Below are 115,343 nucleotides of genomic sequence, written 5' to 3'. Positions count from 1 at the left end.
CGACCCAAGAGTTGTGTGCATGGAGAAAACCAACATTCGCTATGTGGTACCGGAGGATATCCAGGAGAAACCTGCATTTTCCTCTATTGATGTTTCCTTTATTTCCCTGACCAAGGTACTGGGACCTGTGCGAAATCTTCTTACAGAGGATGGCGAAATCGTCTGCCTGATAAAACCCCAGTTTGAGGCTGGCAGGGAAAAGGTGGGAAAGAAAGGGGTTGTCCGTGATCCTGCTGTACACGAGGAAGTGATAGAGAAGGTGAGGGATTTCGCCATGAGTATTTCCCTCGAGCCATGCCATCTTTCTTTTTCTCCGATCAAAGGACCAGAGGGAAATATTGAATATCTTCTGCATCTGAAGAAAAGACCGGAGGGAACGGAGGTTCCGGACAGTCTTACTGTGAAAGTGGAGGATGTGGTTGCACAGGCACACGGAGCATTGGATAAACCGGCAGAAAAATAGTATGCAGTTGAATGCTGTTGCTTACAGGGGACAGTAAACAGATACAGGACTTTGGTATGAATAAGTTTTATATTATAACCAACAATGAAAAAGATAAAAATCTGGAATTTACAGACCGGGTAGTGGATTATCTTGGAAAAAGAGGCGGACACTGTGAAGTTCAGCTTGCAGGAAGACAGACTGCAGGTCCGTTCCACTATACGGATCCAAGAAAGATTCCGGAAGAAACACAGTGCATTATCGTACTTGGCGGTGATGGAACCCTTCTTCAGGCTGCCAGAGACATTCAGGCGGCTCACGATAAGAAGCGCAGTCAGATTCCCCTTCTGGGAGTCAATCTTGGAAATCTGGGCTTTCTGGCTGAGGTGGACAGGCAGTCTGTATACCAGGCTCTTGACAAGCTTACGGAGGATGTCTACGAGGTGGAAGAGAGAATGATGCTCTCCGGGACTGTTTACCGGGGAGACAGGGTCATTGGCAAGGATATTGCCTTAAACGACATTGTAATTGCAAGGGAAGGTCCCCTTCGTGTTGTAAGATTTAAAAATTTTGTCAATGACGAATATCTGAACTCTTATAACGCTGATGGAATTATTATTTCCACACCTACAGGTTCGACAGGATACAGCCTTTCTGTTGGCGGTCCTATTGTTTCACCAAGTGGAGAGATGACGATTATGACACCGATCGCGCCACACACTCTGAACAGCCGAAGCATTGTTTTCCCAGCGGAGGATGTGATCACGGTGGAAATGGGAGAGGGACGTCACCAGGATTGTGAAAAAGGACTGGCTTCTTTTGATGGGGATTCTGAAATTCCAATGATCACAGGAGATAAGATTGTGATCCGAAAGGCAGAGGTGAAAACCAGGATTTTGAAGCTGAATCATCTTAGTTTTGTTGAAGTGTTGAGACAAAAAATGAGGGATAGCTGATTTTTATTAATGTATCAGAATACAAATATTATTATAAGTATTGATCGTAGTATGGGAATTTTATTGATAATATCATTTTCAGAATGCGTTGCAAAGGTTCATTCAGAGCTTGTTTGAAAAAGGGGTATTGTAAGTGACAGCCTTTTTTAACAGACTTCAGGGCAGAAAATCTTTGCAGGGGAGGTTAAGAAGTGAAATTAGCAAGACATGAGAAAATTATCGAACTGATAAAAGAATATGACATAGATACACAGGAAGAGCTTGCAGCCAGATTGAATGAAGCCGGTTTTAAGGTGACACAGGCTACGGTTTCACGAGATATCCGTGCACTGAAAATGACCAAGGTTGCAGGAAAAGACGGGAAATCCCGCTATGCCATCCTGCAGGATACACAGCCAGGGCTTGGGGACCAGTATACAAGAGTGTTAAATGATGCGGTTGTGTCCATTGAGGTTGGACAGAATCTGGTAGTGATCAAAACAGTTACCGGAATGGCAATGGGAGTTGCCACAGCTCTGGATGCCTTGAAATGGCCGGAAATCCTGGGCTGTATTGCAGGAGATGACACGATTATGTGTGCCTGCAAAAGCTCTGAGCTGGCGGAGGGTGTCATGGAGAAGCTGGGCAGTATTTTGAACAGAAGATAAAAATGGAAACAGTTTGCATGACCGGAATTTTCAATCGGGTTTCAGAGCTGACTGAGAACATAAAGTGGATCGGGCAGGAATTTCCTGCTCGATTGTTACTATCTGAAGGGCATGTGTGGCTTTGAAGCATAGCGTTGCCTGACATTACATATGGCATTTAGACCTGTTTATAAGGGTATGAGAAAAGAGTAAGGAGTTACTGTCCATTTGAATATACAGTAACGTAAGGAGGTCAACCTTGTTAGTACATTTACACGTAAAAAACCTTGCACTCATAGATGAAATTGAAGTGGAATTCGGACCAGGGCTGAATATCCTCACCGGTGAGACTGGTGCCGGTAAGTCCATTCTTCTCGGTTCCATGCAGCTGATCCTGGGAGGAAAGACATCCAGAAGCATGATCAGGGAAAATGCGCCCTATGCACTGGTAGAGCTTTTATTTCAGGTTGAAAATACGAAAGCAAAAGAAGCACTTGCCGCACTTGATATTTATCCGGAGGACGGACAGATCCTCATGTCAAGAAAAATCATGGACGGCAGGAGCATTAATAAGATAAATGGGGAGACAAGCACTGTCAGCCAGATGAAGGCCGCTGCAGCCTGTCTTCTTGACATTCACGGGCAGCATGAGCACCAGTCCCTTCTCTATGAGGAGAAACAGCTGGAAATCCTGGACGCTTATGGCCGTGAGAAAATCTTTCTGGAAAAAGAGAAGGTGAAAGCTGCCTATCAGGAATATAAGAAATGTCAGGCAGAACTGAAATCCCTTGATATGGACGAAGAGCAGAAGAATCGGGAAATGGCTTTTCTGGAATTTGAGATCAATGAGATTGAGAAAGCATCTCTGGTTCCAGGAGAAGACGAAGAATTGGAAAAGCAATATCGAAAGCTCTCCAATGGACGCAGAATTATCGATTCCCTGCAAAGTGCCCATGCCCTTACCGGATATGATGGACAGGGAGCTGGGGAAGCAGTGGGAGAGGCTCTTCGGGAGCTTTCCAGAGTGACAGAGTACGATGATCAGCTGGAATCCCTTTCCCAGACCTTAAGCGAAGTGGACGGACTTCTCAATGATTTTAACAGGGAGCTGTCCTCCTATATGGATGACATGACTTTTGATGAATCCGTATTTTATGAGACAGAGCGCCGCCTGGATCTGCTCAATGGTCTGAAAGCCAAATACGGTCAGCGTATCGAAGAAATCCAGGAATACCAGAAAAAACAGCAGGAAAAGCTGAACAAACTTCAGAAGTATGAAGAAATTTTCGAGGCTTCCAGGGAAGAACTGAAAAAGGCAGAAAAAAAGCTGGAAGTGGCCTGCAGCCGTCTTTCAGAAATTCGTAAAGAATACAGCCATCAGCTGGAGAAAAAGGTAATCCAGGGATTAAAAGACTTAAATTTCCTGGATGTACAGTTTGCCATCACGTTTTCCAGAAGAAGCAGTTTTACAGAGAATGGTTATGATGAAATCCAGTATGAAATTTCCACAAATCCGGGAGAAAGTCTGAAGCCCCTTGGTAAAATCGTATCCGGTGGTGAGCTTTCCAGAATTATGCTTGCACTGAAGGCAATCCTGGCAGACCGTGACCAGATCGAAACATTGATTTTTGATGAAATAGATACGGGAATCAGTGGACGTACTGCTCAGAAGGTTTCTGAGAAAATGGCAGTGATCGGGCATCATCATCAGGTGCTCTGCATTACCCATCTTCCCCAGATCGCAGCCATGGCAGATTCCCATTTTGAGATCGAGAAGCAGGTTGAAGGCACCAAGACCACCACTCAGATCCATCCCCTTGATGAAGAAGCCTCCATCCGCGAACTGGCCCGTCTTCTTGGGGGTGCCCAGATCACTGGCGCTGTGCTGGAAAATGCAAGGGAGATGAAAAAACTGGCCAGGGAGTGCAAGGCATAATTCCTTTTTGTAGATTGAGAAAATGAGTTTTCAAACATGTAAGTTGAAATCCTCTGTGAGACAGGCTCCTGTCTGACAGGGGATTTCTGAGTATATCAGAAGCTTTTTCAGGCAGGCTCCGGAGCGAGTCTGAAAAATCATTCCCGCAATCTGCACGCCCCACTTTGCGGTATATTTTGCCCGAATTCAGTTGCCGTAGTCCGCTACGGCGCCCTCATCCGGGCAAAATCTCCCACAAATTGTGACGCACATCTTGCAGAAAGCCTTTTTCAGACACGCTCCAGCATGTTTTCAATAAAAATTCCATACCCACTTGCCGCATCCTGGACAAAAACGTGGGTTACCGCACCGATTACTTTTCCATTTTGCAGGATGGGACTGCCTGACATGCCCTGGACAATGCCGCCGGTGGTGTTAAGAAGCCGCTGATCGGTGATATGGATGACGAAACTTTTGTTAGTGTCCTCGTGGTTCATGTCGATTCTGGTGATTTCTGCATCGTATTCTTTTACTCCATTACCTACATCACACAGAATGGAAGCCGGACCGGTCTGTACTTCCTGTTTGTAGCCGATTTTCATCTGGCGGAGGGAAATTGGCAGAGAATCATTTCCGGAAAAACTGTCTGCAAAATCCCAGAAAGAAGTTTTGGACTGGTTAAAGCTTTCAGAAGCATTGACCGTATCATCTGAAGCAGAAGCTGCGGCCTGGAGCTCTGTAATATTATTGCCAGAACTGCTGGTGAAACTGCCGTAAATTCCATTTGAACTATTTACACGAATCTGTCCGATCACATTGTCATTTCTGTAACGGATCAGCCCGGAAAGTTCTCCGGGACTTCCTTTTTCCCCTTTTTGCACTCCGAGAATCTGGGCACAGTAAAGATTTCCTCCCTTTATTGACAAAAGATTTCCTGTGTCGATATCGCTGATTCCATGGCCAAGAGCACCGAAATTTCCGTCTTTTGTTACATAGGTAAGGGTTCCGATTCCCTGGGTGTCATCCCGGACCCAGATTCCAAGCTTGTACTTTCCGGAAGCATCCTGTGCCGGGGAGAGAGAGACCGGAATGGTACTGTTATTTCTTCGCACGCTTACCGTAACAGGCTTTCCATCAATAGTTTCCAGATCGTTAATTAAATCCTGCTTGCAGGATATTTTCTGCTCATTTAGTGCAACAATATAATCGCCAGGCTTTAAAATATTTTTTGCCGGATCCTGCATCTGCCCATTTTTAGAAAGGATTTCTCCGGTGTCGATCACAAGAACTCCGTCTGTTTCCATGTAAATCCCCACTGTGCTGCCGCTGACCAGAATGGTGTCTGCCTCTGTTGGTTTCACTTTAATATTCTTGAAAGCTATTTTTCCAAAAAGTCTGCAAGGCAGTTGGTAGCTGCCTTCCCCGGAAGCAGTGATTGTATCTCCGAAAGATACAAAAGGAAGATTGGAAATCTGGGAAAGGTCAAGTCCTGAATTTTTGTCAATGTGTATTTCATCCGGAATTTTCCGGTCCAGATAACGATATCCCAGAAATACCATTGTCAGAAGGTCAAGGACAAGACAGAGCAGGATAAAATGTTTGTATTTTCGTTTCTGGTACATGTTTTCACATCCTTTTCTTTTGTTTTTCACTGTGCTGGTACAGCAAATATTAAGTAACCGCTATAGTGACTTGTCTGATTTTTCATATACTGTGTCAATATAGCAGAAACTTAATTTTCACTGTACTAGTATGGAGAAAAATCATGATTTCACTCTTGTATTTTTATGAACCTGTTCCATATCTTTCAATCATAAAACGCGAAAAAAATAAACTGTGTTAAATTGAGAGTCGGTGTAAAACGCTGTCTTAATATAAAAATCCCCTCAGAAAAAATGAAATTATTGTCGTTAAAAGACGCAAAAAAGCTCGAAACTAATCGAACGAAAATGCAGTAAAAACGGCAGTTTCGGCTTGATTTCCCCATGGCAGTTCCACTATAATAGACGTTGTTACAGCAAAGGAAAATTTTTCTGAAAAATGTGCAAGAGCAAACAGGGCCCTGCTGTTTTGTACAGGTGATAGGAAGATATTGGGAAGAAAAACGCGTTTGCTTCCTGATATCAGAAATATAGCAACTTTCCGGCTGTGGATTGCCGGAGAATTTTCAAAATAGTAGAAGGAGAATGGCCTCATGGAAAAATTGAATGTGGCAATTGCGGACGATAATGAGAAAATGGTGGAGGTACTGAGTAAGATCATTGATCAGGACGAAGACCTGAAACTGGTTGGAAAAGCACATAATGGAGAAGAAATCTGTAACATCATAAAGGAAAAACAGCCTGACGTGGTTGTACTGGATATTATCATGCCAAAAGTAGACGGACTTTCAGTGATGGAGCGCTTCAGTCACGATGAAAATTTGAAAAAAGTGCCGTCATTTATTGTGGTTTCGGCAGTGGGACAGGAGCGGATCACAGAGGACGCTTTTGATCTTGGAGCAGATTATTTTATGCTGAAGCCTTTTGACAACAAAATGCTGCTGAACCGAATCAAACACATCCGCCGGGCGGGAGAGAGACGCGTCAGGGAAATGAACCGTCCAAGACAAAAGGAAGAGGAAAATACTTACAATTCAGGAAATCTGGAAACGGATGTGACAGATATCATACATGAAATCGGAGTACCTGCACATATTAAAGGTTATCAGTATCTGCGGGATGCTATTATTTTATCCGTAAATGACATGGAAATGCTGAATTCTATTACAAAAATTTTATACCCAACCATAGCCAAACGCCATCAGACAACGCCAAGCCGCGTGGAGCGGGCTATCCGACATGCCATTGAAGTTGCATGGAGCCGTGGAAAAATGGATACCATTGACCAGCTGTTTGGCTATACAGTGAGCAATGGGAAAGGAAAACCTACCAATTCCGAGTTTATTGCACTGATTGCTGACAAAATCAGACTGGAATATAAAAATCGTTCTTTCCAATGAGCCGAATTTGGGGTATAATAAAAGACAGAAGCAGGTTACTGGCATTAAGTGGCAGTAACGCTATTTGCTATTACTAAGGAGGGTTTTTTGGATGAAAAGAATTCTTTTTGCAACATCAGAGGCAGTGCCTTTTATTAAGACCGGAGGATTGGCTGATGTAGCCGGCTCACTGCCGAAATGCTTTGATAAACGTTATTTTGATATTCGCGTGATCTTACCGAAATATGCCTGCATGAAGCAGGAATGGAAAGATAAAATGGAATATGTCACACACTTCTACATGGATCTTGGATACAAGAACTGTTATGTAGGTATTCTTCAGATGGAGTATGATGGCATTAAGTTCTACTTTATAGATAATGAGTATTATTTCAGTGGACCGAAGCCATATGACAGTGCTCCGTGGGATCTGGAGAAATTTGCATTCTTCTCCAAGGCAGTGCTTTCCGTACTTCCGGTAATTGATTTCCGCCCGGACATTATTCACTGCCATGACTGGCAGACAGGTCTTGTTCCGGTTTATCTGCACGACAGCTTCCAGCAGAATCAGTTCTTCTGGGGAATTAAGACCATCATGACCATACATAACCTGAAATTCCAGGGTGTATATGATGTGAAGACAATCAAGGAGCTTACAGGACTTTCCGATTACTATTTTACACCGGATAAGCTGGAAGCATACAAGGATGGCAACTTCCTGAAGGGTGGTATTGTATTTGCAGATGCTGTTACTACAGTAAGTAATACATATGCAGATGAGATCAAGACACCGTTCTATGGCGAAGGTCTGGACGGACTGCTCCGTGCACGCTCCAACAGTCTGCGTGGTATTGTAAATGGTATTGATTATAATGATTTTAATCCGGAGACAGATATTAATCTGTCAGCTCGTTATAATGCTACCACCTTCCGTAAGGAGAAGGTTAAGAATAAGATCCAGCTACAGAAAGATTTAGGACTTGAGCAGGATCCGAAGGCTATGATGATTGGTATTGTTTCCCGTCTGACAGATCAGAAGGGATTTGACCTGATCGCTTATATCATGGACGAGCTTTGTCAGGATAGTGTACAGATTGTAGCTCTTGGCACAGGAGATGAGCGCTATGAGAATATGTTCCGTCACTTTGACTGGAAATATCATGGCAAGGTTTCTGCACAGATTTATTACGATGAGAGCATGTCTCACAGAATCTATGCAGCTTCTGATGCATTTCTGATGCCGTCATTGTTTGAGCCATGCGGTCTGAGCCAGCTGATGAGCCTTCGTTATGGTACTCTTCCAATCGTCAGAGAGACAGGTGGTCTGAAGGATACGGTAGAGCCTTACAATGAATTCGAAGGAACCGGAACCGGATTTTCATTCAGCAATTACAATGCACATGAGATGCTTTCCACGATCCGCTATGCAGAGCACATTTACTATGACAAGAAGCGCGAATGGAATAAGATGGTAGACCGGGCTATGGCAAAGGATTTCTCATGGAGTAATTCCGCACGTCAGTATGAAGAGATGTACAACTGGCTGATCGGGGAATAAGGATTCTGTAAGAAATATGCCATTTAAAGTACGGATATAGATATATATGGTACATAATATATACGGTACATAATAAGATGAAATTCGGACATACTACTTTCTGTAAAGTGTCCGCCTCAGGATACAGGAGAGATTAATTTTCTCCTGTATTTTGTATATATGGACATTTGAAGGCTGTCGAAAACAAAGGTTCCATACTGTTGGTTTTCGCTACAGAAATATTTTCGTTACTGTTCACTGGTAACATTCCGCGAGGTGTTTTTTGTGAACGTAGTTCACAGAAAACCCGAGAAGTGCGGCGCGAAATCATGCAAATGCATGATTTCTGTGCATCGCGAAGCGCGTTGCTGTGAACGGAGTGAACAGTAACATATTTTAACAGGAGGCAGGTTATATGAACCAAATTTCAGAACTGGATCTACAGAATTTACGTCACCTGATCGGCGGATTTGACACCACCCATTGTAAAATGGAGGAGTATGCAAGTAAGGCTACCGATGCCCAGGTAAAACAGTTTTTCCAGAAGTCTGCCCAGTCGGCAGTGGACTGCAAAAATCAGCTTATGCAGTATTTACAGTAGGAGGTGCCGCAGATGAATGAAAAAGTGATGGTAGCAGATACCCTTGCCGGAATTAACGGTGAACTGACCCGTTATGGGGAGATGATCCCTCAGACAGAGAATCCTCAGCTGAAACAAACCTTAAAACAGATGAGAAATCAGTGCGAGATGTCCCAGGAGGAGATTTACCAGATTGCCCGTGCAAGAGGCTATTATGTGCCGGCAGCTCAGGCAACAAGGGAAGAAGTGGATCATGTCAGAAGCGTGCTTAGCCAGGGATAAGAGGGGCTAGTGTTACTGGTCACGGAGTGAACAGTAATGGGATAGTAAATAACATCCGGGTTGCAGGAAATAATTCTTGTAATTCCGGATGTTTTGCTATATAGTAGAATTACTGACAGGAAAACGACAATATAAAAGTCGTATACGATTCATTTCAAAATTTACCGGAGTTTTGTCTGTCTCCGGGTATACAAGAATTTCACACCCGTATTCCGGGATGATTCCACCGGTGAAAATAACTTTACAGTTCGTTTGGCTTAACATGAAAAATAAAATTTTTATATGGCGAGTAGGGGCTTGACAAGTGAACTGATTTAAGATAGTATGTACTACAGAGAAACGAACATAGGTTCGTATTTGCGCAAGCAAGAAGATCCTGGCTGCTGTTCACTGGTAATGTTCCGCGAGGTGTTTTTGTGAACAAAGTTCACAGAAAACCCGAGAATTGCGGCGCGAAATCATGCTTTGCATGATTTCTGTGCATCGCGAAGCGCGTTACTGTGAACGGAGTGAACAGTAACAGATCTTGGCTGCTGTTCACGGATAAGGTTCTGCCAGGTGCCTTTTGTGAATGGTAACAGGTTATACAGTCCGGTTAATGATTACAGAAATTACTACGGACTTGTCTGATTATTAAGAATAGGAGATCGGAATAATGATAAATGAAGAGAAGAAGAAAGCGCTGGAAGCGGCTCTTGGACACATTGAGAAGCAATATGGCAAGGGCTCTGTAATGAAACTGGGTGAGTCCAGTGCCAATATGCAGGTGGAGACTGTTCCTACCGGTTCCCTGAGCCTTGACATTGCACTTGGGGTAGGCGGTGTGCCGAAGGGACGTATTATAGAAATCTACGGACCAGAGTCCAGTGGTAAGACCACTGTTGCATTACATATGGTAGCCGAGGTTCAGAAAAGAGGCGGAATTGCCGGTTTTATCGATGCCGAGCATGCTCTTGACCCTGTATATGCGAAGAACATCGGCGTAGATATTGATAATCTTTACATTTCCCAGCCGGATAATGGTGAGCAGGCTCTGGAGATTACAGAGACCATGGTTCGTTCCGGTGCAGTTGATATTATCATCGTGGATTCCGTTGCAGCTCTGGTTCCCAAGGCAGAGATTGATGGTGACATGGGAGACAGTCATGTAGGTTTGCAGGCACGTCTGATGTCACAGGCACTTCGTAAGCTGACCGCTATTATCAGTAAGTCTAACTGCGTTGTGATCTTTATCAACCAGCTCCGTGAGAAGGTTGGTGTTATGTTTGGTAACCCGGAGACAACTACTGGTGGACGTGCCCTTAAGTTCTATTCATCCATACGTCTTGATGTACGCCGTGTAGAGACATTGAAGCAGGGCGGCGAGATGGTTGGAAACCACACCAGGATCAAGGTTGTTAAGAATAAGGTTGCTCCGCCATTTAAGCAGGCTGAGTTTGATATTATGTTTGGTACCGGCATCTCCAAGGAAGGGGATATCCTTGATCTTGCTGCTGAGAATTCCATTGTGAATAAGAGCGGTGCATGGTATGCATACGAAGGAAATAAGATCGGCCAGGGACGTGAGAATGCCAAGCTGTTCCTGAAAGAGCATCCGGACATCTGCGATGAGATTGAACGCAAGGTTCGTATCCATTATCACCTTCTTCCAGGTGAGGAGGAAGAGCAGCAGGATGTGAAGCAAGAAGAAACTACACCAGAATCTGACGCTCCGGCAGCAGAAGAGGAATAAAATATGGCGGTTACACCTGAAGAGCAAAAGAATGCCAGAAGAAAGGCAATGCTTCTTCTGGAGCATATGGACCGTACAGAGAAAGGCCTGTCTGACCGGCTGCGTCAGGCAGGCTTTTCAGCAGAAGCCACAGAGGATGCCATGAACTATGTGCGTTCCTATGGGTATCTGAACGATTACCGCTATGCCATGAATTATATTTCCTTCCGCATGGGAACCAAGAGCCGTCAGAAGATTCTCCAGGAGCTTTCAGGGAAAGGAATTGACCGCGAGACTGCCCTTGCAGCCTGGGAAGAGGCAGCAGAGATTGAAGAGCCAGATGAACTGGCCATTCTCCGAACTACAGTAGAGAAAAAGTGTCAGCCTGGTACTGCCCTGGACGAGAAGGGGATGCGCCGCCTCCAGGGATTTCTCCTTCGAAGAGGTTTTTCCTATGGAGATATTTCCCACGTGCTGGAAGACGTGAATATTACCTGTGAGAGAAGCTATTGATAAATTGCCGGATTCTTTCTGTGCATCGCGAAGCGTGTTACTGGTCGCGGAGTGAACAGTAACGCTAGACGTTTCTTTGGAAATTTAAATTTTGTTTTTGTGTAGAAAAACTTGACATAATTCTAAAAAAAAGATAAACTTGTATTGTTGTGATTGCACAATGAAAACTAAATATTGAGGAGGTGCTCCTGTGACAACAATTATTGTTGCAGTTGTCGCTGTAGTAGCCACTCTACTGATTGCAGTTCCTATTACTAGTAAAGTTTCTGTGGATAACAAAGTTAAGAAAGACGCAGAAACGATTGGGTCAGCTGAAGAAAAGGCCAGAGGCATCATTGATGAAGCCTTAAAAGCGGCCGAAACAAAGAAACGTGAAACTTTATTGGAAGTAAAGGAAGAATCTCTCCGTACAAAGAACGAACTGGAGAAGGAAACCAAGGAACGTAGAAACGAACTGCAGAAATATGAGAAGCGTGTCTTATCGAAGGAAGAAACCGTTGATAAGAAAGCTGAAGCAGTTGAGAAGCGCGAGGCAGAGTGCACAGCGAGATTTGCTGAATTGCAGAAGAAAGAAAAGAGAGTAGATGAACTCGAGCTGAAAGGAGTACAGGAACTGGAACGTGTTTCCGGTCTGACCTCCGAACAGGCAAAAGAAGAATTGCTCAGATCTGTGGAAGACGATGTTAAAGTTGATGTTGCCAGACTTTACAAGGAACTTGAGAGCCAGGCGAAGGAAGAGGCAGGAAAGAAAGCCAAGGAATATGTGGTAAATGCCATTCAGAAATGTGCGGTAGACCATGTTGCCGAGACTACTATTTCCGTAGTGCAGCTTCCAAGCGATGAGATGAAGGGACGTATTATCGGACGTGAGGGACGTAATATTCGTACTATGGAGACCCTGACAGGTGTAGACCTTATCATTGATGATACTCCTGAGGCAGTAGTTCTCTCATCATTTGATCCTATCAGACGTGAAGTGGCAAGAGTAGCACTTGAGAAACTGATCGTAGATGGACGTATCCATCCGGCCAGAATCGAGGAAATGGTTGAGAAGGCACAGAAAGAAGTTGAAACTCAGATCCGCGAGGATGGCGAGAATGCAGCTATGGATGTTGGAGTTCATGGTATTCATCCAGAGCTTCTGAAACTTCTTGGACGTATGAAATTCCGTTCAAGTTATGGACAGAATGCGCTGAAGCATTCTATTGAAGTAGCACAGCTTTCCGGTCTGCTTGCCGGTGAAATTGGTGTAGACGTGCGCATGGCGAAACGTGCCGGTCTGCTTCATGATATCGGTAAATCTATTGACCATGAAGTTGAGGGATCCCATATTGAGATTGGTGTAAACCTTTGTAAGAAATATAAGGAATCACCTATTGTGATCAATGCGGTAGCAGCACACCACGGTGATGTGGAGCCAGAGAGCCTTATTGCCTGTATCGTGCAGGCAGCAGATGCGATTTCCGCGGCGCGTCCAGGCGCTAGAAGAGAGACACTGGAGACTTATACCAACAGACTGAAGCAGCTTGAGGATATTACCAATCAGTTCAAGGGGGTTGAGAAATCCTTTGCAATCCAGGCTGGTAGAGAAATCCGTGTTATGGTAGTTCCTGAGCATGTGAATGATTCTGAGATGGTACTTCTCGCAAGAGACATAGCGAAGCAGATTGAGGCTGAGCTTGAGTATCCGGGTCAGATCAAAGTCAATGTGATCCGCGAGAGCAGAGCTGTTGATTATGCCAAATAATCGGAGTTAATTTACATTAAGAAATATTAAGAAACCGCTTCCGCATTTTTCATACTATATGAAGGATGCGGAGGCGGTTTTTATTATGAAAGTCCCGGACGGCAGCCATGAACGAGCTATGCTTGCATGGGCTGATTCATGGAAAATCAAAAAGAATTTTTTTATGTAATTCATAATCAAATCATCGCTTGCGTACAATGGTACAGGGTGAATATATGGAAAATTTACTCAGTATCAAAAAGAAAAGTTTTTTTCCAGGACTGACTTTGCTGCTTGCAGGATTTCTTGCAGGAATGCTGATCCCGAACTTTATATACCGTTTTTCCTGGAAGCAGCAGGCATTTTCCGCAGTGTACCTTTTGGAAACCTATGGGAAAACAGAAGCAGGAGGAATCGATTATCTTTTGCAGATTCTCTGGATGCGCGGTGGGATTTTTTTCCTTTCTCTAATCTGTGGTTTTACTGTATTTGGAGTCCCTATGGCAATTATGGCGATGCTTTTTACCGGAATTGGACTGGGAATCGTATTTTCCATGTCTATTCTGCAGTTCGGACTTACCGGAGGCGCAGTTGCCGTAGCACTTCTTTTTCCGCATTATCTGATCTATCTGCCATTATGGGATTCGGTGTATCAGATGGTCTACAGGGAATCTATGGGAATCTGGCGCAATCATGGAATTTTTCCACAGAAAGTAAGCGCTTATCTCCTGAAAGTGCTCTTATATACAGCTTTATACGGTGTGGGAATTCTTTTGGAATGGCGTGTAAATCCATGGATTTTAAACAAAATTCTGGATTTTTCGAAATTTTTTGAATGAGAATAATATGAAAAATACAAGATATAGTATTGGTTACCATAAAAGCGACGTTATTTTGTAAAATGGGCAAAAAAAGCTTGTTTTTATACGATTTTTGGCCGAAAAAAAGGTTTGATTTTATGTCAATTACAAAGTATAATACAAATACATTTTAAGATCAGTTATTGTGGGGAGGTAGCCCGTTCCTGCAATAAAGCGTGAAAGAGCAAATGCAATGGACAATAGGAATTCCGGGCGAAATCTCCCACAAATTGTGACGCACATCTTACAGAAAGCCTTTTTCAAACACGCTCCAGAATCTTTTTCAAACATGGTCTAAAGCAGTATGATCATGGGCTATATGAAATGAATTTATAACAAAAGAGACAGGAAGTAAACAATATGGAACAGGAAATACGCGAGTTTATTGAATACTTACATAATACGAAAAAAACATCCCAGAATACAGAGGTTTCCTATCAGCGGGATCTGAACAAGATGGCTGCATACCTGGAAATGAAGGGGATTATGAAAGCGGAAGATGTCCGTGAATTTGATCTCATGGGATACATGGATTATATGGAGAAAGAGAACTTCGCGTCATCCACTATTTCAAGAAGTGTTGCTTCCATGCGTGCTTTTTTTCAACACATGTTTGCACTTAGGAAGATGGAAGAGAACCCCACAGATAATCTGAAATCTCCAAAGGTAGAGAAGAAGCTTCCGGAGATTCTCAGTATTCAGGAAGTTGACGATCTTTTGAAGCAGCCAGATCTGACTACGCCTAAGGGAATTCGGGATAAGGCTATGTTAGAGCTTTTATATGCCACTGGTATGCGTGTCAGCGAACTGATCCATCTGGAGACCACAGATGTAAACCTTCAGCTTGGCTATGTGGTTTGCCAGGAGAATAAAGAGCGTATCATTCCGATTGGAAATGTAAGCAAGGAAGCGTTGAATCTTTATCTTGAAGAGGGACGTAAGGTATTTGTGAAAGATGATTCAGAGCATGCGCTGTTCACAAATTGCTCCGGTAAGGCCATGAGCCGTCAGGGCTTCTGGAAAATGCTGAAAGGCTATGCCCAGGAGGCTGGGATTCACAGAGATATTACGCCACATACATTGAGACATTCTTTTGCAGTACATATGCTGCAGAATGGAGCAGACATCCGAAGCGTCCAGGAAATGCTGGGACATTCCGATATTTCTACGACTCAGGTATATTTAAGCATGAATATTAACCGGATGCGAGATGTGTATATGAAAGCACATCCAAGACATTGAGAAGAGCGAATAAGATGATAACTGTCCATGGGAGAGACCTGTGGGCAGTTTTTTATGTAATAGGAAATTCCGTTGGAATTTCCTATTACATAAAAAGCCCTACCGGGCAGGATCGCACTGCGGCGGAAAGGTAGTTGTCGCTCGAGGCGACCCGCCGCAGGCGGAGAAGCCTGCAAGCAGGATTCTTTTTTATGTAATGAAAATTCTGCAAAGTAAGAGTCTTTCTTGTATTATAAAAATGTTTGACCGAAAATTCTATCGGAAGATATTAGAGCGTGTCTGAAAAATCTCCCGCATTCCGAAATCAGAATACAGGAGATAAATAAATTTTATTTTTGAAAATATACCGCAAAGTGGGGCGTGTAGATTGCGGAAATGATTTTTCAAACAGGCGCTAGCACATCTCAGCGATTGTATAAAGCAGCTTCTCAGATTCTTCCCATCCAAGACAAGCATCTGTAATGGATTTACCATATACATGGTTTGGTCCGATCTTCTGATTGCCTGGCTCAATGTAGCTTTCGATCATAAGACCCTTTACCAGCCCACGAACATCAGAATCAACCTGACGGCTGTGAAGAACTTCTTTGGCAATACGGATCTGCTGCTCATACTGCTTGTTGGAGTTGGAATGGTTGGTATCCACGATGGTAGCCATGTTCTTCAGGTTCTTAGCGGAATATTTCTCGAAAAGAAGACGAAGATCTTCGTAATGGTAGTTCGGAATAGCCTCTCCGTGTTTGTTTACAGCACCACGAAGAATGGTATGTGTCAACTCATTCCCTGTAGTTTCAACTTCCCATCCCCTGTAGATAAATGTATGGCTGCCCTGAGCTGCAACAACAGAGTTCAGCATAACACTGAAGTCACCACTTGTAGGATTCTTCATTCCCGCCGGAACATCCATACCGCTGACAGTGAGACGGTGCTGCTGATCCTCAACAGAACGTGCTCCTACAGCAACATAGGAAAGCAGATCGGAAAGGTAACGCCAGTTCTCTGGGTAAAGCATCTCGTCCGCACAGGTAAATCCGCTCTCTTCAATAGCACGGATGTGCATTTTTCGGATGGCAACAAGACCGGCAAGCATATTAGGTTTTTTCTCCGGATCTGGCTGGTGAACCATTCCTTTATAACCCTCTCCGGTAGTACGAGGTTTATTTGTATAAACACGAGGAATGATTAAAACTTTATCCGCGATCTTGTCCTGAACTTTGCGAAGTCTCAGCAGATAGTCGCATACAGCATCTTCATTATCTGCAGAACAGGGACCAATGATTGCAAGAAATTTATCGGATTTTCCAGTGAATACGTCACGGATTTCCTGATCACGTTTCTCTTTCAGTGCCTTGATCTTTGCATCAATGGGATATTGGTTGCGGATCTCGTCGGGGGTTGGAAGCTTTTTGATGAATTCAAATCCCATGGTATTTTCTCCTTTTATCGGCAAAATTTATTTTCGATTCAATATTATAGACTATGATGGAAAAAATGTCGATAGGCAAATTGCGGGAATGATTTTTCAAACATGCTCCAGTCTGTTTAGATAAATGAAATGAAGCAAGGTAAGAATCAGTTGGGAAAGGAGCATTCCGTAAAAATATCCACGGATTCCAAGCACAGGAATAGAAAAGAAAACAAATCCAATTCGGATACACACTCCTGCAATATTGTGAAAAAGGCAGGCATCCGGGCGCCCGAGACCGTTCAGAATACTTTCCAGTGCAGTATTTGTATAAAGAAAAGGGCAGATAAAAGCCAATGTCCTTATGTAAATCCCCGCAGTTTCACTGTGAAAAAGAAAATTTCCCAGTGATTTTCCGAAAACAAAGAAAAAGAATGTACAGAAGCCTCCGAAGAAAAAGCAGTTTTCGCAGGTACGGCGGATCACATGACGGATTTTTTTCTCATGACCGAGGGCCTGTAAACCAGCCACAGAAGGCATCAGCATAACAGAGGCAGAATTTGTCAGTGTCGCCGGGAAAAGAATCAGCGGCAGCGCCATTCCGGTAAAAATTCCGTACACAGACAGGGAATCAGTCCGATTTATTCCAGCCAGAAGCAGTCTTTGGGGAATAAGAACCATTTCGATGCCAGAGAGTAAGGTAAGCAGCAGCCGGTTGACAGAGTGGGGAACTGCAATCTGGGCGATTTCTTTTATAAGAGCATTTATGGAAGTGGCAGTATTGTTTTTGACAGAAGCTGGTTGTATATGTGAAATATATTTTACAGCAGAAGGTGAATTTCTGTGAGTGCCTTTGCACATACAGAAAAATACTCGTAAAATACGTCGAAGCAGTCCGGTGACTGGTTTGTAATTTTCCCTGGAAAAATCCAGTCCAAGCGCCAGCATACATGCTACAGTGGCTGTAAGTTCACTGAAAAGTGCACCTCCGGCCGCTATTACAGGGGTAATCTCTTTTTTCTGGGAAATCAGAATCAGGTAGATCACGTAAGTGCTGCCAATCCGGGAGGTCTGCTCAAGAAACAGGATAAAAGCTGGAATTCCAGTCGTTTTTCTGGCATAATAAAAGCTGTTTACGCATGAATGCAAGGCTGCAAAAGGAAAACTAAAGGCAAGAATACGAAGCAGAACCGCAGTACGCGGCTCTTTTAACAAAGCAGAAGCCACAAAATCTGCATTCCAATAGACCAGAAAAGATAAAAGTCCGCAAAGTGCCATCGAAAGAAATGTTCCAAGAAGCAACGCATCTCTGGACTCTTTTTCTTTTCCAAGGGCAGTGAAAGAGGCACACAGCCTGGAAATAGCAGCCTGAATGCCCATACAGCAGGCTGCCAGTACGATTGCGTGAACCGGAAGCGTAAGCTGGTAAATTCCAACTCCCTGTGCACCAATAGTATGAGATAAGAATATTCTATAGAAGAAACCCATCAGGCGGCTGACAAGGCCGGTAAGAGTAAGAATCAGGGTTCCTTTGATAAAAAGTTTGTCAGACATAAGAATCCGCCTATCCTCTTCATCCTTTTAATTAGTTTATGCTGTAAATGTGCCTTGACAGAACTGTTATTATCTGGTAAAGTGGGATAGAAATCCAAGCGAAATACTAGGAAATAGAAAAGTACCTAAGGAGATAGATGAAATAACCCTTTCCCGGGAGTCTTTCATATCGAATTGATACCAATAAACCAGGAGGAAGAAAAATGGGAAAAATGATATATCTGGATAATGCGGCTACTACCAAGACCGCTCCGGAAGTAGTAGAAGCAATGCTTCCTTATTTTACCGAAATGTATGGAAATCCATCCAGCATTTACGACTTCGCATCCAAGAGCAAAGAAGGCGTCAGCAAGGCAAGAGGCCAGATCGCAGATGCACTTGGTGCCAAGAAAGAAGAAATCTATTTCACAGCTGGCGGTTCAGAGTCTGATAACTGGGCACTGAAAGCCACCTTTGAAGCATATAAATCCAAAGGAAACCACATCATCACAACCAAAATTGAGCATCATGCAATCCTTCACACCTGCGAATATCTTGAGAAAGAGCGCGGAGCGAAGATCACATATCTTGATGTAGATGAGAATGGTATTGTGAAGCTTGACGAGCTTGAGAAAGCTATTACACCAGAGACGATTCTGATTTCTGTTATGTTTGCGAACAATGAGATCGGATCTATCCAGCCGATCAGGGAAATCGGTGCAATTGCCAAAGAGCATGGCATCCTTTTCCACACAGATGCAGTACAGGCTTTTGGACAGGTGCCGATCAATGTAGATGAGTTAGGAATTGATATGCTCAGCTCCAGTGGACATAAGCTGAATGGACCGAAGGGAATCGGTTTCCTTTACATCCGCAAGGGTGTTAAGATACGTTCCTTTGTACATGGTGGAGCGCAGGAGAGAAAGCGCCGCGCAGGTACAGAGAATGTTCCTGGAATCGTAGGTTACGGCGTTGCTGCAGATCGTGCAGTCCGCACTATGAAAGAACGTACAGACAAAGAGATTCAGGTAAGAGATCATTTCATTGAAAGAATCCTGAAAGAGATTCCGTATGTGAAATTAAATGGTGACCGCACCAAACGTCTTCCGAATAATGTAAATGTAAGCTTCCAGTTCATCGAAGGAGAGTCCATGTTGCTTATGCTTGACAATTATGGCATCTGTGCATCCAGCGGTTCCGCCTGCACATCAGGCTCCCTGGATCCGTCCCATGTACTTCTGGCTATCGGACTCCCACATGAGATTGCACATGGTTCCCTGCGTATGACCTTAAGCGAGGAGACTACCATGGAAGATGCTGATTTTGTAGTAGATAAGCTGAAAGAAATCGTAGCTTACCTGCGATCAATGTCTCCATTATATGAAGATTTTATAAAAAAACAGTAACTGTTCAGTACCTTCACAGTTACACGCTTCGCGATGCACAGAAATCATGCTTTGCATGATTTCGCGCCGACATTCTCGGGTTTTCTGTGAACTACGTTCACAAAAAACACCTCGCGGAATAGTGCCTGCTGAATAGTTAAAAAAAATAAAAAATTTGATTAAAACACTTGCCAGGAGGAAAAAAAGATGTATAGTGAGAAAGTAATGGATCATTTCCAGCATCCACGTAATGTTGGAGAAATAGAGAATGCAAGCGGTGTCGGTACAGTAGGAAATGCCAAATGCGGCGATATTATGAGAATTTTCCTGGATATCGATGACGAGACACATATTATCAGAGACTGCAAATTCAAAACCTTCGGCTGCGGTGCCGCAGTAGCAACCAGCAGTATGGCTACTGAGATGGTAAAAGGTAAAACTATTGAGGAAGCCATGAAGCTTACCAACAAGGCTGTTATGGAGGCTCTTGACGGACTTCCGCCAGTGAAAGTACACTGTTCTCTTCTTGCAGAGGAGGCTGTACATGCTGCACTGTGGGATTACGCACAGAAGCATCACATTGAGATCGAAGGTCTGAAGAAACCGAAGTCTGACATTCACGAGGGTGAAGAGGCAGAGGAAGAAGAGTATTAATAGTTACTGCGAACTGCAGTAATTATAAAGTGTCGTCATCGATACAAAAGAATAATATTTTTTACAGGAAACCGAATCCTTAAGCAGATTTATTTCGTTACAGATAAATAGGTGGTAAAGATGAGGCAGACCGTAAAGAGAATTCATCAGGGCGGATGTTATCATCTGCCCTATTTTAATACAATGGCACGAACGGTTTTTTGACCTTTTGACACTGGTATCATACAATGGGAAAAAGAGTAAAACGGAAACATCCTTAAATAAAACATAAGAATGAAGGAAGTAACGATGACAGGACTGACAAACGAACAGGTACAACAAAGAATTGAAGAGGGGAAAATCAATGTCAATGAGAACCCCAACACAAGGAGCTATAAGCAGATCGTAAGGGAGAATGTGCTTACATTTTTCAACTTTCTGAATCTGGCTCTGATGATTATGGTATTGCTGGTTGGTTCCTATAAGAACTCCATGTTCATGGGAATTATTGTGATCAATACGGTGATCGGAATCATCCAGGAAGTGCGTGCGAAAAAGACGTTGGATAAGCTGTCTATCCTTACGGAGAGCAAGGCAGTGGTCTTGCGTGAAGGCAAAAAATGGTCTATCTCCACGGAGAAGCTGGTTCTGGACGATATCCTTTTTCTGAAAACAGGAGATCAGGTGCCCGCAGATGCCAAGGTGCTTGAGGGCAGTATTGAGGTCAATGAATCCCTGCTGACCGGTGAATCGGATAACCTTCAGAAAAATGAAGGGGACGAGCTTTTTTCAGGAAGCTTTGTCACATCCGGAGAGGCCTGCTGTCAGGTTATCCACGTTGGCAAGGATAATTACGCATCTCAGATTACCAGCGAGGCGAAGGAATTTAAACGTCATAACTCAGAACTTCGTAATTCCCTGAATGCGATTCTGAAGACTATAAGTGTGATCATAGTTCCTATGGGAATGCTGTTGTTTTATAAGCAATATTACATTGCGGGAAACGGAATCCGGGATGCAGTAGTGAATATGGTGGCTGCTGTCCTTGGAATGATCCCTGAGGGACTGGTGCTCCTTACCAGTGTGGCGCTGACTCTTGGTGCGCTGACACTGACCCGTAAGAATACCCTGGTGCAGGAATTGTATTGTATTGAGACTCTGGCGAGAGTGGATACCCTCTGTCTGGATAAAACCGGAACCATCACAGCCGGTACTATGTGCGTGGAACAGGTACAGCCCTATGTGGAAGGGATGGAGATCAAGGCTCCGGAAGCAGAAAATGAGAATATAAGCGAAAGTACAATAAATGGAATAGCGAATCAAGCTCAGAAAGTTCCAGAAATGGCAGCTGCAGAGGCGCAGTCTGAAGTATCCGTGGTTGCGGCACAATTGCAGATAGGAGTTGTTATGGGAACTACTGAACAGCTGTCAGCACAAGATTCACAGGGCAATGTCAATACTGATTTAGCCATCAGCGGCGCCCAGCCAGAATTGACCATGGGTGAGATCGAACGTGTCATGGCAAACATGATGTCCGTTTTAAAGGACAAGAACGCCACCGCAGATGCACTCCACAAACGCTTCTCCAGAAGAACGGACATGCCGGTAGATCATTGCATTCCGTTTTCCTCAGATCGCAAATACAGCGGTGTAGCCTTTAAAACAGAAGGAACTTATCTGATGGGTGCTGCCCAGTTCCTTTTCCCGGATGGAAATGAAAACTTGATCAAGCAGTGTGCTGCTTATGGAAAAGAAGGCTTACGTGTTCTGGTGTTGGCGCATAGCCCAAACCTGAATCGGGAGAATGAGCTTCCGGAAGGGTTAAAGCCGGTTGCGTTATTTATGCTTACTGACATTATCAGGGATAATGCCCCTGAAACCCTGGCATTTTTCAAAGACCAGGGCGTAGATCTGAAAGTGATCTCCGGTGATGATCCTGTGACTGTTTCTGCCATTGCAAAAAAAGCAGGACTGGAGAATGCAGATAAATACATTGATGCCACTACCATCACCACACCGGAGGATATGGAGCGTGCCGTTGAAGAGTGTTCCGTATTCGGCCGTGTAACTCCGCAGCAGAAGAAAGAGATGGTGCTTGCCCTTCAGAAACAGAAGCATACAGTTGCCATGACCGGTGACGGTGTGAACGATGTTCTGGCACTGAAAGAGGCAGACTGCAGCGTAGTTATGGCAGAGGGAAGTGACGCTGCCAAGAACATTGCAAATGTAGTGCTCATGGATTCCAATTTTGCCGCTATGCCGGAAATTGTGAACCAGGGACGCCGTGTGGTGAACAACATTCGTACCGCAGCCTCCATGTTCCTGATCAAAACTATTTTCTCTGTGCTGCTGTGTCTGATCACTATTTTCTGGGGCGATAGCTATCCGTTTGAGCCAATTCAGATGTCCCTGATCAGTGCCTGCGCAGTGGGTATCCCAACCTTCCTGCTCGCCCAGGAAAACAACTTCAACAAGATTGAGAGTGGTTTTCTGCGTTATGTATTTATGAATGCATTCCCAGCAGCAGTCACCATTACGGGATGTGTATTTACCATTATGCTGGTCTGCCAGAACGTTTACCATAGCAATGTAATGCTGAGTACAGCCTGTTTCCTGGTAACCGGATGGAACTACATGGCAGCTTTGAAGACGGTATACGCGCCTCTAAGCAGGTACAGGAAAATCATTATTTACGGTATGCAGTTTATTTTCTTCTTTGCAGCCGTATGTGTGCAGAACCTGCTTGCACTTGGCTCCCTGGAGTTCGGAATGATCATCCTGGTATTTATCCTGATGACCTTCTCTCCGGTTGTAATCGAAGTTATCACAGAATGGTGCAGATCTTTGTATAACAAGGCACATGAGAGGGAAAAGAAAGGAATTATTTCTCTGTTTTTGGAGAAAGTGCAGAAATAATGACTGACCTGGTCTTGAGTGGTAATCAAAAATAATACTTCAGGCTGAATTTATAAAGAAATGCAAAAAAATGCTTCATCGCTTGTTATGGCGATGAGGCATTTTTTTAACACGTTCTAAAAGCCGGGCTGATTGCTTCTGCCGGGTATGGAAAAACAGGGCTTCGTTATAGTTTTACAAAGTTTGGTTTCCGATCTTTAAATACTGTATAATATTTAAATCCACATTCTTTCAGCACCTGCGCGGCCCTATCAAAAGCGTATCCTATTTTATCCGGCGTATGCGCGTCAGCACCAATGGTGATGATTTCGCCCCCTAGTTCTTTATAACGTCGGATGATATCCGTACATGGGTTTGGCTCTCCAAGACCGTAGTGATAACCGCCAGTGTTGATTTCCAGTCCTACATTTGTGTCTGTCAGTTTTTTCAGAATCGCATCCAGAATGTTCCGATATTTTTCATAAGAATAAAACTGGTTTTTGTTTGGACCATAGCGGACAATATAATCCAGATGTCCATAAGTGTCCATTTCATGAAATGCATCCAGATTCTCCAGAATGGATTCAAAATATTCAAGATAAGCCTTTTCCTCGTCCCTGTCCTGGAAAAATTCCGGGTAGTAGGGGTCAGCACCGTGGACTACGTGAGAAGAACCAATCACGAAATCGAAAGGATATTCCTTTAAAAGATTGTGAAAATATTGTTTAAGATGAAGCTGCAAACCGATCTCAATACCGAAATGGATGTGAATCTGATTCTTGTAAGTCTCTTTCAGTTCGTTGAGTTTAGTGTAATAGGCGGGAATATCCAGGGCAAATTCCAGGTCATCCGGAGTTGGTGGATAGTCTGGATCCAGATGCTCTGTAAAGCAGATTCCCTTAAACCCCAGTGCAGTGGCCTGGCGGATCATATCCGCAGTGGGAGTGCCGGAATCTGCGGAAAATTCAGAATGCATGTGGCAGTCCCACAAAACTCCGGGAGAGTTGGAAAGTATTTTCATAATAACCTCCTTATAAATTATAAACCAAGCAAAGTATTTTAAAAATATATTTTCTGTAAATATAAAGATATATTTTATGGATAAGTGTACAGCGAAGGAACATGTGAAAAAAATTCTTCCTACACGAAAAAGAAAGGAAAAAACGTGCATAAATGCTGCCAATGTGTCATAAAAGGGACTTAATTGTCTCATTTGAGAGCAGTATATCATATCAGAGAATATTTGTGGCAATTTGCCTGTTATTTTTTTGAAAATAGGCTTGAATTTTTGTTCGGAATTAGGTACAATACGCTATAGGTTGATGTTTCTTTCACAAAGATTGAAGCACTCACATAATTTTTACCATTTAATTCATAGGAGGAATTTATCATGGCAGTAAAAGTTGCAATTAATGGTTTTGGACGTATTGGTCGTCTTGCATTCCGTCAGATGTTCGGTGCAGAAGGATTTGAAATCGTTGCTATCAACGACTTAACATCTCCTAAAATGCTCGCTCACTTATTAAAATATGACTCAACTCAGGGAAGATATGCTCTTGCAGATACAGTAGTAGCTGGAGAAGATTCCATCACAGTTGACGGAAAAGAAATCAAAATTTATGCAAAAGCTAACGCTGCTGAGCTTCCATGGGGAGAGATCGGTGTAGACGTAGTTCTTGAGTGTACTGGATTCTATACATCCAAAGACAAAGCTCAGGCTCATATCGATGCAGGTGCTAAACACGTTATCATTTCCGCTCCGGCTGGAAACGACCTTAAGACAATCGTTTACAATGTAAACCATGAGACTCTTACAAAAGAGGATCACATCATTTCCGCAGCTTCCTGTACAACAAACTGCTTAGCTCCAATGGCTAAAGCACTTAATGACCTTGCTGCAATCAAATCCGGTATCATGTGCACAATCCACGCTTACACAGGCGATCAGATGACACTTGACGGACCGCAGAGAAAAGGCGATCTGAGAAGATCCCGTGCAGCTGCAGTTAACATCGTTCCGAACAGCACAGGTGCTGCTAAAGCAATCGGTCTTGTTATCCCAGAACTGAACGGCAAACTGATCGGTTCCGCACAGCGTGTTCCAACCCCAACAGGTTCTACTACAATCCTTACAGCAGTTGTTGAAGGAAATGTAACTAAAGAGCAGATCAACGCAGCTATGAAAGCAGCTTCTAACGAGTCCTTCGGATACAACGAAGATGAGATCGTTTCCAGCGATATCGTTGGTATGAGATTTGGTTCTCTGTTCGATGCTACTCAGACAATGGTTCTTCCACTTGAGAATGGCACAACAGAGGTTCAGGTTGTTTCCTGGTATGATAATGAGAATTCCTACACAAGCCAGATGGTTCGTACAATCAAACACTTTGGTAAACTGCTTAACGCTTAATTAGTAGCAGAGTAGGGTTTTCGAATGCTGGCAAGCTATAGTTTGGCGGCATATGAATAAGACTCAGAGAAGGGTCCGGTCTGAATAGGACCGGACCCTTTTGTCTGTATAAAAAGTTAAATTTTATAAGGAGGCATAACAAGATGCTGAATAAGAAATCTGTTGATGACATCAACGTAAAAGGCAAAAGAGTCCTCGTAAGATGTGACTTCAATGTACCTCTGCAGGACGGTAAGATTACAGATGAGAACCGTCTGGTAGCAGCTCTTCCTACAATCAAGAAGCTTGTTGCAGATGGTGGAAAGATTATCCTTTGCTCTCACCTTGGAAAACCGAAAGGAGAGCCGAAACCGGAGCTTTCTCTTGCACCTGTTGCAAAACGTCTCACAGAACTTCTCGGACAGGAAGTGAAATTCGTTCCAAGCCCGGTTGTTGTAGATGACACTGTAAAAGCAGCAGTAGCTGACATGAAAGACGGCGAGATCATTCTTCTTGAGAACACTCGTTATCGTGCAGAAGAGACTAAGAACGGTGATGAATTCAGCAAGGAACTTGCTTCTCTTTGCGACGTATTTGTAAACGATGCATTTGGTACCGCTCACAGAGCACATTGCTCTAACGTTGGTGTTACCAAATATGTAGATACAGCTGTTGTTGGATATCTGATGCAGAAAGAGATCGATTTCCTCGGAAACGCTGTAAACAATCCTGACAGACCATTCGTAGCTATCCTTGGCGGCGCTAAGGTTTCCAGCAAGATTTCTGTTATCAACAACCTTCTTGACAAGGTAGATACTCTGATCATCGGTGGTGGAATGTCCTACACATTCTCCAAGGCTATGGGCGGACATATCGGAAGATCCCTTTGCGAGGATGATTATCTTCAGTATGCATTAGACATGATGAAGAAAGCAGAAGATAAAGGCGTTAAGCTTCTTCTTCCTGTAGATAACAGAATCGGAGATGACTTCTCCAACGACTGCAACATCCAGGTCGTAAAACGTGGCGAAATCCCGGATGGATGGGAAGGAATGGACATCGGACCAGAGACAGAGAAACTTTTCGCTGACGCTGTAAAAGATGCCAAGACAGTTGTTTGGAACGGACCGATGGGCTGTTTCGAAATGCCGAACTTCGCTCATGGCACAGAGGCTGTTGCCAAAGCTCTTGCTGATACAGATGCTACCACTATCATCGGTGGTGGTGATTCCGCTGCAGCTGTTAACATCCTCGGCTATGGTGACAAGATGACACACATCTCCACAGGTGGCGGTGCGTCTCTTGAATTCCTTGAAGGAAAAGAGTTACCAGGTGTAGCAGCAGCTAACGATAAATAAATAGAGCACTTAATGAAAGCAAGCTGTAAGCGCAGCTTGAATTATGTGCGAATTTGGTTCGAAGGAACTTAATGAGAGCAAGCCAACGGCGCAGACCAGCTGACTTTCATATATGGTGATGTCGCCTGCCGGCGACATGTCCGTTTAGTGAATCGAACTTCCTTATCACACAAAAGGAGATATATAAGATGTCTAGAAAGAAAATTATTGCCGGAAACTGGAAAATGAACATGACTCCAAGTGAGGCAGTTAAATTAGTTGAAACTTTAAAACCATTAGTAGCTAATGATGACGTTGACGTAGTATTCTGCGTACCGGCTATTGATATTCTTCCTGTAGTTGAGGCTGCAAAAGGCTCCAACATCCAGGTTGGTGCTGAGAACATGTACTTCGAGGAGAAAGGTGCTTTCACAGGCGAGATTTCCCCGAACATGCTTACAGACGCTGGTGTTAAATACGTAGTTCTCGGACACTCTGAGAGAAGAGAGTACTTCGCTGAGACAAGCGAAACTGTAAACAAAAAAATGCTTAAAGCATTTGAGCATGGAATTACTCCAATTATGTGCTGTGGAGAGACTCTTGATCAGAGAGAGCAGGGCGTAACTATGGACTTCATCCGTCAGCAGGTTAAAGTTGGTTTCCAGAATGTTACAGCTGATCAGGCTAAAACAGCCGTTATCGCTTACGAGCCAATCTGGGCTATCGGAACTGGTAAAACAGCTACAACTGAGCAGGCTCAGGAAGTTTGCGCAGGAATCCGTGCTTGCATCGCTGAGATCTATGATGAGGCAACTGCAGCAGCAATCCGCATCCAGTACGGCGGATCTGTAAACGCTAAGACAGCTCCGGAGTTATTTGCTCAGGCAGACATCGACGGCGGTCTTGTAGGCGGTGCATCCCTGAAACCAGAGTTCGGCGATATCGTAAACTATAACAAATAATAAAATAATAGCTATTTTTTAGCTAATGTGTCCAAGCGAGAAGTAATTAAACGCCCCTAAACACAAGGATGATTGGTAAATATTACCAATTGAATTGTGGGTAGGGGCGTTTTATAATTTACCTACTATCACTTTTTGGTATCACTTTTGGAAGGAAAAATCACTGTCATTCAAATAAGCAGAAATAATGAAATTAGGTATCGTTATTACGAGGCCGATTTCATAAATGTCCAGATAAGTTGTTAAATGCCTTTAAATGCTGATAGCTAGAGCATTTAGCGGATTTCCGACTTGGATAAAACTCTATATAAATTCATGTGATTTTTTGAAAAATGGCCCACTTTGTGGCCCACTAACTTTTGATCGAAGTCCTAATATGGTAAGAAGAAGCGCCTGTAGGAGCGCTTCTTTTTTTCTGCACAGGAAAGACCGCCTGTGGTGCGCTGCTGAATTTAAAAATGTCCGCACGGAGGCGGGCATGATAACAAGAAAATCCCTGGATTAGAAAATATAAAAATCTTACTCGCCAAATCGTTATCAGATTCTTCATCATTTAGAAGATAATCCATATCTGGAAGTCCATTCTCGTTTCTCTTGCTATATAATATTTTGTAAATCATTTTGCATGGATGTTCGCTGATAATAAGTATTTATGATATCCTGTAAAGTAATTGTATTCATCTTTTCTTCAGTGTTTTTTTGAATTTCATTATAGAATCCCTGCAAGGACAACTGAATATTAATGCCAACGCCACAATCAGGGTTGGTATGAGTATCTAAATGAAGTAGCGGTTTCTCGCCCTCCACTGCTTTATAAATATCCAGCAACGTAATCTGGTCTGCTGGTTTTGAAAGAGAAGGACGGGCATGTCCGGCTACACTGGTCATAAGTTCGGCCTTTTTTAGTTTTAACATGAGCTGGCGTACAAAGCCGGGATTTGTATGGATACTTTCTGCAATTGAGGCACTGGAGAGTGAGTTTTCCTGGTTGATAGCAATCAGAACCATTACATGGACAGTATCGCTTAATTTCGTTGAGTATTTCATGATAAGAAACTCCTTGTAGTATGATATAATGATTTTGGTTTCACGTTTTTGAGGCGAAAATATTTCTGGTTTGTCAAAAACATCCCAAGTTCTCAACAGCTCTTTTTAATGTGTTGAGAAATTGTACATATTTTTTATTTTGATGATTGTAAATAATATAATTACAACTATAATGAAATTTAAAGGAAAAGTCAACATAGTAATAAAACTTACGGAGGATTGTATAATATGCTGATTGTGGACAAATTAAAAGGAAATTTATATACCAGAATCAAAAAACATATGACTAAAAAAATGTATCACCTTTATTATCGTGAAAACAGGGAAGCTTCACAGTCTAAAGAAGAATATGAAGCAAATTTATTAAGAGCATACCGACATTTAGACGCATGCAGATTCAAAAATAAGGGATGGCCATGTCCAACATGCCCAAGTTGCTGTTTTTGTGGAAAAGATTATGAAACTATGACTGAGGTAATGGATTTTGCCCGGGAATGGATGAAAGAGAATCCGGACAAAGCCAGATTTATGAAACCACCCAAATTCTTGCATAAACATTGATTATTATATGATGCGATAAAATGTTCGCAAAGGGGAAGTTATGGAATACAAAAATCAAACAGAAAATCGTGCATTTCAGGAAATGCTGCTGGCAGCAGTAAAACGGTTACAAAATCGTTCTGGAGAGGAGATTGCTGCAAAAAGTGGGGCTGTTTTTCATAGCAGCCGAAATGTGCTTGAAGTACTGAGTTTTTATGAAACGATTGAAATTCAACTCCCTGAGTTTCGTATTAACTCAAACATGGACGAATGGCATTATCTGACATTGCTGCATTATCTGGATATGGCCGATGGAACAGAAGGTTCACAGAAGCTCATTACTTTTGGTAACCTGAAAGATGGATTGATTCGAGGAACCAAGTTTGACCGGACCGCAGAGCAGAAACTGGAAAAGCTTTTGCAGGATAAAGATCCTGAGAAAATTCAGAAAGCATGTAAAAACCTGGGTGCAGAATTTACAGAGACAACGGCGGATTTGTGTGCTGTTTTTCCAGTTCTGCCAAGATATCCGGTAACTTTAAAAATATGGTTTGCAGATGAAGAATTTCCTGTATCTGGCAAAATATTTCTTCAGGATCATGCCGATCATTATCTAAGTGTAGAAGATGCGGTAACAGTTGGAGAAATTTTGCTGCAAAAATTATCGGAAGCCTTTTCTTCTCTCTGATCATGAATCAGAAAACTTTCCAGCCCGGCTTTGATAAATTTGTCGATTACTGTCTGAATCTGTTTCCAGTCATTACAGTGATTGCGGAGCATCAGTCTGTTGATGGAAAGGCAGCCATTCATTTGAAAATAAAAAACCGATTCTGCCTGTTCAAAGGTCAGGAGGCTGTGTGACATAAGCCAGGTCACATAGCCTTCTTTTGTATTTTCTGCTATTTTTTCCAGAAGAATAGGGGCAATTGCATCATCCAGAAACAGTGCCCTGTATTGTGATTCCATCTGTATTTTCTGACAGAACGGATAGGAACAGCTTTTTTGATTTAGACAGAATAAATGATCTACAGTTGTTAACATATCCTGAGTCATATCATTAAAAATATCTGATAATACATCATGGATATCGTAGTAATGAAGATAAAAAGTGCCACGGTTGATTTCAGCATTTTTGCAGATCTCTGTAACTGTAATTTTCGTAAAACTTTTCTGCTTTAACAATTCTAAGAACGTATCTTTTATGGTTTGCCTGGTATAGCGGGTACGGCGATCTTGTTTTCTCGTTTTTTCTGACATTATATACTCCTGTATTAGTTAGTATCATATAATTTCTCAACAATTTTTCTGATGTGTTGAGCAGCTATACAAATCTCATAGATTGATTATTGTAATTTATATAGTAACAACTATAATGGGATTTAAAGAAAAAGTCAACAGATTGTTCAGAATTTTAGGAGGAAAAACATGGGACATGTAATTGCTGTATCAGGAAAAGGCGGTGTAGGGAAAACAACCCTTTGTGGATTGTTGATTCAATATTTATGTGAAAATAGAAAACATCCGGTTTTAGCTGTAGATGCAGATGCAAATGCGAATTTGAATGAAGTGCTCGGCGTTGAACCTGAGATTACACTCGGAGAACTGAGAGAAGAGATTGAACGTGCAGGAGTTGATCCACGATATCAGATTCCGGCAGGAATGACAAAACAGGCTTATCTGGAAATGCGTCTTTCCGATGCAATTGCAGAAGAAGACGATTATGATTTGATGGTAATGGGGCGAACCCAGGGACAGGGCTGCTATTGTTTTGTAAATGGTCTTGTGCAGACCCAGGTTCAGAAACTGCAAAGCCATTATCCATATATTGTGGTTGATAACGAAGCAGGTATGGAACATATCAGCAGAGGAATCCTGCCAATGATGGAAGTTGCGATTCTTGTGAGTGACTGTTCCAGAAGAGGTGTTCAGGCAGCCGGACGTATTGCAAGGCTGATGAAGGAGTTAAACTTTAAACCACAGAAAACTGGATTAATCGTGAATCGTGTTCCAGATGGAAAACTGGATGCCGGAACTCTGGAAGAAATCCGAAATCAGGGACTGGAACTGTTAGGGGTTGTACCACATGATGACCAGGTATATCAGTATGACTGTGCTGGAAAACCAATCATACGGCTTCCGAAAGATTCTCCTGTAAGAAGTGCACTGGGAGAAATTGTAAAGAAGATAGGATTGTGAGTTGGAGGATTGAAAGTATGAAGATTACAGTATGTGGCAAAGGTGGCTGTGGAAAAAAGTACAGTATCAGCGCTGCTTGCCAAAGAATTTGAACGAATGGGAAAGGCTGTTCTTGTAGCTGATTCTGATGAATCAAATTATGGACTGCATCGCCAACTTGGTGTAAAGCTTCCAAGGGATTTTACAGAGTATTTTGGTGGTAAGGAGAAAGCTTTTAAAACAATGATGGCAGGAGAGATTCTTGATACTGTGAAGTTGTCTGCATTTGCAAAAAAGTTCTATTCGGAACCATTTACATTGAATGAGATACCCGAAGAATATATTTCACGAAACAATGGCGTGATGCTTATTTCCAGTGGAAAAATACATCAGGCAAATGAAGGCTGTGCCTGCACAATGAATAGTATTTTAAAGCAATTTATCAAACATCTGACGGTAGGAGAAAATGAAGTTGTATTGTTGGATATGGAAGCTGGCGTAGAGCATTTTGGACGTGGTGTAGATAACAGTGTGGATTTAATCTTAATGATCGTAGATCCTTCTTTTGAATCATTGAAATTGACGAAAAAAATCCAACAGCTAGGGGACAGCATTGGGAAAACTGTATTTTTTGTGTTAAATAAAGTAAATGAATTGGTTTTGCCAACAATGTTGGAGTCTATTGACGATCAGAGTAAGGTGTTGGCAGTTATTTCAACAGATACAGAAATCGCAAGAAAGGGATTGGTTGGAGATGAACTAATGATGGAAATTCCGGAAATTCATATGCTTGCAAGGAAAATTTTGAAGCAATAAATGAGAGGAAGTAATAAGAAATGAAAATAGCCGTAACAGGAAAAGGTGGTGTAGGAAAGACCACAATCGCTGTAACTCTTGCAAGATTATATGCAGATGAAGGAAAAACAGTGTATGCAGCGGATGCAGATCCGGATGCGAATCTGGGACTGGCACTAGGTTTTTCAGAGGAAGAACTGGCAGAGATTATACCAGTCAGCAAAATGAGAAAGCTGGTGGAAGAACGGACCGGAGCGGATAAAAGCAATACATTTTACAAAATCAATCCAAAAGTTGACGATATTCCGGAGAGATATTCGAAATTTCGTAATGGTGTTAGATTATTGATTCTTGGAACAGTAGAAACAGCCGGAAGCGGCTGTGTCTGCCCGGAAAATGTAATGCTTAAACGGATCATCAACAATCTTATTCTGCACAGAGAGGATGTTGTGGTGCTGGATATGGAAGCAGGTTTGGAACATCTTGGAAGAGGGACAACAGAAGGCATGGATCAGTTTATCGTTGTGATAGAGCCAGGAGCCAGAAGTGTTCAGACTTATAGAAACGTAAAGCGTCTGGCAGAAGAACTGGGGGTAAAGAAAGTAAGAGTTGTTGCAAATAAAATCAGGGATGAAAGTGATGAAGCATTTGTGAAAGACAGAATACCGGAAAGTGATTTGCTGGGATTTGTTCATTATAATCCGGAAATTATGAATGCAGACAGAGAGGGAGTTTCTCCTTATGATTTCAGCCAGACAGCAGTAGATGAGATAAAAAAAATAAAAGAAAAATTAGGTTAAGAAAATAATAGAATATATACAGGAAAAAGGTGAAAAAATGGGATTTTTTTCAGGATGTATGGATGCCAGAAGCATGACTTCAATTAAAGAAGTTAAATGTCCGAAATGTAGTGCAGATATAGAAGTATTTGTGAGAGATGGAAAAACAGTTGGCGAAAGTGTATGCGATAACTGCGGATATATGATAAAAGAAAACCAGATTACACAGATGTAATTTGTAATATTACATCCACTTAACGCAAGAAAGAAGCAGTGATATACTGAAATAAAAGTTATTTATAAAATAATAATAAAAATCTGGAACAATATTGTGTGATTGAACAGTTGCAAAGAATGCAATTGTGGAAGATGAAGAAATTTACGTAAAACAATTAACAGAGTATATCCGGAAATATCAAACGGAAAGGGGAAGATCAATAAAGGTTACGGTATTTGGTATTTGCTGCATCTCGTGCCAAAAACGGTACGAAATAATAACCATGTTATAGTAATGACAACAGGAAATGATACTTTAAAAAGACGAGAGAGTCAAAGAAGGGAAAAAGAGAATGATCAGTGTTGAAATGGAAGATGTTCTGGCGGTATTACAATTATGCAAACCGTATATTATCGGTATTATTGCTGCACTTGTAATTGGAATCGTAATTATGATCGCATGCCGCAGGATGTCCAGGGACAAAAGCTTTCTGATAAGAGGAGAAGCTGCGATCGCAATGGTTCTTGCAGTTGTTGTCTGCGTGAATATGATCTGTTTTGGACCAATGTCTACGTTGATTGGACTGGCAACGGGAAATGGAACTTTAAGCGATGAAACAAATGAAGAAGCTGCGGAAGTAGCAGAAGAAATTATGGAAGACGGAATTGTTCTTCTGAAGAATGAAAGCCTGCTTCCTTTAAATGAAACAAAAAAACTGAATATTTTTGGCTGGGAATCTATTAATCCGGCTTACGGAGGAGCTGGTTCCGGTGGAATTAATGATCTGTATGATATTGTCAGTCTGAATCAGGGACTTGAAAATGCCGGATTTTCTATTAACCAGAAACTGGTTGATTTTTATAACAATTATGGTGCAGATGATCCGGAAATGTCTATCCAGAAACAGAGCTGGACATTACCGGAGCCACCTGTAGATACTTACAGTGATGAGCTTATTAAAAGTGCGAAAGAGTATTCTGATGTGGCAGTTGTGGTTCTTTCCAGAAAAGCAGGTGAAGGTCATAATGATATTCCTATGGATGTAAGAAAAGCAGCATATGATAATAATTCTGATGAATATGATGATTTTCCTGAGGGAGAGCATTATTTACAGCTTTCACAAACTGAGAGAGATATGGTGGATATGGTTTGCTCAAACTTTGATAATGTCATTGTAATTTATAATGGAGCAAATCAGTTTGAACTTGGTTTCGCAGATGAATATCCTCAGATTAAATCTGTTGTATGGTGCCCAGGAACGGGAAATGTGGGATTTAATGCACTTGGTAAAGTATTTTCAGGTGAAGTCAATCCTTCCGGAAAAACACCGGATACATTTATTTATGATATGACGACTGCTCCGTGGTGGAATAATGCAGAAAAAACAGAGTATACAAATCTGGCAGATATGGCTGTTGAAGGAATGAACGCAGGAACTGCGCAGGTGTATGCTCCGGCATTTACCAATTATGTGGAAGGCATTTATGTAGGATACAAGTACTATGAAACAGCTGCACAGGAAGGTGCGATTGATTACGACAAGACTGTACAGTATCCATTTGGATATGGTCTGAGTTACACAGAATTTGAACAGAAAATGGGTGAACTGGAGGAAAAAGACGGACAGATTTCTGTAGATGTAGAAGTAACCAACTCCGGAGATGTTGCCGGAAAAGATGTAGTAGAAGTGTATTATAAACCGCCATATACAAATGGAGGAATTGAGAAATCTTCTGCAAATCTGATCGAGTTTGCAAAAACAGATCTGCTTCAGCCGGGAGAATCTCAGACCGTTACAGTTACATTCAGTATAGAAGATATGGCCTCTTATGATGAGAATAATGCAAAAGCGTATGTTCTTGAAAAAGGCGATTATGTGATCTCTATCAACAGCGATTCACACACTGTGCTGGATCAGAAAACTTATACTGCAGATACTGATGTAGTATATGAGGAAGAAAATAAAAGAGTATCAGATGATACTGCAGCAACAAATGTATTTGAAGATGCAAAAGGCGATGTGACATATCTGTCACGTGCAGATCATTTTGCAAATTATAAAGAGGCTACAGCAGAACCGGCATCTGCAGAGCTGGGTGAGCCATATGCTTCTGAATATCATCTGAACAGTAATTTTGATAAGACTACATATCTTAATGATGAGGATGTAATGCCGACAACGGGAGCAGATAACGGACTTACATTAGAGGATATGCGAGATGCTGATTATGACGACCCTCGTTGGGAAAAACTTCTGGATCAGCTTTCTGTTGATGAAATGGCAAATATGATTGCAATGGCTGGTTATCAGACAGCAGCCATGGATTCTGTGGGAAAAGTGGCTACACTTGATTTCGATGGACCGGCAGCAATTAATAACAACTTTACAGGGGTTGGTTCTATTGGATTTCCGATTGAAGTTGTGATTGCTTCCACATGGAATAAGGAACTTGCACAAACCTGGGGTGAATGCATGGGCAAGATCAGTCAGGAAATGGGTGCAGAGGGCTGGTATGCACCAGGTATGAATACTCATAGAACTGCATTTGGAGCAAGAAACTATGAATATTTTTCAGAAGATGGAGTTCTTGCAGGAAATATGGGTGCAAAAGCAGTAGAAGGAGCAAGAAAATACGGAGTTTATTCTTACATTAAACATTTTGCTATGTATGAAGGTAATGCCAAAATGGTAAGTGTCTGGTCGAATGAGCAGGCAATCCGGGAAATTTATCTGAAACCATTCGAGATTTCTGTAAAACAAGGTGGAGCAAATGCGGTTATGGTTTCCTGGAGTTTCCTTGGAGATAAATGGACTGGAGAATGCAGTAACCTTATGAATACAGTTCTCAGAGATGAATGGGGATTCAGGGGAATGGCGCTTACAGACTTCTTCCGAAACAATGGTCATGGATTTATGAATGCAGATGCAGCTTTGTCGAATGGAGTAGATGTAATGTTGTCTACATTCAATGGAGAAGAGAACAATGTAGCCAATCCAGAGCATCCAACATCTGTACTTCAGATGAGAAATGCCTGCAAAAATGTCATGTATACAGTTGTAAGCAGTTGGGCTTATGATGGAGAACACGAAGAAACAGGTATGGAAAACTGGAAAAAAGCAGGAATTGGTATCGACATTGTAATAGCACTTTTCATGGCAGGAATGGAAGTACTGGTAATCAGAGAATATAAGAAAAGAAAGAATGCTGAATAAGGATGAAAGTGGGATGGAAAACAGTTATGAAACAGCAAAAATTGGTTGAAAAGATGACAATAGAAGAAAAGGCAGCGATACTCAGTGGAAAAACTGTCTGGCAGACCAGAGAAATTGACAGGTTTTCCATCTCGTGTTGTGCTGCTGAAACAAAGGAAAATGGCCGTCTGATTATGAGTGCTGAGGATGTATGGAATGTTTCGCTGACAGCACCAGAGGCGAATATTCTCTTGTGTGCCATTTTTTCTGTGAAAAAGAAGGTTTTCCTATGTGCAGAACCGGCAATACACTCAGGAAAAGACAGTCAGCTCTGTGGAGAAGAAATTTTTTTGTTTTCACAGTCCTGACAGATGCCATGAAGCATATCTCCGCTGCAATGCAGCCGGAAGCCATGATCTTTATACAAATGCTCTTTAAATTCATCCATAAAGTCACAGTCAAGATGCACAACCTTGCCACATCTGATGCATTTCAGATGTAGGTGTTCTGTGCATTTTTTTTCTTCTTCTGCAAACTGAAACACAGCTTTATCACTGTTCAGATCCGGATATTTGATTACAATATGCTCGGCGCAAAGCTTGTCAAGATATCGGTATACAGTTGTTGTATTTACCTTAATTCCTTCAGTTTTTAAATATTTTTCAATATCAGCCACACTGACAGTGACAGCCTTCTGGGACTTCAAATACTCCAGAATAATCTGTCTTGTTTTTGTAGTATAGGGTTTTCGCTCAGCCATTTTCTTTATTCCTTTCATATGTGCTTTTTTCTATTGTATCTTTTTATTTCTCCTAAGTCAATTATGCTCCAAAAATGCAAATAGTTTGCAAATATTATTGACAGCTGATATTCTATGCGTTATTTTAATAAACGCAAACGATTTGCATTTGTTTTAAGCGGATGAGATAATATGCTTTTGAAATTTTATTTTTAGGCACATCAGGTTTGTGCAGAAAGGATTTTATTATGAGAAAAAAATTATTAACTAGAACAGCACTTGCAGCTACAATAGCACTTGGCATTGGTTCTTTTAATCTGGCATATGCAGCAGAAACTGAGGATACTTCTTCTGGAAAAAAACTAAATGTTATGGCAAGCTTTTATCCTATGTATGATTTTGCAACAAAGGTTGGAGGGGATAAGATTGAGGTTACCAATATGGTACCTGCCTTCTGATTTGACGCAGGATGCATGGATAAATGTAACAGGTACATATCACTATGACAAACATAAAGGGATGGAAATTACTGTCACTGATATAGAAGACGCAGAGCCGTCAGAAGAGGAATATGTTTATCCTGCTTATTAAACAGAGATAGCTTGATTCAAGAAAACTATTTATAAGGTATATATTTTGCTCCATCAGAATGTTTGAAACAGAGCTTTGGGGCCTTTTATCTATCATTTATTAACTCCGGAAATAGAAAATAATTTTGTGTAAATGCAAATTATTTGTATTATAGATGCTGGCGCGGGACAGAAAAAAATGCCGTTACTGTTCACTCCGTTCACAGTAACGCGCTTCGCGATGCACAGAAATCATGCTTTGCATGATTTCGCGCCGCAACTCTCGGGTTTTCTGTGAACTTTGTTCACAAAAAACACCTAGCGGAACGTTACCAGTGAACAGTATCAAAATGCCAACAATATTTGCAAATAATCTGCAATTTACATTGACCAACATCGAATAAAAGCGTACAATGCGATATTGGCAGAAATATTAATCTGGAAGGAGAAAATAAATTCAATGAAATTTTGTCTATCTCATAAAAAATATCTTTTAGCTGGCATTTATATTATCTGTGTTATATTTACCTGTTTTAATGCCAGATTCTATCACACTCCTCTGGCAAAAATATGTTCTGTATCAGAAATGGAAACCATGAGCAGAGAAGGAACCAGAGGTGCAGAAGAACACTATTATACTCAGAAAATTACAGCCCGGATATTGAACGGTGCATATAAAGGTAAAGAAATTACACTTTCTAACGAATACACTTCTTCACAGGTTCAGACGCAGAAATACCATAAAGGAGATACGGTACTTCTGAATGGGTCAAAAGACAGACCTGGAAAAACTATACGTTCTGTAAAACGTGACATCTATCTGGTCGTACTGGTGGGTGGTCTGATTATTCTTCTGATCTATATTACGAGAAAACAGGGGGGTTATACGATCGTATCAGTGATACTGAATACATTGATTTTTGCGTACGGATTTCAACTGTTGGGAGATGGAAAGAATATTCTGAGAATATGTAATGTAATTGCACTTCTTTTTTCGTTGACTACATTGATCTGTCTGAATGGAATTCACAGGAAAACATGGGCTGCTGTTCTTTCGACTTTATGTGTTCTTTTCCTGATTATGATGCTGTTTGATTTTTCTATTCACAGGTATGGAGATTTAGATTATTCTAATCTGGAATACCTTGGAAGCATGAGTAATTCAGCCGACATATTCTGGACAGATATTATGCTGACAGGGCTTGGAGCGATTATGGATGTAACAGTCACTATAAGTGCAGCAACTGGTGAAATTGTTCGCAAAAATCCATTAGTTTCTATAAGAAAGCTGATACATTCGGGAAGGGAAATCGGATATGATATTATGGGAACCATGATAAATGTACTGCTATTTGTTCTTGTAAGTGGCATGATTCCAATGTTTATTCTTAAAATGAATAATGAGATCAGATTTATAACGCTTGTAAGATATCACATTCCATATGATATCTGTCGCTTTCTGATAGAAAGTATTGGAATAGTGTTGGCAATACCAGTATCTGTTTTAATTGCTTCGATTATTATGAAAATACCATCACTGAAAAGGAGTGGAAAATAATGATTCTTTTTCTTACATTAGTGCTGCTTTTTTTGATGATTACAATTGGAGGAGAACGTGGAGCTGTTTCAATCATGGCACTGGCAGGTAATATTATTATTCTGTTTTTTTCGGTTATATTGATGTCAGCTGGTTTTCCCGCACTGCTTCTGATACTGGCGGCAGGAGCAGGTGTCTGTTATAATTCTCTGTTTTATCAGAATGGAAATAATGTCAAAACGCGAGCTGCCTTTCTGGCTACACTGTTTGTAATGCTGATTCTGTTTATTCCGATTTTTGCTATTACGTGGAGAACAGGAAGTTATGGCTTAAATGAACTTCAGATTTCAGAAGAGGATTTTATGTACTATTACAACACAGATATCAGTATTAATATGCTTCATGTGGCTGTTTTTGTAAGTGTTTTCAGCACTCTGGGAGCTGTCATTGATACTGCACTGTCTGTGACGTCATCTGTGTATGAAGTCTGGACTCATAAAAACAGTCTGGTAGAGAAAGAACTTACTTCAACAGGGTATCAGGTGGGAAAAGAAATTATAGGCACAACAGTAAACACGTTGCTTTTTGCATATCTTGGAGGGAGTATTTTATTGTTTTCCTATGTGCAGACACAAAAATATAGTCTGGAAATCATTCTCAATTCCAGATTCCTCTTTCAGGATGTTGCGATTATGCTATTTGGTGCTATTGCCTGTCTTGTTGCAGTTCCAGTATCAATTAAATGCATTATCTGGCAGATCAGACATATTAATCCAGATAAAAAGCAATTAAACGCTTAAATTACATGGTAATCAGAAGATGGGAATTTCATATATAGTGATGTCACTGATAAGAGAGATGCCGGTTGTGTGTAAGATTCTTGCATAATGGTATCTACTTATCGTCAGTAAGCTGAATAGAAATAAAAATTACCATATATTTCGTCAGATTATACAGAAAAATGGAAATTTTGAACCGCAAAAAATTACAATTTGAAATTAATCAAATATTGTAATCAGCCTATGATTATGGCATAATGATTAAGGATATGTAAAAATTGAGAAAAATCCACGTTAACAAAAGAAAATACTTTGAAAAGAAAGGTCGCCTCTGCAGAATTGGCAGAGGGAAACGACAACAGAGGATTAGAACATGGCAATTTTTTCAATGGTTTTATCTTTGCTGTGCGGAGTATCATTTTTCCTTTTTGGAATGTCGCTGATGGGAGACGGACTGAAATCCGTTGCTGGTAATAAGCTGGAAGCATTCCTTTACAAAATGACCAATACCCCGCTGAAGGGAGTAGCACTTGGAACAGGTGTTACCAGTGTAATCCAGTCATCATCCGCCACTACCGTTATGGTAATCGGTTTTGTAAACTCCGGTATGATGAAGCTGAAACAGGCAATTGGTATTATCATGGGCGCAAATATCGGAACCAGTATTACAGGATGGATTCTGTGTCTGTCTTATATCCAGGGCTCCGGTGGAATTGCAAGTATTCTTTCTACAGCCACTATTTCAGCAGTAGTTGCTGTAATCGGTATCATGCTTCGTATGGTCTGTAAGAGATCTGTATACCGAAATATTGGAAACATTATGCTGGGTTTTGCCATTTTGATGAATGGTATGCAGATGATGAGTGGAGCAGTTTCTCCTCTTCGTGAAAGTCCTGTATTCATTGATATGCTGACAATGTTTTCCAACCCAATTGCAGGTATTCTGGTAGGTATTGCATTTACCGCAGTGCTTCAGAGTGCATCTGCAACAGTTGGTGTGCTGCAGGCTCTTTCCGTAACCGGAATCCTCACCTTTGCAAGTGCATTTCCAATTGTTCTTGGTATCGGTGTTGGTGCTGCATGTCCGGTACTGATCTCTGCAGTTGGAGCGAATAAGAACGGTAAGAGAACAGCTCTTGTATATTTGCTGAATGACTTATTCGGTCTGATCTTGTGGTCCATTGTATTCTATACCTTGAATGCGTTCATTCATTTTGGATTTTTGGATATGATCATGACTCCGGTATCCATCGCATTTTTGAACACCATTTTCCGTGTGGCTACCGTTGTGGTGCTTTTCCCGTTTATTTCCAAGCTGGAGAAACTGGTTTGCTATCTGGTTAAGGACAGCGCAGAGGAGCTGGAGGACGAGGCAGACTTCGATCTTCTGGAAGAGCGTCTGTTAAATTATCCTGCACTTGCAATCGGACAGTGTCATCGTGCTATGAATGGTATGGCCAAGAAGCTTCGTAAGAATGTAAACAGAGCTATGAACCTTCTGAATGATTATCAGCAGGATAAATATGACAAGGTACAGCGTAAGGAAGACCTGATCGACAAATATGAGAGCCGTCTTGGAGAGTATCTGATCCAGCTCACCAAACGTGAGATGAACACCGCCCAGACGCGCCAGACCTCCCTTTATCTGCACACTATCAATGACTTTGAGAGAATTGGCGATCACGCTTCCTACATCGCACATATGTCCAACGAAATGCATGACAACCACACGAATTTCTCTCAGACAGCATGGGATGAGCTGAATGTAGTTATGGATGCAGTCCGTGAGGAAATCAATGTGACCTGCAATGCATTTATGAACGATGACAGAGAAGCCGCACAGCGTGTTGCACCACTTGGCGTGGTAATCACCAGACTTTGTGATGAACTGAAGATGCGCCATGCAGAGCGCCTCAGCCAGGGCAAATGCGGACTGGAAGAGGGAACTGTGTTCAGCGATATTCTGAACAGCTTTGGACGTATTGCTTCCCACTGTGCAAGTGCTATGACAGCACTTATGAAAAGTGGGGAAGAGACAACCGATATCCACATTCACAACTCCAGAATTTATCCTACAGACAGTCTGGAATATTACACTTATTTTAAGGAATACAGACAGAAGTATGATATTGGCACAGAAGTGGAGCATAAGCTGAGTATGGAGCCGGAAGAGGTTGAATAAATAATTTTTAAGATAAAAACACCGTCAGATGAAAATTCGCAGATAAAATGCGAAAGTCACCTGGCGGTGTTTTTTATGCAGCAGGGTTCTTTATGGAAAAATTAATACCCTGGATTAATTAAAAAACAATATGAAAAAAGAACAAAATGCTCTAAAAATAATTCCAGAATCTCTCCACTCAGCCGAAACAAAGAATTAGGCATCCGTGCAAAAAAATAAAAATGTAAGTATTTTTATTCTTTTTCAAAAAAACGTGTTTATCAGAACTGAGACACGTATAGTTTATGTATGGTTTATACTGTGGGAGTCTGAAGCACCAGTTATTTCGATGGAGTGTGAACAGGATGTGATGCGGCTGCCTCTTTTTGGGCTGTTTTCGCATCCTCAATGATATCAGGGTTATTGGGTACGTATTCTACTATATCATCCAGATCACAGTTAAGAACAGTGCATATTCGGTCTAATGAAAAGATTTCTACATTTTCATTGTCCCGAAGTCTGCGCAATAACCTTTTTTCGATTCCACACTCATTAATGAGATAGTACTGTGAAATATGGCGTTTTTTCAATGTCTCCCAGAATCTGTCGTATTTTATCATCACTCAAATTCCTGTCCATTTTGTTCTTGCCATATCTCTATTATGGGTTTAAAATGAAAAACATAACAGGGTGATTATAGTCACCCTATCTGGGAGGACTAAGATATGCGAAAAGGATTAAAAATAGCAGGTTCCACTGTATTTGCAGCTGCATTGTCTTCGTGTCTGTTTTACTGTATGGTAGCAGGGGCGAAATCTGGCGCTGTGGTATATGTGGTCATGGCTGCACTGTTGTCTGTTATTATTTCGGTAACTCTGTGTGCAGGGTTTCATTATATCCGCCATCTTCAGAAGCTTTTGAAGGAGCTCAGTGAGAAGTAGTTTTTATATAAGAAGTAGTAAACAGTGGAAGTACGATTTAGATCGTGTTGTTGTATAAGGGAAACAATAATTCAGAAAGAGCTGGCGACAATAGGTATCAGGAATAATAGAACAGCTGTGATGGATGGAAAATCTGTCAGAGCTGTTCTTTTTGTGCCATAATAAAAAAGGACATAATAAAAAAGGCGCTGGCATTTAAGCCAGCACCCTTTAAAGCAACAGAGCTGTATAAGCGGATTATTTCTCCACCAGAAGTGATTTACCAGTCATCTCAGCTGGCTGCTCCATGCCCATAAGCTGGATCAGAGTCGGGATGATGTCTGCCAGGCAGCCGTTCTCACGAAGAGTATATTTCGGGTCTGCATTAACCAGAATGAACGGTACCGGATTGGTGGTATGAGCAGTATATGGCTCGCTTGTCTCATAGTCTACAAGCTGCTCTGCGTTACCGTGGTCAGCACAGATGAACATCTGTCCGTCAACCTCCTTCAGAGCCTCTACAGCCTTTCCTACGCACTCATCAACAGCTTCAACAGCTTTGATAGCAGCAGCTTCAACACCTGTATGACCAACCATATCCGGGTTGGCGAAGTTGATGATGATCACATCATATTTCTCGGATTTGATTGCTGCAACAAGCTTCTCGCATACTTCCGGAGCGCTCATCTCTGGCTGCAGGTCATAAGTCGGAACCTTCGGGGACTTCACAAGGATTCTGTCCTCGCCCTTGTTTGGCTCCTCAACGCCACCGTTGAAGAAGAAGGTTACGTGAGCATATTTCTCAGTCTCGGCGATACGTGCCTGAGTCATGTTGTGAGCTGCAAGGTACTCGCCGAATGTGTTGTGAAGCTGAACCTTGTGGAATGCAACCAGCTTATTTCCGATGGTGTCATCGTAATCTGTGAAGCATACATATGTGAGGTCAAGGCGTTTCTCTCTTGCGAAACCTGTAAATTCGTCATCGCAGAATGCTCTTGTGATCTCACGTGCACGGTCAGGACGGAAGTTGAAAAATACAACAGAATCTTTATCAGAAACAACGGCAACTGGTTTGCCATCTTTCTCAATGACTGTTGGAAGAACGAACTCGTCTGTCTTGCCGTCGTCATAGGATGCCTGTACAGCCTCAGCTGCGTCGGTTCCCTTAACACCCTCGCCCTTGGTAAGTGCGTTGTAAGCAAGCTCAACACGATCCCAGCGGTTGTCACGGTCCATTGCGTAATAACGTCCGGAAACAACACCAATCTCACCTACGCCAAGCTCATCCATCTTCGCCTGGAGCTGCTGGATATATCCTTTTCCGGAAGCCGGAGGGGTGTCACGGCCGTCCAGGAAGCAGTGTACATAAACTTTATTAAGTCCCTCTTTCTTAGCCATTTCAAGAAGACCAAAAAGGTGAGTAATGTGGCTGTGAACACCACCATCAGAAAGAAGACCCATGAAGTGGATCGCGGAATCATTTTCTTTGGCATTCTTCATAGCTGCAAGAAGTGCTTCATTTTTGAAGAAATCTCCGTCCTGAATCTCTTTGGTGATTCTGGTAAGCTCCTGGTATACGATACGGCCTGCACCCATATTCATATGACCAACCTCGGAGTTACCCATCTGACCGTCCGGAAGACCTACAGCCAGTCCGCTTGCATTACCTTTTACAAAAGGATATTCAGCCATCAGCTTGTCCATGACAGGTGTGTTCGCTTCGTATACAGCGTTTGCGTCATGTCTTTCATTCAGGCCATATCCGTCAAGAATCATTAAAACCGTTGGTTTTTTGCTCATAATGTGCTCCTTTATATGATAAAATTTCCCTTTTGTTGTTCCTTATATATAGTATCAAAAATCTGGGATTTTTCAATCACAATTTTTTTTATTTCTGGAAACTATTTTTAGCAGTATTTACTATGGGAGTTCTGATGAGAAAGAATTCTGCCTTGGCAGGCTTTTTATATAACAGCTTATTACATAAAAAAGGCACGAGCGAATCGTGCCTTTGACTGTATGCTTAAGATAAACATATGTACAATATAATTTTGATTTTTCTAATTACTTCCTATAAACTCGGATAGTCTTTGAAATACGCTTTACCGAAGACTTATTGGAAAGCTCCTGTACCGCTGTCTTGAAGTCACCCTCACGAACCTTGGAAGTGATCACAACAACCTCTGCAAGATGGTCGTCCTGATTCTGGCTGTCTTTCTGGATGATCTGGGCAATGCTTACGTGATATTTGGCGAAAACCTCCGTCATTTCAGCAAGTACACCACAGCGGTCTTCTACATGAAGGCGAAGGAAGTAACGGTTGTAGGTATCTTCCATTTTTTTCACAGGAAGCTGTTTATAGCAGGTGCATCCGATACGGCCGCAGCACCCTGCTTCCATATTGCGCACAATATCAAAAATATCTCCAACTACGGCGCTTGCAGTAGGAAGCTCACCTGCACCCCGTCCGAAGAACATGGCGTCCTCTACAGCATCTCCATGGACAAAGACCGCATTATAGGAATCATTAACGGTTGCAAGAGGATGATCATTTGGAATCAGCATCGGGCAGACGTAAGCTTCTACACCGGACTCAGTATTGCGGGCAACACCAAGAAGCTTGATGGCACAGCCCATCTCTTTTGCATAGCGGATGTCCTTGGCGGAAATTTTTGTGATTCCTTCGATATAAACATCATCAAATACCACTCTGGAATTAAAAGCAACGCTGGCGAGAATAGCCACCTTGCGTCCTGCATCAAGTCCATCAATATCCGCAGTAGGATCCGCTTCTGCATAGCCAAGCTCTGTGGCAAGTGCCAGTGCATCTTTAAATTCCATATTCTCCTGGGACATTTTTGTGAGGATGAAGTTGGTAGTACCGTTTACAATACCCATAACCTCGCTCATGTGGTTGCCTGCCAGGCACTGCTTCAAAGGACGGATAATAGGGATTCCGCCTGCTACAGCTGCTTCAAAGAGAAAATCCACATGGGAAGCTCTGGCTGTGTCCATAAGTTCTTTTCCGTGGACGGCAATCAGATCTTTGTTTGCTGTTACTACGTGCTTGCCTGCGTGAAGAGCATCCAGAATATAGGTTCTGGCAGGTTCGATTCCGCCGATCAGTTCGATTATAATGTCAATGGAAGGATCTGCTTTAATATCCTCCCAGCTATTGGTAAGGACAGCCGGATCATCTACCTTGCCAGCTGCCTTTTCCAGGTTGCGGACAAGTATTTTGCGTATTTTAACCTTGCAGCCGATCTTGGCTGTCATTTCTTCTTCCTGGTTCTTCAGAACCTTGTAAACACCGGTTCCAACTGTTCCAAGCCCAAGCAGGGCTGCGTTTATAACTTTTTCTCCCATGGGGAACTCCCTTCTTAAAAATAGTAGTGCTGCCGTTTGATCGTGGTTCCCGTTCATAGTTTGGCAGCAGATATAAACGTAAGCACGAAAAAGACAGATGTCTTTCACACGTTAACATTTCGTTATGTGGTTCTTATAGTATGGCAGAAAATGGTTTTTGTCAAGCGCTTAAAATAATACAATCCTATGGACTGCGTTCACAAATAAACACCTCGGGGAACAGCACCTGCTGAATAGTTGCAAAATAATAAAAAAAGGGGCTTGAAAGTAGAAAAAATATCGCCTATAATCCCTCTCAAACGATATTTTTTCTTATGGAGGAAAACTGAATATGCAGACAGATATGACTGTGGGAAAGCCCATGAAAATGCTGTTGAATTTTACTATTCCTGTATTTCTGGGAAATGTTTTTCAACAGCTGTACAGTATGGCAGATGCAGTTATTGTTGGAAAGTTTGTTGGAACCAAGGGGCTGGCAGCGGTAGGCGCTACTGGAACCATTACGTTCCTTATTATTGGATTCCTGATGGGGGTTACAACAGGAGTTACAGTTCTTACCTCTCAGAAGTTCGGAGCAGGAAGAATGGATGAGATGCGTAAGACGGTTGGTAATGCAGCAATTCTTTCTGCTGTGATCGCAGTTGTTATGACTGCAGTAAGCATGTTGGGAATGCACAGGCTTCTTGTATTCATGCATACACCTGAAGATATTTTTGATGGTGCATATGGTTATATTATGATCATCTGTGCCGGAATTTTTACCCAGGTATTGTATAATCTGGTGTCCAGTATCTTAAGGGCACTGGGAAACAGCAAAACGCCTCTTTACTTTTTGATTCTGGCGGCAGGACTGAATATTGTACTTGACCTTGTATTTATTATCTTTTTTCACTGGGGAGCGCCGGGAGCTGCCTGGGCTACCGTTATTTCACAGGGAGTGTCAGGAGTTCTTTGCCTGATTTATATGTGGAAGGCCGTGCCGGAACTAAAGATGAAAAAAGAAGACTGGTATTTTAACCGTGATATTGCCGTAAAACAGATCAGTGTGGGAATTCCCATGGGACTGCAGTATTCCATTACAGCCATTGGAGGCATGATGGTACAGAGTTCTTTGAATATACTTGGCTCTTATGCAGTTGCGGCCTTTACAGCAGGCTCTAAGATTGATAATATCTTTACCCAGGCATTTGTAGCTATAGGAACTACAATGTCTACATATAGTGCACAGAATGTTGGTGCGCGTAAGCTGGACCGTGTGCGTCAGGGGTTCCGGTGTGCAGATGTGATCGGCTGTGCATATGCTGTTGTTGTAGGATTTGTCCTGTTTTTTGTGGGAAAAAGCTTTTCTTATCTGTTTATCTCTGATAATGCAGAGGCGGTGATCCCTATGGTGGATACATATCTTCGCTGTGTTGGAATGTTTATGATTCCCCTTTATGTGGTCAATTGTTACCGTAATGGCTTTCAGGGAATGGGATATGGGCTTCTTCCTATGCTCTCAGGCGTGGCAGAGCTTATTGGAAGAGGTGTGATGGCAGTTGTTGCAGCAGATGCCAGGAGTTATACAATGGCATGCATGGCCAGTCCATTTGCATGGATTGTAGCAACAGTCCTTCTTATTGTACTTTACTTCTATGTGATGAAGGATATGAAGAGAAAATTATGTCTGCAGTGAAAGCCAGGATTACAAATCCGTAAACGTGATTTAATAAAATGAATCTGTTATAGACTGTTAAGGCTGAAAAAAGGTCGATTGCAATCCGAGTTTCCAGTTTGAAAGGGTAACTTCCACATATTCTTTCGGAAGAATTAACTTTCACGGATAAGCTCTTGGGGTGGAAGTTTGAATTGCAATTAACATTAAAGGGATTCTTTTGAAGGAAATATACATTTTAAGATACAAAATGGAAAATATATGTTATAATGAAACAAGGTTTCGCCATTAGATGGAGAAGCCTTGTTCAAACAGTGTTTTTATCAGAGGAGAGTTTTATACATGAGTAAGGACAACAAGCATACTCAGGGAAGCCCGGGAGACTTTGAAGATAAAATAGATTCGGCTATGGCAGGTCTTGAAGCAGATCTGGACGAGGAATTCCACGGCGCAGACTTTTATGATGAAGATGACCAGGAGAGCGATTTTGATTCCTGGGAGGGGGAAGACGATTCCGATGCAGAAGAACTGGCTGAGCAGGATTCTGAAGAGGAGTATCCAGAGGAAGAAGAGTACGACCAGGATGAGGCAGAGCTGAGCACGGAAGAAGAGGACTTCTGGGACGAGGAAGAGACAGAATCTGAAGAAGAGGATTCAGAGGAAGAAGATTCAGAGAGCGAAGATTCAGAGGACGCTGAATCTGCAGATGAACCGGAAACATCTGAAAAAGAGCTTCAGGTGGAAATTATTCCGCCCTATTCAAATAAAGGCAGAAAGCACCGAAGAAAAGATTCTGCCGGTGCGGCAGCACCTAACCAGCCTGAGAAGCAGACTTCTAAGAAATCTGCCAGACCGTCTCCGAAGCCGGCAGCCAGATCTGCCCGTCCGACGAAGATTTCCTATGTTCCTATTACTGATGAGGAACTGGACGAGAAGATCATCCCTGTTCCCAGGAAGAAGCATAAGGGACTTAAAGTTACGGGAATTGTGGCAGCTATTCTTGCGGTGACAGCAGGATGCGCTTATGGAGCAGTGAGTTACTATTATGCAGACAGATTCTTTGAGGGAACCTATATTAACGGAATCAACTGTTCCAATAAGACTGCCTACGAAACAGAGCAGCTGATTGCAAGCAATGTAGAGGATTATTCCATTGAGATTACCGCGAGGAACCAGGAGCCGCAGGCCATCAGCGGAAACCAGATCAATTACCGCTATGTGTCTGATGGAGAAGTTCTGGATCTTTTGAAGCAGCAGAAGCCATATGAATGGGTAAAAGGGTTCATGGAGACCAGAAGCTATACCACACAGGAGAATGTGACTTTTGATAAGAGTTTGCTTCAGAGTGAAGTAAAGGAATTAAAGTGTGCACAGGCAGAAAACCAGGTTGAGCCGGAGAATGCATATGTGGCGCTTGAGGGAAGCGAGTTTACCATTGTTCCTGAGACTGAGGGCAGCAAGCTGAAGGTGAAGGAAGCCTATAAAGCGCTGGATACCGCCATTTCCGGAAGCCAGACCTCCATTGATCTGGGAAATACGCCGGATGTATATGCAGTGGCAGCAGTGACCAGCGATGATCCTACCCTTCAGGCCACCAGGGATGCTTATAATAATTATACCAAGGCCAGCATTACCTATACATTTGGAGAGCAGACAGTCACTCTTGACGGAAGCACCCTTAAGGAATGGCTGCAGTTTGATGACAAGGGACAGCTGGTGCAGGATGATGCTTCCTTTACCCAGCATATCAAGGATTTTGTGGCACAGCTGGCAAGTGAGCATGATACAGTTGGAACAACACGTTCCTTTAATACGACCAGTGGCCGTACCGTTTCTGTTTATGGCTCTGCATATGGCTGGAAGATCGATCAGGACGCAGAAGCAGCACAGCTGACAGAAGAGATCCGTACAGGCACTCAGACTACACGGGAACCGGTATATTCCATGAGAGCCAATTCTTATGGATACAATGACATTGGAAGTACCTATATCGAGGTAGATTTGAGTAGTCAGCACATGTACTATTACCAGAATGGCAGCATCATCTTTGACTCTGACATTGTTTCCGGAGATATCCGTTATGATGACAGAGCCACACCTCCGGGAATTTTCACCCTGTATTATAAGAAGAGCCCGGATGTGCTTCGTGGAGAGAAGAAGCCGGACGGCACTTACGAGTACGAAACCCAGGTTACCTACTGGATGCCGTTTAACGGCGGAATTGGTTTCCATGACGCTACCTGGCAGGTATATTTCGGCGGTGACCGCTATACCTACGCCGGATCCCATGGATGTATCAATATGCCGCTGGATGCAGCAGCTACTCTGTACAGCATTATTGATACCAATGTGCCGATCGTGTGTTTCTACTAAAAGATCATTTATCTGACTGGAAAATTGCGGGAATGATTTTTCAAACATGCTCTAGCTGAATGAAAAGGCAGCTGCATGTCTTTGAGGCTGCGGATAGCAGAACAACACAAAAGAAGTGGAGAATAAGTTAATATGAATATGGATTCATTTGATATGATACTGACTATAGCAGCTCTTGTAATGGGAGTTATGCTTCTTACCGGTCATGGAGATATTCTTATGAAAGGCGGAAATGCCGCTGAGCGTAAGAAGCTTTACGATGACAAAAAGGTTCAGCTGGTTTCCGGCGTGACTCTGCTCATTTTCGGAATCCTCACCGGTCTGGATATGGTGGTCAAGAGCTATGTATACGATATCATTTATCTGGCAGCAGTAATTGTTATCTTCATTATCATGGTGGTAGTGATTCGCAAGAAATGTAAGAAATGAGATGAAAAAGAAGCACTTGTATATCTGGAAATTGATATACAGGTGCTTCTTTTGTAATCCGGATATTGAGCTGCACTGGAGCCTGTTTGAAAAATCATTCCCGCAATCTGCTTTTGAATAACTGTGTGTCACATTCTCGTTACTTCAGTGATGAGTCAGGCACACTATTTTTTGAAAAGTAAGGAATGCTAATAAAATTTGTATAAATAATTAGAATAATTTCAACAGATCCGCTGGCTTCTCAATCATATAATCCGGTGTATCCACCTGTCCGAATCCATAGGAAGCAAATACAAATGGTACCCCTGCCTCCTGACATGCCTGGTAATCCCCGAAGGTGTCTCCTACATAAACAGGTGCTTTCAGCTGATACTTCTTAGCAATAGAACGGATATTAGCTGCCTTGGCTTCCCCGCTGTCTCCTGGACACAGATGACCGGTGAAGTATTTTCCCAGCCCTGTTTTCTCAAAAACAAGCTCAATATATCCAGCCTGGCAGTTGCTTACTACAAAAAGAGGGTAGCGTTTGTTAAGCTCCTTCAAAGTTTCTTCCAGTCCGTCGTAAACAGGTGCGCCCATCGCACGCAGCAGATCATGCTCAGCCTGGCAGCAGATATCGATAACCCGAAGCTGTTCCGCTTTGGTCTGTTCTGGAAGGATTGCCTTCGCAATATCCGGGAGAAGTCTGCCAAACAGCCCTTTCAGCTGATCAGCTGTCACACGGACATCAAGATTCTCTTTTTCTAAAGCCTTATTCCACGCCATAGCTACAACGTCGGTGGAGTTCCATATAGTTCCGTCAATATCAAAAATAATACTGTCCATTTGAGGTTTTTAGTCCTTTCTGGTGTGCTTAAAATTCTAAAATTACTTCTTTTCTCATTCTGTTTTGCAACCTGACGGTTTCTATTCTATATAGGAAAATCAAAAAAATCAATCTCCTAATATGGGATTTTTCAATTTTAACTGGCTTTTTGCAGATTTTATGTTATGATAGGAAAGGTGACTGCTGCTTTTGAACTATTGGTCAGTTTTATATTGCGGTGAAATAGTTACATTATTTCTTAAGACTGTCATTGAAGAAAGCCTTTTTCAGACACGTTTTGGGAGTCAGGCAGCAGCACGAGGTGAACTATGAAATACGAAAATATTACAGAAGGCCGTTTCCTGGATCGTCCGAACCGATTTATCGCACATGTGGAGATTGCGGGACAGACAGAGACGGTTCATGTAAAGAACACAGGCAGATGCAGGGAGCTTTTGATTCCTGGTGTTCAGGTTTTTCTGGAAAAGAGCAGTAATCCGGCAAGGAAAACAGCATACGATCTGGTCTGTGTAAATAAAGGCGGACGCCTGATCAATATGGATTCCCAGATTCCCAATAAAGCCGCCCTGGAATGGGTAAGGGCAGGACATCTTTTTCCGGAGGAAGTGCAGGTAACTCCTGAGAAAACTTATGGAAATTCCAGATTCGATCTGTATGCCTGTTCAGATAAGAGAAAGGCTTTTATTGAGGTCAAGGGTGTAACCCTGGAAGCAGACAATATTGCCCGTTTTCCAGATGCTCCTACTGCGAGGGGCGTGAAGCATCTGGAAGAGCTGATCCATTGCATGAGGGAAGGATATGAGGCTTATCTGCTTCTGGTGATCCAGATGAAGGGAATTACAAGATTTGAACCAAACTGGGATACGCACCGGGAATTTGGGGAAACCTTACAGAAAGCGAAAAAGGCAGGGGTGCATATTCTGGCCTATGACTGTCTGGTAGAGCCAGACGGGATGGAAATACAGAATCCAGTGCCTGTGTGTTTGGAGGAAACTAGATGACAGATGAGTTTATACAGCCTCTTCTTGCCTGGTATGATGAGAATAAAAGGATTTTGCCCTGGAGGGATAAGCACAACGCTTATTACACCTGGGTATCCGAGATCATGCTCCAGCAGACCCGCGTGGAAGCTGTAAAGCCCTATTTTGAAAGATTTATCAGGGAACTGCCGGATATCCCGGCCCTGGCAGTCTGTCCGGAGGAAAAGCTGTTAAAGCTGTGGGAAGGTCTTGGATACTATAGCCGTGTGCGGAACATGCAGCTGGCAGCCAGGGAAATGGTAGAAAAATATAATGGCAGACTTCCCGAAGACTTTTCCCTTCTTATCTCGTTAAAGGGGATAGGAAGTTACACTGCAGGAGCTATCGCTTCTATAGCGTATGGCATTCCGGTGCCAGCCGTAGATGGAAATGTTTTCCGTGTAGTCACCAGAATGACGGAAGATTCGGAAGACATTACCAGACCTGCATTTCGCAAAAAGACAGAAAGCGCATTGCAAGAAATTATCCCGAAAGACCGTCCAGGTGATTTTAACCAGGCAATGATGGAGCTTGGAGCAGTAGTGTGCGTCCCCAACGGACAGCCCAAATGCGACCTTTGTCCGGTGAGAGGCTTTTGCCAGGCGGGACTTCACGGCACTATGGAAAAGTTTCCGGTGAAAGCACCAAAGAAGCCAAGAGTGGTGGAAGAGCGAACCGTTCTGGTTATTCAGGATGGAAGCTGCACTGCGATCCGCAAGCGGCCGCCGAAAGGCCTCCTTGCCGGATTATACGAGCTTCCCAATACAGAAGGATACCTGAACCGTGAGGAAGCCCTGGAATACGTGAAAGAGCTTGGCGCAGAGCCCTTATATATAGAAGAACTGCCGGAGGCCAGGCATATTTTTTCCCACATTGAGTGGCGGATGAAAGCGTACCGGATCCGCGTGTCCTCCCTGGAGCAGACACATGCCCCGGGAATTCTTTTTGCAGATAAAAAAGAATCAGAGAGAAACTACGCCATACCTTCTGCGTTTGGCGCTTATGAAAAATATATGTAACGGTTCAGCTGGCGTTTTTGAGAACATAACTCAAAGAAAAAAAGGAAAATACATCGCAAGGTGCGTAATTTTAAAATACAGAATCGTTACACTACATGAGGAGGAAAATAAATGAAATTACTGAGCATAGCAATTCCATGTTATAATTCTGAAGCTTATATGGAGAACTGCATCAAATCCCTTTTACCAGGCGGAGATGAAGTAGAGATCCTTGTAATTGACGATGGATCCAAGGACAGAACAGCCGAGATCGCAGATGAATACCAGGAGAAATATCCAGGCATTGTCCGCGCCATCCATCAGCCAAACCTTGGCCACGGCGGCGCCGTAAACACCGGTATCCACAATGCCCAGGGGCTCTATTTCAAGGTTGTAGACAGCGATGACTGGGTAAATGAAGAATCCTACAAAGAGATCCTGAAAACTCTGGAAGAGCTGGTAAAAGGCTCCAAAACAGTTGATCTTCTCATCAGTAATTTTGTATACGAGAAACAGGGTGCTACCCGCAAGAAGGTTATGCAGTATCGTCACTGCCTGCCAGTGAACCAGATTTTCACCTGGAATGAAGTAGGTCACATGCCAAAGGGAAAATATCTTCTCATGCACTCCATGATCTACCGTACCCAGCTTCTCCTTGAGTGCAACCTGACTCTGCCGGAGCATACCTTCTACGTAGATAATATTTTTGCCTTTGATCCGCTGCCGTATGTACAGAACATGTACTACCTGGATACCAATTTCTACCGTTACTTTATCGGCCGCGATGACCAGTCCGTAAACGAGACAGTTATGATCCGCAGAATCGACCAGCAGCTCCGCGTAAATAAACTGATGGTAAATTCCTACACCAGCTGCGGCAGCATGAATAAACGCACCAGAGCCTACATGATCAGTTATCTGGATATTATTACTACCATTTCCTCCATTATGCTGATCCGCTCCGGCACAAAGGAAGCTCTCGACAAGAAGAAGGAGCTTCTGGAATATATCCGCTCCACGAACCGTGCCCTCTACGGAAAACTTCGCCACAGCCTCATGGGTAACTTCATGAACCTTCCAGGCCGCGGCGGACGTAAGGTGTCTGTAGCTGCATACAAGCTTTGCCAGAAGTTCTACGGATTTAACTGATTAATGATCAGGGCGCTCTGGAGACTGTTTGAAAAATCATTCCTGCAATCTGTACGCCCCACTTTGCAGCATATTTTATCTATATTCGGTTGTCGCCGCTCGTATTTTTGTTAAAAAAACGCGCCTTCCCATTTCTGGAAGTGCGCGTTTTGTTTAATAATGTTTCCTGCGATTATTCCGTCCAATTCTCTCTACTGCCATGCCACTTGCTTCTTCTCCTGCCTTCTGCGGATAGAAAAACAGATATCCAAACAGCGCCAGCGTAGCACCACAGCACACATCAATTACGGAATGCTGCTTCAGGAACATAGTAGACATGATAATAAGTAATGTAAGAACCAATGATCCATACCTTACCCCTTTGTGGTCTCTCAGCGCCTCACAATTGGTAAGTGACATATGAACTGCCAGAGAATTAAATACATGAATACTTGGCAGAACATTGGTCGGTGTATCCGTCCGATACAGCCATCTTACCATATCTGTAAACACGTTTTCCCTTGGAAACTCCGATGGTCTTAAGTGCAGTACATTTGGATATGCATAAGACACGATCAGGAAAACAGTCATACCCATCATCATATTGAAAATCAACTGATAATATTCTTTTTTATTCTTGTTCCTGAAGATAAAGTATAAAACTGTGAGAATCTGATACGGAAACCATAATAGATAGGGGACAATAAAATACTCACAAAATGGTATGTAATCATCAAAAACAGTGTCGATCACATGAAATCCCCATACCGGCCTGCACTCCAGATACTCAAAAAAAAGCATATAAACAATGGCATACGCAAGTATGATCAGACCATGCCTGTATTTTTTTATAAATTGTACCAAGTCTTTTTCACTCCTTTTCCAATCTGGGTTACCGGTCTTGTAATTCCGGATCCCCCAAATCGTGAGAGATTATACCACAGGTAAAATGATTTTTAAAGAGCTTTTTTCAATGGAAACTGTTAAATCTTCGCGAATTCCGCCAGATTCCCCGTCAATATGAATGGGAAGAGCGGACGCACTATGTACATGGATATCGCTGCAGGTGAGAATATGTATTCCCCTGATGCCCACATGCTTTCCGAAAAAAGCAGTAGGCAGGCAAAATAAAAGCTTTATCTTACGGATACCTTCCACAAGGATCACGTCCAGAAGCTGGTCGTCAGGCTGAGCATCCGGGCAGAACTTAAAACCGCCGCCTTCATATTTCTGATTCATAACCGCTGTAAAATATACGTGGTCATAGGAAAAAGTATTCTCTCCATCTAGGGTCACTGTCATTTTTCCTGGATTAATAAAAATCAGCTGCTTCAATGCAATGAAAAGATAAATCAGCTTTCCCAGCCCAAGACGATTGAATATCTTCTTTAAGGGCGTTGCCAGAACCTCCTGGCATACGCCGGCGTCATATCCGATTCCCGTGCTGATACCGAATCGGGACTTCTTATTATTGCGGAGCAGGTAAGGAACATCCATTTTGCTGATATGCTCTGCCTTTAGGATATATTCCAGTGATTCCATTGGATCAAAAGGGAGTCTCATGCTTCTGCAGAAATCATTGCCAGAGCCGGTTGGAATGTATCCGAAGACTACCCGGTCAAAATCAGTGATGCCGGTGAGCACCTCGTGAATGGTGCCGTCACCTCCCACTGCAATGATATATACAGGCTCAGATTCAGTGCCAAGAGCACAGGCATCAGAAGCAATCTCTGCGGCATGTCCGGAATATCTTGTAAGGCAGTACTGGAAATCAATTCCCCGAAGCATAAGCTGCTGATGAATTTCATTCCAGATGGAACGTCCCCTGCCAGAGCGGGAATTGGGATTAACAATAAAATAATACATAACTTCTCCTAGGTTTTTAGAACATGTTTGCAAAATCTCCCATAAATTGTGAAGCACATATCAGGGAAAGTATTTGGGGGCATGCTCTGTGGCAAAGAACCTGAAGCCTTGCGATGTAGATTCTCTGTCTTTTATGGTTACATAATAGCATTGGTGGGATCGTTTTACAAATTAATTTTAACAAAATATTCTTAAAAATTTCTGAAGTGTGTTATAATGTAACTATTCCTTAACAATTATGGAGAGGATTTCACTGTTTGCTTAAGCAGACATCATCAAATACGAAAATAATCAGGAGTGTATACATGAAATCACTTGTAATTGCGGAAAAACCGTCCGTCGCCAGAGACATTGCCCGTGTTCTTGGCGCAAACCAGAAAAATGGTGGTATTCTCGAAGGCAAAAACTATGTAGTAACCTGGGCACTTGGACATCTTGTAACCCTGGCTGACCCGGAAGAATATGACAGAAAGTATGAAAAATGGGAAATGGCGACTTTGCCCATGCTCCCCAAGGAGATGAAGCTGGTAGTCATCCGCCAGACAGGCAGGCAATTTTCCGTAGTAAAGACTCAGCTTTTCCGAAAAGATATTGGAGAAATCATTATAGCCACAGATGCAGGACGGGAGGGGGAACTTGTTGCCCGCTGGATTCTGGAAAAAGCAGGCTGCCATAAGCCAATTAAGAGACTGTGGATTTCCTCAGTCACAGATAAAGCAATTAAAGAAGGCTTTGCCAATCTGAAAGACGGGCATGACTATGATAATCTTTACCGTGCAGCTGTTGCAAGGGCAGAAGCAGACTGGCTGGTGGGAATGAATGGTACCAGAGCTCTCACCTGTAAATACAACGCCCAGCTTTCCTGTGGCAGGGTGCAGACCCCCACCCTTGCCATGATCGCAAAGCGCGAAGAAGAAATCCGCAAATTTGTGCCAAAAGAATATTATGGTATTTCTCTGGAGACCCAGGATGTGAAATGGACCTGGAGAGATGAGAAAACAAAGAGCTTCCGTACTTTTTCCAGGGAAAGGGCAGAGCAGATCAAAGGCAGGCTGGAGAACGCTGCTCTTGAAATAACCAGTGTAGAGAAAAAAGCAAAAAAGACTATGGCCCCGGGCCTGTACGACCTGACAACTTTGCAGAGGGAAGCCAACCTGAAATATGGTTTTTCTGCAAAAGAGACCCTGAATATTATGCAGCGCCTTTACGAAAACCACAAAGTACTCACATATCCAAGAACCGATTCCCGATACATTGGAAAGGACATTGTTCCTACTATTAAGGAAAGACTGAAGGCCTGCGGAATCGGTCCGTACAGAAAGCTTGCTGGCGCACTTATGAATAAGCCAGTGCAGGTGAATGGAAGCTTTGTGGATGATAAGAAGGTCAGTGACCACCACGCGATCATTCCGACAGAACAGTTTGTTCAGCTGGACCACATGACAAATGAAGAACGGAAGATTTATGATATGGTTGTCCGTCGTTTCCTTGCAGTTCTTTATCCTGCAAGCCAGTATGAGCAGGTGACCATGGAGGCGAAAGCGGCAGGAGAAACTTTTGCAGCCAGCGGCAAAGTGATAAAGAGCATGGGCTGGAAGGAAGTTTACGAAGGCGGAGCAGATGATGATTTGGAAGATGAGGCGGATGATGAGAAAAAACTGAAAGACCAGCGTCTTCCGGAGATGAAAACCGGAACCAGACTAAAGATTTTGAAAACTTCCTTAAATACAGGAAAAACAAAACCGCCAGCAAGATTCACAGAGGCAACTCTTCTTGCAGCTATGGAAAATCCGGTGAAATTTATGGAGACAAGAGATAAAGAAGCGGTGAAAACCCTGGGAGAGACTGGGGGGCTTGGAACCGTTGCCACAAGAGCAGACATTATTGAGAAACTTTTCCATTCCTTTATGATGGAGAAAAAAGGCAATGAGATCCATATTACCTCAAAGGCAAAACAGCTTCTGGAGCTGGTGCCGGAAGACTTGAAAAAGCCTGAGCTCACGGCTGACTGGGAGATGAAGCTTTCCCAGATTGCAAAAGGCAGGATACGTCAGGGGGATTTTCTTCACCAAATCCGTGACTATACCTGTGAAATTGTAGATGAGATCAAGACCGGGGAGGGCACGTTCCGCCACGACAATCTTACCAACAAAGTATGTCCGCAGTGCGGCAAAAAACTTCTGGCTGTCAATGGCAAAAACAGCAAAATGCTGGTATGCCAGGACCGTGAGTGCGGCTACCGTGAAACGATTTCCCGCACTACCAATGCCCGTTGTCCGAAATGCCATAAACGTATGGAAATGTATGTGAAAGGTAAGGAAGAGACGTTTGTCTGCCAGTGTGGTTATAAGGAGAAGCTTTCCGCGTTCCAGGCAAGACGCCAGAAAGAGGGCGCAGGAGTAGGCAAGCGTGATGTGCAGAACTATCTGCGCAGGCAGCAGAAGGAGGCAAATGAGCCGGTGAATAATGCTTTTGCACAGGCATTGTCTGGAATTAAGCTGTAAATACAGAGGATAGATAATACGGAGATGCTGTTGATGGCAGCATGTTATATTACTGTTCACTGGCAATGTTCCGCGAGACGTTTTTTGTGAATATCGTTTACAGAAAAAACGGGAATCTCAGCGGGAAATCATGGGAATGCATGATTTCTGTGCATCGCGAAGTGAACCGTAACCTTGTTTGTCCACAAAAAAATAAAAGAAAGAGGAATTTGCATATGCGCCGAGAAGTATCTTTGGAAGAGATTTCCGACGGAAGACTTTATGAATTAAACGATATGGTAAAGGCAGACTGCCAGGATTGTGCAGGATGTCATGACTGCTGTGAGGGAATGGGGGATTCAGTTGTGCTGGATCCCATGGATGTGTACCGCCTGTGTACGAATCTGGGAAAAACACCGCAGGAACTGGTAAGCGCAGGGCTGATCCAGTTTGATGCCATGGATGGGAACATTCTGCCTCATCTTTGCATGAGTAGAAAAAACCAATGTTGTGTTTTCCTGAATGAACAGGGACGGTGCAGCATCCATGACTTCCGTCCTGGTTTCTGCAGACTTTTCCCATTGGGACGTTTCTATGAAAATGGAGGATTTAAGTATTTTCTGCAGATCCATGAATGTAAGAAGACAAGCCGGAGCAAGATCAAGGTAAAGAAATGGATCGACACTCCGGATCTTCGCCAGTATGAAAAGTTTGTAGCTGACTGGCATTATTTTTTGCTGGATGTGCAGGAAGTTCTTTATAATGCCACAGATGCCCAGCTGATCAAAAATCTGAATTTATATGTGGTGAATCGTTTTTATATGAAAACATATGAAGTGGGCAGAGATTTCTATGAGCAGTTTGAAGAAAGACTGACAGAAGGAAAGCAGCTGTTAAGTCTGGCATAAATGAATTGAAAAACTCCCGGAACACTTGAGCCTGTTTGAAAAATCTTACAGAAAGCTTTTTCAGACACGCTCTAGAGCGCCCGGGAGTCTTTTATTTTTAGATTGCAGTATTCCATTAGAAGCTTTGGGAGGGACTATGGTGTCTGCGCACTAAAAATCAGAAATATATATCAAATGTTAAGTGAAAATCAAATTGTTGAAAAGTAGTCCGTATAATAGAATACACGAATTTCTCCATTTTGGCAAGAGATTTTTTGTAAAAAACTAAGAAATGCCAAGATATATAAAAAATAAGATAGTTACTGGTCACAAAGTGAACAATAATACAAGACAATGCTGAATTATGAAACAGGCCAACTCATTCTGGACATTAGAGAAAAATGTTGTTATAGTAGGTAAGAGAAATTAGAGAAATATATCCCTTTAAATACACAGGAAAGAGGAAAAAGCTATGCCAGTATTTGATTTCAGCGGTGCTTCTGCAAGCAAAGCGGAGGCAAAGTGTACTTACACAACATTTCACAGCAGCCATACGAAGCCTTCACCGGAGCAGCCGATCATGGTGCTTGACAATAAAGAGAGACAGTGGAAACATCATTCCTGCGGTGTGTTTACCAATCCGGTAAACCGTACTGCTTTTGATTTTAAGGAAGAAGACGGTAACCATACAGCAGATGTGGTGAAAATTGATTCCAGATTTACCAGTCTTTTGAAATGGCTGGGAGACAGCAGGATCAATGTACGTTTGTCTGGTACTAACAGGGAGGACGGATATGCGGTATACCGCATTCGCGAAACTGCTTTTGGCGGCGGCACAAAGCTTTCTGCAGAGGATGGCTTTCTGCAGTTTATGATTGAGAGACTTCTGGAGAGTAATGCACCTGCTGAGGCAGAAGAGGATGAGGAACAGGAGGAAAACGGTGATGAGATGAAGCTTACCAGCATTCAGAGTATTACCGATTTTATGACCTGCGCAGGCAAAACACTGCCGGATAATATCAGACTCTGGACCAGAAGAAATCTGGCAGTGGCAAGATCCAGTGAAGTTTCTCAGGAAGAGCGCCATCATGCACAGAGGGCTCTTTCTATTATGTTGAATATCCAGTGGAAGAACAATTATTTTGAAGCAATCGATCCTGTTGAGGCAAGGAGAATCCTGGATGAAGAGCTTTATGGAATGGAGCGTGTGAAACAACGTATTATCGAGACGATTATCCAGATCAACCGTACACATACCCTTCCGGCCTACGGACTTCTTCTGATCGGACCTGCCGGTACTGGCAAATCCCAGATAGCCTATGCAGTTGCAAGAATCCTGAAACTTCCGTGGACTACGCTGGACATGAGCTCAATTAACGACTCTAAGCAGCTTACCGGAAGCCCCCGTATTTACGCAAATGCAAAGCCCGGAATTATTATGGAGGCATTTTCCATGGCTGGTGCCTCTAATCTGGTATTTATTATTAACGAGCTTGATAAGGCAAATTCCGGCAAAGGAAATGGAAATCCGGCAGACGTACTTCTTACCCTTCTGGACAATCTTGGATTTACAGATAACTATATGGAGTGTATGATCCCAACTGGCGGTGTTTATCCAATTGCTACTGCAAATGACCGTGACCAGATCAGTGCACCGCTGATGTCCAGATTCGCAGTAATTGATATTCCGGATTATACAGCTGAGGAGAAGAAAGTAATCTTTTCCAGATTCTCTCTTCCGAAAGTTCTTAAGAGAATGCATATGGAAGAGAGTGAGTGCATTATCACAGAGGGGGCGCTGGAGGCAATCATCCAGCGTTATTCCAATACTTCAGGTATTCGTGATCTGGAGCAGGCAGCAGAGCACATTGCGGCAAATGCACTGTATCAGATCGAGGTCAACCATGTAGAGAAGGTAGAGTATACCAGAGAGATGGTGGAGGAACTGCTGAAATAGTAAAATATTGCATATGATAACAATATTTGCGAAATAAGAATGAAACAAGAATATACACGAGAAAAATATAACAGGAGTGATAAAATGGAATTCTGGGACATCTATGATATTAACAAGAGACCTACCGGCCGTACCATGAAACGAAACGACTGGTGTTTAAAGGACGGAGAATACCATCTCACCGTACTTGGAGTAGTGGCAAGACCAGATGGTACGTTTCTCATTACCAAACGTGTGCTGACAAAAGCCTGGGCACCAGGCTGGTGGGAAGTTTCCGGCGGTGCAGCACAGGCAGGGGAATCCTCTTATGACGCTGTACTCCGCGAAGTGAAAGAGGAGACAGGTCTTGACGTAAGCAGTGCGCAGGGCGGCTATCTTTTTACTTACAAAAGAGAGAATCCCGGGGAGGGAGATAACTATTTCGTAGATGTTTACCGCTTTGTGATGGATGTGAAAGAAGAAGATCTACACCTTCAGGAAGAAGAGACAGACGGCCACATGTTTGCCACCCTGAATCAGATCAAGGAATTTGCAGCCCAGGGAAAATTCCTGCACTATGACAGTATTCAGGCTGCCTTTGAGAATCTGTAGATTTATTATATATTCTGCAGGAAATAACTGTGATATGCAGGGGGATTTTTTTAACGAATTCTGATGAAATGGGAATATTAATTAGAGCGTGCTGGTCAGACTGCGAGCAGTACAATTCTGTTAAGGGTATGTAAAATATAATTGAGATAAAAATAGTTTCTTGTAATTTGAAGAAAGGTGTATTATAATAAGCAACGAAATCTGAATAAAGACCAGGGGAGTTTCAATTGAGAAGCTGAGAGTAAGGTAGTCCTTAGACCCTTTTAACCTGTTGGATCATGCCAGTGTAGGAAGTGTTTAACGATGTAATTAGGAGCATTTGTCTGGATGGCAGGTGCTCTTTTTTCATACTGACTGACAGAGCCTGTTCAGTTCCGTCACAGTTTCAAGAATGGTTCTTATTCGATTTTTAACGCAAAGTCCTGTTTATGGGACGGAAAATAGGAGGAAAAGAAAATGAACGCAAGTGTAGCAATTCAGGTACTGCCAAATGTACAGGATGAAGAGGAAGTTATCCGCATTGTAGACGAGGTGATCGCCTACATCAGATCCACTGGTCTGAACTATTATGTAGGACCATTTGAGACCACCATTGAAGGTGATTACGACCAGCTGATGGATATTGTAAAAGAGTGTCAGCATGTAGCTGAGCGCGCAGGCTGCAAGGCTATGAGCGTATATGTTAAAATTGCATATAAACCAGAAGGGGATGTACTTACCATTGAAAAGAAAGTTACCAAACATCACCAGTAAGATACCTCCAATTGCAGCCATGGCCGTGATTCTGCTTGGCTGGGAAGTGGTAAGCATTTCGGGAATTGTTCCCTCCTACATGCTTCCATCTCCGGTAGCAGTGCTGACAGCCCTGTTTGGCGATCTGCCAACCATACTTTTCCATGCGAAATTCACTTTGCTGGAATCCTTTTACGGACTTCTCATTGGAATCGCGCTGGCATTTGTGTTTGCAACTATGATGGATCGGTTCCGTGTAATGGATCAGGCATTTTATCCGATCATGATCATTACGCAGACCATACCGACCATTGCCATTGCGCCAATTCTGGTGCTTTGGATGGGATTTGGAATGGCACCTAAGATCACTCTGGTTGTGATCACCACTTTTTTCCCAATTACAATCGGACTGCTGGATGGATATAAAAGTGTGGATCCGGATGCCATTCGTCTGATGAAGGCCATGGGAGCCAGCCGGGCACAGATTTTCCGCCATGTGAAATTTCCAGGTGCTTTGCCCCAGTTTTTTTCCGGGCTGAAAATATCTGCTTCCTATGCAGTTGTAGGAGCCGTTGTTTCTGAGTGGCTGGGTGGATTTAACGGACTTGGTGTTTATATGACCCGTGTAAAAAAAGCATATTCTTTTGATAAAATGTTTGCAGTTATTATCTTCATTGTGATCATCAGCCTTTTACTTCTTCTGGCAGTAAATATTGTCAGCCGGATCACAATGCCATGGCTGCAGGTAGAAAAGGAGAAAAATCATGAATAAGAATCTGAAAAAAGTAATCGCACCAGTTGCAGCGGCAGCTATGGTGTTTGCAGTTCCTACAGGTGTATACGCAGAAGATGGTGCGCAGGAGAAAATCACATTCTGCCTGGACTGGACACCGAATACCAACCACACCGGACTTTATGTAGCACAGGCAAAAGGCTACTATGAAGAAGCTGGTCTTGATGTGGAGATCGTTCAGCCACCGGAAAATGGGGCAGCCCTTATGTGTGCAGCAGGTCAGGCTCAGTTTGCGATTGAGGCTCAGGATACCATGGCTGCTTCCCTTGCACTTGACGAGCCTCTTGGAATCACAGCGGTTGCAGGAATCATTCAGCACAACACCTCCGGAATCCTTTCCCGAAAAGGTGACGGAATTGACAAACCAGCCGGACTTACCGGAAAAACCTATTCCACATGGGATTCCCCAATCGAGCTTGCTATGCTGGAAAATGTTGTAAATGGTGACGGTGGAGATTTCAGCCAGGTTACCCTGATCCCTAATGATATTACAGATGAGCCAGCAGCACTTGCTGCCAATCAGACGGATGCCATCTGGGTATTCCAGGGCTGGGGCGGAATCAATGCTGACGTAGAAGGTGTAGACTGCGATTATTTTGCATTCTCTGATATCAACCCTGTATTTGACTACTACACACCGGTTATCATTGCAAATAACGACTATCTTGCTGAGAACCCGGATCAGGCGAAAGCATTTATGGAAGCAACTGCAAAGGGATATGAGTTTGCAGCAGAGAATCCGGATGAGGCAGCACAGATCCTCATTGACGGCGATAATACAGGTTCTCTGAAGGATGCTGAAGACCTTGTAAAGAAGAGCCAGGAATTCCTTTCCACAAAATACATTGACGACGCAGAAAGCTGGGGCGTAATTGACGCAGACAGATGGAATGCATTCTACAAATGGCTGTATGAGAACCAGCTTTGCGACAAGGATCTTACTGGAGTCGGCTTCTCTAATGATTATCTTCCCCAGTAAGGAATGAAAGAGAAAGAAATTAACACATAGAGCTATTCTGTCAGGAAAATTTACCCCGATTTTTGCGGAAAATGGAACTGGTTATAGAAGTAGCACTGTGTATAAGGAACGAATATGTCATCAGAACAAAATAAAGTGATTTTAAGAGCAGAACATATTTCAAAAACATACGGTGAAAAAAAGGTTTTGGAGGACATTTCCATTTATCTGGAGCAGGGGGAACTGGTTTCCCTTCTGGGAGTCAGCGGTTCCGGAAAGACCACATTGTTCAATGTGCTTTCCGGTATTATCCCACCTGATGAAGGAAAGGTCTATCTGAAAGATCAGGATGTGACTTCCACACCTGGAAGCATCAGCTACATGCTGCAGAAGGATCTTCTCCTTCCCCACAAGAAAGTGATCGACAATGTAGCACTTCCCCTTGTACTGAAAGGCGTGAAGAAAGCAGAAGCCAGGGAAAAGGCCAATCCGCTTTTTGCAGAATTTGGTCTGGAAGGCACCCAGTATCAGTATCCAAGCCAGCTGTCCGGTGGTATGCGTCAGCGTGCGGCTTTGCTTCGAACCTATTTAAGTTCCAGCGGAGTTGCCCTTCTGGATGAGCCTTTCAGTGCACTGGATACATTGACAAAGGCCAGCGTGCATAAATGGTATCTGGAAGTTATGCAGCATATTGATCTGTCTACCTTGTTTATCACCCATGATATTGATGAGGCCATTCTTTTGTCCGACCGGATTTACATTCTGAACGGAACTCCGGGAACCATCAAAGATGAGATCGTGATCCAGGAGAGAAAACCCAGGGCAGCGGATTTTGCATTGTCAGAAGAATTTTTGGAATATAAGAGACGGATTATCAGTAAGCTATAGTTTTTTTGGTTGATGAAAATAAAACTTCCCGGCAGGTTTCATACTTTTGAGTTTGAGCGCTCAGAAGCAGAAGCCTGCCGGGATCTTTTTATATAAAATATCTAGTTGACTTGCTATTGTGAAGCGGACACAAAAATGATACTATTAGTACTATAACTAAGAAGGAGAAAAGTGTAGGATGAGGAAAAATGAAAAAAGAAATGGAAAAGCACTGCTTCCTATAGTAGTGTTTGTTGTTTTGTATCTGGGGCTTGGCATATTATTTGAGTATGGCCTGGATATCGAGATGGGATTTTATAAAATCCCCGTTGTTGTAATATTTCTGGTTGCATTACTTGTTGCCTGTATACAGAACCGCGAGCTTAAATTGAATGATAAGCTGGAAGTTATGGGGATTGGAATCAGTGATCCTAACATTATTACAATGATCATAATTTTTATGCTGTCAGGTATTTTTGTAGGTATAGTCGGAAGAACATCCGCAAACAGTGTTGCATATTTTATTTTGTCACTGGTTCCGCCTCAGTTTGCAGTTGTTGTGCTTTTTGTGGTCAGCTGTTTTGTTTCTCTTGCAATGGGTACCTCTGTAGGAACAATTACACTGATCGTTCCAATTGGAGTTGCAGTAGCAAGGGTATCCGGATTTGCACTGCCGGTTTGTATTGGTTCTGTCATGAGCGGCGCCATGTTTGGAGATAATCTGTCATTTATATCAGACACAACCATTGCCGCATGTAATGGACAAGGCTGTGAAATGAAAGATAAATTTAAGGAAAATTTCTTTATTGCACTGCCGGCTGCCATTGCCAGCATTGTTATTCTGCTGGTTTTGTCTGTGAAAAATTATAATGGTGGATTTATCGAAGAAAAATACGATTTAATACAGACCGTTCCCTATATTCTGGTTCTTATAGGTGGTATCATCGGATTTAATGTATTTTTCGTACTGATTACAGGTATTCTAAGTGGCTCAGTTATTATGATTGCAACAGGAATGATAGCACCAACAGACCTGATCGGAAATATGGGAACTGGTGCTGCAGGGATGTTTGAAACCAGTATGGTTGCGATTCTGGTAGCTGCAATCTGTGCCCTGATCAAGGAGTACGGTGGATTTTCCGCTTTATTATACTGGATAAAGAAAGTGTTTAAAGGAAAAAAAGGCGGACTCTTGGGAATGGGATTGTTGGTTGGGTTAATGGATATTGCAACTGCCAATAATACAGTTGCGATCGTTATGGCGAACCCGATTGCAAAGGAAATGTCAAAGGATTACGGTATCAGCGCCAGAAAAGCGGCTTCTATTTTGGATACATTTTCCTGTATTTTTCAGGGGATTTTACCGTACGGAGCGCAAATGCTGGTTGCTGTTTCTGCTGCAGCCAGTTTAGGAGAAGTGGTCAGTGCATTTGATATACTTCCAATGCTGCTGTATCCTTATATGCTGCTGCTTAGTTCACTTGTTTTTATATCTACTATGAAAGTTACGGATGGCAGACAGTGAATGCTTAAAAATCTTTTTAGAAAGTGATGAGATAAAAATGCAGACATATACATATGTTTCAAAAGGAAAATTTGAATTAATGGAAAAGCCTAAGCCTGTGCTTATAGATGACAGGGATGCTATTGTAAAGGTAACTCTTGCCAGCATCTGTTCAAGTGACCTTCATATCAAACATGGAAGTGTTCCACGTGCGGTTCCGGGGATAACAGTTGGTCATGAGATGGTAGGAATTGTAGAAGAAGTTGGAAGTGGTGTAACAAATGTGAGACCGGGAGACAGAGTAACGGTAAACGTGGAAACTTTTTGTGGGGAATGCTTTTTCTGTAAAAAAGGCTATGTTAATAATTGCACGGATAAAAATGGGGGCTGGGCTCTTGGCTGCCGCATAGACGGAGGTCAGGCAGAGTACGTGCGGGTGCCTTTTGCAGATCAGGGGCTTAACAAAATTCCGGATGAGGTTACTGACAGGCAGGCTTTGCTGGTAGGAGATGTTCTGGCTACAGGCTATTGGGCGGCACATATTTCCCAGATTACAGAAGATGATACGGTGCTGATCATCGGAGCCGGTCCTACCGGAATCTGTACGCTGCTTTGTGTGATGCTGAAGAAACCGAAGCGGATCATTATGTGCGAAAAAGACGAAAAGCGTATTGGCTTTATTAAGGAACATTATCCGCAGGTTCTTACTGTATCACCAGAAGAATGCAAGAAGTTTACGTTGGCTAACAGTGAGCATGGAGGAGCAGATGTGGTTCTTGAGGTTGCAGGAGCGGAAGCTACATTTCGTCTGGCATGGGAATGCGCAAGACCAAATGCAATTGTGACTGTGGTAGCACTTTATGATAAAGCCCAGATACTGCCTCTTCCGGATATGTACGGCAAGAATCTTACATTTAAAACCGGCGGAGTGGATGGCTGTCACTGCGAGGAAACACTGAAGCTGATTGCAGAAGGCAGGCTTGATACAGAGCCTTTGCTCACACATACTTATCCGCTTTGCAGAATTGAGGAAGCGTATGAGCTCTTTGAAAATAAGAGAGATGGAGTGATCAAAGTAGCTGTGGAATGCTAAAATTGTGCAATAGTAATGATTCGTATATTGTGAAGCGGGCACAAAAATGATACTATCATTATATAAAGAAGCAGGAGGTAAGTACGTGATGAAGAAACTTACAACAGCAAAAATATGGCAGTTTGCAGCAGGTCAGTTTGGATGGGCAATGTTGTCCGGAATCATTTCAAACTGGCTTGTGTATTTTTATCAGCCAGATGAAACCGCCATCAGCCAGGGGCAGAACGTATTTATTCCACAGGGACTGGTGGTGCTTGGCATTTTCACTATTATCGGAGGAATCACAGCCTTCGGGAGAATTTTTGATGCTTTTACAGATCCTATGATCGCGTCCTGGTCGGACCGGTGTACAGCCAAAGATGGACGGCGAATTCCATTCCTGAAATGGGCGTCCTTGCCTCTGGCACTTTCCACAGTGCTGGTGTTCTGGTCCCCGATTAATGAGAAAAGCTGGCTCAATGCAGCGTTTTTGCTGGTGATGGTTCTGGCCTATTACCTTTCCATTACAGCTTATTGCACACCGTATAATGCCTTGATTCCGGAGCTGGGACATACTCAGCAGGAGCGGCTTAACATTTCTACGGTGATTTCCTTTACATTCATTGCAGGAACTGCAGTTGCATACCTGGCACCAACTATCTGGGGTGCATTTATCCCGGCATTTGGACGTGTTGGCGCCATCCGTGTCACCTTCACGCTGATGGCAGTGGTGGCATTTATCTGCATGCTGATACCGGTATTTTGCATTCGGGAAAAGGATTACGTGGACACAGTTCCAGCAAAAGAGTCTGCTTTTCGCTCCCTGACTGCTACGTTTAAGAATGGAGAATTTTGTAAATTTGTGGGCTCCGATATTTTTTACTGGATCGCCCTTACCATGTTTCAGACAGGTCTGCCTTTCTTTGTGACCAGCCTTCTGAAGCTGCCGGAGACGATGACAACCCTGTATTTTGTGGGGATGACAGCATTGTCTTTGGTATTTTACATTCCGGTAAATAAGCTTACCCCGAAACTGGGTAAGAAAAAGATGATTCTATTTGCATTTGCTGTATTCATTTTGGCTTATTTCTATACAGGATTTATGGGAAAAATGAGCTTTATTCCGGAAACCGTACAGGGATTGATCCTGACGGTGGTGGCAGCGCTGCCGATGGCGATTTTCGGAATTTTGCCCCAGGCGGTTGTGGCAGATATCGCCCAGAGTGATTCCATCACATCCGGAAGCAACAGGGAAGGAATGTTTTATGCGGCAAGAACCTTTGCATTCAAACTGGGCCAGAGTCTTTCCATGCTGATCTTTACTGCTGTTTCTACGATTGGAGCAGGAGAGGGAACTGGTTATAGAATCGCAGCCTTTGGCGCAGCGGTGTTTTGTATGGTGGGCGGAATTATTCTGGTGTTTTATAATGAGAAGAAGATTAATGGGATTATTGGGGGATAGTAGTAAAGTATTAAAACTCTCGTAAATTGTAACACATGTCGCAGTACACCTTTTTCAAAGATACTTTTGAATGAGTTGTGTTATCAGGAATGTGTGAATCGTGATGATTGTTTTTTATGATTTTATAAGCTGCTTGTAAGGGGAGTTTTGAAATGAAAATAATACAGGAAAACGAATATTTAGATGCTGTGAAAAATGAGGTGGAACCTTATTTAAAGGCTCATTGCCGGGATGGGTACATTCCGGGAGCAGAAGACATTTACCATGAGAAAAATGGAATTATAGGAAAAATCCATGTGAAACGTTATCTGGCAGATGATCCAAAAGGGGTGGTTGTAATCAGCCACGGCTTCACAGAAGGTGCGCCAAAATATGAGGAGATGATTTACTATTTTTTACAGGCTGGCTATCACGTATACATGCCAGAACATATGGGACACGGCCAAAGCTACCGCCTGACAGCAGATCCCTCATTGGTATATATTGATATCTGGAAGCGGTATGTAAGGGATTTTTTGAAAGTATGCCACGAAATTAAAAGGGTACATCCAGACCTGCCCCTGAACCTTTTTGCCCACTCCATGGGCGGTGCAATCAGCGCAATCGCCGCAGCCTGGGAACCCGCTCTTTTTCATAAAGTGATATTAAGCTCTCCTATGATCAAACCGCTCACTGGAGGCGTGCCATGGCCGTTGACCGTACTGATCGCCCATGCAGAATGCGTTTTGGGAAAGGAAGAGTCCTATGTCTTAGGACAGAAGCCATACGACGGAACCGACACCTTCCAAACCAGCGCTGGCACCTCTGAACCTAAATTTATAAGGTACAACAACCTGCGAAAAGAAAAACAATTTCTCCAGACCTGTGCACCATCCTATGGCTGGCTGAAGGCAGCCATAAAAATGAGCTGGTATTTGAGATACCATGGCTGGAAGAAACTCCAGTCCCCACTCCTTATTTTCCAGGCCGAAAAAGACGATTTCGTATCCGTCCGCGCACTTCAGAAATTTGCAGCAAAAGTCAAGAAGCGCGGTGTTGCCCCTTGCGAGTATGTTTACATGCCTGGGACGAAGCATGAGATATATTGTGGCGGGGATGGGACGATGGAAGTTTATTGGGATATAATAGAAAAGTTTTTAATACAATAAGTTTGGTGTTGCCTATAAACGAAGATTATTAGTGTAGGAAACTCTGCTTTGCTGGAGCCCATTGCAGATGCGTTTTCCATATCTGTTACTGAACTGATTTCCGGTAATACCGTGAACAACGCTAACGTGTCCGCAAACATAAAAAAAGAAACGAGCATATTTTGGAATTAAAATAAAATTAATTTTAGAACAAAAAAATTGATATACGCCCAAGTAACTGAATGAAATAATATACAATCTCTTTTTTTGGTATGGTACTATAATGAAAACAGTCTGACATTGGTTCAATATAATATCATGAGATCGGAGAATGATAAATGAACTATAAAAATGTAAAAATAGATAAAACAGCAAAAATTGCGAAGCAGTCCGTAATCATCGGTGATGTAACAATTGGCTGTGACAGCTGTGTGCTATACTACAGTGTAATCCGCGGAGATGACGCGCCAATCGTAATCGGTGAGGAAACCAACATCCAGGAAAACTGCACAATCCATGTTAGCCGCGACCTGCCAGTGCACATTGGAAATAATGTCACAATAGGCCACAATGCCGTAATCCACAGCTGCACAATCGGCGATCGTACTTTAATCGGAATGGGCGCCATAATTCTTGACGGAGCTAAAATCGGCAGCGACTGCATCATCGGCGCCGGAAGCCTTGTCACCAAAAACACTATCATCCCAGACGGCTCCCTGGTAATGGGAAGTCCCGCGAAGATTAAAAGAAACCTTACATGGGAAGAGAAGATTGGGATTGTGGAGAATAGTAAGGAATATGTGATTGTGTCAGAAGAAATGTGGAAGCAGGGAGTGTTATAAACAAATGAGCAAAATTGATGAAATGCGATCCGGTTTTGAAACTGCATATATAGACGGGGCTGTTGCATCTGGTAGTACATATCGTCCTAGATTTGTATCAAACAATTACAAAAAAGGGAAAAAGGTTCTTTCATCCATAGAAGATGAGCTTTTGACATGCGACCGTTTTCAGATTAGTGTAGCTTTTATTACTATGAGCGGTATCACTCCATTGCTTCAGACACTAAAAGAACTTGAAAAAAGAAATATTCCAGGTGAAATTCTGACTACTAATTATCTGAATTTCAGCGAACCAAGAGCTTTGGAGAAACTTAATTCATTATCTAACATTACTTTGAAAATGTTCGATGTAGAAAGAGCAGCCGAAGGCTTCCATACAAAGGGATATATTTTTAAAAAAGACGAAATATATCGCATTATAATTGGAAGCTCCAATATCACCAGCGCCGCACTTACCAGCAATCGTGAATGGAATACCAAGCTGCTTTCAACAGAACAAGGCGAAATGGCGAAAGAAATTGTTGCTGAGTTCAGAGAATTATGGAACTCATCCTATGCCCTATTTTACGATGAATTTTATGAAAATTACAAAGAACGTTATAAGATAATAAAGCATCAAAGAGAAATTGCCAAAGAACAAGAAATTACTTCAATTGAAAGCTATAAATTGAAACCCAATAGTATGCAGGTGAAGTTCATTACAAACCTTCGGAAAATAGTGGAATCAGGAGAGCAAAGAGCACTCTTGATTTCTGCAACAGGAACGGGAAAAACTTTTGCCTCGGCCTTTGCGATGCGGGAATTAGGTTACAAACGAGTACTGTTCCTGGTACATAGAGGTCAATTAGCAAGACAGACGAAAAAATCTTACGAAAAGGTCTTTGGAAAGTCTGTTTCTATGGGGCTGGTAGGTGCTGGGTATCATGAGTATGATGCGGATTACATTTTTGCTACAGTTCAAACGTTGAATCGTAATGAGCATTTATTCCAATATGAAAAGGATGCATTTGACTGTATTATTCTGGATGAGGCTCATCATATTCCAGCCAATACTTATCAGAAAGTAATGAAACATTTTACTCCGAAGCTTTGGCTTGGTATGACAGCAACTCCGGATAAAAGAGATGATAATATGGAAGGCAGAAATGTCTATGAGCTTTTCAATTATCAGATCGCATACGAGATTCGGCTTCAACAGGCAATGGAAGAAAATCTGCTTTGTCCGTTCCATTATTTTGGAATAACAGATTTATCAATTATTGGTGATGCTGAAAATGCCAGTAGAGATTTTTCTATGCTGACAAGTGATGAGAGAGTAAAACATATTATCAGCCAAGCTGATTACTATGGTTACAGTGGAGAAAAAGTCAAAGGACTAATCTTTTGTAGCAGTATAAAAGAAACAGAGGAACTGTCTGAGAAATTTAATCAAATAATGAATCCTTCTACTGGACGTAAGTTTAGAACAATAGCGCTTAATGGGAATGCTTCTGAATCGGAAAGACAAGCTGCTTTTGAAAGATTGGCAATGAACGAGGATGAAGCAACAGATGACAACCAGCCATTAGACTATATTTTTTCTGTTGAAATATTAAATGAAGGTGTGGATATTGTTGAAGTTAATCAAGTTATTATGCTTAGACCAACGCAGTCCCCAATTGTTTTTATTCAACAACTTGGACGAGGTTTGCGAAAAGCCAAGGGAAAGGAATATGTAGTTATTCTGGATTTTATTGGAAATTATAATAACAATTTTATGATTCCAATTGCGCTATCAGGGGATAGAACTTACAATAAAGACAATATTCGTAGATACATTATGGAAGGCGGAAGGATAATTCCAGGAGCTTCTACCGTACATTTTGATGAGATTAGCCGGAAAAGAATTTTTGCATCTGTAGATAATGCAAACTTCAGTGATATTAAGCTTATCAAAGAAAATTACACGAATCTGAAGAATAAGCTTGGAAGGATTCCAAACCTTCGTGATTTTGATGATTACGGAGAGATGGATGTTATTCGGATTTTTGACAATAACAGTCTTGGTTCCTATTACAAATTCCTGGTGAAATATGAAAAAGAATATAAAGTTCGGTTGTCCTTGGATGAGGAAAAGGTAATTGAATTTGTATCTAAGAAATTAGCAAATGGAAAACGTATACAGGAACTTCAACTGTTAAAACGGATGCTCACGTATTCTCATGGGTTTCCTAAATTAGGCCTCTTTGCAGAGCTTTCCAAAGATATGAAATCATATGGAAAAGAACTTAGCCAGGATCAAAAAGAAAATATTGTAAATGTGATGACAAATGAATTTCCTGCTGGAACAGGTAAGAAGACCTATTCTCAGTGTGTGTTTATTGAAGAAGCTGGAAATGACTATAAACCAACGAAATCGTTTGTGGAAATGTTATCAAATGATGATTTTTATAATATCCTTAAAGAATTGGTTGATTTTGGAATAAACCGCTACGAAAGAGATTACAGGAATAGTTATGCTAAGACTGATTTGGTTTTATATCAAAAATATACTTATGAAGATGTTTGCCGCTTGCTGAATTGGGCACAAAATGAAGTGCCTTTAAATATTGGTGGTTACAAGTTTGACAAAAAGACAAAAACATTTCCTGTATTTATCAATTACGATAAAGAAGAAAATATTAGCGATACAACCAAATATGAGGATCATTTTATTCCTGGTTTTCGAGATCACTTAATCGCAATTTCAAAGTCTGGAAGAAATTTGCAATCAGAGGACGTGCAGAATTTCTTAAAAGCGAAAGAGAGGGGAATCCAAGTGGAACTTTTTGTACGAAAAAACAAAGATGACAAAATTTCTAAAGAATTCTATTATCTTGGCCCTATGACTGCAAGTGGAAAAACGAAAGAATTTAAAATGGCAAATACAGAAAAAACAGCAGTGGAGATAGAGTGGATTCTTGATGTACCTGTAAGAGAAGATATTTATGAGTATATTGTGAATTCATGATGAGGAGAAGATTATGAAAACAGTTAGAGTAGTTGCAGCCGTAATAAAAGCTGTTAATGAAAAAAGCGAACCCATTATTTTTGCAACCCAACGTGGCTACGGTCCCTTAAAAGGCGGCTGGGAATTTCCCGGTGGAAAAATAGAACCTGGCGAGACACCGCAGGAAGCGTTAAAACGTGAAATTATGGAGGAACTTGATACAGAAATTGCAGTGGGAGAGTTAATTGATACCATCGAGTATGACTATCCAGATTTTCACCTTTCCATGGACTGCTTTTGGTGCGAGATTGTGAAAGGGGATCTTGTGTTAAAAGAACACGAAGCCGCAAAATGGCTGACGAAGGAAAAAATGGGAGATGTAGAATGGCTGCCAGCGGATGTGACGGTGATTAAGGCGATTAGCGTAAGAATGTAAGAACAAGGTGGAATATGTGGAATGATATAGCAAATATATCGGCTATTGCTACTTTGCTTTTATTTGTATTTTATTTTCTTGGACGATTGTGACGCACATCTTGCAGAAAGCCTTTTTAAACATGCTCTAGGAATTTTGCACCTTATATTGGATTTACAGAAGCAGAGGTAAAGACGCTTACCGAGAAATATAACCAGGATTATGAGAAGAAAATAACGGGAGGAACCCACCATGGGACATTTCTATTTCATCCGACACGGGCAGACCGTGTGGAATGTTGAGAACAAAATTTGCGGGGTTACAGACAGTCCGCTTACAGAATATGGACGCGAGCAGGCAAAGGAGACGGGACAGAAGATTCTTACAGAGGGGGTTAAGGCAGATGAAATCCTCTGCTCTCCGCTTAGCAGGGCAGCGGATACTGCCAGGTTGATTTCGGAAATGACAGGAATTCCATACAGGGTGGAACCAAGGCTGATTGAGCAGAATTTTGGAAAATGGGAGTCCACTCCCCGGGATGGGAAGGATTTCAAGAAAGCAAAGGAGTTTTTTGCATGTAGTCATGAAGGAGGAGAATCAACACTTCGGCTGGCACAGAGGATTTATAATCTTCTTGATGAAATAAAAGCAGAGTCCGATAAGAAGACTTATATCCTGGTTGCCCACAATGGAATCGCCAGAGTGGTACAGTCCTATTTTACGGATATGACAAATGAGGAATATGCTGCATTTGGAGTAAAAAACTGTGCTGTGGTTCGATATGATTTTAAATGACAAAAGAATATTCGGAATATGAATGATTATTTTGAAACGGTAAGTAATCTTGAGGTAATTAAGCCGGAAAAGAAACGAATAACTCTGCGCCATTATCCTGATTAAAGTGGCAAACGAAGGAGAACAGGGAAAAGAGACTGGAGAAAAACTAAATGATAGTTAATAAGTGTTCGGAAATTTTATTAGCAAAATCAAAAAAACTATATGGGAACTACAGGGATAACTGTACAGTTGTCCAGAGAATGCTGGAAAAATATAAAAAGTTATATCCTAATATTTCTGATTATTCTATAATGCATTTTATCGATATTGCAGAATTTTGTGATATGATAATGGATAAGCAGAAACTGAAAAATCTGAATGAAGATGAGTGCTACTGTCTTTTGTCCGCAGCGCTATTTGCACATATTGGATTTGGCTTAAATCAGGAAATTATGAATAGATATGTGGACAAGCTTGGAATTCAGAAGCAGACAGAAGAGCTTACGTTCTTTCAGGTTATGAGTAAATATCATGTTTTGTTCAGTGCATGTCTGCTGGAAGAATACGGCGATATATTTGAATTTCCATCAGATCTGCATAAATATGCCATAATCCGTATGCTTCACTTTATCGGTGAAAATGGTACAGCACCTGTTCAGTTAGAAGAAGCTTTGGTGTTGAACAATCAAAATGTTATCAGGTTGAAGGAACTGGCAGCTGTGTTAGTTGTTGGAAACCAGCTGGCAGAACTAAAAAATGCAAATATTGATTTGAGCTATGACAAGTTCGACAAATATAATTCCGAAGAAATCGTTGGATTTGTTGAAAGAAACGTGGTAAGAAGTATTAAGGTAAAAGATGGCAAGCTGGTGATAGAAGCAGGCGGTTCGGATTCGGCTTATACACTGATTGAGCGGAAGGTAAATTTAATTATTGATAATTTCGGGAAAATTGTCAGTAGTCTGTCTGACCGGTCAGACTACAGTTTGAATCTTTTTTCCATTGTTTCCATAGAGCTTCACCGCCTTCCGTCTGCGGAAACAGCTGAAAAAATCTATCTGAACAAAGAAATCGAAGAATCATGGACAGATAAGGACAGGGAACTGTTTCAGAAGCTTTCTCCTGAGGAAAGAGTGTTTTATGCCGATTATTTATCCACAGAATTCGAGACAACCAAATTCCTTATAGAGTTCGCGAAAACCAACAAAGCCGTACTGGAAGGATTAGAGTACAGAGTGAAATCACCGAAATCCTTGTACAATAAGCTTTATCAGAGAGTAGAGAAATCCTTCTTTGATTCGCTGGCGGATGTAGTCCGTTATACGATCATACTGGATCCGGAAGATTATGTAGAACAGATCCGTTCTGTTATAACGGCTTTGTCTGAGAAAAACTGGAAAATTTATGCATTAAAAAATTATTGGACTAATGACGGTTTTCCATACAATGGCGTGAATACCAAATTTAAAAATCCGCGCAACTACCGAATTGAAATCCAGTTTCATACAAAGGAAAGCTTTGATGTGAAAATGAGCAAGGAAGACCACGACTTGTATGAGCAGAGAAGAGTCCTTGAGCCTGGATGTGATGAGTATAACAGGATATTGCAGCTGCAGCTGAACTTATATTCTAATATGGAGTATCCAAAAAACATTGCACTTTTAGATAATATTTGAACAAATTAAGGAAAAGGGGAAGAAATATGTTTTCTTTAAAAGAAAAAGAAGTAAATACTGGACGCCAGAGAGAGCTTGACCTGGTAAAAGGCTTTCTGATGATCATGATTGTATTTATACATTCCTTTCAGACAATTGCAGGTGCAGCAGCGGCAGAGTCAAGTGTACATAAAATTATGTTTACTCTGTTTATGCCTACCGGAGCCTGCTTATATCTGTTTACCATGGGTTTTGGAAGTGTTTTTACACGTCATTCCCAGCCAAAGGACATGGTCAGAAACGGTATAAAACTGTTGATTTACCAAGGCATAAGCAATTTATGCTATGCGGCAGTTATGACGGTCAGCTACGCCATTAGAAATTTTATTACAGGAGAAGTAGCAGGCAGCAGGGAAGTATTTGAAGCAAGTCGGTATTCCATGCTTACATTTGTGAATATCTTTTTCATATCCGGTATGTGCTACCTTGTACTTGCTTTATACAGGAAATTAAATGTAAAACTTGGCGGTTACATAATAAGTGCATTGATAGTGGGAATCGTGACACCTTTTACCAAACTGCTGGTTTCTGATAATCAGGCACTTAACTGGCTTCTGGATATGACCTTTGGGGGAAAAGGTGAGACAAGCTTCTGCTTTTTTCCATATCTGAGTTATGTATTTTTAGGATATGTTTTTGCAAAAGTAATCAGAAAAGTACCAGAGGATGAAAAAGGAGCTTTTTACAAAAAGAGCGGTCTGGTATGCGGAATCGTAGCGGCAGCCTGGTTTGTAATCTGCATCGTAATGCATCCGGGTGTTGACGGATTCTTTAATTATATGATCGAACAGTATCGAACTCCCGGACTTGTGAAAGTAGTGGGAACCTTCTGCAGCATTATCCTTGTATTTGCAGTGGCATTTTTTCTCATGCCGATTATAGAAAAATGGAAATTTGTTTACAATAAGCTGTGCTATTATTCCAGGCAGATATCCAAAATGTATGCAGTGCATATTGGAGTATATTGGACGATTGCTGGTTTTGCAGCTTTTTACGAATTTAGTGTAAGAGATTGTCTGATTTTGTCAGTCGTTGTGCTGATCGTAACAGATCTACTTGTGCAGGGATATCTGAAACTGACAGATAAGCTAAAAGGATAAAAATGGAACAATACTATTATAATCATATGAACAAACCCCAGCAGGCTACTTATCACAGCATTTTTGTCGGGGTGAAAAATCTATCGGATGAAATTCAGGTTCCGGCACTTTCCGGAGAGGAGCTTTACAATATTTTTTTCCAGATGAGGCTGGACCATCCGGAAATATTCTGGGTAACTAATTTTAAATATCGTTACTACAAAGATTCGTCGAACCTGATTTTCATACCGGAATATCTTTTTGAGAAAAACAAGATCCGGGAGCATCAGAAGGCTCTGACAGCCAGGGTAGAGAAGCTTGTCCGCCCGGCACAGAAGATGTCTGAGTGGGAAAAAGAGAAATATGTGCACGATTTTATCTGCGAAAATGTCCGTTATGACAAACTGAAAAAAGCATATTCCCATGAGATCATAGGTCCTCTTGGACAGAGCGTCGGGGTATGCGATGGTATAGCATACAAACAGATAAAAGAAATAGCGTAGATGTGGGGATTAAAATAGCCGCATAAAACAATTTATACAGGTTTTGTCTAAAATCTCAATGCCTCTTTGGTTATTACTAAATATTCAAAGTAATAGCTAAGGAGGTTTTTTTTTATGATTAAACTTGAAAAACTGGAAAAAGGTGAATTTTTTGAGGATGCTTTTCTTGTATCCTACAGGTACAACAAAGATTATTTAAACAAGATGAGATCACTCAAATACAAAAGGTATGTGCCGGATAAAAAGGCGTGGGAGATTCCCTCAAGTGAGCTTAAGCACTTAGTAGATCTCTTTGGAGTTGATGATATCAATGTAAATGCTAAATATCTGGAGGGCTTAGTTGAGAAAGAAGAGAGTAAGGCTGATGAGGTTCCTGAGGATATCAAGGAACGCTTAAAAGATATTAAGCCTATTGTTGACTATCCATTTAAAACAAAACCTTTCCCTCATCAGATAGAGGCTTTTAATAAGGGCTATGAGTGTAAGAATCTTTTACTTGCAGACGATCAAGGACTTGGAAAGACAAAAGAGAGTATTGATATTGCAGTAGCCCGGAAAGGTGAGATAGGTAAATGTCTGATAGTCTGTGGAGTAAACTCAGTAAAATATAACTGGAAAAAAGAGGTATCAGTACACTCAAATGAGAGCTGTGTTGTAATTGATGGAAAGACAGTAGATAAAAGGATCCAACAGATAGATCAGTGGCTCTATGGTAGTCCTTACTTTGGAATTATAAATATAGAGAGCCTGAGAAATGAGAAGATCATGGACAGAATCTATATGGATTGTAAAGATGATATTATAGGGGCTGTAATCGTGGATGAGATTCATAAAGCTAAAAATGGTATGTGCTCTCAGGGTAGATCTGTGAGACAGCTCAACAGTAAGATCAGAATAGGGCTTTCCGGTACTCCAATGAATAAAGCTGAGGATCTTTGGAATATCCTCACATGGCTTAGAGTGGAAAAAAGAAATTACTACCAGTTTAAAAATAGATACTGTATCATGGGAGGCTTTAATGGCTATAAAGTAGTTGCTCACAGAAATCTGGATGAGCTAAATAAAGAACTTAACACTGTTATGCTGAGGAGAAAGAAAGAGGAAGTGTTAGACCTCCCTCCGAAAATTTACACTACTGAGTACATTGAGCTTACCAGAAAACAGAGGATCCTCTATAAAGAGATCCGTCAAGGTATCGTGGATAATCTGGAAAACATCCTTGAGATCCCTAACCCTCTTAGCTGTACAGTAAGACTCAGACAGCTTACCGGGGGAGTCTTTGGAGATGATAACCCTAAGTTAGAGAGAGTAAAGGATATGCTGGAGGAAATCACAGAAAGCGGTCATAAGGCTTTAATCTTCTCTCAGTGGGAGCAAGTTACCTCTGTGTATAAAGAAGCCCTGAAAGGCTATAATCCGGCTTATATAGTGGGGGCTGTAGATCCTGAGGACAGACAGAAAGAGGTTGAAAGATTCCAGAATGATCCTACTTGTAAAGTAGCTATAGGAACTATAGGAGCTATGGGAACAGGTCTTACAATGACAGCGGCAAGCTATGTTTTCTTTGTGGATAAACGCTACTGGGATGCTGAAAATAAACAGGCTGAGGACAGAGCTCACAGAATCGGAACTAAAAATACTGTAAACGTGGTGTCTCTGGTAGCTACAAATACAGTAGATGAGGGCATTGAGGAGATGTTGAGGGATAACAAGGCTCTCTTTGACAGAGTAGTTGAGGGTAAAGGATCCCGTGTAGATATGGGAGAAATTCTCAGAAAGATATTGCAGTATTAAGGCTTTAATGATAAGATGTTATATAGGTTTATGCTAATGAGGGATAAAAATAGATCATTGAGGAGGACTGAGGAATGAAAGTTATCAATGGAATAATTCACTATACAGCTACAGAAGTATCTCAGCTCTGTGGAGTATCTACTCAGACTATAAAGCTCTGGAATAAAGCAAGTGAGCAAAGGGAAGAAGCCGGGGAGGGTAGACTGATCCCGGCTCCTCACACTGAGCCAAACGGCTATAAATACTGGAGTGCTGAGGATACTCAGAAGATTATAGAGTATGCTGGACAATCCCACAAAGAGAGGTATGGTAACATGAAGAAAGAGGGCAAATGAGCCCTCTTTTTTTTTCTTGTAGGGTAGGACAAAAATGGGATACCCTAAGACAATTTTGTCCTACCCCTATCCCATTTTTGTCCTACCAAAGATTAATCCATTAAAATATAAAAATAAATCAAAGATTTATTTTAGAGAGGAGTTCAAAAACTTTTCTTTTTTTTTTGTCTAAAAATCTTATCAGCTTTCAGTTATTACTCAGTGCAAGGCAAATAAAAGAAAGGAGCTAAGAGCTATATGATTCAATTAAATTTTTTAAATGCTGTAGTAGAGGATAACGGTAACGGGCTTAGAGTAAATGGTAAAGACCTCAACAGTATTATCTCAGCGGCTTTAGGAACTATCAAAAAAATCCCCGGTAGATATGAGTATTTGGGGGAGGAGAATAAGGGTAAACCTTTTGAGTCTCAGTTATGTAATGTCTCAGTGACTATTGATGATATATCAACAGAGATCACAGAAACTATTACTTTTTCTGAGAACGGAAATGTACAGGAGGTTACTCTGGCAGAGTTTGAGAAAGGGTTAGAGGATGAGCACTCTCAGGAAGTTAAACAGGCAGATCCAGAAGAATAAAAAGGAGTTGCCAATGAAAAAGGTTGTTGCCCGGAAAATGGGGTTGACTACAAAAGAGTTAAATAAAAAGTATTTCAAAAAGAATAAGGAGGAAAAGTAATATGTTTAGTGGTATGGGAATGTTTGGAGCTTTTGGTTTTGATCCAGAGGAAGAGACAAAAAAAAAATGAGGAGATGAAACGTGAGGCAGAGCTCAGAAAGAAGTATGAGGAGAATCTGGATAAGCCTATCACAATCACTCAGCGTCAGTTTATGGAGATCTCAGCTCAGGTAATAACTAATGGTAAATTTATGAGCATTGCTAAGGAGCGTGATCCTCAGATGAGAGCTATGCTGGTGTTAGCAGTTACCCCTATCATGGCTGATCTCACGAAAGAATTATTTGCAAAAGATTTTGAAGAGGAGGAAAAATAATCATGGCAGAGAATAATAACAATAAACCACAGGTAAGAGTAGCCTCTATTGAGGTGGAGTTAGGAATGAGTGTACAGAATAAGGCTGGGATCTGGTGTAAGCCTACAGCAAGAATGGTACTTACAGTAGATGGAGGAACATCTCCGGCTCAGAGAGCGGCTATCATCAAACAGGGATTTGATGAGGTATGTGAGAATATTGAGAAGCTGTTAGAGGAGATGTAGGATGAAAGAGGTAAATTGTACAGCACTTTCCTCAGAGGTAGTAGAAGCCATTTATAATAAATCTGATTTATCTCTTGCGGCTAAGGGACTGTTTATTTTGTTATCTTGTGGATTTGAGGATATTGATTTTTCGGATCCTGAATATGTGACAGCTTTTAAGGAGTTACATGATAAGCGTTATCTGAATTTCTCTTTAGGTTGTTAATTAGTTTCTGGGAGGGGTAGCACCCTCCCATTATTTACCGGAGGTGGGGTAGATGAAAATTTCAATAGAGGGGTTCGATCAATCAAGAGCTGTAGAGTTGGGGCTATGCGTGGCTGATATGGTTTTACTCAGATGGTTTGTGGATTTCTCTAATACTGGAGCAATGGAGAAACGAATAATAGACGGAAAGGAGTATTTCTGGATTAGTTACGAATATGTTTTACAGGAGTTGCCTATCTTAAAAATCAGTAAGAAAACTTTATACAGATGCTTTAAGGATCTGGTAGATAAGGGGATCTTAACTCATGCTTTTGTTAAGGATGGGGGGAGCTATTCTTTTTACGGGTTTGGAAAAGGATTCTTTTCCCTTGTCAGTAGCAGTAGTTTTTCTGGGACTGTGTTACATACATCTCAAAAGCCTCCAGCAGAAAAGAAACCTGTAAAAAATTCTCTTACCAAAAAAGAGGTTGAAAGTAGAATAGCAGAGAGTTTTACTGATGAGTCTCTGAGATCTTCTTTTAATGATTTTTTGGCAATGAGGGTAAACATTAAAAAGCCTATATCAACCTCAGGAGCTCTTACCAGAATGATTAACCGGGTGAAAAAGCTCTCTGATGGGGATGAGTCTTTAGCTGATAAGATATTAGATCAAAGTATAAGGAATAACTGGCAAGACATTTATCCTCTGAAAGAGGGGTATGTAGGTACAAGTAAGGACTCAAAGATCACAAGTAAACAGTATGATCCGGCTGAGCTTGCAAGAGATGAGAGTGGAAACTTGAAAGTGTTTTAAGTTTGAGGAGAGTATAAAAGCTCTCCTCATTTTTTTTGTCTAAAAATCGGAGATTAGCTGGTTATTACTCAGAAAGAAAGGAGTTGTAAATCTATGAAATGTTATGCAGAAACATATTGCAAGAAAAGAAAAAATGAGTGCAATGAGTTTTGTGACGGGTACAGACTCTTGAGAGCTTTATATAAAATGAGCCGGATCCCGGAGCGGTACTGTTATAATATCCCACTTGTACCAGAGGGGAAAGATCTGGGAGCTTTTGAGGCTCTCAATGATTTTATGAAAAGTGTTGAGGAGAGAGTTGAGAAAGGTGAGGGGCTGTATATCTGGAGTGAGTCCACTGGTAACGGTAAGACCTCATGGGCTTGTAAGATCCTGAGCTACTATTTTCGGAAAGTGGCATTTAAGAGCGGCTTAGAAAATGAGGGGCTGTATATCTATCTCCCTACTTTTCTGGATGATCTTAGACAGAGCTATGATGATCCTGATACAGATTTCTCAGAGCTGTTAGCAATGCTCAAAAACTGTAAGCTCCTGATTATTGATGATATAGGAGCTGAGAAGTCTACAGAGTGGGTAAATGAAAGATTGCTCAGTATCATCAATACCCGGATGATGAAAGGACTCAGTACCATTTATACCTCTAATTGTTCTCTGGATGATATAGGGAAAAGAATGGGAGAGCGGATCAGGAGCCGGATAAGAGGATCCGTTACAGAGATACATTTAACCGGACAGGATAAGAGGGGAGGGGTTAAGTAATGGCTGGTAATGGATTAGTAGAAGAGAGTTATATCTGTAAACTCTTAGAGGGGGGATCTCTTGATACCCTGAAAGAGTCCGGGCTCCGGGATGAGATGTTTTTAACTTGTAAGGATCAGATCCAGTTTATCCAGAAGCATGAGGCAGAGTATAAACAGCTCCCGGATAAAATGATTTTTTTACAGAAATTCAAAGATTTTCAAATGCTGGAAGTAACAGAGAGCATGGACTATTTAGCTGACAGGATAAAGGAGCAATTCCTTTACACTAAGTTAGTCCCTATAGTTCAGGAGGGAGGAAACCTGTTAAGAGAGGACTCCCTGAAAGCCTATGATTATCTGAGAGCGGCACTGGAGACTTTACAGAAAGATAACCCGGTAAGTAAAAACAGAGAGGGTGTAGATATCATCTCCTCAGCGAAAGACAGACTAAGCTCTTACCTGAAAAGGTGTGATATGAAAGGGTTAATGGGTATCCCTACGGGACTCACTCAGTTAGATGATATTACAAATGGATGGTTGTTTGGTGAGGAGCTTGTAATCATCACAGGTAGAACTAATGTGGGTAAATCATGGATAGCTGAGTTTTTCGGTACAGTGGCGTGGGAGGCTGGTTATAAGATCCTCCAGTATTCAGGAGAAATGAGTGTGGAGATGGTAGGGTTTAGATTTGATACACTCCATAAACATTTTTCTAACATGGGACTCCTTAACGGATCCGGGATACTGGGAAAGAAAGAGGGATCAGATGGAGCTAAGCTCTTACAGGATGATTATAAAAATTATATCTCTCAGCTCTCTACAAAGTCTGGCTATGTAATTGTTACTCCTGATGATTTTGGAGGAAGAAAGCCAACAGTAGGAGAACTGGAGACTCTGGCTAAAAAGCTGGGCTCAGATATGATAATCATAGATCAGCTTTCCCTTATGGCAGATCAGAGGAGAGCGGATACTCCCCGTATTGCTTATAACAATATCTCTGAGGATGCTTTTATGATGAGTAAGAAACTGGGTAAGCCTGTAATCATGCTGGCTCAGGCAAACAGAGAGGCGGTCAAGAATAAAAAGAAAGGTCAGTCTCCAGAGTTACATGATCTGGCTGAGTCTGATGGAGTAGCTCAGAACGCTACCAGAGTAATCTCACTCTCAGTAATTGATGGGATCTTAAAGCTCTCCACGAAGAAAAACAGATATGGTATCAATAACAAGGATGTAATGGTGATGTGGGAAATTAACGCCGGATACATTAAGCCATTACTGGAGAACAAAGAGGGAGAGAAAGGAGAGGCTGAGGATTATGGATTCTGAGAAAAGAGAAAATATAAAATGGAGCCTGTTTTTACTTGGTCTGGTAGCGGCTGTATTTTTTAGTATTATCTTGATGTGTATAGGCTTTTATCATGTGTTCTTTGAAGAATCTCAGGAGCCACAGAGCCTCCCTTATGAGGTGATTGTATATGATCGGAGTAACAAGGCTATTATTGATTATGGGGCAGTATGTGAGGTAAAAGATGGGGTATTATATCTCTATGACGCTACGGAGCTGGGGAGGAAAGATGTGAGCCACTTAGTAGAGTAAAATTAAACTTTTGAAGAATTTTAAAATTCTTTGTCTAAATATTCACCTCTTTTAGGTTATCACTCTATGAGAAGCCTAAGGGAGGTGATTTTAGTTGAGTGATAGATTATGTAGTAAAGATGTAGCTGATCTCATGGAGAAAAGACATGATAGGAAATATGTACAAACCATATAAAATCCCTTGCGGTACAGCAATAGCTCACGCTTGCTCACAGATCTTATGGTTTACAAAGGGATCCTTACTTGATGAGAAAGGTGATGAGAAAAGTAGTACATATTCGGATCCGGTAGGAAATGTGGTAAATGTCCGGGTGGAAAAGAATAAGGTTACAAAGAATGACAGGAGACTGGACAGCTATACTCTCAACTATTTCCGTGGGGTAGATGATGGTACAGATACTATTGATCTGGGAATAAAGCTGGGAGTTATTGAACAGTCTAACTCATGGTTTAAGGTTCCTGTTAGTGATGGATCAGAGAAGAAGCTACAGGGCAGAGCTGGAGTAATCAATTACTTTTACAATGATCTGGATGAGTTTGAGTGGTTAAAGGGTAAAGTAAATGAGGTGGCTATGCAGTGAAAGTAAAAGAGTTTATAGAAAAGTTGTCTGATTATGCAGACTTTGATCTTGAGTTTTGCTTTGTAGATGCTACACAGGAACGTTATACTTTGAGATCTCTTGAAGTTACTGAGGTAGCAGATATAGGACATTCTGATAAGGTAATACTTTTATCAGGAAAGGAGAGGAGCTGAGAGGCTCCTCTTTTGTTTTGAGTAAAAAGAAAGTTTCAAAAACCTATATAATATCTATTGACATATTAACTAAAAGGTGTATAATATCTATTGTAAGGAGCAATATATAAAAAAAAATCGGAGGTAAGAGATATGAAATATAAAAATGGTGATGATAACAGATACAGAGTACAGTTTATGGTAGCAACAGAGAAACTTATGGATCAGCTTACAGTTAAAGAGTTTATCTCTTATCTGGAAGAAAATGCAGAGTTTGAAGATTATACAGTAGAGTACATTGACGGAAAATGTGTTAATTGTAGAGCTTATGATCTTAAAGAAGCTGACAGCAATTTACACAAAGAGTTCTTAGTAACAGAGGACGGTAGAGTATTTTACTGGAGATCATTAAATTGTAAGGTTGAGTTAGTAGATCGGGAGGAAAAGATGGAAATTAAAAGATTAAAAAATGCTAAGTTTGGTACAAAGGAGCTCCATGTAGTTGTTACAGGTTGGGCTTTCTATGTAAAAGGTAAGGGCTATATAGCTTATAGCTCAAATAGAGATAAATATGGTATCTTAGCCCCTTATATTCCTTGCGGAGGGAAAAGAGCTTTACAGGCTATCTTAAATGCCGGAGGGTTTACCAGTTTTGAGGGTATGGAATATGTAAAGGAGTTGGGAGCCTGAGGGCTCCCGGAAAGGTGGAAGTTATGATGAGTGTAGATTTAGCTCAGTTATATAAAGCAAATGATAAGAAAAGGGTGTATATCAGAACAGACAAAAATGGTACTAAGTATTTTGCAGATTACACTTGTAAAAGATGCGGCGGTCAGGGAGGATTACCTCAGTGGACTTATACAGGTTATACCTGTTATGAGTGTGGAGGTACAGGAGTAGCCGCTAAGCCTGATATCTATAAAGAGTATACTCCAGAGTATGCGGCTAAGCTGGAGGAGAGAAGAGCAAAGGCAAGAGAGAAGAAACGCCTTGAGCGTATTGAACAGATCAAGAACAAGTTACCAGAGATCTATCAGGATCATGGTTTTAGCTCAGATGGAAAGATCTTTGTAGTGACAGGTAACACTTATGAGATCAGAGAAGAGTTAAAAGCCGCTGGAGCTAAGTGGTTCAGTGCTTTAAGATCTTGGGGATTTACAGAGGATACAGATAAATACCCTACAGTACAGATATCCTTTGATGAGTGTTATACAGTAGATATGGAGACAGGTTGTGTAAATTGGAATTATGAGACAGGTAATGAGGATCTCATAAAGTCTAAGATGCCTAAGGAAGAGGGTAAGCCGGAAAGTGAGTTTATTGGAGCTGTAGGAGATAAGCTCAGTCAGGTAGTAACTTTTGTAAGATATTTTGAGTATGAGAGAAACAGTTATTCAGGATGGGGAAAGGAGCTTGCAAGGATTTATAAGTTTGTAGATGATTCTGGTAATGTCCTGATATGGAATACAAGTAGCTGGAAGAATTTACAGGAGGGTACAAAGTATACTATTAAGGCTAAAGTAAAAGAGCATAATACTTATCAGGGTGAGAAACAGACGATATTAACAAGATGTAATATAGTGGAGGCGGCGTAAGCCCCTCCCGGAAAGGTGGAAGTTATGGCAGTAATGAGTATGAGATGTGTGTTAGGTGCAGTAAATGACAAAACACAGGTAAAAATTTACAGAGGGAGATCTCTTGTTACTAAGGGTAGTTGGTATCAGGATAATATCTTAGAGTATTTAGAGGAGCTGGAAGTAGAGGCAGATCTTGACGCTGTAAATAATGTGTGTAAGGTGAGACTGATAGGGAGGTAAATGTAGTGAGAATCAATGAAAGAGTAGAACTGTATAAGAAAATTTATAAGCAGAGTAAGGCTATTGATCCGGTAGTAAATCTGATGAATAAAATAGATTGGGTTACAGGAGATCCTTTTGAGAAACTGGAGGCACTGAGAGAGCTCAATACAGAGCTCTCAGACCTCTATCAAGTATCTATCCCTGTAATAACAGTTTGGGTAAGAGATGATAACTATGTACAGGCTACAGGGGAGATCTATCTTACTGAGCCTGATCTTGAGAGTTTTTTACATCAATTCAGACATCATTTACAGAATATAGAGCGGCGGTATGAGCGGCGTGGATTGACCTCAGAGGGAGCCGGGAGAGAATACTGGAGAGTTCCATACAAAGATTGTATATACAGAATGTATGGAGAGGATGATGCTATAGCGTGGAGTAAATTTGTGATTGAGGTAGCAGTAAATAAGTAGTATAATGAGGAATATATTGATGGATATACAGGAGGTATAATCTATGAGTAAGAAAATTTTAGCTGTAATGTTATCAGTAGCGTTAAGTGTGCCTTTTGGTACTACGGTAATGGCTCAGGAAGATAACTCAAAAAGAATTGCAGAGATTGAGGCTCAGATTGCAGAATTACAGGCAGAGCTAAAGGAACTGAAAGGGGAAAATGCTGAGAGTGAGGTATTATATCAGGATGATCTCTTAACTATTACCTATGATGGAATGAAAGAGAGCAGTCTGGGATACAAGGTTAATTTTGTAATAGAAAATACCTCAGATCAGAAACTCACGGTACAGGTTAGAGATACATCCATTAACGGGATTATGATAGATCCTATGTGTTCTATAGAGGTTGCTCCGGGAAAGAAAGCTAAGGACGGATTTACAGTCTTTGGGGAAGATGCTGAGGAAAATCCTATGGATGATGTAGAAAATATAGAGACAAAATTCCATATAATCAAGGGTGATGGTTTTTCAGATTACATAGATACAGACAATATTGTGATTAAATAATAGTGAGAAATTTAGGAAGATCTTTAGAGATCTTCCTTTTTTTTTTTTTTTTTTTTGTCTAAAAGTTGAGGGTAATCTGGTTACTACTCTATGAGAAAGGAGTTGAGACAGTAAATGAGAGCTCATTGGAGTGATGGACATTTATACTCAGGAGACAGAGTAAGAAAGCTACAGGTTAAACACTATTTCCTGATAGATACAGGAGCCGGAGAAAAGGTTTTTCTAAACTTATATGATGCCGAGTGTTATTGTATGGATCACAAGCTAAATCCTGATGAGGTTGTTAAGTCAGGAGATCCTGAGACATGGCTCAGAGCGGTAAAGCTGGCACAAGTAAAAGCTATAACATTAAAAGAACAGGGTGAGAGACTGAAAAGGCTCATGGATGAGGCAGACCGGGAGATTGATAGATTGGTAATTATCAGAGATAAACATGAGGAGACTCAGCTAAGAAACTTTGATAGAGAGTTTGATATTGAGCAAGTAAGAAATGCAGTAGCTAAGAGATCCGGGCTGTATGAGGCTTATAAGGATACAATGGACAGACATTTTTACTTTAATCAGATTGTACTCTTAGCAAGAAAGCCCTGAGGAGGTGATAGATATGAGCGTGAATGGTAGATTTAATAACACTGACTGTTTACCAGTGACCGGGAAAGATGGGAAAACTCAGTGGATCTTTAAGTTGGAAGATCTTAAGGAGGTAGTCCCTGAGGATGTATGGGAGGCTATAGAGGGATTTACTGAGGCGGCAAAGGATGAGGCTGTAGATGAGTTTCTGGAGAACTGGGAGAAAGAGGCAGAGGTAGCCGCTGATGGGTATTTATCACTCCTTAGAACTATCAGAGAGGATCTGGAGGATGTTATCAGTAAAGGAGAGTCTGGACTGGGTAAAAAGGAGATCCTGATTAAGTTAAAGCGGATCCGTCAAAATATAAATAATAACTTGTAGGAGGTACAAGATGAGAGACTGTAGTGAATGCTGTAGTGATAAAACAAATTGCGATAGATGTAGAGATAATCCTAAGTATTCAGATTATCCTACAAGTTCTTATTTTTCTAAATATAAACCAGTATGTCCACAGGGGTATACTGATTGTGTATGTGATCCGGCTTATCTTAAGTGTTATCATTCACTGTATTATAAAAATACTTATGGAGATTTAACGCCTGAGGAAGTAGCTAAAAAGAATTGTTCTATAGATGATGATTAAAGAGAGGTATCTGAGATGTATCATATAGATCATGATTGGATCAGTAAGAGAGTAAACGGTCAGGGAGCTTGTTATAGTTATAATTCTTCTAATGGTTTAGCTTTTATCTCATCATAAGCAAAGAGGATTACTCAAAGAGATATAAAGAGCTGGAGAAAACTCTTGAGGATCTGAAAGATAAACTCCTCACACTGGAAGTAAATGAGGATTTACAAAGTATTGAGGAAGTGATACAAAATATAGATAAGGAGATGGAGGAATATCTACAGACTCAATCTTTCAATGAGAGCCGGGTGGAGTTCCTTAACCAGCACCTTACAAAAGTCACAGTAAATAAAGATTCTTTTCTATTAGAGTTTGATCTGATAGGAGGGGCTATACTCACAGGAAAAGACTTTTATCTGTTTGTTGACAATCCGAGAGGGCATTGCGAAAGCGGTGAAGGTTCTTCTGGATGCGCTGGGAGTATGGTGTGTGATCGCAATTTGCGGTAACAATCCAGAAAAAGGAATCAAATACCGGCACACCTGGAATATTGTAAAGATAAATGGCATATATTATCATTTAGATGCCACTTTTGATAACAGTCTGGGAAAAGATCACGAAAACAAGGAAATCCGCTATGACTATTTCAACCTGGATGATCAGCAGATCTTTCGCGATCATGAGCCCTTGATCGCGCCTGCGCCTCATTGCAATGATCATGATCATTTTTACTACAAAGAGAAGAAATTATCATTTACCAAACAGGAGGATGTATACAAGCGGTCTTTGCAGGCTGCTAAGAAAGGAAAGGTGCTTGTTTTTCACTGGCGGGGTGGATACCTGACAAAAGAAGTATTAAATGAGCTTCTTGACCTAATCCGCAAAGCAGGCATGGAAAAAGAGAAAAACGCAATGGTCAGCATAAACTGGCCTCAGGCAGTTCTTCGCGTCCAGTATGCTGACATACAGGTACAGGAGAGTGTTATGCTGGAGGAAGCGAATGAAGGGGAGAAGGAGTGATGAAATGACCCAAGGAATTTTGTGCTGAAACTGTCCAGGTTACTGTTCAGAAAAAATTAAAACATTGTTGAAAGAATTCTATTGTTATATGATTTCGTAAGTGATATACTTAAACACAAGAAGAACCGTGTAAAATTATAGTTTACTTTTTGCGCGGTTTCTTATATATGTGATGGTTAGTTCTAACTAACACTAAGGCGGTTTGAAAGATTATAGCGAAAATATAATCAACAAGCTATAGAACTGTTACTATACCGCTGAAGAAAATTATTTTTGCTATATATATGAAAAATTTTTCGATTATACAAGGAAGGAAAATGTAATGTTAATGAATATTTTTGAAGGTATACTGATTCCATTTGTTGGAACAACACTAGGTGCAGCATGTGTGTTTTTTATGAGAAAAACACTTAGCAAGTCAGTGCAACGTGCACTTGCAGGGTTTGCAGCAGGCATAATGGTTGCTGCTTCAATCTGGAGTCTTCTGATTCCGGCTATTAAACAATCTGAGAGTATGGGAAGATTATCATTTGTTCCGGCAGTTGTTGGGTTCTGGATTGGTATTTTGTTTTTACTAGCGCTCGATCATTTGATTCCACATCTTCATGTTGGAAGTGATCAGGCAGAGGGACCGAAAAGCAAGCTTGGCCGTACAACAATGATGGTGTTGGCTGTTACACTACACAACATCCCTGAAGGTATGGCAGTCGGTGTAATGTATGCAGGATTTCTTGCTGAAAATGCACAGATTACAGCAACAAGTGCACTCGTTTTATCACTTGGAATTGCCATTCAGAATTTTCCGGAAGGAGCGATTATATCCATGCCGCTTAGGGCAGAGGGCGAAAGCAAGGGAAAGGCATTTCTCGGAGGTGTACTTTCAGGAGTGGTTGAACCGATTGGAGCAGTACTGACGATTCTTGCTGCACAGCTGATAATCCCGGCATTACCATATTTACTGAGCTTTGCAGCAGGAGCCATGTTATATGTTGTGGTTGAAGAACTAATTCCGGAAATGTCGCAGGGACAGCACTCGAATATTGGTACGCTTTTCTTTGCACTTGGATTTAGTTTGATGATGATCCTAGATGTGGCATTAGGGTAAGAGGCGAGAAATGATTCTTAGCGATTATGCTGGCAGTTACATTTGAAAGCAGTTTTGGAGATAAATTTATGTATCAACATGCTATGAAGGCACCAGATGAAATGAGGGAATTGCATAAGCAGTTTTATGCTTATATGAAAAGAATGAAGAAATGCGGATGCAAGGCGAAAAGGTACAGTGATTGGAGAAAAAAGCATGAAAAATGAAGAATATAAAAAATGTCAATTAAAGAATTTACAAAAGCAGCAGGAAGATATGAAAGTAGCCATGCTGGTATTTACGAAATGTGCAAGAAAGATTATCCGGATCCACAGGCATTTTTTGACAGTGTGAAGAGATGTCTTCGCCCAAATGGAAGGTTGGTTCTTAGAGATGTGACCAGTGACAACAAAGTATTGGTATGGCTAATGAATACATTGGAAATGCCGTTGGCAAATATATGCGGACATGGAGATGTCCAGGTGCCAACAAGAGATGTGGTCATAAAATGTTGCAAAAAAGCAGGATTAAAAGTAGAAAAATTTGAAATTCGTAAAGGTATGCGAATGCATTGTGTTGTGAGAAAACCTATGGGAAAGGCGATAGGAAATGAAAGATAAGTATCTTAGGGAAACACGAATGGTTGATTTTTCTAATCCGGCAATTCAAAATCTTATTCAAAATATGAAATGGAAGGAAATGGGTGAATTTGAAAGGATTAAGGCAATCTACAACTATGTAAGAGATGATGTTTTATTTGGATATAATATTGATGACGGAATTTCAGCTTCAAAAGTACTTGCAGATGGTTATGGACAATGTAATACAAAAGGAACTTTATTTATGGCACTTTTACGTGCCTGCAATATTCCATGCAGAGTACATGGTTTTACGATTGATAAAAGATTGCAGAAAGGGGCTATGACAGGGTTTGTTTACCGTAATGCTCCAAAAAGTATTTTCCATAGCTGGGTAGAAATTAATTTCGAAAATCAGTGGTACGAACTGGAAGCTTTCATTTTGGATAAAACCTACATAAAGAAGTTACAGGAACAAAATTCGGAATGTACAGGTGCATTTTGCGGTTATGGAGTAGCAGTCAAGGATTTCAGAAATCTCATTATTGAGTTTGATAGGAACAATACTTATATTCAGAGCGAGGGAATCAATCAGGATTTTGGTGTTTATGATTGTCCAGATGAACTGTTGAAGGAACATCATCAAGAAATTTCAGCCTTTAAAGCATTTGCTTATAGACATATTGGAAGACACCTCATGAATCGTAATGTCAGGAAGATTAGAGAACGATAGTTTTAAGCTTTTAGAATTAAAATTAAATTTGGAGGGTAATATGGCAGACAAAATACAAAATGCTTATGAAACATCAAAAAATATATATGACGATGTTCTTACGCAAAGAAATATTTTCAGCAAACTGTATATTAAGTTATTTTGGAGTGGCACTGATGATAATGATATAGCACGAAAAGTTTTAGCATATGTTCCTGATGACTTTTCAGGAAATCTTCTTGATGTTCCGGTTGGAACTGCTGTATTTACGGAAAACAAATGGAGTTCCTTGAAAAATGCACATATTACTTGCCTTGATTACAGCATAGATATGCTTGACCAAGCCAGAAAAAGACTTGGTAGTCATGCACATATCAAATGTATTCAGCGGAAAAGATACTGGCAGCGCCTCCCGTAATCATCAGGGGTAACTTTCATCTTCTCACCCCCTTTCCGTGGGGAGTGAGCAGGATGATCCTGTCCGTTGTCAGGGGCCTATGCTGGCCCTGGTCTGCTGACCGCCTCCTTTTCCATCTGATTTTTTGCCGGAAATGACAATCCGCGAAAATCGACAAAAATCGCCCGGCAGGTCGTAAACCTACTGGGCGACGATTTGAAGCGTTTTGTTGTTTTGAAGATTCCATAAAGATTTGAAAAATGGACGGACATAAAAGACGTCCATTACACTATCGGAAAATCAGCAAGGAAGTTTCATAGTAACCTTTGCGCCGCCGGTTTCTTTTGAATTTTCTAAAATAAGCTGACCATTATGTTGTTCCATAATCGAATTTGTAATATATAGACCCATACCAAAGTGTAACTTTGAATTGCGGCTTTGATCGCCCATATAGAACCGTTCCTGTGCGTGGCATAATGCCTCTTTAGAAAACCCCGTTCCCTCGTCTGTGACTGAAATTTCCACGAAACCGTTGTTACTCTGAACATCCACATAAAGCGTTCCGCCTTGCGGGGAGTAGTCCAGCCCATTACTGATAACATTCATAATAGCATGTTCTATCAGCACCTTATCAAATTTCAGCATTTGAGGGAGTGAAACAGTATTCATTTGCAGCCGGATTTCTTTTGTCTGGCATAGTGATTCCATATAACCGAACAAGTGCTGCATGAACGCTGGCAAGTCTATACTTTCAATATGGAGCTGATAACCAACCGCCGCCCGTGATATATCAATCAAGGTTTGAATATATGACTGCATCTGGCCGGAGCTTTCCACGACGTAACCAGCGTATAATCGTTGCTCATCATCAAGATTTGTTTCTGTGAGTAAATCAGCATTTCCTTGAATAACCGTCAGAGGCGTTTTCAAATCATGGGCAAGCGCGGCGATTTGCTCTTTCTGTGTCTGTTCGGTTTTCCATTGCCGTTCTAACGAAATTTTCAGATTATCTTTCATATCTGAAAAAGATGCAAGGACATCTTCAAACTCTTTGATTTTGGCGTGTCCTACTTCAAAATCAAGGTTTTGCTTTGAAACCTCCGCAGTTGCTTCAAAAAGCGGGGTCAGTTGTGTACGCAGGTTCTTAGCAAATCTGGCGGTCAGTATGATAATGACCAGCAGCGAATTTACAGCCATCAGGATAAGCGCAAGCGTGTCAGGAGATGGAAAATATTCCGGTAGCCATGACACTGTAAATTGAGAACTAATATAATACCTTAAAACGCAAAATTCGTTTTCCCGGACAACAAGTGCAAACTCCCTCCCCGTAGCATATTCAATATATTCTCCCTTTGCATACAGCAGGGCAATTTCTTTTTCATCATCGTCCATATTGCTGTAAAGCTCATTAAAGTTCTTGTCCAGAATTAAGTAGCCGCATCCCTGTGGAATCACAACCTTTGTAATATCCGGGGCAATCGTCAGCGTTGGAATGATCTCTTTTACCTGCAATTCACTTAGATTTGCTCTTGTAGCTAATCCAGCATTTACAGCAAGTCCCTCCAAACCAGAAGGGACAATAATTGCCGCTACCAGCATGACAATGAGGGAGATAGCAAACTGGCGAAACAATATTTTCAATGTAGGTTTCTTTTTCACTCCCATTTATATCCTATCCCCCATACGGTGCTGATCGGACTTATTTTGAAATGCTCCAATTTCGCACGAATATTTTTTATATGCGTTGAGATCGTAGAGTTATCGCCTATTCCATCAAACCCGAAAACGGCTTCATAGATTTGTTCTTTTGTAAAAACCTGTCCCCGGTTTTTCGCAAGGTATTCACAGATTGAATACTCGCTTTTGGTAAGGGGAACCGGCTGTTCTGAAACATACAGTACCTTTGCGGAAAGGTCAAATCTTATATCAGGCTCAAATGAAAGTGTGCTGTGATGCTCCCTTTTTTCTCTGCGTAAATGTGCCGCGACACGGGCGCGAAGCTCCTGAATACGAAAAGGTTTCGTAATATAATCATCCGCACCGATGCCTAATCCAAACAATATATCTTCCTCTAATGTCTTTGCGGTCAGAAAGAGAATCGGGCAGTCTACCATATTCCTGATCTGTTTGCAAAACTCAAACCCGTCTGTGCCAGGCATCATCACATCCAAAAGAATGAGGTCATAGAAATGCAGCTTTTTGATGTCTACATCATCCGCATTTTGACAGACTGTTATCAAATATCCATCTTTCCCCAAACTGTTCTTAATCAATTCCAAGATAGAAACTTCATCGTCAACTACAAGTAAGTGGGTCAAAAAATCACCTCCCGCCCCATTATACCACATTGTCGAGGTTACTCATCATTATTTTTAATGTCAGCTTTCCGATATTCATTGTTGATATTTACAGCTACGGCATTGCTTATATCCACATCCACAATACTGTAAACGTAGCCGAAACTGAAATCTTCCCCCGCCACATTTTTGAAGCGTTTCGATACCTGCCCGATTTCTTCTTGCAGTTCTGACATTTCAAGACATTCATCCGTTATGGTATATGTCAGGCCGTTATATGAAATTTCATCATAGTTTGCGGCGTTCAGCTCATAATACGGCAGAGATTCATTTAACGCCTTATTTTTATCGGCGGTATCGCGGAGCGCACCGCAGGCCGATAAGCATATAAGACTTACAAGCACAATTACCACGGCAAACAGGCACTTTTTATTCACTGTTTTTACCTCCCTCCCAACCATGAAACCAAACCAAACTGGCAATCAGCAGACAAACAGTGCAGCATACAGAAATAATCATACCGCTGAAAAAATCGGTTTTTACCTGTGCATACAGTTGGGGGCTATCCCATGCAAGCACAGTGTAATCCATAGCACGAACGCCCCAGGCCCAGGGAATATATTTCCATGTAGCGTCACCAAGCCCTGTTATCATAAGGGCAGCTATTAAACTCCCTGCAATTCCCAATCCCATAGATGCACCTTTTCCGAAGCTCATTCCCACAAACAAATGAATCAGGTAAATGGGAAGCATGGTAATCAACAATAGAATCCCTGCTTTCAGGTAAAGGCTTGCCGGAGCATCCCTATATAGTGCAGCGAATGTTCCTAACGCTAAAAATGTTGCGCCAAAAGCACAGATCATCAGAAAACCAAGTTTACCAATATACGTTGCCATGCGAGATGGGATTGTTCCCAACAAAAGCTGATAATGCCCGGCCTGATTTTCGATCTGAACAACCAGGCCCACAATAATGCCGATCAGAAACGGGAACGCAACGGCCAGCACTTCCAGATAGGCACTGATTTTGGTTGCCAGTTCCCATCTGGATATATGATAGTAACCCGCAAAAATCGCCGCACATATAATCGGAATCATGCTGTGCATATAGAGCAAAATGCTATGTTTACACTTCTGATATTCTGCTTTCCAGCAGCGAACCACAGATACCATAGTTACCCCACCTCCTTTTTCTCAAACCATCTTGCAGTTAAAAATGACAGCGCCGCAAACCAGGCCAGCGAAATGACCAATACAAGTATAATCATCCAAAATGCCATTGCCGTACTCTGATCTGCAACCGGCTCACCATTAGGCAAAATACCTAACACGGAAATCATAAGATGCGGCACCCAGCTATACGGGCAGATCATCCACAAAGAGGTTGTAGCCGTGAAAATCCCTAAAACGCTTCCAAGTCCGGCATTAAGAATAACCGTGACAAAGATACCAACTTTTTTTGATAACCATAAGCACAGCGGAACTTCCCATAGGCTTGCAATGACAATACAAGCTGTTCCGGCCGCAGCCTGCCAAATTCCGATTGTCAGGGGAATTTCGTTGATAACTAATATTGCAAAACCGCCCAACAGATTTAGCGCCAGGAAAATGAAATTCCCCACACAGGAGTAAATACCGGCCACTCCAATTTTTGCTTTCCAGACTTTGTTCTGCGAAACAGGCAATGAAGCAACGGCACGATATTTTAGTTTGCCATTATCCCGCTGTTCAATCAAGGCACAGGTGAGCGTAAGGAATCCAGGATAAAGCAGGATATACCACCAATTATAAGAATTGAGCTGGAACCAAAGAGGGGCAAAAAAGTTCATAAGCGCAGTTACAAACGGGGCCAGAACGATCAGCGTTTTTGTGAAAGTTCTCTTATGCTTTAGGTTCTCTGCCTGAATATATGCCATCTCCATTTAATATCCCTCCTTACCATTTCTGCGAATAACATCCATAAAGAGTTGTTCCAAATCTTCACCGGCGCGAAGCTCTCCCTCATATCCAAGGACGCCGCCAGCAATGATACCCACATGATCTGCAATCTGCTGGACTTCTGACAGAATATGGCTGGACAAAATAACTGTAATCCCTTTGCAGGGAAAAGAGCGAATTAACTCTCGAAGTTCCTCAATCCCTAAAGGGTCAAGGCCGTTAGTCGGTTCATCCAGAATCAAAAGCTGGGGACTGTTCAGCAATGCAATAGCAATACCAAGCCGCTGCTTCATACCAAGAGAAAACTGCCCGGCCCGTTTCTTGCCGGTATTCGTGAGCTGGACAATTTGCAATACCTCGTTAATTCGTGCATCGTCCAGGCCGAGCAATGTAGTTCTGACTTTGAGATTTTCGTATGCAGTCAGATTTTCGTAAAGCGGGGGCATCTCAATCAAAGCACCGATATGCTCCAGATCATTCCGCTTCCACGGGTGGCCGTCAAACTCGATGCTTCCCGATGTGGGGCGCAAAATGCCGGTGAGCATTTTTAAGATCGTGGATTTGCCAGCCCCATTCGGCCCCAGCAGACCATAAACCGAGTTGCGCCGGATGTTCAGTGACACATTGTTTACCGCCATTTGCCCCTTGAAATTTTTGCAGAGGTCAGTCGTTTTCAAAATCATATCCATATAATCAAGTCCTTTCTTTGATTTTACGGATAGCATACCGGGCAATTTTGAAGATTTCATAAAGATTCCCGAAAACAGAATATGAACAATACACCGTAACCGTGGAGCATATCGCAACAAAGCACCAACCTACGCATTTAGGGCCTTAAAAAGCCCTATATTTCAAGGTTTTTCCCGCATAGTCGGCGGGGTATGTGAGTATTTTATCCTATCCCCGCCATAGTGCCGCTCTAAATGCGTAGAATTTACCAGCAGAAAATCGCCGGTTTCTCTGGCTCCATACTCCCAGATATGGTATCATGGAAAAAATCAATCTGACGGGGGTATCAGGATGGACGGACAAGAAAAGCTGCTGGACTATGAAACAATCAAAGCCGCCGTTGCCGGTGAGAAGTGGGCCACAGAAAAGGTGCTGGCCCACTATGCGGACTACATCGACGAGCTTTCCACGGTGGAGATCAGGCAGCCGGGCGGCAAAGTGAAAAAAGTCATTGACGAGGATATGCGGCAGCACATTTCCTTAAAGCTGCTGGAAGCGTTGCCGAGCTTCCCGCTGGAACAAGAATAACGATCAAGAGGGCTGCACCCTCTTACGCCGCTTTGCGGCTATCACCTGCACACCCCCGAAACAGATACACCCGCTGCGCGTCTGTACCTGTTTCGGGGGCTAATAATGACTGTAACCTACGCCTTTCGGGGCTGATAACCGCCAGTTTCAAGGCTTCTCCCGCACGTTTGCAGAGGTGGGCGAATACTTTATCCTATCCCAGTCAATACTGGGTTCTAAATGCGTAGGAACAGGCAAAAAGAAAAGACGCCGGACGCAAGCGGCCACATATCCCCGTCCATACCCGGCATGGCTGCGGTGATCTTGCCTATCGTCCTGCGTCGGTCTGCGTTGTGGTACATACAGATCAAATTTTCTTCTTCCACGGTAAAGTGCATCATTCCTCATACCTCCAATTCATTTTTCTTGGTTCTGGCCGCCGCCTTTTTCGGGCTGGTGGCCTGTTTGCTGTCGGCAAGCTGCTTGCGGATAGATGGCCGGGGCTTGCGAATACTCACATCACGGCGATTATCTTTGTTAATCATGGCATATACCCCGTAGCGGACATATGAAAACAATGTTGAATCGAATGGTTTCTAAATTCCAAACTTGCAGGAACCGTATTTTGCGGAGGTGCAGATGCTGTTGGCGCAATACAGGGCAATCCGGCATTAAAAGAGGCTTATGGGATGGGAAAAAAGTTTAAGGGGATGTATATGCAGAAGTGCGGCTTGAGGGACGGATCACTGGTCCCGGTAACTGCATTGCTTGCGCAGGGATTAACGGATTCTTCTTTAAAATATCATCTTCAAAATGCAAAAAATCATGGTGTGACACAAAAAGAGATTGCGGCAGTGATCACACATGCCGCATTCTATGCAGGTTGGCCAAAAGCATGGGCTGTTTTCAATCTTGCAAAGGAAGTGTGGGAAACAGGCGAAGGAGATTTGCCATACGAAGAGGAAGGGATGCGTGCGCATGCAAAAGAGATGGTATTTCCAATCGGTGTATCAAATGATGGCTTTGCACAGTATTTTTCCGGCAGAAGTTTTCTTGCACCGATTTCTACTTCTCAGGTTGGAATTTTCAATGTGACATTCGAACCTGGATGCAGAAATAACTGGCATATCCATCATGCAAAAAGTGGAGGTGGACAGATTCTGGTATGCGTTGCCGGAAGAGGATATTATCAAGAAGAAGGCAAAGAAGCTGTAGAAATGAAGCCAGGCGACTGCATCAATATTCCGGCAGAAGTAAAACACTGGCATGGCGCCGCACCAGATGAATGGTTTAGCCATCTTGCAATAGAGGTTCCGGGCGAAAATGGTTTTAATGAATGGCTTGAACCAGTAAGTGATGAAGAATATGGGAAATTATAATAGGAAGGTGAATGAAATGTTTGATAGAAATATTGTATTGAATAATGGAGTAAAAATTCCACAGCTTGGTCTTGGAACCTGGTTTATTGATGATGATAAGGTTGCTGACGCTGTAAAAGCAGCGGTAGAGATTGGATATAGACATATTGATATTGCACAGGCATATGGTAATGAGCGTGGCGTGGGCAAAGGTTAATCAGTGCGAAGACAGATATGTAGAGGGAAATCGAGCATCATGGAAAGCTCTTGAGGATGTAACGGACAAATTGAAAGAATAGAATCAGATGGCGTGGATACAAGCTATGAACAACATTTACAATCGGGCGGAAGAGATTGTGATTCATTAGTTGGTTCTGTAATAAAAAGTAAAATAAGCAAGACTGGATGTTATTTATACATTATGTGAATTGGAACCAGCTCGGAAACGGGCTGGTTTCTTTATCGGCAAAATTGCCGCTAAAACTTATAACAAGGTTTTGCTTAAAAATGAGCAAAAAAGGAAAAGTATGCCTTGTAAAACAGATTTTTGATTTACAAGGATAGTTTGGTATTTAATTAAAGATAAATGATGCCGAAAACGGCAAAAACATAAGGCGTAAGCAAAGATGAATGTTTGATAATTTGCCGATAATGTGATATACTATATAAAAGTGTAAATTTTGATTTGAATTATAACGGAGGAGAACAGATGCGATACCTTTCAGTTACTGAAATAGCAAAAAAGTGGAATGTTTCAGAGCGCAGCGTCAGAAATTATTGTGCACAGGGACGTGTACCAGGTGCATTTCTTACCGGTAAGACTTGGAATATTCCTGAAAATGCAGAAAAACCGGAGCGCTCAAACAAAAAGAAAGAGCAGCCAGTTACTTTGCTGGATATTCTGCAGGAGCAGAAAGCAAGTAAGTATTCTGGCGGGATTTACCATAAGACACAGATTGATTTAACATACAACTCCAATCATATTGAGGGCAGCCGTCTGACCTATGATCAGACCAGATACATCTTTGAAACCAACACCATAGGCGTAGAAAACGAAGTGCTGAATGTGGATGATGTGATTGAAACAGCAAATCACTTCCGTTGCATTGATATGATTATTGATAATGCAAAAGCGGCTTTAACAGAAAAGTTTATTAAAGAACTACATTTGATTCTGAAAAATGGAACCAGTGATTCCAGAAAAGATTGGTTTGTTGTTGGTGATTACAAGAAATTGCCGAACGAAGTTGGCGGAATGGAAACAGCACTTCCAGAAGAAGTTGCCGATAAAATGAAAGCTCTGTTGACTGAGTACAACGGAAAAGAAGAAAAGACTTTTGAGGATATTTTGGATTTTCATGTGAAGTTTGAACAGATCCATCCATTCCAGGACGGCAACGGTCGTGTAGGACGTCTGATTATGTTTAAAGAATGTTTGAAATACAATATTGTGCCGTTTATTATCGAAGATAATCTGAAAATGTTCTATTATCGTGGACTGAAAGAATGGAACAATGAAAAAGGTTATCTGACAGATACCTGTCTGACCGCACAGGATAAATATAAAACATATTTGGATTATTTTAGAATTGTTTATTAAAAGCGATTTCTATAAGTCCTTTTCAAAGTGTCATCTCACACTTTGGTTTGAGGAAAATCATTAGATGAGAGGTACAGCAATGACTGGTGAAAAATTTACATTAATGCAGTATTCGGTTCACGCAATTCTTGGACTGATTGATGCAGAAGATTTTGTTATTCCTGAAATTCAGCGTCCATTTGTATGGAAGCGCAGTCAGGTTAGAGATTTAATAGATTCTTTATATAATGGCTATCCTACTGGCTACATTATTACTTGGAAGAATCCAGATGTAAAAACTAAAGCTAGGTGTCATGACACTGGCAGTGTTTGCTTCTTTTGGGGTGTAGCCTGCAAAGCAGGCTATGCAAAAGCTATAAAACATAAATGGAACTGTGAGAAGTGGTTGAGAATATAATCCTGATAGCGTATAATCAGAGCAAGAAATCGTAAATTTGTTCTTTCAGATCAGATTGAAAACGGTCAGCATGTTGCTGGCCGTTTTCTTCTTCGATATAATCTGCAATGTCTGTGACATCGTAAATTGCTTCCCAGGTTAAAATAATTTTATATTCTTGCATTTCTTCGTGCATCCCTTAATTCTGTGATTTTGCGAAAAGCATCTTCCAGTGGCAATTCACGACCAGCTTCCATATCATCAATTCCGCGGTCTAACATGCGGAGAAGATGATTGTTTTCCTGGTTTTTATCGGTTGTAGGGACTTTTTTTGTTAATTCCATGAAATCACTCCAATCATACGGTTTATAAATAGTGTATGTTGTTCAGAAGTATCTATCCATAGTTTAGCATAGAATGGGCAGCAATACAATTGAATTATTTTGCAGGAGCGTCCGTCAGACCAAGAAAATTTTCGCAGGAAACATTAAATACTTCGGCCAGTGCGACAACTTCGTAGTCGGGAACGAAACGGTTCAGGAGGAACATTTAAAGCGCGTACCAGTTTTCTGATTTTATGAAAACTGGGAACTCGGCCCCCATTTTCAATTTCCTTTAAATATCGGCTGGACATTTCTGCTTTTTCAGCTAATTCTTCATAAGTCAATTTTTGCTCGTGTCGGGCGTTCTTAAAAAACAATTCCAGTTCTTTATCTGTTTGTTTTGGCATATGATACACCTCCATGTTTAGTGTATAGTTCCCTTTCTTGAAAGAAAATGAACTAATATTTCACTAAAAAAGAGGGTGATATTTCACTTTTTAAAAGACATATAAAATTCTGAATTTCCGTAAAACAGATCCGGAGGTATAGGAAAGATTAAGAATTTTATTGTCTGGTATCATATCCGTCATTACGTGACGGATGAAATAGATAAATAGTTCAAAAAAGCAAATAAATTTCTTTACCTCAAAAAGTGAATTATATGCCACAAAAAATGATGGCAAAATATTATCTTTTGATATAAATAGCGTCCGATGGGCTAAAAACTACCCATTTCATTAGACCATCCGTTTTTATTTGAAAATAGATTTAGGACAGGATTTACTAATCTTTCGCAACATTTATGTCCCCGGGCAGGCATGATAAAATAGAGGTAGAAAGGATAGATAAAGGAGGTTTTGAAGATGAAGATACTGCTGAAAATATTGGTCGCTCCCTTTGCTTTAGCGTTGTCCCTTCTGGCGGCTCTGCTGGTGTTCCTGTTTGATATTTGTGCCGTCCTGCTGACGATTGCCTCTGTGATTCTGGTGGTGCTGGGTGTCGTTCTCTTTTTCACGCCGACGCCCATAGGCGGGATTGTATTTCTGTTTCTTGCCTTCCTTCTTTCGCCGTATGGACTGCAAGCGGCGGCGGGCTCCCTTCTTTGGGCGCTGGATGGAGGCAAATTCGCTCTGTACCGGTTTCTGGCAAGTTAAGCAGCCTCGGGCCATACTGGCCCGAAGTTGGGGCGGTCTGGATGGGCCGCCCCTTTCTCATGGAAAGGAGGGATGATTTTTGGCTACCACAACTTTGTTACAGCGCCATGCGGGCGAAGGCGAAACGATTGCTGAGGCAATCCGGGATTGTCTGGACTATGGCAAGGACCCGGAGAAAACAGAAAGCGGAAAGTATATCTCCGCTTATGAATGTGATCCGGCCACCGTGGCGGACGAGTTCCTTTTGGCAAAGGCCAGCTATGCCGCTATGACGGGCCGGGAACAGAAAAAAGAAAATGATGTACTGTGCTATCAGATACGACAATCCTTCTATCCGGGCGAGATCACCCCGAAGGAGGCGAACCGTATCGGCTATGAGTTGGCTATGCGCTGGACGAAGGGGCGGCACGCTTTTATCGTTACCACGCATACCGACAAGCAGCACATCCATTGTCACATTTATTACAACTCCACCACCCTTGACTGCACCCGGAAATTCCGAAACTTTTGGGGCTCCAGCTTCGCCCTCCGTCGGCTCTCTGACAGGCTGTGCCTTGAAAACGGGCTATCCATCGTGGAGAACCCGAAGCCCCGGAGCAAGGGTAAGTATCGGAATTATGGAGAATGGCAGAAAGAACGAAAAGGACCGCTTTCCTATCAGGACAGGCTGCGCCTCGCCATTGATACTGCTCTGGCGGAGTACCCCGCTGATCTGGACGAATTTCTCAATTTGATGAAGCGGGCCGGGTATGAGGTCAAGAAGGTTCGGGGCGGCGGTATCAGTTTCCGGCTGACCGGGCAAGGGCAGGAACGCTTCACCCGTCTGCGTGCCTCCACGCTGGGGGACGGCTACGACTTGCAAGATGTTCTGTCCGCCATTGAGGGCAAAGAAAAACGCCCCGGACATTCGGAGCGGAAAATCAGTCTGGCGGTGGATATTCAAGCAAAACTGGCTGCCGGTAAGGAACCGGGATATGAACACTGGGCGAAGGTATTTAACATTAAGCAGATGGCCGCTGCCATTGCCTATATACAGGACAATGGACTGACCGATTATGAGCAGTTGGCACAGAAAGCCACCGAGGAGGCAGAACGTTTCCATGCCATTTCCGAGCAGATCAAGCAGACGGAACAGGCCATGAAAACCAATGCCGGGCTAAAGGCCGCAACGGTTCAGTATGCCAAAACCCGTCCGGTCTTTGAGCAGTATAAGGCGACGAAGTACAGCCGGAAATTCCTTGCGGAGCATGAGGCCGACCTTGAACTGTACCGGGCTGCACAAGCGGAAATGCGCTCTCTGCTGGGCGGGGCGAAGCTCCCTAAAATGGATGTGCTGAAGGAGGAAGGCCGCAAGCTCACAGCAAAGAAAAAACAGCTCTATGGAGAATACCAGAAGGCACGACGGGATATGCAGGAGATCGTCACGATCAAGGCGAACATTGACACTTTGATGGGCTACACCGAGCCGGGCAGAAAGCATGAAAAGGAGCGTTGAGATTATGAAAACAAGGAGCAAAGCGACGCTGACACTTCGGGCCATGTTGGCCCGAAGATACGGGTTTGGGGCGAGCCCCAACAAGCCGCCTTTGTGCCACTTGTGGTCACAGAGGCATTGCTTGCCATTTAGCGACACCCCCAAAATAGCACAAAAAAACAGAGGCTCTTATTTCTGAACCTCCGTTTCTCTGGCTTTCTTGAGCCCTTCGGCTGTGGCCTCCATGACAACTAGCTCCTTTTCATTCATGGAGTTGAGAAGTACATCAATGTGCTTTCTGCAACTGTGCTCGTCCCGCTGTTCTTCCCGGTAGAAAAACTGGTCTACGGAAATATCGAACATGGTAACGAGTTTGAAAAATAAATTGAAGCTGGGATGTTGTCCCTTATTTTCAATATTCATAATCGTGCGGTCTGTCTTGCCGACCAGCTCCGCCACATAGGCCTGTGTCCAGCCTCTTTCTTCTCTAGCTTGTTTGATTGCCAGCCCGAGCCCATGAAAGTCAAACCTGATTTCATCTTGGTTCATTCTCATATCACCCTATATCATTGTACATTTCGGGTTGAATTATGAGAATGTAATGAAATTTGATGTTAAGTAGTATTTTATTTCGCTGTCAGATAGCCACATGATTGAATATAGCAAACGATTGTGATAAAGTTGATACGAATATGCCATAAAATTATATTCTGCAAATTGATCAATGTTAAAGAGAGGTATTTTATATGAATTACACAATTCTAATAGTTGATGACGATATGGCTATCAATGATATGCTTGTTAAATATCTTCGGAAAAATGGTTATATAACATATTCTGCTTATTCAGGAACAGAAGCCCTTCTTTTTCTTGAAAAGCAAAAAGTTAATCTGATTATTTTGGATTTAATGCTTCCCGGTCTTTCTGGCGAACAAGTTTTAGCAGAAATAAAGAAAACAAAAAATGTACCTGTAATCGGTCTATCTGCAAAAGAAGATTCTAAAAGTAAAATTTTCTTATTGAAAAACGGTGCTGATGATTATGTAACGAAACCCTTCGATATAGAAGAACTACTTGCAAGGATTGAAACGATTTTGCGACGGATTTATGAAAATCAATATACATCAAATTCCTTGTTATGTTGTGGCGATTTAAATTTAGATACAATAGGAATGGAGGCCACTCTAAAAAATCAAAAATTGCCCCTTACAAAAAATGAGTTTGCTATATTGAAAATGCTTATGGAACATCCGCAACAAGTATTTACGAAAGATATGATTTATGAGCAATTATGGAATGAAACTTTAGAGGGAACTGAAAATGCTATCAATGTTCATATCAGCAACTTACGCAAAAAAATTGCTGCAATAGATAATAGTAAATCATATATTAAAACGGTTTGGGGAATTGGGTTTAAGATGGACATATAATCTTTATGAAATCCTTAGATTTAGAAAATAATTTACTTAAACTTATCCCTTACACTAAAACCACAAGGAGGGATATATCATGGAATATATATTAAGAACGAACACAGTATCTAAAAAATACACAAATTATTATGCTGTTGATAAAGTATCCATTTCTATTAAAAAAGGCGAAATATATGGCTTGATTGGAGAAAATGGTGCTGGTAAGTCTACTTTAATGAAAATGATTGCAGGTTTGGTTGAACCATCAGAAGGCTCTATTGAACTATTTGGAAATTTTGTTCCCCAGACCGAGCGTTATCGTATTGGTTGTGTAATTGAATCTCCGGCACTTTATGCAGAATTAACCGCAAAACAAAATTTGGAAGTATTTAGAAAAGCATATGGACTGTCAAGCAAAGAATCTGTACAGCAAATTTTAAAGCAGGTGGGTCTGTCACAATATGAAAATAAAATTGTCAAAAAATTTTCATTAGGTATGAAACAGCGTTTAGCCATTGGCATTGCCTTGTTGGGAAATCCTGATTTTCTGATTCTTGATGAACCTATTAATGGCTTAGATCCGACTGGAATACAAGATATGAGGAATTTCTTATTAAAACTAAATAGGGAAGAACATATTACTATTATGATTTCCAGTCATATCTTGGGGGAATTGTCAAAAATTGCAACGAAATACGGCATTATTAAAAATGGCAAGCTGATTGAAGAAATCACTGCAAAAGAATTAAATGAAAAATGTCAATGTTGTTTAAAAATTAAGGCATCAGATACTGCACAGGCCGCTATTTTAATAGAGAAAAATCTCCATACTAAAAACTACGAAATTCTTTCCGATAATAATATTCGGATTTTTGAATATGTAGACAATCCCGGAATTGTAAACTCCTTACTGGTTAATCATGGAATTTCTGTTGATGAATGTACTGTAACAAAGGAGTCACTGGAAGATTACTTTAATGAAAAAATGAGAGGAGGCATAGTCAATGCTTAATTTAATTAGAGCTGATTTTTATAAAGCAATACATGGAAAAGTCTTGAAAGTATGTTTTCTTATGATGACAGGATGGATATTCTTATGTGCTTATGCACAAAAAGCAACGATTGGCATGAGGGAATATTTGGTAGGTACAGAAGTTTCTGCAAATTACTGGGATTCTTTTTTTAATTATTACCCGGTTGTATTCCCTTTGATTATTTTTTGCAGCTACTATTTCTCAAATGATTTTCGTCAAGGGACTGTAAAACATTATATAGAAAAAGGTCTGTCACGATGGAGTTACTTCTTATCAAAATTGGTAATTGGCTGGAGTGTATCATTCTTTTTTTTGGTGTCTGCCTTTTTAATTGGTTTGTTATGTAATAAAATTTTTTTTGGAATAAGCGGTCTTACTTTTACAAGCATTAGCAATATAGTGTCCTACATATTCTGTGAGGCATTATATCATATGGCTGTATCAACGCTCGCAATTTCACTTGTTTTTCTCATAAGAAACAGTTCAGTTAGCATGGCAGTTAATGCTTTGCTTATATTTTTTGGTTATCTGGTTCTTCATGGATTGGAAAGTATTTTGGGCTTAGGATATAACATCACAATTTTTTGGGCAATTAGTAATATCAATAAAACAAGAATAGATATGGCAGTTCAATGGCTTCCAACCGCAATTATCATTTTCTTCGCCTATATGATTATATTTGGTGGAGTTATAGGAACAATTTTCAAGAAAAGAGATATTACATAATGCAGGGAGGGATAATGTTATGAGTGTGGTACTTCAAATATATGCTATCATTGTGACACTATCTCTTATTATTGTTTTATCATTTTACTTGTTTCATCGTAGGGAGGTAACCCGGTTAAGCCAGAAATTGCAAGCACTTTTACATTCATTTACCCATGCGGAATTGACATTAGATTTTCCTTCTTCCGATATAACCGATCTTGTAAATGCTTTAAATGAATTGCTTCGAGTTTACCACAAACAAGTATATTCATTACAAAAAAAGGATGAGGCAATCAAAGAAACAATTACAAATTTAGCTCATGATCTTAGAACACCTGTGACTGCTATTCAAGGATATACCCAAATGCTTCTACAATCGCCGGAGTTGTCCGAGGAAGATTTAGATGCAGCAGCTGTTATAAACGAAAGATTGAATGTTTTAAATCAGTTACTAAATCAGTTGTTTGAATTTGCACGAATAGAAGCTGATGAAATGGAATTTTCTTATACTACATTTGATTTAAATGCTGTTTTACGCTCTGTTGCAGTTTCCTTTTTTAAATCTTTTGAGGAACGCAAAATAATTCCAGCATTAAGTATTGCAGAGATTTCTTTTCCATTTTATGGAGATGAAAAAGCAGTAACCAGAATTTTTGAAAATATCATTTCTAATGCCTTGTCACATGGGAAAAGTGATTATCATTTTTCATCTTATGATGATAATGAAAATTACCATTTTTCTTTTCAGAATTTTACAGACAGCATAAATGAATCTGATATAGACAAAATATTTAATCGTTTTTATACAACAGATTTATCCCGTTCCCGCAAAACAACCGGTTTGGGTCTCACAATAGCAAAGAATTTAACAGTAAAAATGGGCGGTTCTATCAGTGCTTCTCTAAATAATAATGTTTTTGAAATTGTAGTGTGCTTTCCTAAGCAAAAAGGATAAAAAACTGATGAGCCTGCTTTGGTGGTTAAAAAAAACCGCTTATAAAGTAGGTGTATTGACTATCTTTTTGTACAATTTATTCGTTATATATAATAGAAAGTGCTTTCAGTAGAAAAAGGAGGAAAGAAGTGGATGCAGATTTTCTTTTGATTCACAAAATGAAAAACGGTGATGAAGAAGCTATAGAGGTATTCGTAAAAAAATACTATTCAACTATACGGAATTATTGTCGATTACATACATACACAGACTGTGATGCAGAAGATATTACTCAAGCAACATTTGAACACTTTTTTCGATCATTTAGATCGTATCATCATTTGGGAAAGACTGCTAATTATTTGTATGTGATTGCTCGAAATTTATGTCGGGATAGTTATAAGAAAAAAAGAGATATTGTGATGGAAGCGTTACCAGATAAGGGGGAAAATCCAATTGCTGTAATTGAGAATAAAATAGATATAGAAGAATCAATAAAAAAACTTCCAGAAGATTTGCAGGAAGTAGTTATTCTACATTATTTTCAGGATTTGAAATTAAAAGAAGTAGCAGATATTATTGGCATAGGACTTCCTCTTGTAAAATATAGGATAGGAAAAGCAAAAGAATTGTTGAGTGTTTATCTGGGGGATAAGAAATGATGATGACAGTTGATGAAAAATTGCATGCGTATGCAAAAAATCAGAAGGATAGAAATATAGATGAGAAAAAATTACAACAGACCATTATAAAATCGAAAGAAGCATATTGGGATGGAGAAATCGAAAGAAATATGTCATGGTTAGAATTTTTATATCAGCAAGCTTCGTATATACAGAAGCACTGGTGGTTTGCTCAAGGGGCAGTATTACTAATCCTTTGGATGACAATGTTCTTATCAGACAGTAGTATTTATACAAGGCGCTGCATGGGGATTTTGGCACCGAGTTTTGTAATATTGATACTTCCGGAACTCTGGAAAAATAGAAGCAATGGGGCTATGGAAGTAGAAGGTGCAACATTTTTTTCCATAAAGAATATATATGCCGCACGAATGCTACTCTTCGGCATGGTAGATGTTTGCCTATTGAGTGTGTTTTTGATAACCAGCACTTTTGTGTTACAGATTGCATTTATGGATATCTTAATACAATTTATTTTGCCAATGAATGTGACATGCTGCATATGTTTTCGATTACTTTGCAGTAAAGGAGATGATTATGTATCTTCCACATTATTTTCCTGTCTGATTTGGATCGCTGTTTGGACGCTTGTAGTTCTCAAAGATAGTATTTATGAGCATATATCTACATCAATATGGTGTGGAATGATGATATTATCTGTTTTATATTTGTGTTACAGTATTTGGCGAGTATGGAAATGCAGTGAAAGATATTACGAGAGTAATGGGGCAAGTGTATAAGACTATTATGGTGTCAATTACGAGAAATCACACAACGGTCGTAATCAGAGAAATGTGAGGAATTTGATTATGGAATTAGAATTGAAAAAATTAACAAAAGAATTTCAGGGATTTAAAGCAGTTGATGATATCACGCTGACGATGAGTAATGGAGTTTATGGGCTTCTTGGTGTCAACGGTGCTGGAAAAACAACGCTGATGAGAATGCTCTGCACACTTATTAAACCTACTTCGGGAAGCATATTATGTGATGGAAAAGATATTTTTGCATTGGATGGCGAATATAGGAGAATTCTTGGTTATTTACCTCAAGAATTTGGATTTTATCCGGAGTTTTCGGTTCATGATTATTTAATGTATATTGCGTCAATTAAAGGAATGCGAATAAGTATTGCACGAAAGCGTGTAACAGAACTTCTGCGGCAGGTTGGGTTGGCTAAAATGCAGAATAGAAAAATGAAAAAATTGTCTGGAGGAATGAAACGCCGTGCAGGGATTGCCCAAGCTATGCTAAATAACCCAAAGATTTTGATCCTCGATGAGCCTACTGCAGGTCTGGATCCGAATGAAAGGATACGTTTTCGAAATCTGATCAGTGAATTGTCACAGGATCGTCTCGTGCTATTATCAACACATATTGTGTCGGATATTGAATACATTGCCAACCAGGTGTTATTGATGAAAGATGGAAAGATTAGCCATTCAGGAACACAAGAAGAGATTATTCAGTCAGTACCAGTAAAAGTATGGAGTTGTGTAGTTGCAAATAATGAAGTTGAAATGTGGCAAAAACAGTTTAAAGTCTCAAATATGAAAACACTTTCGGATGGAATAGAATTACGCATTTTGTCTGAAAAATCTCCACACTATAATGCGAAAGAGGAAACGATGGCTTTGGAGGACATATTCTTATATTATTTCGGAGAGAAAACAGGTGATGATTATGACGTATTATGAAATAAAAAAAGTTTTTTCAAAAAAAGGAAGTAAGGTTGCGCTGATATTTATTTTTATTGTAATTTCAGTAGTCTTGTCTTTTATCATCGGGGATAATAAATATGTGAATCGTAATGGTGATGCGGAAAGTGGAATATCGGCTATGTTAAAGGTTCGTGAGTTGAAAAAAGAATGGTCAGGAGAACTGACAGAGGATGTGCTTAGAAAAATTATTGAAGAAAATGTCAGGATTTCACAGACACCGGAAGCTAAGTCGAATGATTTTAGACAGAATGATATAGCATATAGTCAAAGACAGGGTTTCATGGATATAAGGGATTTACTAAATTGTGATTATGGAGAGTTTAACGATTATAATTATTATCTGGCAGATTCTCTTTCTCCTGATGAAGCAGTAGATTTTTATTCTAATCGTATCAAAAATTTGAAAAATTGGTTAGAAACTGATGGAAAGGATCAGTTTTCTGAAAAGGAAAAAAGTTATTTAATAAGAGCGTATGAAAAAATGAAAACCCCTTTATATTATGATTATCAAGCGGGATGGAAAAACTTATTTCAATATTCACCCTCAATAATTATGATTTTGACATTGGTCTTAGGTTTCCTTTGTGCAGGTATTTTTTCAGGTGAATTTCAGCTGAAAGCGAATGCAGTTTTTTATTCTTCTTATTATGGCAGAAATAAGGCTGTATGGGCAAAAGTGAAAGCAGGAGCAATCATAATAACGGCTATTTACTGGGCGGTTATGTTGTTATACACTATGCTTGTTTTGGGAATTCTTGGTGTAGACGGAGCAAATTGTCCCATACAGTCTAGTATGAGTGGGTGGAAGAGTATTTATAATATCACGAATGCTCAGGAATATATTTTGATAGTTCTTGGTGGATATCTGGGATGTTTATTTATGCAATCTCTAACTATGTTGGTTTCTGCGAAGACAAACTCATCAGTAATAGCGGTAATCGTGCCTTTTATTTTTATTTTTCTTCCATCATTTTTATCAGGAACAAGTCTACCATTATTAAATAAAATTTTGGGACTTCTTCCAGATCAAATGCTTCAAATGAATCAGGTAGTTAAATTTTTTAACTTGTATGAAATCGGAGGAAAAGTGTTTTGCGCAGTTCCTATTTTAATAATATCGTACTCCATTCTGCTATTATTGATTGTTCCAGTTATTTATTTTATATATCGCAGAAAAGAAGTTTATAATTAGATGAAGAAACATCTGTTAGAGGGAGTGAAAACATAGGAAAAATATTATTATTATCGTTTAAAGATAGTGAAGAAGAAATGATAGAGTCTGTTCTTGCTGCTTTGAAAACCGGACGAAATATATATTGTGATGAAAAAAATATAAATCCATTGAAAATACATTATGGAGATATTGTTATTTTATTAGCCACAAGAGAATTATTCCGAAAGCAGAAAAAAATAGATTTGTCTTTTACAGAGTTTGAAATTTTGCATTTATTAATGCGAAGTCCTGGAAGAGTGTTTAGTAAAGAACAAATATATGATATAATCTGGAATGAACCCTATTCGGGTGATTACAATGTTGTTATGCGACATATCTGCAACATTAGAGAAAAGATAGAAGATGATCCTGGACATCCGGTATATATACAAACGGTGCGCGGTGTAGGATATCGGTTTAACGGAAATTTAGGCAGCGAGTGAAATCGCTGCCTATTATTATGGTTTTACAAAGAAGGAAGTTTGTTATGAGAAGATCTTTGTATTTTAGGAGCATCCTGTTTGAGATATTTGGACAGGTTTTGATGTATCAATTCCAACTCTTTTATTTCTTGCTTAAAAGAAACGTATTGAGTATTTAGTGATTCCTTTCTGGAAATAAGATCTGCAATTTGCTCTTGTAACTTATTGGAATTAAGATGTTTCAGGTCTATACCATTTTCCTGTAAAATATGTTCAGCACCAGCGAAAAGAATAATTTGAGATTCATATTTACGGAAATAACGATCCGGATCTTTGGAACTTTTATAATGGTCATCGTAAATTTTATTTTTCTGATATTGTTTGGCATATTTTAGCATTTCTCGAAGATGACGTATCTGAGACTCGAGAGAAACAACAGAGGTATTTACCTCTTTTTGCTGCATATGTAACAAGGCTATGCGGTCTTCA

At 41.3% G+C, this 115,343-nt stretch carries 122 protein-coding genes, 5 pseudogenes and 1 riboswitch (1 of these 128 running past the window's edge); of the genes and pseudogenes, 100 read left to right on the top strand and 27 right to left on the bottom strand.

From position 1 onward, the window contains the following. The 4 genes from I4V84_RS06010 to recN form a co-directional block, all read left to right on the top strand. On the top strand, positions 1–463 hold the 3' portion of the coding sequence (locus I4V84_RS06010) for a TlyA family RNA methyltransferase (protein ID WP_118581011.1). It extends 362 nt beyond the left edge of the window; the window shows 463 of its 825 coding nt (coding positions 363–825); the start codon falls outside the window, past its left edge; the stop codon is at positions 461–463. Positions 464–519: 56 nt separating this feature from the next. Next, entirely contained in the window at positions 520–1,398 is an 879-nt protein-coding gene (locus tag I4V84_RS06005) for an NAD(+)/NADH kinase (protein ID WP_148462519.1), read from the top strand. 191 nt (positions 1,399–1,589) lie between these two features. Then, entirely contained in the window at positions 1,590–2,045 is a 456-nt protein-coding gene (argR, locus tag I4V84_RS06000) for an arginine repressor (protein WP_118581008.1), read from the top strand. 238 nt (positions 2,046–2,283) lie between these two features. Further along, complete coding sequence (gene recN, locus I4V84_RS05995; protein ID WP_195991422.1) at positions 2,284–3,960, top strand: DNA repair protein RecN; 1,677 nt, start codon at positions 2,284–2,286, stop codon at positions 3,958–3,960. Positions 3,961–3,990: 30 nt separating this feature from the next. Here recN and I4V84_RS20330 read toward each other — a convergent pair. Beyond that, positions 3,991–4,173, bottom strand: a pseudogene (locus I4V84_RS20330) (DUF6783 domain-containing protein); the annotation flags it as partial. On the opposite strand from I4V84_RS20330, the pseudogene I4V84_RS20325 reads away from it, so the two are divergent. Further along, a pseudogene (locus I4V84_RS20325) lies at positions 4,150–4,200 on the top strand (DUF6783 domain-containing protein); the annotation flags it as partial. The pseudogenes I4V84_RS20330 and I4V84_RS20325 overlap by 24 nt on opposite strands. Positions 4,201–4,229: 29 nt before the next feature. Here the strand turns inward: I4V84_RS20325 and I4V84_RS19865 are convergent. After that, positions 4,230–5,561 carry a SpoIVB peptidase S55 domain-containing protein gene (locus tag I4V84_RS19865; RefSeq protein WP_243284037.1) on the bottom strand — a complete coding sequence of 444 codons (1,332 nt, stop codon included), beginning with the start codon at positions 5,559–5,561 and terminating at the stop codon, positions 4,230–4,232. A 572-nt stretch (positions 5,562–6,133) separates the two neighbouring features. On the opposite strand from I4V84_RS19865, the gene spo0A reads away from it, so the two are divergent. The 9 genes from spo0A (at position 6,134) to xerD (ending at position 15,370) form a co-directional block, all read left to right on the top strand. After that, a complete protein-coding gene (gene spo0A / locus I4V84_RS05980) occupies positions 6,134–6,940 on the top strand; it encodes a sporulation transcription factor Spo0A (protein ID WP_173718390.1) in 807 nt (268 codons plus the stop codon). Between the two features lie 91 nt (positions 6,941–7,031). After that, positions 7,032–8,477 carry a glycogen synthase GlgA gene (gene glgA / locus I4V84_RS05975; protein WP_118580996.1) on the top strand — a complete coding sequence of 482 codons (1,446 nt, stop codon included), beginning with the start codon at positions 7,032–7,034 and terminating at the stop codon, positions 8,475–8,477. A 394-nt stretch (positions 8,478–8,871) separates the two neighbouring features. Next, positions 8,872–9,057 (top strand): hypothetical protein, encoded by a 186-nt coding sequence (locus I4V84_RS05970; RefSeq protein ID WP_148462515.1) that lies wholly within the window; start codon positions 8,872–8,874, stop codon positions 9,055–9,057. A 12-nt stretch (positions 9,058–9,069) separates the two neighbouring features. Further along, positions 9,070–9,318: a spore coat protein gene (locus I4V84_RS05965; protein WP_118580993.1), complete on the top strand. Its 249-nt coding sequence runs from the start codon at positions 9,070–9,072 to the stop codon at positions 9,316–9,318. Between the two features lie 655 nt (positions 9,319–9,973). Further along, complete coding sequence (gene recA, locus I4V84_RS05960; RefSeq protein ID WP_118580990.1) at positions 9,974–11,050, top strand: recombinase RecA; 1,077 nt, start codon at positions 9,974–9,976, stop codon at positions 11,048–11,050. Positions 11,051–11,053: 3 nt separating this feature from the next. Beyond that, the gene (locus tag I4V84_RS05955; protein ID WP_195991421.1) at positions 11,054–11,542 is read left to right on the top strand and encodes a regulatory protein RecX; all 489 of its coding nucleotides are present in this window, start codon (positions 11,054–11,056) and stop codon (positions 11,540–11,542) included. Between the two features lie 190 nt (positions 11,543–11,732). Continuing rightward, entirely contained in the window at positions 11,733–13,289 is a 1,557-nt protein-coding gene (gene rny, locus I4V84_RS05950; protein WP_118580984.1) for a ribonuclease Y, read from the top strand. 215 nt (positions 13,290–13,504) lie between these two features. After that, on the top strand, positions 13,505–14,107 hold the full coding sequence (locus tag I4V84_RS05945; RefSeq protein ID WP_173773253.1) for a stage II sporulation protein M: 603 nt from the start codon (positions 13,505–13,507) through the stop codon (positions 14,105–14,107). A gap of 381 nt (positions 14,108–14,488) precedes the next feature. Further along, the gene (gene xerD / locus I4V84_RS05940; protein WP_173718393.1) at positions 14,489–15,370 is read left to right on the top strand and encodes a site-specific tyrosine recombinase XerD; all 882 of its coding nucleotides are present in this window, start codon (positions 14,489–14,491) and stop codon (positions 15,368–15,370) included. A 394-nt stretch (positions 15,371–15,764) separates the two neighbouring features. Here the strand turns inward: xerD and I4V84_RS05935 are convergent, their stop codons facing one another. Next, positions 15,765–16,796, bottom strand: coding sequence for a 3-deoxy-7-phosphoheptulonate synthase (locus tag I4V84_RS05935; RefSeq protein WP_118580970.1), 1,032 nt, complete (start codon positions 16,794–16,796; stop codon positions 15,765–15,767). A gap of 96 nt (positions 16,797–16,892) precedes the next feature. After that, positions 16,893–18,329 carry an MATE family efflux transporter gene (locus tag I4V84_RS05930; protein WP_195991420.1) on the bottom strand — a complete coding sequence of 479 codons (1,437 nt, stop codon included), beginning with the start codon at positions 18,327–18,329 and terminating at the stop codon, positions 16,893–16,895. A gap of 203 nt (positions 18,330–18,532) precedes the next feature. Between I4V84_RS05930 and nifS the strand changes: the two genes are divergently transcribed. From nifS to I4V84_RS05915, 3 genes are all read left to right on the top strand, one after another. Then, the gene (gene nifS / locus I4V84_RS05925) at positions 18,533–19,714 is read left to right on the top strand and encodes a cysteine desulfurase NifS (protein WP_118580964.1); all 1,182 of its coding nucleotides are present in this window, start codon (positions 18,533–18,535) and stop codon (positions 19,712–19,714) included. Between the two features lie 186 nt (positions 19,715–19,900). After that, positions 19,901–20,347, top strand: coding sequence for a Fe-S cluster assembly scaffold protein NifU (gene nifU / locus I4V84_RS05920; RefSeq protein ID WP_118580961.1), 447 nt, complete (start codon positions 19,901–19,903; stop codon positions 20,345–20,347). A 273-nt stretch (positions 20,348–20,620) separates the two neighbouring features. Then, positions 20,621–23,242 (top strand): cation-translocating P-type ATPase, encoded by a 2,622-nt coding sequence (locus I4V84_RS05915; protein ID WP_243284036.1) that lies wholly within the window; start codon positions 20,621–20,623, stop codon positions 23,240–23,242. Between the two features lie 166 nt (positions 23,243–23,408). Here the strand turns inward: I4V84_RS05915 and I4V84_RS05910 are convergent, their stop codons facing one another. Next, positions 23,409–24,242 carry a histidinol-phosphatase HisJ family protein gene (locus I4V84_RS05910; RefSeq protein WP_195991418.1) on the bottom strand — a complete coding sequence of 278 codons (834 nt, stop codon included), beginning with the start codon at positions 24,240–24,242 and terminating at the stop codon, positions 23,409–23,411. Positions 24,243–24,611: 369 nt separating this feature from the next. On the opposite strand from I4V84_RS05910, the gene gap reads away from it, so the two are divergent. The 3 genes from gap to tpiA all read left to right on the top strand — a co-directional run bounded on the left by gap (position 24,612) and on the right by tpiA (position 27,909). After that, positions 24,612–25,631: a type I glyceraldehyde-3-phosphate dehydrogenase gene (gene gap, locus I4V84_RS05905; protein WP_117851616.1), complete on the top strand. Its 1,020-nt coding sequence runs from the start codon at positions 24,612–24,614 to the stop codon at positions 25,629–25,631. 143 nt (positions 25,632–25,774) lie between these two features. Next, complete coding sequence (locus I4V84_RS05900) at positions 25,775–26,968, top strand: phosphoglycerate kinase (RefSeq protein ID WP_195699427.1); 1,194 nt, start codon at positions 25,775–25,777, stop codon at positions 26,966–26,968. A 188-nt stretch (positions 26,969–27,156) separates the two neighbouring features. Beyond that, positions 27,157–27,909 (top strand): triose-phosphate isomerase, encoded by a 753-nt coding sequence (tpiA, locus tag I4V84_RS05895; RefSeq protein WP_118580952.1) that lies wholly within the window; start codon positions 27,157–27,159, stop codon positions 27,907–27,909. A gap of 597 nt (positions 27,910–28,506) precedes the next feature. Here tpiA and I4V84_RS05890 read toward each other — a convergent pair. Next, positions 28,507–28,956 (bottom strand): Rrf2 family transcriptional regulator, encoded by a 450-nt coding sequence (locus I4V84_RS05890; protein WP_148462504.1) that lies wholly within the window; start codon positions 28,954–28,956, stop codon positions 28,507–28,509. A 228-nt stretch (positions 28,957–29,184) separates the two neighbouring features. Here I4V84_RS05890 and I4V84_RS05885 point away from each other — a divergent pair, with 228 nt between their 5' ends. After that, positions 29,185–29,517, top strand: coding sequence for a hypothetical protein (locus I4V84_RS05885; RefSeq protein ID WP_015542172.1), 333 nt, complete (start codon positions 29,185–29,187; stop codon positions 29,515–29,517). 40 nt (positions 29,518–29,557) lie between these two features. After that, positions 29,558–30,184: a DUF3786 domain-containing protein gene (locus tag I4V84_RS05880; RefSeq protein ID WP_195991417.1), complete on the top strand. Its 627-nt coding sequence runs from the start codon at positions 29,558–29,560 to the stop codon at positions 30,182–30,184. Here the strand turns inward: I4V84_RS05880 and I4V84_RS05875 are convergent. Further along, complete coding sequence (locus tag I4V84_RS05875; RefSeq protein WP_015542174.1) at positions 30,106–30,753, bottom strand: TetR/AcrR family transcriptional regulator; 648 nt, start codon at positions 30,751–30,753, stop codon at positions 30,106–30,108. The two genes, I4V84_RS05880 and I4V84_RS05875, sit on opposite strands and share 79 nt — an antisense overlap. Positions 30,754–30,921: 168 nt before the next feature. On the opposite strand from I4V84_RS05875, the gene I4V84_RS05870 reads away from it, so the two are divergent. From I4V84_RS05870 to I4V84_RS05850, 5 genes are all read left to right on the top strand, one after another. Further along, positions 30,922–31,692, top strand: coding sequence for an AAA family ATPase (locus tag I4V84_RS05870; protein ID WP_195991416.1), 771 nt, complete (start codon positions 30,922–30,924; stop codon positions 31,690–31,692). Positions 31,693–31,740: 48 nt separating this feature from the next. Then, a complete protein-coding gene (locus tag I4V84_RS05865) occupies positions 31,741–32,487 on the top strand; it encodes an ATP-binding protein (protein WP_243284035.1) in 747 nt (248 codons plus the stop codon). Positions 32,488–32,507: 20 nt separating this feature from the next. Then, on the top strand, positions 32,508–33,266 hold the full coding sequence (locus I4V84_RS05860; RefSeq protein WP_195991415.1) for a carbon monoxide dehydrogenase accessory protein CooC: 759 nt from the start codon (positions 32,508–32,510) through the stop codon (positions 33,264–33,266). Between the two features lie 37 nt (positions 33,267–33,303). Next, a complete protein-coding gene (locus I4V84_RS05855) occupies positions 33,304–33,480 on the top strand; it encodes a hypothetical protein (protein WP_195991414.1) in 177 nt (58 codons plus the stop codon). Between the two features lie 334 nt (positions 33,481–33,814). Then, positions 33,815–36,676 carry a glycoside hydrolase family 3 N-terminal domain-containing protein gene (locus I4V84_RS05850; RefSeq protein ID WP_195991413.1) on the top strand — a complete coding sequence of 954 codons (2,862 nt, stop codon included), beginning with the start codon at positions 33,815–33,817 and terminating at the stop codon, positions 36,674–36,676. A gap of 304 nt (positions 36,677–36,980) precedes the next feature. On the opposite strand, the gene I4V84_RS05845 is transcribed toward I4V84_RS05850, so the two are convergent. Beyond that, positions 36,981–37,415: a transcriptional repressor gene (locus I4V84_RS05845; protein WP_195991412.1), complete on the bottom strand. Its 435-nt coding sequence runs from the start codon at positions 37,413–37,415 to the stop codon at positions 36,981–36,983. Positions 37,416–37,642: 227 nt separating this feature from the next. Between I4V84_RS05845 and I4V84_RS19860 the strand changes: the two are divergent. From I4V84_RS19860 to I4V84_RS05820, 5 genes and pseudogenes are all read left to right on the top strand, one after another. After that, positions 37,643–37,846, top strand: a pseudogene (locus I4V84_RS19860) (ABC transporter substrate-binding protein); the annotation flags it as partial. Beyond that, entirely contained in the window at positions 37,821–37,985 is a 165-nt protein-coding gene (locus I4V84_RS05835) for a hypothetical protein (RefSeq protein WP_195379688.1), read from the top strand. The pseudogene I4V84_RS19860 and the gene I4V84_RS05835, both read left to right, overlap by 26 nt. Before the next feature lie 573 nt (positions 37,986–38,558). Continuing rightward, complete coding sequence (locus I4V84_RS05830) at positions 38,559–39,521, top strand: YibE/F family protein (RefSeq protein WP_334286024.1); 963 nt, start codon at positions 38,559–38,561, stop codon at positions 39,519–39,521. After that, a complete protein-coding gene (locus I4V84_RS05825; protein ID WP_118580916.1) occupies positions 39,521–40,300 on the top strand; it encodes a YibE/F family protein in 780 nt (259 codons plus the stop codon). Before I4V84_RS05830 ends, I4V84_RS05825 begins: the two co-directional genes overlap by 1 nt. Positions 40,301–40,652: 352 nt before the next feature. Further along, entirely contained in the window at positions 40,653–42,461 is a 1,809-nt protein-coding gene (locus tag I4V84_RS05820; protein ID WP_118580913.1) for a Na/Pi cotransporter family protein, read from the top strand. Positions 42,462–42,781: 320 nt separating this feature from the next. Here the strand turns inward: I4V84_RS05820 and I4V84_RS05815 are convergent, their stop codons facing one another. Beyond that, complete coding sequence (locus I4V84_RS05815) at positions 42,782–43,060, bottom strand: helix-turn-helix transcriptional regulator (protein ID WP_118580910.1); 279 nt, start codon at positions 43,058–43,060, stop codon at positions 42,782–42,784. Positions 43,061–43,165: 105 nt separating this feature from the next. On the opposite strand from I4V84_RS05815, the gene I4V84_RS05810 reads away from it, so the two are divergent. After that, a complete protein-coding gene (locus tag I4V84_RS05810; RefSeq protein ID WP_118580907.1) occupies positions 43,166–43,381 on the top strand; it encodes a hypothetical protein in 216 nt (71 codons plus the stop codon). A gap of 237 nt (positions 43,382–43,618) precedes the next feature. Here I4V84_RS05810 and gpmI read toward each other — a convergent pair whose 3' ends face one another. Next, the gene (gene gpmI, locus I4V84_RS05805; RefSeq protein WP_195991410.1) at positions 43,619–45,160 is read right to left on the bottom strand and encodes a 2,3-bisphosphoglycerate-independent phosphoglycerate mutase; all 1,542 of its coding nucleotides are present in this window, start codon (positions 45,158–45,160) and stop codon (positions 43,619–43,621) included. Positions 45,161–45,424: 264 nt separating this feature from the next. Then, a complete protein-coding gene (locus I4V84_RS05800) occupies positions 45,425–46,726 on the bottom strand; it encodes a homoserine dehydrogenase (RefSeq protein WP_118580901.1) in 1,302 nt (433 codons plus the stop codon). 331 nt (positions 46,727–47,057) lie between these two features. Here I4V84_RS05800 and I4V84_RS05795 point away from each other — a divergent pair, with 331 nt between their 5' ends. The 3 genes from I4V84_RS05795 (at position 47,058) to I4V84_RS05785 (ending at position 51,182) form a co-directional block, all read left to right on the top strand. Then, positions 47,058–48,401 (top strand): MATE family efflux transporter, encoded by a 1,344-nt coding sequence (locus I4V84_RS05795; protein ID WP_173715630.1) that lies wholly within the window; start codon positions 47,058–47,060, stop codon positions 48,399–48,401. A 321-nt stretch (positions 48,402–48,722) separates the two neighbouring features. Then, positions 48,723–50,753: a L,D-transpeptidase family protein gene (locus I4V84_RS05790; protein WP_243284034.1), complete on the top strand. Its 2,031-nt coding sequence runs from the start codon at positions 48,723–48,725 to the stop codon at positions 50,751–50,753. A 132-nt stretch (positions 50,754–50,885) separates the two neighbouring features. Continuing rightward, positions 50,886–51,182: a DUF3784 domain-containing protein gene (locus I4V84_RS05785; RefSeq protein ID WP_226855285.1), complete on the top strand. Its 297-nt coding sequence runs from the start codon at positions 50,886–50,888 to the stop codon at positions 51,180–51,182. Between the two features lie 210 nt (positions 51,183–51,392). On the opposite strand, the gene I4V84_RS05780 is transcribed toward I4V84_RS05785, so the two are convergent. Next, positions 51,393–52,007, bottom strand: a complete 615-nt coding sequence (locus I4V84_RS05780; protein WP_195991409.1) for an HAD family hydrolase — start codon at positions 52,005–52,007, stop codon at positions 51,393–51,395. A 309-nt stretch (positions 52,008–52,316) separates the two neighbouring features. On the opposite strand from I4V84_RS05780, the gene sfsA reads away from it, so the two are divergent. The 3 genes from sfsA to I4V84_RS05765 all read left to right on the top strand — a co-directional run bounded on the left by sfsA (position 52,317) and on the right by I4V84_RS05765 (position 55,174). Next, a complete protein-coding gene (gene sfsA / locus I4V84_RS05775; protein ID WP_118583848.1) occupies positions 52,317–53,009 on the top strand; it encodes a DNA/RNA nuclease SfsA in 693 nt (230 codons plus the stop codon). Continuing rightward, positions 53,006–54,046 carry an A/G-specific adenine glycosylase gene (mutY, locus tag I4V84_RS05770; protein ID WP_173773960.1) on the top strand — a complete coding sequence of 347 codons (1,041 nt, stop codon included), beginning with the start codon at positions 53,006–53,008 and terminating at the stop codon, positions 54,044–54,046. Before sfsA ends, mutY begins: the two co-directional genes overlap by 4 nt. Before the next feature lie 111 nt (positions 54,047–54,157). After that, complete coding sequence (locus I4V84_RS05765) at positions 54,158–55,174, top strand: glycosyltransferase family 2 protein (protein WP_118583852.1); 1,017 nt, start codon at positions 54,158–54,160, stop codon at positions 55,172–55,174. Positions 55,175–55,327: 153 nt separating this feature from the next. Here the strand turns inward: I4V84_RS05765 and I4V84_RS05760 are convergent, their stop codons facing one another. Next, positions 55,328–56,017: a phosphatase PAP2 family protein gene (locus I4V84_RS05760; RefSeq protein ID WP_148462491.1), complete on the bottom strand. Its 690-nt coding sequence runs from the start codon at positions 56,015–56,017 to the stop codon at positions 55,328–55,330. 69 nt (positions 56,018–56,086) lie between these two features. Then, positions 56,087–57,019 carry a diacylglycerol kinase family protein gene (locus tag I4V84_RS05755; protein ID WP_118583854.1) on the bottom strand — a complete coding sequence of 311 codons (933 nt, stop codon included), beginning with the start codon at positions 57,017–57,019 and terminating at the stop codon, positions 56,087–56,089. 305 nt (positions 57,020–57,324) lie between these two features. Between I4V84_RS05755 and I4V84_RS05750 the strand changes: the two genes are divergently transcribed. The 44 genes from I4V84_RS05750 (at position 57,325) to I4V84_RS05535 (ending at position 94,992) form a co-directional block, all read left to right on the top strand. Continuing rightward, on the top strand, positions 57,325–59,523 hold the full coding sequence (locus I4V84_RS05750; protein WP_195991408.1) for a DNA topoisomerase 3: 2,199 nt from the start codon (positions 57,325–57,327) through the stop codon (positions 59,521–59,523). Positions 59,524–59,738: 215 nt separating this feature from the next. Further along, the gene (locus tag I4V84_RS05745; RefSeq protein ID WP_195991407.1) at positions 59,739–60,410 is read left to right on the top strand and encodes a YkgJ family cysteine cluster protein; all 672 of its coding nucleotides are present in this window, start codon (positions 59,739–59,741) and stop codon (positions 60,408–60,410) included. 451 nt (positions 60,411–60,861) lie between these two features. Beyond that, positions 60,862–62,346, top strand: a complete 1,485-nt coding sequence (locus tag I4V84_RS05740) for an AAA family ATPase (RefSeq protein WP_118583860.1) — start codon at positions 60,862–60,864, stop codon at positions 62,344–62,346. Positions 62,347–62,430: 84 nt separating this feature from the next. Beyond that, the gene (locus I4V84_RS05735; protein WP_173715626.1) at positions 62,431–62,937 is read left to right on the top strand and encodes an NUDIX domain-containing protein; all 507 of its coding nucleotides are present in this window, start codon (positions 62,431–62,433) and stop codon (positions 62,935–62,937) included. 204 nt (positions 62,938–63,141) lie between these two features. Then, positions 63,142–63,248: riboswitch (TPP riboswitch) on the top strand. A gap of 145 nt (positions 63,249–63,393) precedes the next feature. Beyond that, positions 63,394–63,690 carry a thiamine-binding protein gene (locus I4V84_RS05730; protein ID WP_118583864.1) on the top strand — a complete coding sequence of 99 codons (297 nt, stop codon included), beginning with the start codon at positions 63,394–63,396 and terminating at the stop codon, positions 63,688–63,690. Further along, the gene (locus tag I4V84_RS05725) at positions 63,659–64,441 is read left to right on the top strand and encodes an ABC transporter permease (protein ID WP_118583866.1); all 783 of its coding nucleotides are present in this window, start codon (positions 63,659–63,661) and stop codon (positions 64,439–64,441) included. The genes I4V84_RS05730 and I4V84_RS05725 overlap by 32 nt, the downstream gene beginning before the upstream one ends. Next, positions 64,434–65,441, top strand: a complete 1,008-nt coding sequence (locus tag I4V84_RS05720) for an ABC transporter substrate-binding protein (RefSeq protein ID WP_195991406.1) — start codon at positions 64,434–64,436, stop codon at positions 65,439–65,441. Before I4V84_RS05725 ends, I4V84_RS05720 begins: the two co-directional genes overlap by 8 nt. Positions 65,442–65,555: 114 nt before the next feature. Beyond that, on the top strand, positions 65,556–66,308 hold the full coding sequence (locus I4V84_RS05715) for an ABC transporter ATP-binding protein (RefSeq protein WP_118583868.1): 753 nt from the start codon (positions 65,556–65,558) through the stop codon (positions 66,306–66,308). A 178-nt stretch (positions 66,309–66,486) separates the two neighbouring features. Continuing rightward, the gene (locus I4V84_RS05710) at positions 66,487–67,812 is read left to right on the top strand and encodes a Na+/H+ antiporter NhaC family protein (protein WP_195991405.1); all 1,326 of its coding nucleotides are present in this window, start codon (positions 66,487–66,489) and stop codon (positions 67,810–67,812) included. Positions 67,813–67,849: 37 nt separating this feature from the next. Further along, positions 67,850–68,884 (top strand): alcohol dehydrogenase, encoded by a 1,035-nt coding sequence (locus tag I4V84_RS05705; RefSeq protein ID WP_195991404.1) that lies wholly within the window; start codon positions 67,850–67,852, stop codon positions 68,882–68,884. A gap of 88 nt (positions 68,885–68,972) precedes the next feature. Beyond that, positions 68,973–70,325, top strand: coding sequence for an MFS transporter (locus I4V84_RS05700; RefSeq protein WP_195991403.1), 1,353 nt, complete (start codon positions 68,973–68,975; stop codon positions 70,323–70,325). Between the two features lie 152 nt (positions 70,326–70,477). After that, positions 70,478–71,473 (top strand): alpha/beta hydrolase, encoded by a 996-nt coding sequence (locus I4V84_RS05695; protein WP_195991402.1) that lies wholly within the window; start codon positions 70,478–70,480, stop codon positions 71,471–71,473. Between the two features lie 317 nt (positions 71,474–71,790). Beyond that, complete coding sequence (locus I4V84_RS05690; RefSeq protein WP_195991401.1) at positions 71,791–72,294, top strand: gamma carbonic anhydrase family protein; 504 nt, start codon at positions 71,791–71,793, stop codon at positions 72,292–72,294. Positions 72,295–72,298: 4 nt separating this feature from the next. Next, positions 72,299–75,283 carry a DEAD/DEAH box helicase gene (locus I4V84_RS05685; RefSeq protein ID WP_195991400.1) on the top strand — a complete coding sequence of 995 codons (2,985 nt, stop codon included), beginning with the start codon at positions 72,299–72,301 and terminating at the stop codon, positions 75,281–75,283. 13 nt (positions 75,284–75,296) lie between these two features. Beyond that, a complete protein-coding gene (locus I4V84_RS05680) occupies positions 75,297–75,698 on the top strand; it encodes a (deoxy)nucleoside triphosphate pyrophosphohydrolase (RefSeq protein WP_195700105.1) in 402 nt (133 codons plus the stop codon). A gap of 231 nt (positions 75,699–75,929) precedes the next feature. Continuing rightward, positions 75,930–76,472, top strand: a complete 543-nt coding sequence (locus I4V84_RS05675) for a histidine phosphatase family protein (RefSeq protein ID WP_195991399.1) — start codon at positions 75,930–75,932, stop codon at positions 76,470–76,472. Positions 76,473–76,624: 152 nt separating this feature from the next. Continuing rightward, positions 76,625–78,130, top strand: coding sequence for a hypothetical protein (locus I4V84_RS05670; RefSeq protein WP_195991398.1), 1,506 nt, complete (start codon positions 76,625–76,627; stop codon positions 78,128–78,130). 26 nt (positions 78,131–78,156) lie between these two features. Next, positions 78,157–79,269 carry a heparan-alpha-glucosaminide N-acetyltransferase domain-containing protein gene (locus tag I4V84_RS05665; protein WP_195991397.1) on the top strand — a complete coding sequence of 371 codons (1,113 nt, stop codon included), beginning with the start codon at positions 78,157–78,159 and terminating at the stop codon, positions 79,267–79,269. A gap of 26 nt (positions 79,270–79,295) precedes the next feature. After that, on the top strand, positions 79,296–79,751 hold the full coding sequence (locus I4V84_RS05660; protein ID WP_334286023.1) for a hypothetical protein: 456 nt from the start codon (positions 79,296–79,298) through the stop codon (positions 79,749–79,751). A gap of 114 nt (positions 79,752–79,865) precedes the next feature. Next, positions 79,866–81,545 carry a DEAD/DEAH box helicase gene (locus tag I4V84_RS05655; RefSeq protein WP_195991396.1) on the top strand — a complete coding sequence of 560 codons (1,680 nt, stop codon included), beginning with the start codon at positions 79,866–79,868 and terminating at the stop codon, positions 81,543–81,545. Between the two features lie 74 nt (positions 81,546–81,619). Next, on the top strand, positions 81,620–81,880 hold the full coding sequence (locus tag I4V84_RS05650) for a hypothetical protein (protein WP_118630820.1): 261 nt from the start codon (positions 81,620–81,622) through the stop codon (positions 81,878–81,880). Positions 81,881–82,117: 237 nt separating this feature from the next. Continuing rightward, complete coding sequence (locus I4V84_RS05645) at positions 82,118–82,456, top strand: hypothetical protein (RefSeq protein WP_118630819.1); 339 nt, start codon at positions 82,118–82,120, stop codon at positions 82,454–82,456. Positions 82,457–82,630: 174 nt separating this feature from the next. Beyond that, a complete protein-coding gene (locus tag I4V84_RS05640) occupies positions 82,631–82,870 on the top strand; it encodes a hypothetical protein (RefSeq protein WP_207748626.1) in 240 nt (79 codons plus the stop codon). Between the two features lie 2 nt (positions 82,871–82,872). Next, on the top strand, positions 82,873–83,094 hold the full coding sequence (locus I4V84_RS05635) for a hypothetical protein (protein ID WP_118630817.1): 222 nt from the start codon (positions 82,873–82,875) through the stop codon (positions 83,092–83,094). 1 nt (position 83,095) lies between these two features. Then, complete coding sequence (locus tag I4V84_RS05630) at positions 83,096–83,299, top strand: hypothetical protein (protein ID WP_118630816.1); 204 nt, start codon at positions 83,096–83,098, stop codon at positions 83,297–83,299. Positions 83,300–83,351: 52 nt separating this feature from the next. Next, on the top strand, positions 83,352–84,092 hold the full coding sequence (locus I4V84_RS05625) for a hypothetical protein (RefSeq protein ID WP_195991395.1): 741 nt from the start codon (positions 83,352–83,354) through the stop codon (positions 84,090–84,092). 93 nt (positions 84,093–84,185) lie between these two features. After that, complete coding sequence (locus I4V84_RS05620; RefSeq protein ID WP_195991394.1) at positions 84,186–84,851, top strand: ATP-binding protein; 666 nt, start codon at positions 84,186–84,188, stop codon at positions 84,849–84,851. Then, positions 84,851–86,158, top strand: a complete 1,308-nt coding sequence (locus I4V84_RS05615; RefSeq protein WP_118630813.1) for a DnaB-like helicase C-terminal domain-containing protein — start codon at positions 84,851–84,853, stop codon at positions 86,156–86,158. Before I4V84_RS05620 ends, I4V84_RS05615 begins: the two co-directional genes overlap by 1 nt. Then, positions 86,148–86,429, top strand: coding sequence for a hypothetical protein (locus I4V84_RS05610; protein WP_195991393.1), 282 nt, complete (start codon positions 86,148–86,150; stop codon positions 86,427–86,429). Before I4V84_RS05615 ends, I4V84_RS05610 begins: the two co-directional genes overlap by 11 nt. A gap of 146 nt (positions 86,430–86,575) precedes the next feature. Then, a complete protein-coding gene (locus I4V84_RS05605; RefSeq protein WP_195991392.1) occupies positions 86,576–87,010 on the top strand; it encodes a hypothetical protein in 435 nt (144 codons plus the stop codon). Next, positions 87,007–87,183 (top strand): hypothetical protein, encoded by a 177-nt coding sequence (locus I4V84_RS05600; RefSeq protein WP_195991391.1) that lies wholly within the window; start codon positions 87,007–87,009, stop codon positions 87,181–87,183. The genes I4V84_RS05605 and I4V84_RS05600 overlap by 4 nt, the downstream gene beginning before the upstream one ends. A 132-nt stretch (positions 87,184–87,315) precedes the next feature. Continuing rightward, positions 87,316–87,852, top strand: a complete 537-nt coding sequence (locus tag I4V84_RS19855) for a hypothetical protein (protein ID WP_243284033.1) — start codon at positions 87,316–87,318, stop codon at positions 87,850–87,852. A 23-nt stretch (positions 87,853–87,875) separates the two neighbouring features. Next, entirely contained in the window at positions 87,876–88,757 is an 882-nt protein-coding gene (locus I4V84_RS05590; protein ID WP_243284032.1) for a hypothetical protein, read from the top strand. A 24-nt stretch (positions 88,758–88,781) separates the two neighbouring features. Continuing rightward, entirely contained in the window at positions 88,782–88,979 is a 198-nt protein-coding gene (locus I4V84_RS05585; RefSeq protein WP_195991390.1) for a hypothetical protein, read from the top strand. 5 nt (positions 88,980–88,984) lie between these two features. Then, on the top strand, positions 88,985–89,434 hold the full coding sequence (locus I4V84_RS05580) for a hypothetical protein (protein ID WP_195991389.1): 450 nt from the start codon (positions 88,985–88,987) through the stop codon (positions 89,432–89,434). Positions 89,435–89,477: 43 nt separating this feature from the next. After that, complete coding sequence (locus I4V84_RS05575) at positions 89,478–89,981, top strand: hypothetical protein (protein WP_195991388.1); 504 nt, start codon at positions 89,478–89,480, stop codon at positions 89,979–89,981. A 114-nt stretch (positions 89,982–90,095) separates the two neighbouring features. Then, the gene (locus I4V84_RS05570; protein WP_195991387.1) at positions 90,096–90,572 is read left to right on the top strand and encodes a hypothetical protein; all 477 of its coding nucleotides are present in this window, start codon (positions 90,096–90,098) and stop codon (positions 90,570–90,572) included. Between the two features lie 13 nt (positions 90,573–90,585). Further along, positions 90,586–90,933, top strand: a complete 348-nt coding sequence (locus I4V84_RS05565) for a hypothetical protein (RefSeq protein ID WP_195991386.1) — start codon at positions 90,586–90,588, stop codon at positions 90,931–90,933. A 10-nt stretch (positions 90,934–90,943) separates the two neighbouring features. Next, entirely contained in the window at positions 90,944–91,195 is a 252-nt protein-coding gene (locus tag I4V84_RS05560; RefSeq protein WP_195991385.1) for a hypothetical protein, read from the top strand. A gap of 405 nt (positions 91,196–91,600) precedes the next feature. After that, positions 91,601–92,200, top strand: a complete 600-nt coding sequence (locus I4V84_RS05555) for a hypothetical protein (RefSeq protein ID WP_334286021.1) — start codon at positions 91,601–91,603, stop codon at positions 92,198–92,200. Positions 92,201–92,522: 322 nt separating this feature from the next. Continuing rightward, complete coding sequence (locus I4V84_RS05550; RefSeq protein ID WP_195991384.1) at positions 92,523–93,305, top strand: ZIP family metal transporter; 783 nt, start codon at positions 92,523–92,525, stop codon at positions 93,303–93,305. A 218-nt stretch (positions 93,306–93,523) separates the two neighbouring features. Beyond that, complete coding sequence (locus I4V84_RS05545; RefSeq protein WP_226838170.1) at positions 93,524–93,904, top strand: class I SAM-dependent methyltransferase; 381 nt, start codon at positions 93,524–93,526, stop codon at positions 93,902–93,904. Beyond that, a complete protein-coding gene (locus tag I4V84_RS05540) occupies positions 93,894–94,595 on the top strand; it encodes a transglutaminase family protein (protein WP_195392282.1) in 702 nt (233 codons plus the stop codon). The genes I4V84_RS05545 and I4V84_RS05540 overlap by 11 nt, the downstream gene beginning before the upstream one ends. A gap of 40 nt (positions 94,596–94,635) precedes the next feature. Then, positions 94,636–94,992, top strand: coding sequence for a hypothetical protein (locus I4V84_RS05535; protein WP_204453886.1), 357 nt, complete (start codon positions 94,636–94,638; stop codon positions 94,990–94,992). Positions 94,993–95,271: 279 nt separating this feature from the next. Here the strand turns inward: I4V84_RS05535 and I4V84_RS05530 are convergent, their stop codons facing one another. Genes I4V84_RS05530 through I4V84_RS05505 form a run of 6 tightly spaced genes read right to left on the bottom strand, consistent with a single transcriptional unit; the run spans position 95,272 to position 99,895 of the window. After that, positions 95,272–96,636, bottom strand: a complete 1,365-nt coding sequence (locus tag I4V84_RS05530; protein WP_195991383.1) for a HAMP domain-containing sensor histidine kinase — start codon at positions 96,634–96,636, stop codon at positions 95,272–95,274. After that, entirely contained in the window at positions 96,627–97,289 is a 663-nt protein-coding gene (locus I4V84_RS05525; RefSeq protein WP_055056575.1) for a response regulator transcription factor, read from the bottom strand. Before I4V84_RS05525 ends, I4V84_RS05530 begins: the two co-directional genes overlap by 10 nt. Positions 97,290–97,327: 38 nt before the next feature. Beyond that, a complete protein-coding gene (locus I4V84_RS05520; RefSeq protein ID WP_025580194.1) occupies positions 97,328–97,705 on the bottom strand; it encodes a NisI/SpaI family lantibiotic immunity lipoprotein in 378 nt (125 codons plus the stop codon). Continuing rightward, positions 97,698–98,441 (bottom strand): lantibiotic immunity ABC transporter MutG family permease subunit, encoded by a 744-nt coding sequence (locus tag I4V84_RS05515; protein ID WP_025580193.1) that lies wholly within the window; start codon positions 98,439–98,441, stop codon positions 97,698–97,700. Before I4V84_RS05515 ends, I4V84_RS05520 begins: the two co-directional genes overlap by 8 nt. Positions 98,442–98,443: 2 nt before the next feature. Next, positions 98,444–99,190 (bottom strand): lantibiotic immunity ABC transporter MutE/EpiE family permease subunit, encoded by a 747-nt coding sequence (locus tag I4V84_RS05510; RefSeq protein ID WP_008705323.1) that lies wholly within the window; start codon positions 99,188–99,190, stop codon positions 98,444–98,446. Next, on the bottom strand, positions 99,191–99,895 hold the full coding sequence (locus I4V84_RS05505) for a lantibiotic protection ABC transporter ATP-binding protein (protein ID WP_025580190.1): 705 nt from the start codon (positions 99,893–99,895) through the stop codon (positions 99,191–99,193). It abuts the gene before it with no gap. A gap of 331 nt (positions 99,896–100,226) precedes the next feature. Between I4V84_RS05505 and I4V84_RS05500 the strand changes: the two genes are divergently transcribed. After that, complete coding sequence (locus tag I4V84_RS05500) at positions 100,227–100,463, top strand: helix-turn-helix domain-containing protein (protein WP_118064609.1); 237 nt, start codon at positions 100,227–100,229, stop codon at positions 100,461–100,463. A gap of 254 nt (positions 100,464–100,717) precedes the next feature. Here the strand turns inward: I4V84_RS05500 and I4V84_RS05495 are convergent. Both I4V84_RS05495 and I4V84_RS05490 read right to left on the bottom strand, forming a co-directional pair. Then, a pseudogene (locus I4V84_RS05495) lies at positions 100,718–100,840 on the bottom strand (transposon-transfer assisting family protein); the annotation flags it as partial. A gap of 6 nt (positions 100,841–100,846) precedes the next feature. Next, a complete protein-coding gene (locus I4V84_RS05490; RefSeq protein ID WP_195991431.1) occupies positions 100,847–100,987 on the bottom strand; it encodes a hypothetical protein in 141 nt (46 codons plus the stop codon). Between the two features lie 144 nt (positions 100,988–101,131). Here I4V84_RS05490 and I4V84_RS05485 point away from each other — a divergent pair, with 144 nt between their 5' ends. The 5 genes from I4V84_RS05485 to I4V84_RS19845 all read left to right on the top strand — a co-directional run bounded on the left by I4V84_RS05485 (position 101,132) and on the right by I4V84_RS19845 (position 103,797). Continuing rightward, on the top strand, positions 101,132–101,821 hold the full coding sequence (locus tag I4V84_RS05485; RefSeq protein WP_243284031.1) for a carboxymuconolactone decarboxylase family protein: 690 nt from the start codon (positions 101,132–101,134) through the stop codon (positions 101,819–101,821). A 16-nt stretch (positions 101,822–101,837) separates the two neighbouring features. Next, complete coding sequence (locus I4V84_RS05480; RefSeq protein ID WP_330656054.1) at positions 101,838–102,017, top strand: aldo/keto reductase; 180 nt, start codon at positions 101,838–101,840, stop codon at positions 102,015–102,017. An 88-nt stretch (positions 102,018–102,105) separates the two neighbouring features. Then, a complete protein-coding gene (locus I4V84_RS20320) occupies positions 102,106–102,168 on the top strand; it encodes a hypothetical protein (protein ID WP_330590298.1) in 63 nt (20 codons plus the stop codon). A gap of 341 nt (positions 102,169–102,509) precedes the next feature. After that, positions 102,510–103,400 (top strand): Fic family protein, encoded by an 891-nt coding sequence (locus I4V84_RS05475; protein ID WP_195991382.1) that lies wholly within the window; start codon positions 102,510–102,512, stop codon positions 103,398–103,400. A 64-nt stretch (positions 103,401–103,464) separates the two neighbouring features. Then, positions 103,465–103,797 carry a DUF262 domain-containing protein gene (locus I4V84_RS19845; RefSeq protein ID WP_233456069.1) on the top strand — a complete coding sequence of 111 codons (333 nt, stop codon included), beginning with the start codon at positions 103,465–103,467 and terminating at the stop codon, positions 103,795–103,797. 16 nt (positions 103,798–103,813) lie between these two features. On the opposite strand, the gene I4V84_RS05465 is transcribed toward I4V84_RS19845, so the two are convergent. From I4V84_RS05465 to I4V84_RS05455, 3 genes are all read right to left on the bottom strand, one after another. Then, positions 103,814–103,960 (bottom strand): hypothetical protein, encoded by a 147-nt coding sequence (locus I4V84_RS05465; protein WP_243271427.1) that lies wholly within the window; start codon positions 103,958–103,960, stop codon positions 103,814–103,816. After that, positions 103,947–104,120: a hypothetical protein gene (locus I4V84_RS05460; protein WP_005426514.1), complete on the bottom strand. Its 174-nt coding sequence runs from the start codon at positions 104,118–104,120 to the stop codon at positions 103,947–103,949. The genes I4V84_RS05465 and I4V84_RS05460 overlap by 14 nt, the downstream gene beginning before the upstream one ends. A gap of 143 nt (positions 104,121–104,263) precedes the next feature. Then, entirely contained in the window at positions 104,264–104,506 is a 243-nt protein-coding gene (locus I4V84_RS05455; RefSeq protein ID WP_243284030.1) for a helix-turn-helix transcriptional regulator, read from the bottom strand. 456 nt (positions 104,507–104,962) lie between these two features. Here I4V84_RS05455 and I4V84_RS05450 point away from each other — a divergent pair, with 456 nt between their 5' ends. Together I4V84_RS05450 and I4V84_RS05445 are read left to right on the top strand one after the other, a co-directional pair. After that, on the top strand, positions 104,963–105,253 hold the full coding sequence (locus tag I4V84_RS05450; protein WP_195991381.1) for a CD1845 family protein: 291 nt from the start codon (positions 104,963–104,965) through the stop codon (positions 105,251–105,253). Between the two features lie 79 nt (positions 105,254–105,332). After that, complete coding sequence (locus tag I4V84_RS05445) at positions 105,333–106,748, top strand: relaxase/mobilization nuclease domain-containing protein (RefSeq protein WP_195991380.1); 1,416 nt, start codon at positions 105,333–105,335, stop codon at positions 106,746–106,748. Between the two features lie 168 nt (positions 106,749–106,916). Here the strand turns inward: I4V84_RS05445 and I4V84_RS05440 are convergent, their stop codons facing one another. Beyond that, the gene (locus tag I4V84_RS05440) at positions 106,917–107,282 is read right to left on the bottom strand and encodes a helix-turn-helix domain-containing protein (protein ID WP_025579570.1); all 366 of its coding nucleotides are present in this window, start codon (positions 107,280–107,282) and stop codon (positions 106,917–106,919) included. A gap of 191 nt (positions 107,283–107,473) precedes the next feature. Between I4V84_RS05440 and I4V84_RS05435 the strand changes: the two genes are divergently transcribed. From I4V84_RS05435 to I4V84_RS05395, 9 genes are all read left to right on the top strand, one after another. Further along, the gene (locus tag I4V84_RS05435; protein ID WP_005423706.1) at positions 107,474–108,157 is read left to right on the top strand and encodes a response regulator transcription factor; all 684 of its coding nucleotides are present in this window, start codon (positions 107,474–107,476) and stop codon (positions 108,155–108,157) included. Positions 108,158–108,236: 79 nt separating this feature from the next. Then, positions 108,237–109,151 (top strand): ATP-binding cassette domain-containing protein, encoded by a 915-nt coding sequence (locus I4V84_RS05430; RefSeq protein WP_117962351.1) that lies wholly within the window; start codon positions 108,237–108,239, stop codon positions 109,149–109,151. Next, positions 109,144–109,899 carry an ABC transporter permease gene (locus I4V84_RS05425; RefSeq protein WP_118633004.1) on the top strand — a complete coding sequence of 252 codons (756 nt, stop codon included), beginning with the start codon at positions 109,144–109,146 and terminating at the stop codon, positions 109,897–109,899. Before I4V84_RS05430 ends, I4V84_RS05425 begins: the two co-directional genes overlap by 8 nt. A 19-nt stretch (positions 109,900–109,918) precedes the next feature. Then, positions 109,919–110,836: a HAMP domain-containing sensor histidine kinase gene (locus I4V84_RS05420; RefSeq protein WP_195991379.1), complete on the top strand. Its 918-nt coding sequence runs from the start codon at positions 109,919–109,921 to the stop codon at positions 110,834–110,836. A 128-nt stretch (positions 110,837–110,964) separates the two neighbouring features. Then, the gene (locus I4V84_RS05415; RefSeq protein WP_021650349.1) at positions 110,965–111,477 is read left to right on the top strand and encodes an RNA polymerase sigma factor; all 513 of its coding nucleotides are present in this window, start codon (positions 110,965–110,967) and stop codon (positions 111,475–111,477) included. Then, positions 111,474–112,238 (top strand): hypothetical protein, encoded by a 765-nt coding sequence (locus I4V84_RS05410; protein WP_005426531.1) that lies wholly within the window; start codon positions 111,474–111,476, stop codon positions 112,236–112,238. Before I4V84_RS05415 ends, I4V84_RS05410 begins: the two co-directional genes overlap by 4 nt. 69 nt (positions 112,239–112,307) lie before the next feature. Beyond that, complete coding sequence (locus I4V84_RS05405) at positions 112,308–113,195, top strand: ABC transporter ATP-binding protein (protein WP_117592910.1); 888 nt, start codon at positions 112,308–112,310, stop codon at positions 113,193–113,195. Further along, positions 113,182–114,411, top strand: a complete 1,230-nt coding sequence (locus I4V84_RS05400) for an ABC transporter permease subunit (RefSeq protein ID WP_233438912.1) — start codon at positions 113,182–113,184, stop codon at positions 114,409–114,411. Before I4V84_RS05405 ends, I4V84_RS05400 begins: the two co-directional genes overlap by 14 nt. Before the next feature lie 77 nt (positions 114,412–114,488). After that, positions 114,489–114,875: a response regulator transcription factor gene (locus tag I4V84_RS05395; protein ID WP_005426528.1), complete on the top strand. Its 387-nt coding sequence runs from the start codon at positions 114,489–114,491 to the stop codon at positions 114,873–114,875. A 23-nt stretch (positions 114,876–114,898) separates the two neighbouring features. Here I4V84_RS05395 and I4V84_RS05390 read toward each other — a convergent pair. Beyond that, positions 114,899–115,343, bottom strand: a pseudogene (locus I4V84_RS05390) (rlx protein); the annotation flags it as partial.

This window comes from Ruminococcus sp. 1001713B170207_170306_F1 (assembly GCF_015668065.1).
In the GTDB taxonomy this organism is placed as follows: Bacteria; Bacillota; Clostridia; order Lachnospirales; family Lachnospiraceae; genus Blautia_A; species Blautia_A faecis.
The sequence above is the reverse complement of the archived record's forward strand: the minus strand, read 5'-3'. Positions and strand labels throughout refer to the sequence as shown.

What these genes read in the sequence shown, in the direction of transcription:
- I4V84_RS05565 (WP_195991386.1), top strand. Translation starts at nt 90,586, where the DNA reads ATGAGCGTGAATGGTAGATTTAATAACACTGACTGTTTACCAGTGACC.
- I4V84_RS05530 (WP_195991383.1), bottom strand. Translation starts at nt 96,636, where the DNA reads ATGGGAGTGAAAAAGAAACCTACATTGAAAATATTGTTTCGCCAGTTT.
- I4V84_RS05880 (WP_195991417.1), top strand. Translation starts at nt 29,558, where the DNA reads ATGGAATACAAAAATCAAACAGAAAATCGTGCATTTCAGGAAATGCTG.
- I4V84_RS05860 (WP_195991415.1), top strand. Translation starts at nt 32,508, where the DNA reads ATGAAAATAGCCGTAACAGGAAAAGGTGGTGTAGGAAAGACCACAATC.
- gap (WP_117851616.1), top strand. Translation starts at nt 24,612, where the DNA reads ATGGCAGTAAAAGTTGCAATTAATGGTTTTGGACGTATTGGTCGTCTT.
- I4V84_RS05400 (WP_233438912.1), top strand. Translation starts at nt 113,182, where the DNA reads ATGACGTATTATGAAATAAAAAAAGTTTTTTCAAAAAAAGGAAGTAAG.
- I4V84_RS05900 (WP_195699427.1), top strand. Translation starts at nt 25,775, where the DNA reads ATGCTGAATAAGAAATCTGTTGATGACATCAACGTAAAAGGCAAAAGA.
- I4V84_RS05465 (WP_243271427.1), bottom strand. Translation starts at nt 103,960, where the DNA reads ATGCAAGAATATAAAATTATTTTAACCTGGGAAGCAATTTACGATGTC.
- I4V84_RS05655 (WP_195991396.1), top strand. Translation starts at nt 79,866, where the DNA reads ATGATTAAACTTGAAAAACTGGAAAAAGGTGAATTTTTTGAGGATGCT.
- I4V84_RS05685 (WP_195991400.1), top strand. Translation starts at nt 72,299, where the DNA reads ATGAGCAAAATTGATGAAATGCGATCCGGTTTTGAAACTGCATATATA.
- I4V84_RS05815 (WP_118580910.1), bottom strand. Translation starts at nt 43,060, where the DNA reads ATGATAAAATACGACAGATTCTGGGAGACATTGAAAAAACGCCATATT.
- I4V84_RS05680 (WP_195700105.1), top strand. Translation starts at nt 75,297, where the DNA reads ATGAAAACAGTTAGAGTAGTTGCAGCCGTAATAAAAGCTGTTAATGAA.
- I4V84_RS05720 (WP_195991406.1), top strand. Translation starts at nt 64,434, where the DNA reads ATGAATAAGAATCTGAAAAAAGTAATCGCACCAGTTGCAGCGGCAGCT.
- I4V84_RS05845 (WP_195991412.1), bottom strand. Translation starts at nt 37,415, where the DNA reads ATGGCTGAGCGAAAACCCTATACTACAAAAACAAGACAGATTATTCTG.
- I4V84_RS05620 (WP_195991394.1), top strand. Translation starts at nt 84,186, where the DNA reads ATGAAATGTTATGCAGAAACATATTGCAAGAAAAGAAAAAATGAGTGC.
- I4V84_RS05550 (WP_195991384.1), top strand. Translation starts at nt 92,523, where the DNA reads ATGTTAATGAATATTTTTGAAGGTATACTGATTCCATTTGTTGGAACA.
- spo0A (WP_173718390.1), top strand. Translation starts at nt 6,134, where the DNA reads ATGGAAAAATTGAATGTGGCAATTGCGGACGATAATGAGAAAATGGTG.
- I4V84_RS05585 (WP_195991390.1), top strand. Translation starts at nt 88,782, where the DNA reads ATGGCAGTAATGAGTATGAGATGTGTGTTAGGTGCAGTAAATGACAAA.
- I4V84_RS05855 (WP_195991414.1), top strand. Translation starts at nt 33,304, where the DNA reads ATGGGATTTTTTTCAGGATGTATGGATGCCAGAAGCATGACTTCAATT.
- I4V84_RS05475 (WP_195991382.1), top strand. Translation starts at nt 102,510, where the DNA reads ATGCGATACCTTTCAGTTACTGAAATAGCAAAAAAGTGGAATGTTTCA.
- I4V84_RS05410 (WP_005426531.1), top strand. Translation starts at nt 111,474, where the DNA reads ATGATGATGACAGTTGATGAAAAATTGCATGCGTATGCAAAAAATCAG.
- I4V84_RS05850 (WP_195991413.1), top strand. Translation starts at nt 33,815, where the DNA reads ATGATCAGTGTTGAAATGGAAGATGTTCTGGCGGTATTACAATTATGC.
- I4V84_RS05735 (WP_173715626.1), top strand. Translation starts at nt 62,431, where the DNA reads ATGGAATTCTGGGACATCTATGATATTAACAAGAGACCTACCGGCCGT.
- I4V84_RS05490 (WP_195991431.1), bottom strand. Translation starts at nt 100,987, where the DNA reads ATGATTAACAAAGATAATCGCCGTGATGTGAGTATTCGCAAGCCCCGG.
- I4V84_RS05810 (WP_118580907.1), top strand. Translation starts at nt 43,166, where the DNA reads ATGCGAAAAGGATTAAAAATAGCAGGTTCCACTGTATTTGCAGCTGCA.
- I4V84_RS05505 (WP_025580190.1), bottom strand. Translation starts at nt 99,895, where the DNA reads ATGGATATGATTTTGAAAACGACTGACCTCTGCAAAAATTTCAAGGGG.
- I4V84_RS05420 (WP_195991379.1), top strand. Translation starts at nt 109,919, where the DNA reads ATGAGTGTGGTACTTCAAATATATGCTATCATTGTGACACTATCTCTT.
- I4V84_RS05615 (WP_118630813.1), top strand. Translation starts at nt 84,851, where the DNA reads ATGGCTGGTAATGGATTAGTAGAAGAGAGTTATATCTGTAAACTCTTA.
- I4V84_RS05795 (WP_173715630.1), top strand. Translation starts at nt 47,058, where the DNA reads ATGCAGACAGATATGACTGTGGGAAAGCCCATGAAAATGCTGTTGAAT.
- I4V84_RS05755 (WP_118583854.1), bottom strand. Translation starts at nt 57,019, where the DNA reads ATGTATTATTTTATTGTTAATCCCAATTCCCGCTCTGGCAGGGGACGT.
- I4V84_RS05510 (WP_008705323.1), bottom strand. Translation starts at nt 99,190, where the DNA reads ATGGAGATGGCATATATTCAGGCAGAGAACCTAAAGCATAAGAGAACT.
- I4V84_RS05425 (WP_118633004.1), top strand. Translation starts at nt 109,144, where the DNA reads ATGCTTAATTTAATTAGAGCTGATTTTTATAAAGCAATACATGGAAAA.
- I4V84_RS05820 (WP_118580913.1), top strand. Translation starts at nt 40,653, where the DNA reads ATGGCAATTTTTTCAATGGTTTTATCTTTGCTGTGCGGAGTATCATTT.
- I4V84_RS06005 (WP_148462519.1), top strand. Translation starts at nt 520, where the DNA reads ATGAATAAGTTTTATATTATAACCAACAATGAAAAAGATAAAAATCTG.
- I4V84_RS05610 (WP_195991393.1), top strand. Translation starts at nt 86,148, where the DNA reads ATGGATTCTGAGAAAAGAGAAAATATAAAATGGAGCCTGTTTTTACTT.
- I4V84_RS05590 (WP_243284032.1), top strand. Translation starts at nt 87,876, where the DNA reads ATGATGAGTGTAGATTTAGCTCAGTTATATAAAGCAAATGATAAGAAA.
- I4V84_RS05955 (WP_195991421.1), top strand. Translation starts at nt 11,054, where the DNA reads ATGGCGGTTACACCTGAAGAGCAAAAGAATGCCAGAAGAAAGGCAATG.
- nifS (WP_118580964.1), top strand. Translation starts at nt 18,533, where the DNA reads ATGGGAAAAATGATATATCTGGATAATGCGGCTACTACCAAGACCGCT.
- I4V84_RS05515 (WP_025580193.1), bottom strand. Translation starts at nt 98,441, where the DNA reads ATGGTATCTGTGGTTCGCTGCTGGAAAGCAGAATATCAGAAGTGTAAA.
- I4V84_RS05640 (WP_207748626.1), top strand. Translation starts at nt 82,631, where the DNA reads ATGAAACGTGAGGCAGAGCTCAGAAAGAAGTATGAGGAGAATCTGGAT.
- I4V84_RS05605 (WP_195991392.1), top strand. Translation starts at nt 86,576, where the DNA reads ATGATAGGAAATATGTACAAACCATATAAAATCCCTTGCGGTACAGCA.
- I4V84_RS05395 (WP_005426528.1), top strand. Translation starts at nt 114,489, where the DNA reads ATGATAGAGTCTGTTCTTGCTGCTTTGAAAACCGGACGAAATATATAT.
- I4V84_RS05745 (WP_195991407.1), top strand. Translation starts at nt 59,739, where the DNA reads ATGCGCCGAGAAGTATCTTTGGAAGAGATTTCCGACGGAAGACTTTAT.
- xerD (WP_173718393.1), top strand. Translation starts at nt 14,489, where the DNA reads ATGGAACAGGAAATACGCGAGTTTATTGAATACTTACATAATACGAAA.
- tpiA (WP_118580952.1), top strand. Translation starts at nt 27,157, where the DNA reads ATGTCTAGAAAGAAAATTATTGCCGGAAACTGGAAAATGAACATGACT.
- I4V84_RS05485 (WP_243284031.1), top strand. Translation starts at nt 101,132, where the DNA reads ATGGGAAAAAAGTTTAAGGGGATGTATATGCAGAAGTGCGGCTTGAGG.
- I4V84_RS05890 (WP_148462504.1), bottom strand. Translation starts at nt 28,956, where the DNA reads ATGAAATACTCAACGAAATTAAGCGATACTGTCCATGTAATGGTTCTG.
- I4V84_RS05480 (WP_330656054.1), top strand. Translation starts at nt 101,838, where the DNA reads ATGTTTGATAGAAATATTGTATTGAATAATGGAGTAAAAATTCCACAG.
- mutY (WP_173773960.1), top strand. Translation starts at nt 53,006, where the DNA reads ATGACAGATGAGTTTATACAGCCTCTTCTTGCCTGGTATGATGAGAAT.
- I4V84_RS05635 (WP_118630817.1), top strand. Translation starts at nt 82,873, where the DNA reads ATGGCAGAGAATAATAACAATAAACCACAGGTAAGAGTAGCCTCTATT.
- I4V84_RS05740 (WP_118583860.1), top strand. Translation starts at nt 60,862, where the DNA reads ATGCCAGTATTTGATTTCAGCGGTGCTTCTGCAAGCAAAGCGGAGGCA.
- I4V84_RS05870 (WP_195991416.1), top strand. Translation starts at nt 30,922, where the DNA reads ATGGGACATGTAATTGCTGTATCAGGAAAAGGCGGTGTAGGGAAAACA.
- I4V84_RS05540 (WP_195392282.1), top strand. Translation starts at nt 93,894, where the DNA reads ATGAAAGATAAGTATCTTAGGGAAACACGAATGGTTGATTTTTCTAAT.
- I4V84_RS05935 (WP_118580970.1), bottom strand. Translation starts at nt 16,796, where the DNA reads ATGGGATTTGAATTCATCAAAAAGCTTCCAACCCCCGACGAGATCCGC.
- I4V84_RS05785 (WP_226855285.1), top strand. Translation starts at nt 50,886, where the DNA reads ATGAATATGGATTCATTTGATATGATACTGACTATAGCAGCTCTTGTA.
- I4V84_RS05710 (WP_195991405.1), top strand. Translation starts at nt 66,487, where the DNA reads ATGAGGAAAAATGAAAAAAGAAATGGAAAAGCACTGCTTCCTATAGTA.
- I4V84_RS05830 (WP_334286024.1), top strand. Translation starts at nt 38,559, where the DNA reads ATGAGCAGAGAAGGAACCAGAGGTGCAGAAGAACACTATTATACTCAG.
- I4V84_RS19865 (WP_243284037.1), bottom strand. Translation starts at nt 5,561, where the DNA reads ATGTACCAGAAACGAAAATACAAACATTTTATCCTGCTCTGTCTTGTC.
- I4V84_RS05945 (WP_173773253.1), top strand. Translation starts at nt 13,505, where the DNA reads ATGGAAAATTTACTCAGTATCAAAAAGAAAAGTTTTTTTCCAGGACTG.
- I4V84_RS05750 (WP_195991408.1), top strand. Translation starts at nt 57,325, where the DNA reads ATGAAATCACTTGTAATTGCGGAAAAACCGTCCGTCGCCAGAGACATT.
- I4V84_RS05690 (WP_195991401.1), top strand. Translation starts at nt 71,791, where the DNA reads ATGAACTATAAAAATGTAAAAATAGATAAAACAGCAAAAATTGCGAAG.
- I4V84_RS05645 (WP_118630819.1), top strand. Translation starts at nt 82,118, where the DNA reads ATGATTCAATTAAATTTTTTAAATGCTGTAGTAGAGGATAACGGTAAC.
- I4V84_RS05650 (WP_118630820.1), top strand. Translation starts at nt 81,620, where the DNA reads ATGAAAGTTATCAATGGAATAATTCACTATACAGCTACAGAAGTATCT.
- I4V84_RS05765 (WP_118583852.1), top strand. Translation starts at nt 54,158, where the DNA reads ATGAAATTACTGAGCATAGCAATTCCATGTTATAATTCTGAAGCTTAT.
- I4V84_RS05665 (WP_195991397.1), top strand. Translation starts at nt 78,157, where the DNA reads ATGTTTTCTTTAAAAGAAAAAGAAGTAAATACTGGACGCCAGAGAGAG.
- I4V84_RS19855 (WP_243284033.1), top strand. Translation starts at nt 87,316, where the DNA reads ATGAAATATAAAAATGGTGATGATAACAGATACAGAGTACAGTTTATG.
- I4V84_RS05915 (WP_243284036.1), top strand. Translation starts at nt 20,621, where the DNA reads ATGAAGGAAGTAACGATGACAGGACTGACAAACGAACAGGTACAACAA.
- I4V84_RS05965 (WP_118580993.1), top strand. Translation starts at nt 9,070, where the DNA reads ATGAATGAAAAAGTGATGGTAGCAGATACCCTTGCCGGAATTAACGGT.
- I4V84_RS05885 (WP_015542172.1), top strand. Translation starts at nt 29,185, where the DNA reads ATGCTGATTGTGGACAAATTAAAAGGAAATTTATATACCAGAATCAAA.
- recA (WP_118580990.1), top strand. Translation starts at nt 9,974, where the DNA reads ATGATAAATGAAGAGAAGAAGAAAGCGCTGGAAGCGGCTCTTGGACAC.
- I4V84_RS05705 (WP_195991404.1), top strand. Translation starts at nt 67,850, where the DNA reads ATGCAGACATATACATATGTTTCAAAAGGAAAATTTGAATTAATGGAA.
- I4V84_RS05430 (WP_117962351.1), top strand. Translation starts at nt 108,237, where the DNA reads ATGGAATATATATTAAGAACGAACACAGTATCTAAAAAATACACAAAT.
- I4V84_RS05575 (WP_195991388.1), top strand. Translation starts at nt 89,478, where the DNA reads ATGAGTAAGAAAATTTTAGCTGTAATGTTATCAGTAGCGTTAAGTGTG.
- I4V84_RS05790 (WP_243284034.1), top strand. Translation starts at nt 48,723, where the DNA reads ATGAGTAAGGACAACAAGCATACTCAGGGAAGCCCGGGAGACTTTGAA.
- I4V84_RS05910 (WP_195991418.1), bottom strand. Translation starts at nt 24,242, where the DNA reads ATGAAAATACTTTCCAACTCTCCCGGAGTTTTGTGGGACTGCCACATG.
- I4V84_RS05780 (WP_195991409.1), bottom strand. Translation starts at nt 52,007, where the DNA reads ATGGACAGTATTATTTTTGATATTGACGGAACTATATGGAACTCCACC.
- I4V84_RS05535 (WP_204453886.1), top strand. Translation starts at nt 94,636, where the DNA reads ATGGCAGACAAAATACAAAATGCTTATGAAACATCAAAAAATATATAT.
- I4V84_RS05625 (WP_195991395.1), top strand. Translation starts at nt 83,352, where the DNA reads ATGAAAATTTCAATAGAGGGGTTCGATCAATCAAGAGCTGTAGAGTTG.
- I4V84_RS05675 (WP_195991399.1), top strand. Translation starts at nt 75,930, where the DNA reads ATGGGACATTTCTATTTCATCCGACACGGGCAGACCGTGTGGAATGTT.
- I4V84_RS05435 (WP_005423706.1), top strand. Translation starts at nt 107,474, where the DNA reads ATGAATTACACAATTCTAATAGTTGATGACGATATGGCTATCAATGAT.
- I4V84_RS05570 (WP_195991387.1), top strand. Translation starts at nt 90,096, where the DNA reads ATGAGAGCTCATTGGAGTGATGGACATTTATACTCAGGAGACAGAGTA.
- I4V84_RS05715 (WP_118583868.1), top strand. Translation starts at nt 65,556, where the DNA reads ATGTCATCAGAACAAAATAAAGTGATTTTAAGAGCAGAACATATTTCA.
- I4V84_RS05930 (WP_195991420.1), bottom strand. Translation starts at nt 18,329, where the DNA reads ATGTCTGACAAACTTTTTATCAAAGGAACCCTGATTCTTACTCTTACC.
- gpmI (WP_195991410.1), bottom strand. Translation starts at nt 45,160, where the DNA reads ATGAGCAAAAAACCAACGGTTTTAATGATTCTTGACGGATATGGCCTG.
- I4V84_RS05460 (WP_005426514.1), bottom strand. Translation starts at nt 104,120, where the DNA reads ATGGAATTAACAAAAAAAGTCCCTACAACCGATAAAAACCAGGAAAAC.
- I4V84_RS05455 (WP_243284030.1), bottom strand. Translation starts at nt 104,506, where the DNA reads ATGCCAAAACAAACAGATAAAGAACTGGAATTGTTTTTTAAGAACGCC.
- nifU (WP_118580961.1), top strand. Translation starts at nt 19,901, where the DNA reads ATGTATAGTGAGAAAGTAATGGATCATTTCCAGCATCCACGTAATGTT.
- I4V84_RS05450 (WP_195991381.1), top strand. Translation starts at nt 104,963, where the DNA reads ATGAAGATACTGCTGAAAATATTGGTCGCTCCCTTTGCTTTAGCGTTG.
- I4V84_RS05700 (WP_195991403.1), top strand. Translation starts at nt 68,973, where the DNA reads ATGAAGAAACTTACAACAGCAAAAATATGGCAGTTTGCAGCAGGTCAG.
- I4V84_RS05875 (WP_015542174.1), bottom strand. Translation starts at nt 30,753, where the DNA reads ATGTCAGAAAAAACGAGAAAACAAGATCGCCGTACCCGCTATACCAGG.
- glgA (WP_118580996.1), top strand. Translation starts at nt 7,032, where the DNA reads ATGAAAAGAATTCTTTTTGCAACATCAGAGGCAGTGCCTTTTATTAAG.
- I4V84_RS05695 (WP_195991402.1), top strand. Translation starts at nt 70,478, where the DNA reads ATGAAAATAATACAGGAAAACGAATATTTAGATGCTGTGAAAAATGAG.
- I4V84_RS05970 (WP_148462515.1), top strand. Translation starts at nt 8,872, where the DNA reads ATGAACCAAATTTCAGAACTGGATCTACAGAATTTACGTCACCTGATC.
- I4V84_RS05660 (WP_334286023.1), top strand. Translation starts at nt 79,296, where the DNA reads ATGAACAAACCCCAGCAGGCTACTTATCACAGCATTTTTGTCGGGGTG.
- I4V84_RS19845 (WP_233456069.1), top strand. Translation starts at nt 103,465, where the DNA reads ATGAGAGGTACAGCAATGACTGGTGAAAAATTTACATTAATGCAGTAT.
- I4V84_RS05500 (WP_118064609.1), top strand. Translation starts at nt 100,227, where the DNA reads ATGGACGGACAAGAAAAGCTGCTGGACTATGAAACAATCAAAGCCGCC.
- I4V84_RS05730 (WP_118583864.1), top strand. Translation starts at nt 63,394, where the DNA reads ATGAACGCAAGTGTAGCAATTCAGGTACTGCCAAATGTACAGGATGAA.
- I4V84_RS05825 (WP_118580916.1), top strand. Translation starts at nt 39,521, where the DNA reads ATGATTCTTTTTCTTACATTAGTGCTGCTTTTTTTGATGATTACAATT.
- I4V84_RS05560 (WP_195991385.1), top strand. Translation starts at nt 90,944, where the DNA reads ATGAGAGACTGTAGTGAATGCTGTAGTGATAAAACAAATTGCGATAGA.
- I4V84_RS05800 (WP_118580901.1), bottom strand. Translation starts at nt 46,726, where the DNA reads ATGGGAGAAAAAGTTATAAACGCAGCCCTGCTTGGGCTTGGAACAGTT.
- I4V84_RS05670 (WP_195991398.1), top strand. Translation starts at nt 76,625, where the DNA reads ATGATAGTTAATAAGTGTTCGGAAATTTTATTAGCAAAATCAAAAAAA.
- sfsA (WP_118583848.1), top strand. Translation starts at nt 52,317, where the DNA reads ATGAAATACGAAAATATTACAGAAGGCCGTTTCCTGGATCGTCCGAAC.
- I4V84_RS05545 (WP_226838170.1), top strand. Translation starts at nt 93,524, where the DNA reads ATGTCAATTAAAGAATTTACAAAAGCAGCAGGAAGATATGAAAGTAGC.
- I4V84_RS05405 (WP_117592910.1), top strand. Translation starts at nt 112,308, where the DNA reads ATGGAATTAGAATTGAAAAAATTAACAAAAGAATTTCAGGGATTTAAA.
- I4V84_RS05440 (WP_025579570.1), bottom strand. Translation starts at nt 107,282, where the DNA reads ATGAGAATGAACCAAGATGAAATCAGGTTTGACTTTCATGGGCTCGGG.
- I4V84_RS05630 (WP_118630816.1), top strand. Translation starts at nt 83,096, where the DNA reads ATGAAAGAGGTAAATTGTACAGCACTTTCCTCAGAGGTAGTAGAAGCC.